We start from the raw sequence: 115,343 nt of genomic DNA on the forward strand, positions 1-115,343 counted from the left end.
CCACTTCAACTACCATCGACCACACTCTGCCGCCGACGGCCAACCACCAGCATCACGACTCACCACCGGCGTCACCAACGTGCTGTCCTCCTACATCTAGCTCACTGCCCGCCGCCACCAGCATTCCGCCGACCATGAAGGAGCGCTGCCCGACCCAAAACGTGCCCAGCACCTGCAACCCCATCGCCGCGCCGATGAACCAGGGCGCTGCCAGATCGACGATCGACCGTACGTTCTCGAATCCGAACCGGCGATGCACCGCAGTGCCGAGCGCGCGGCCTTGAACGCGCATGACGATCGGCACCTTGGTATCGGAGCCCAAGATCTCCAGCAAGACAATGCCGGTCTCGATGTTCTCCATGTCGTCCTTGGTCACCACCGCCACGCCCCGGGCACGCTCGACGTGTGCCGATTCCAGCGTCTGGCGCATCGTTGAATCCCCGAAGATCACCGGCACGTCGAGTTTGGCGATGGTCGAAAGGAACCGGTTGTTCTCGTTCGGCTCGATGACTAGGACGTCGTATCCGGCAGCGGTCAGATCGGTCACCACGCGCACGCCAATTGAGCCCAGTCCGACCACGACGACGTGGTCGCGCATATGGCGTGCCCGGCGCAGCCCGGCCGTTTGGAGGAATCGGCGCGACAACAGCAGGTCGGCTAAGAATGCGACCGGGAGGGCAGTGACTATGACGCCGCCGAACATCACTCCGACGGCGAACAGCCGCAGCAAAGGAGATTGTTGGGCGAAGCTGAAATCGCCGTAGCCCACGGTCGTGACGGTCTCGGACGCGAAGTACAGGGCGTCGATCCACGACATACTCGGGTGCTGGTAGTAAAACCGAACCAAGGCAGTCGAGCCGAGCGTCAACAACACCGCGAAGGCCAGTGAGGGAAACAGCATCGGGTTCACGTCGTCGCGCATGGCGCGAACAGCATCGATGACGCGTCGCACCCGGGAATGACGAGAGCGCGTCGCGGTGGCAGGAGGCACTGTGATCCCGCGGGCTTGCAACTCGTCTTTGACGCCAATCATCGAGGTCCAGTCGCCGGCGTAGACCCGCAGATCCCGTCCCGGACATGGCACTACCTCGCCCGGTGCGGGTGAGTTCTTGCCGTGAACCACTGCCACGGGTGCCAGGTCTGCGTGGATCTCGCGCAGCGTCGCGTCGTACGGTGCCTCGGACCCCCAGACGACGAATTCGATACCGGCCGTGTCGAACTGGTGCGCGTTGCGCGACAGTACCGCCTCGACGAGGGATGGGGTCGCGAGCTCGGCGACGTCCAAGATCGCGCCAGGGCCGTTGACGGCGGTGACCGCTTCGCGCAGCACGTCGTTGGCCAGACGGGCAACCACGCGGACGTTGGGACTGTATTCGCGTGCCAGCAAAGCGATTTCGAGGTTGACCGCATCATTGGGTCCCGCACACACGACGGCGCGGGCGCGATGCACCCCGGCGCCAAGGAGATCCGCGGCTGTGTTGATCTTGATGATCCGCGCGCCAGCGCCTCTGAGCTCTTCGGCGATGGTCTTCGACAGCGGGTCGTCGCCGCTGACGATGATTTCGCGATGGAATTGAAAGACTTCGCCCATTTCGCGTGATTGTTCTCGTTCGTTTGTTTGCACCAGCGTCGGCTGGCTCATATGACTATCGGGCACAACGTCGGTTAGCGCCACCGGAGGAGCCAGGGAAAGTCAACGCCGATCTTTATGAGGCGCAACAGGTTCGACTCGAATGCGTCACGTGGACGAAATAGTTGAGGCGTAGAAAGCGCTGTCGCGCCATTAAGCAAAGGAGCATTCCTTGTCCGACAAGACGCCCGACGACATCTTCAAGCTCGCCAAGGATCAGAACGTCGAGTACGTCGACGTCCGCTTCTGCGACCTGCCAGGAACCATGCAGCACTTCACGATTCCGATCTACGCCTTCGACGGGAACGTGTTTGACGAGGGCTTGGCCTTCGACGGTTCCTCGATTCGCGGGTTCCAGTCGATCCACGAATCCGACATGTTGCTGCTTCCCGATCCAGAAACCGCGACCATCGATCCGTTTCGTGCGCACAAGACGCTCAACGTCAACTTCTTCGTGCACGACCCCTTCACATTCGAGGTGTATTCGCGCGACCCGCGCAATGTCGCACGCAAGGCGGAAAATTACTTGATCAGCTCCGGCATTGCGGACATCGCGTATTTCGGCCCGGAAGCCGAGTTCTACATCTTCGACTCGGTGAGCTTCGACTCGCGCACCAACGGCTCGTTCTACAAGGTGGACGCGACGTCTGGGTGGTGGAACACCGGAGAAGCGAACGAGTCCGACGGCACCCCCAACCTCGGCTACAAGGTCCGCCCCAAGGGCGGGTACTTCCCGGTGGCGCCCACCGACCATTACGTCGACTTACGCGATGAGATTCTCACCCATCTGACCAATGCCGGCTTTGCCCTGGAGAAGGGCCACCACGAAGTGGGCAGCGGTGGTCAGGCCGAGATCAATTACAAGTTCAACACCCTGCTGCATGCGGCTGACGACCATCAGATGTTCAAATACATCGTCAAGCAAACGGCTTGGCAGGCAGGTAAAACCGTGACGTTCATGCCTAAGCCGCTGTTCGGTGACAACGGTTCCGGCATGCACTGCCACCAATCGTTGTGGAAAGACGGCATCCCGCTGATGTACGACGACACGGGGTACGCCGGCCTGTCGGACACCGCGCGCCACTACATCGGCGGACTGCTGTACCACGCGCCGTCGCTGCTGGCGTTCACTAACCCGACGGTGAACTCCTACAAGCGCTTGGTGCCCGGCTACGAGGCCCCGATCAACCTGGTGTATAGCCAGCGCAACCGGTCGGCGTGCGTGCGTATCCCCATTACCGGCAGCAACCCGAAGGCCAAGCGGCTGGAGTTCCGCTGCCCCGACTCGTCGGGAAACCCATATCTGTCGTTCGCCGCCCAGTTGATGGCGGGGCTGGACGGGATCAAACACAAGATCGAGCCCCCACCCCCGGTCGACAAGGACCTCTACGAGCTACCGCCCGACGAGGCCGCGGAGATTCCGCAGGCTCCCACCCAGCTGGCCGCGGTGATCGACCGGCTGGAGGAAGACAGTGAATACCTCACCGAAGGAGGAGTTTTCACGCCCGACCTGATCGAGACGTGGATCAACTACAAGCGCGATTACGAACTTGCGCCGTTCAACCTCCGGCCGACCCCGTACGAGTTCGAGCTCTACTATGACGTCTAAACCAGCCGAGGCGTCCGCTCAGGCGCGCTCTTCGCGTCGCAACCTCCACCACGCGAAGCCGGCGAAGGTCACGGCCAGCACTCCCAACATGGTCATGTCGAAAAGCCATGTCGACGCGGCACGGTGCCAGTGGGAATCGTCCGCAATTCCCACGACCAGGTGCGTCAGGTCCGCCGTCGACGCGGTGGCCGCGAAGCCCCATCGCCCGAGCGTGAACCAGGCGAGGGTCTCGAACAGCGGCCGACCCGTCACCGGGATGAACCCACCGGCGAGCACCAGTTGGGCCATCAGTGTCATCGCCAGCAGCACGATGACCTGATCGCTGGTACGCGCGAACGCCGAAATCGCAAGCCCCGCAATCATCGCCGCCACGCACGTCGCGGCGACGCCGACGAACAGCTCCAGCATCGGGCTGGCCAGTGCCGCCGCACCTGACGGCCCGGGCTTGCCGATCCCAGGTGCGGTGACGATCAGAACCAGGATCGCCGACTGCATCCCCGCGACCCCGCTGAACACCAGGATCTTCGCTAAAAGGTATGCGGTGGACGATAATCCGGCTGCGCGTTCGCGGCGGAAGATCGGACGCTCACCGACGAGGTCGCGCGCGGTGAGCGTGATGCCCATCAGGATTGCGGCGAAGCTCGTCAATGCGATGACATGCTTGGCTTCCAGCGGCACAGCGGAATCCGCGTGGCCAAGTCCGGAGTGACCGGTGACGGTCAGTGGCAGCAGCCCGACGATAAACGGCAGTAGGGCGATGAAAGCGAAGTAGCCGCGATTGGCGACAAGGAGCCGGACCTGCCGGCGTACGAGCGTTGATACCTGATGCCATAGGCCGGCACGCGCGGCTTCAATCGGGTCTGCGGGTTGGCCGCAAATGAGCTGTACCGCAGTCATTTCCCCCCGCGACCCGACACCCTCCATGAAGCGCCGTCGAACGCCGTCGGGATCGGCGCATACGATGTTGAAGATGTCGGCCCAGTCGTTGGCTCCGATGGCAGATCCGATCTCGCTCGGGCGACCGCAGAACGCGGTCTTGCCGCCGGGCGCCAGCAGCAGTACCTGGTCGCACACATCGAGGAAGGTCAATGAATGCGTCACCACCACGATCACGCGACCCGCGTCGGCGAGCCGGCGCAGCATCGTCATGACGGCGCGGTCCAGCGCCGGATCCAGCCCCGTTGTGGGTTCGTCGAGCACCAGGAGCGAGGGATGTGTCAACAGCTCCAAGGCAATTGAGACGCGCTTGCGCTGCCCGCCCGACAGTTTTTCGATGCGGGTCGCGACGTGAGCTGTCAGCTCGAGTTCCTCGAGTACCGACGCGATCACCCGGCGGCGATCGCAGGCGGCCGCGTCGGCGGGCATCCGGAGTTCCGCCGCGAACTCCAGCGCCTGGCTGACGGTCAGCCGACCGTGTACGACGTCGTCTTGTGGCACCAACCCGATCCGGTGGCGCACCGACGCGCTTGCTGCGTGCAGGTCACGACCATCCAACGACACCGTGCCGTTGCTCGGACGTGCCGCTCCGGTGATCACTCTGGCGAGCGTGGACTTGCCCGCACCCGAAGGGCCGATCACCGCCGTCAAAGTACCAGGGCGTGCGGTGAACGAAATTCGTTCCAGTGCAACGATATTGCGCTCGAGCATAAGGCTCACGTCGCGTACGTCGAGGCCGCCGACCGTGGTGGCCGGTGGGATGCGGACGGCGAACGTGGGCGCTACAGAACAGGTCATCTGATTCCTTATCCGAGTAGGTAGGCCAGCGGGAGTACCAGCAGCAACGAGTCGATCCGATCCAGCAGGCCTCCGAAGCCGGGGAGCCAGCAGCCGGCATCCTTCACCTGGGCCTGCCGCTTCAACATCGACTCCAGCAGGTCGCCGAAAAGGCCACCGAGGGATACAGCGAAAAGCAGTCCGATCGAAATCGTGCCCAGCAGCGAGAGGACGACGAACGCCCCGATGATCGCTCCGACCATCCCGCCGACCGTCTTGTTGGGGCTCAGCCGGGACAACGGACGACGTGCCCAAGCCATGCGGCGCAACCCCTTTCCGCCACACCACGCCGCGACGTCGGTGGCCGCGACGGCGAAGCACAGCAGATACGCGTCCGGCCACACCATCACGAGGTGTGACAACGACCAGCAGATCCACACCGAGCCGAAACCGGCGAACGCCGTGCGCTTGGCGCCGTGATCGACGTCGCCGCCGAGCACCGAAGGGACCGCGCACATCAGCACGACGACGGGCGCGAGTTGCAACAGCGACGGGCGCAACCAGGCCGCGATCGGGTAGAGCACCGCCAACGCCACCAGCAGGTAGGTGTCGAGTCGGTGCAGCCTGACCAATCGCGCGTATTCGGTCACCGCGACGACTGCCAGTGCCGCGGCCAGCGCGGCGGTGGTGCCGAGGCCGATCCACACAGGGAGGCCGACCGCGGGCGCGATGAGCGCCCAGGTGCGCCACTTCTGGATCAGCTCCCGCTTGCGGGAGACGAGGACGACGACGCCGGCCAGGGCCAGGATCGCCACCGTGACCCACATGAGAAACACGGCCCGGGAGTAGAGGTGGATGTGCAGTGGACCCAGGTCGACGTTGAGCGGCATCCGCCGATCCCGGCGGACGAAGGATAGGTAATTCTCGACGATCGCCATGTCAGGACGCGAGCGCATAACGGTCGGCGGCGCCGGCAACGGCGCCCTCACGCAAAGCCAGCACGTGTGCCCGCAGTTGCGGGGCCGACGTGGTGTGCGGGTCCAGCGACGCGCCGACGTGGACGCGCATCGGGGCCGGGGAGTAGCGGCCGTCCTTGGGCAGCACGTCGGCGGTCCCCGTGATCGCGATGGGTACGATCGGCACACCGCAGTCGCGTGCCAATCGTACTGCGCCGGAACGGAACTCACCGATGGTGCCGTCGGTCGAACGGGTTCCCTCGGGGTAGATGACGACGGTGCGTCCGGCCTTGAGCGCGGGGCCGGCCGCAGCGAGCAGTGCGGCATAGGTGCCGTCGCCGGACCGCCGGACCGGCAGGATCCCCGCGAGTGACGTCGCGACGAAGCGCCGCACGGGCACGTCGAACCAGTAGTCGGCCGCCGCGCCGAACACCGGCCGGGCCGTCGGCGGAAGCGCCGCCAGCAGCACCGCGGTGTCGGCATGCGAGCTGTGGTTGGCTACGACCACGCAACCACCCGCGGCGTTCCAGCGCCCGCTCACCGTCAGTCCGCCCGAGGCGGCGCACACGATGCGCCAGAGCCAGTGCCGGAGCACGCTCGGCATCCGGTTCGCGGTCATGCCGCCACCCCGGTGAGGGGTTGCGTGATGAGGTTCAGCGGCTGGGTGATGGTGTCGATCGGCTGCGTGACGGCATCGAAGTGCTCCATCAACACGACACGCTGAGACAGCTGGTCGCTCAGGCGGGATTCGTTGCCCCGCTGGGCCTTTAGCTCGCGGCGCGCCGCCCGAAGCCGCAGCACCGTGGTGATGAGCGAACCGTTCACCAACTGCGCGAGCAGTACGGGCATGATGACCGGAAACGCCGTGGCCAGCACGACGAACAGGCAACGTTCCGTTTTGCCCAGCGGGCCGCCGTTGCGGCGAGTTGCGCCCGCCGCCGCCGCGGCCAGCGACGCGAATGTCGGCAGCGTCGCGGCAAGCGCGGCGACAAGCACCTGAAACACGAGCCAGGACAGCCAGTGCAGGCCGGGGCCGTGCTGACGTGCCGCCCATACCGTCAGGCCGGCGAAGGCGAGCAGATCTGCCGTGCGGTCGCCGAGCTCGTTAATGACGAATCCCCACGGCCGGCTCACGCCGCGGGCGCGGGCCACGGCGCCGTCGAGGTTGGCTCCGGCGAGCCGCAGCACCATGAACAGCGCCGCGAGGGACCAGCATCCGAACGCGACCGATACGCCGGCTGCCGCGGCGGCGGTCACGCCGGCAGCGGTGAACACGTCCGGGGAGACCCGCCGTGACACCGCGGCGTCGACGATGGGTGTCAACCGCTTGGTGAACCACGGCTTGAGCGCGTAGAGGCCAGACATTCGCGATCCCCGGCGCGTCGTCGACGGGGAGGCGGTGTGGAGGGCGACGTTCGTACTGATGGCTGACTCCTTTCGCGTTGTGCCGTTTTCGTGCACATTCGCCGCCTCGGCGGCGGCTTGACTTGCGACGAGTACATCGAGTTGCAGCGACTACCGATCCCAAAAATCGTCGGTGGGCCAGACGGCGGTCCTAATGCCTTGATGGGACAACCGCGCCGACGTGTAGGAAGATGGGCTCATGTTGCGGGGAATATTTGCACTTGGGTGCGTTGCAGCCGTCGTTGCCTTGGCCGTGCCTGCTCAGGCCGATCCGGGGATGCGAAATTTCTGGCCGCGCTGAACAAGGCCGGCATCACCTATCAGACCCCGAGCGTCGCCATCGGAGTGGGCAAGAAGGAATGCGCACTGATGGACGAGGGCATGACCGAGCCCGAGGTCATCAAGAACGTGGCGGAGAGCAATCCGTCGTTCAAGGGGGAATCCGCCGCTGAGTTCACGACGATCGCGGTGGACACGTACTGCCCTCAGCACGAAGGGGAACCAGGCGCGCTGCCGCCGCCGGCCGCGTAGTCAAACTGCTACGGGTTTTGGCTGACTTCTCCGGCCGGCCGCGTTCGCAATTCGACTGGTAGGCGTTTGAATCCGTGCAAGGTGACCAGCTCGAGTGGTTCGGGCTGCTCGCGCAGGCTCAGGCTGGGGAACCGCTCGAATAAGGTGCGCAGGGCGATCACGCCCTCGATCCGTGCCAAGGCCGCGCCAAGGCAACCGTGAATTCCTGAGCCGAATGCCACGTGGTCTCGCGCATTGGGTCTGGTGATGTCGAACTGATCGGGATCGCTGAAAACCCGGGGGTCGCGGTTGGCGCCGCCCATCAACAGCACGAACATCGAGCCGGCGCGGATGTGCTGCCCGGCGATCTCGACGTCGCGGTGTGCACTGCGCACCAGCATCTGGACCGGGCTTTCGAACCGCAGGATCTCTTCGACGGCCCCCGGCCAGAGCACCGGGTCGTCGCGCAATAGGGCCAGCTGCTGTGGATGCTGAAGCAACAGGACGATTCCGTTGCCGATCAGGTTGACCGTCGTCTCGAACCCGGCTCCGACCAGAAGCGCGGCGTTGGCGGCGAATTCACGATGGGTCAGCTCGCCGCCGGCGGCCACGCGGCCGAACGGGTCGTCGCGCGAGGCACCGTCACGCGCCCGCTGGATGAATCGGGCGGCGTAGCTGTCGACCTCCTGCAGACGCGCTACGGCGTGGCGAAACGTCTTCCAGCTGGTGCCGAAATCCAAAAGCGGGGCCAAGCTGTAGCCCCATTCGCGCACCTGCGGGCGCGCATCGACTGGCAATCCCAGGATCTCGGTGATCACGGCGACCGGCAGTTCCGTGGCGAAGTCGGCGACCAGGTCGGGCTGCGGGTTGCGCTCCAACCCGTCCAGCAGTTCCGCCGTGATCTCTTCGACCCGCGCGCCGAGTCGGTCGATGGCCCGTGGTGTGAAGCTCTGCGCAAACAAGCGCCGATACCGAGTGTGGTCCGGGGGATTGGACATCACCATCGCTGGGCGCTCCACGGGATTGGGCAGGCCGGGATCCGTTCGCTCCAGCAATGCCGGAAATGGTTGCGGCAGAGGCGCATTCACGATGTTGGTGACCCCAAAGCGGTCATCGCGCAACACCATCCGGCAGATTTCGTGGTCGGCGCTCACCCAGACGAAGGGCCGGCGCACCAGACGGCCCTGTTGCCTGATGTCGTCGACCAGGCGATACATCTCGGCTCCGCGGGCCCGGCCCAGCAGAAACCGGGCCAACGGTTGTCCGCGGCGGGCCTGCACCGCCAAGAACGCGCGCGGCGCACCGTACCTCGCCATCCAGCGAAACCAGATGCTCGTCCGGATAACGATCCTCCTTGGCGCGGCGGCGACGTCGTCGCCGGAACATATCACCGGGGCTCCCGTCACGCGCGATACAGGTAATTCATAGGCGCGACATAACTATTGCCCACGGTACGGCAGCACGATGTAACCAGATCCAGTTCGACCGGGGGATGAATAGCGCGTGACGGTACGTGAGCCAGTGGTGAGGGGGACCATGGTTTACCAAGGCAATTCGGTCGTCCTCACCAGACCGCGGTTTCGGGGATGGATCCATCTCTATTGCGCCGTAGCTGCCTTCATCGCCGGTACGGCGCTGGTGGTGGTGTCGTGGGCGCTGGAATCCAAGCGGGCCGGGCATTCGACGCTGACCTACACCTTGTCGATCGTGGCGATGTTCACCGTCAGCGCCATCTACCACCGCGTCTACTGGGAGTCGGCCACCGCCAGACAATGGATGCGGCGACTCGACCACTCGATGATCTTCGTGTTCATCGCCGGCAGCTACACGCCGTTTGCCAGGCTGGACATGCCGCGCGGGACCGGATACGTGGTGCTGGCGATCGTGTGGGGTGGTGCGGCGGCGGGAATCGCGCTGACGTTGTTCTGGCCGTCGGCGCCGCGGTGGCTGGGCGTGGCGCTGTACCTGCTACTGGGCTGGGTTGCGATCTGGTACAGCCCGTTGATCCTGCACAACGCCGGAGTGGCCGCGACAGTCTTGCTGGCCGTCGGCGGCGCGCTGTACAGCATCGGGGCGGTGTTCTACGGGCTGCGCTGGCCCGACCCCTGGCCGAGAACATTCGGCTATCACGAGGTCTTCCACGCGTGCACCGCGGTCGCGGCGATCTGCCAATACATCGCGATGTGGTTCGCCGTCTTCTAGCAGGCGCTAGTAGCGCGTGCGAAGCCGCGCTTCAGATGTGTTCTAACCCAACGTTTTTGGTGCTGATGTGGCCGGTGCGATCAGCGCCCATCCGATCTGCCCGCCGCGCAACGAACCCGGCTTCACGACATCCAGTTGGACGAAATGAGCTGATGTCCGGAGCTTTTGGCCTTCGTCGCCGCCGCCGGTGACCAGCGCAACCTTGCCTTCAACTCGGCCAATGGCCGGTTACCGTACACCCGGCCGATCAGCGCAGCGGGTACCGTGCAACGCCATGGCGGCGACGCGATGAGTGCAGGCCTGTTTGGACTTCTCGACGACGTCGCGGTTCTGGCACGCCTGGCGGCCGCCAGCGGTCGCGCGACGGTTAAGGCGGCCGGAGTGATCATCGACGACACCGCCGTGACGCCGCAGTACGTGCACGGCATCGCAGCCGAGCGCGAACTGCCGATCATCAAACGCATCGCGATCGGATCCCTGCGCAACAAGCTCTTGTTGATCCTGCCCGTTGCGATGCTGCTCAGTCAGTTCGCGCCCCGGGCGGTGACCCCGATCCTGATGCTCGGCGCGTTCTACCTGTGTTACGAGGGCGCCGAGAAGGTGTGGGGGACTTTGCGCGGCCATCACACCCACGCGGCTCCGGCGGCCGAGGACGTCGTGGTGGCCGGTGCGATCATTCGCGTTCCTCGCGCTTGTCGAGCTGCTGTCACTGGCTTGGCGAGGTCGTTAGGGCCGGCTGCCCACCAAGTTGCTGTTCTGCGGGCAGTAGGCGTGCACCGAGGTGGTGACATACGCCTCGGCATGGCTACCAAGCGCGGGGTTGCTTGACCGGAAGTCCGCGATGATCTGCTGCACCGTCATGCCCAGCCTGATGTTCTCGCACACCATCTTGCCGTTGTAGATGGCGGCATCCGGATTGGCGAAGGAGATTCCCTGGTCGTTGAGGTCCTGAACGTACTTATTGTCCTGACCGGGTGTCGACACAATCGACGCCGGCGCGGCGGTCGATGCCGTTCCCGGAACCGGGGCCGCTTTGGACGTCGGGGCCGCGGTCGGTGGCGGCGCTGCGGCCTTGGGATGCGAGGTCAGCAGGGAACGCCCAAGGACAATCGCACCGGCGACCACCAGCCCGGCCGCCAGCACGGCGGCGGCGATACGCCAGGTAGCACGCCATGATTGACGCGGACTCGCGGCGCCGCTCGGCGCATCGACGTCGTCATCGTCGCGCGACCACGCCAGGCCGGCCGAGTTCACCGAAGTGGGCGCCCCAGGCTCCGCGGCAGCAGGCGCGGCAACCGTCTCGCCACCGTTGAGCTCGGCAGTCTTGTCGGTAGCTGGTCCCGGGTCGGACATGACGGCCATGGTACGGCCCGCGAACGACGAGTCGGAGTGTTAGTCGGGCGCCCGCGTGCCGAGCAGTGCACGCACCATCGGGCGGGGCCCCTCGGACCGAAGCAGATAACTGGCCGGTCGCGGCCGCACCTTCAACGGCCACCAGAACCAGCGTCTGAGCAGCGCCGCAACGGATGGCGTCATGAACGCGCGCACGATCAGGGTGTCGAACAGCAGGCCCAAACCGATCGTGGTCCCGATCTGGCCGATCACCGTCAGGTCGCTGACCACCATGGAGGCCATCGTGACCGCGAATACCAGGCCTGCGGCCGTGACGACCTTTCCGGTACCGCCCATCGCTCGAATAATGCCGGTGTTGATACCGGCGCCGAGTTCTTCTTTCATTCGGGAGACGAGCAGCAGGTTGTAATCGGACCCGACCGCCAACAGAATGATGACCGACATCGGCAACACGAGCCATTCCAACCCGAGCCCGATAATGTGCTGCCAGAGCAGCACGGACAATCCGATGGAAGCCCCCAGCGAAGTCACCACGGTACCCACGATCACCATCGCGGCCACAAAACTTCGCGTGATCATCAGCATGATCGCGAAAATGAGACAGAGCGAAGCAATCCCGGCGATCATCAGGTCGTATCGGGAGCCGTCATGCAGGTCTTTGTACGTCGCAGAGACGCCGCCGACGTAAATGCTGGTGTTCTCCAGCGGGGTCGACTTCAGCGCCTCCTCGGCCGCGGATTTAATCGCCTGGACGCGAGCGATACCTTCGGGAGTGGCGGGATCGCCCCTGTCCGAAATGGTCATGCGTGCTGCTTTCCCATCCGGCGACATGAACAGCCCCATGACATTCTGGAAGGTGGGGTTTTTGAAAACCTCCGGCGGGAGATAGAAACTGTCGTCGTTTTTCGCCGCGTCGAATGCCTCGCCCATCTCCGTCGAGATATTGCCCTGCGAGTCCGCCTGGCCGATGATCCCGGTCATGGTGGAATGCATGGTCAGCATCATGGTGCGCATGCTCTTCATGGTCTCGATCTGAATCGGAAGCTCGGCGGCCAGTTTCGGCATCAGCACATCGATCTTGTCGATGTTCACCACCAATTCGCCCAGCTTGTCGTTGATCGCGTCGATGCCGTCAAACGAATCGAAAAGCGACCTGATCGCAAAACAGACGGGGATGTCGTAGCAGTGTTTTTCCCAGTAGAAGTAGCTGCGGATCGGCCTCAGGAAATCCTCGAAATTCGAAATTTGGTCTCGCAATTCGCCGGTGATGACCTGAACTTCGTGCGTCCTGCCGGCCAGATCATGGGTAACGGCATTGAGTTGCAGAATCAGGTGATAGAGCGTGGTGGTGATTCCGATCGTCTTGTTCAACTCATCGGCCTGCGTGAGCATGTCGTTCATGCGGGCCTTTTGATATTCGAGGTTCACCATCTGGCTTGCGTTCATCACGCCGAACCTGAACGGAATCGTCGTGTGCGCCATCGCGGTGCCCGAGGGCCGGGTGACAGATTGCACCCGGGAAACGCCCGGAACCGCGAGCACACCCTTGGCCAATCGTTCCAGTACCAGAAAATCCGACGGATTGCGCATATCGTGATCGGCTTCGACCAATACGAACTCGGGCAACATCCGGCCGAGCGGGAAGTGTCGATTCGCGGCCGCGTATCCCTGGTTGGTCGGAAGGTCGTCGGGGAGATAGACCCGGTCGTGGTAGTTGGTCGTGTACCCGGGCAGGGCGAGCAAGCCAACCAGAGTGACCGCGCAGGCCGCGGCGAAAATGGGTCCCGGCCAGCGGACGACCGCTGTGCCGATCCGCCGCCAGCGCCGATCAGAGATCCTTCGCCTGGGCTCCATCAGGCCGAATCGGCCACCGATCGCAAGAACCGCCGGAACCAGCGTGAGCGCGATCGCCACCGCGACGAGCATGCCTATCGCGCAGGGGATACCGATCGTTTGGAAGTAGGGCATCCGGGTGAAGCTGAGGCAGAAAACCGATCCGGCGATCGTCAAACCGGAAGCCAAGACAACCTTCGCGGTGCTGCGGTAGGTCGTGTAGAAGGCCGCTTCCACATCTTCACCGGCCTGGCGTGCCTCTTGATACCGGCCGACGAAAAATATGCCGTAGTCGGTTCCGGCGGCCAGCGCGAGAGTGACCAGCAGATTAACCGCGAAAGTAGAAAGGCTGAGGGCGCCGATATTGCCAAAGAATGCGACGATTTGGCGCGCCACCTGCAGTTCGATTCCGACCATCAGCAACAGCAGAATGACGGTGGTAAGCGACCGATAGACCATCAGCAGCATCAGGAAGATCACCACCAGGCTCACCAGGGTGACCTTGAGGATTGTCTTCTGACCGCTGTGATTCAGGTCCGAAATGAGCGGCGCCGGGCCGGTGACGTAGACCTTGACCCCTGCCGGTGGAGGAACCCGGTTGACGAGGTCACGGACGGCGTCCGCTGATTCGTTCGCCAGGCTGGTGCCCTGGTTACCGGCCAGCTTCAGCTGTACGTACGCGGCCTTTCCGTCCTCACTTTGCGCACCGCTTGCGGTGACCGGATTTCCCCACAAGTCCTGAACATGCTGAATATGCTCCGGATCGCTTTCCAATTGCTTGAGCAATTGGTTGTAGTAATGGTGAGCATCGTCGCGCAGTGGCTCCTCGCTCTCCAGGACGATCATCGCCAAGGCGTCGGAATTGGATTCCTTGAAGTCCTGGCCCAGGCGCTGCATGGCCTGGATTGACGGCGCATCTTTGGGGCTCAGCGACACCGCCCGCTGTTGCTCCACCTTCTCGAGCGAGGGGACGGCCATCGTCACGATGACAGTGAGGGCCAGCCAGGCCAAGACGATGGGCACCGACAACGCATGGATCGTCCGCGCGACGAAGGGCGTGCGGCGTTCGCCGGCCACGCGTGGATCGCTCATGCGGCCCTCGGGCAGCAGAAGTTGTCGGCGTTCACATCGGACGTGGTCCCCCTTGACCACCCCGTCCACCCCGGTGCGCCAGCAGCTGCTGTCACTATTGCTCGTCTCCTCTGGTGATGCGATCGACCCGCCGCGAGAGCAGGTGACTTCCAGGCAAGGCTTCCAAAGTCTCTCATTGATGCATCGGCGGCGACAGGAAACCTATTACAGGTGACGGTAGCGGCCCGCCGACCCGGGCGCTCGGCGGGGCGATGAGCTGCGGTAACGGGTTCGAGTTCGCCCATCAGATGGCGGCGCCTCTGCTGGGCAAGTAAGTTCGCCAGGGGGTTAATCGGGCAGTTTCAGCGCGGAATCCCGCGCGAGGACGGGTGTCAATGCATTGGGCGATCACGGGCGCGACCGGGTTTCTCGGGATTCACATCCTGGGCGAACTCCTCCGCGGGGACGAAACGTTCACTCTGCTGACCCGGCCGCAGTCGGATCCCATCAGTCGCATCGGCAAGGCCCTGCCGCTGGCGGTCACCGACGGGCGGGTGTGGACCGAGCAGGAATTGCGCGAACGATTTACCGTCGTGCCGGTGGAGCTCACCGCGCCCAAGTTGGGGCTGTCCGATGAGCGATTCCAGGAACTCGCCGACAGCGCGGATGCGATTTTGCATTGCGCCGGCAGCATCGAGCTGGATGCCGACCTTGCCGACCTTCGCCTGACCAACGTCGGTGGAACCACCCGGATCCTCGAACTCGCCGAGGCCGGATCGCGAGAGCCGGATCTGTTCCACGTATCGACCGCTTTTGTCGCCGGGAAGCGCCGCTCGGGTCTGATCTACGAGACCGAGTTAAGCGATGCCGAAGGCTTCGAGAACAACTACGAGCAGTCCAAATTCGAGTCCGAGTCGCTGGTGCGGGACTGGGCGCAGCGCACCGGACGCCGGGTGGCGGTGCTGCGGCCGAGCGCCCTGATCGTCGATCGCCCGCCACATCCGGACTTCCCGCTGCATCCGCTTTCCTTTCTGTCGACGTCCGCGGACAGCGGCATGCGCCTGTTCTCGGTCTCGGGGCGGCCGATGCGCACCAAAATGTCGATCAGGCTCAGCGGTGACCTCAACGGCCATCTGAACTACATGCCTGCCGACGAGGCCGCCGACGAGATGGTCCGCCTGATGCGGCTGGCCCCCGAAGGCCTGAATACATACCACGTCGTCCACCACCAGGACGTCGCGGTGCAAACGTTGGTGGACCTGTTCAATGCGCTCTCACCGATCCCACTCACGCTGGTCGAGGGCCCGATCGAGGACCCGAATCTGCTGGAACGGCGGCTGCGGTGGGCCAGCGGATTCTTTCCGTACCTGGCGCACAGCCGGACTTACGACACCACTGGTACGCGAGCGGTCATCGGCGAGCCACATCGCCGGACCATCGTCGACTTCGACTACCTGCTGGGCAGCGTGGGACGGTACAAGCGCTACCTCACATTCAAACCCGAGAAGCACGAACCCCGGGAGTCGGCGTCGACGGTCGCACCCCTGGTCTCGGTCGAGGGTCCATTCGATGTCAATGCCCATTGCGCTGACGCGCCTCGCCCGATGCGAGGGCTGACATTCATCGTCACGGTAGGACGAAGCGGATCGACCGCGCTGTCGAGGATCCTCACCGCTCACCCAGATGTGCTCAGCCTCAACGAGTTCTACCTATCGGTGCGGGCCTCGTCGGCGGCCGACCACGAGCTGTCGGGCGAGCAATTCTGGCGGATGCTGGCCGAACCCCACCCGATCTTCGACTCCATGGTCCGGGGTGGTTCGGCCATGCCGGAGTTCATCTATCCGCGACTGCGCGGAACCCGATTCGACGCGAGCACGACCGGAATCCCCGCGATTTCGATGATGACGCTGCCGCATCTGTCGTCGGACCCCGACGCCGTATTCGATGCCCTTGCCGCAGAGGTTCCGACGTGGCCGGAGCAGACGTCGCGACTGCATTATGAACGGCTGTTCGCTTGGCTTGCAAGGCATTTCGGTGGGACCGTGGTGGTGGAGCGCTCAGCCATGTCGTTGAGCAGTGTCCCGTGGCTGCGCGAGACGTTCCCGGACGCGAAGTTCGTGCACCTGTACCGGAACGGTCCGGATACGGCGGTCTCGATGAGTGAGCACACCGGATTTCGCTTGATGGCGCTGATTCAAGACGCGCTGGAGCTGCTCGATCTCGACCCGGAGCGGCGACACCCGGGCCTGCGGCTGGATCCGACGGCGATACCGATCGAGCTCGCATCCCTGGTCGGTGACACTTGCGAGGTGGACACCCTGATGAGCCAGAACATGCCCATCACCCGCTTCGGCCGGATGTGGAGCGAGCTGATCGTCACCGGTGAATCCGAGCTCGCCGACCTGCCCGCGGACCGCTACCTTCCGTTGTCTTACGCGAACCTGGTCGCTGACACCCGGTCGTCGCTGGTGCAGCTGGCGAGTTTCCTCAACGTCGACGCGGACCCGAAGTGGCTCGAACTCGGCACCAGCGTCATCGACCCGAAGTTCACCGGCGCCTCTGCTCGGTTGTCCGCCGACGAGCTGCAGGCAGTCATCGAAAGCTGTGCTCCCGGCTCGGCCTGCCTTGCGAAGCACGCCGTTGGTACCGGAGCGGACGGGGTGACCGCGGCCCGCTGAGACAGGGCTAGGCTGCGGCCATGCCGATCGACCGTGCCGCGCTCGTCGCGGGCAGTATCCGACTCGCCTCAGGCGTCCATTTTCTCGTCGATCCCCTCGGTGCGAACAAGCTCTGGGGTGACCCCGGGGAGCCGACCCCGACGGCGCGACTCCTGCTGCGATCGATGGGTTACCGCGACGCTTTGATCGGCGGACTGCTTCTGTCGGCGGCGTTGCGCGGCAAGAACACTCGCGGCTGGTTCCTGGCATCCGGTGGGGCCGACGCGGCGGATCTGCTGGGCGGGCTGAGTGTCCACAGCGAGCTCAAGCGCTCTCAGCAGCTGATCGGCCTCGGCGGCGCCGTCATCGGAATCGGCGTCGGGTTGTGGGGCGCAGCCCGGCCCGGGCCTAAATCGGTGGAGGCTCCGGCGGTCTGAGCCCCGGCACTGGGTCGGCGGCCCGAACCCGCGACCAATCGCTCTGTTCGCGCTCAGTCATGTCGTTTGATGTGATCGCGCCGAAGCAGGCGGCATCACGGGCGAACCTCTCGGCCGCGTCGGGCAAGGCGTCCGGGCCCTCGAGCCGGAAACAACTCGGCGCCAGCGGACCGAACAGCAGCGCGCGGCGCAGGTGCGGCCAGTTATTCAGGTCGGGTTCGACCTCGGCGGCACGGGCGAACGTCAGCGCCGCGAGGTCCATCCGGGTTTTCTGCGGCGTTCCTCGATTGGCGCGGTACGCATCGATCGCTGACCGTTGGCCGCTCGCACTGATTGGCGGGACCGCGCCGCCCCAGGTATACGCGATCCACCTGGCCTGAAGTTCCAGCGGCACAAAGTATCCGCCCGACTGGTCCCACAAGCCCATGAACGCCAGGCCGGGAAGGTCGGGATGAAAGGTGTAGCGGTCGGCATCCAGGTGCACCGCGTCCAGGTCGAGGATCGCCCGGATGTCGTCACTGAGGAACGGCAGACACAGTTGGTAGCCGGTGCCGAACACGATTCCGTCGAAGTCCTCGGCACGCTCGTCGGCGAAGGTGACGGTCGGGCCCGCCACGGATTTCATCCACGGACGCACAGAGATTCGGCCCTCGGCCACGAGGGGAAGGTAGTGCTGACTCAGCGTCACACCGGCCACGGACAACGAGGGATCGGGCGCAGGTGCGCCGTACTGATCCGGACTGCCCGCGGCGCCGACGACGATCTCCTTGAGGAATTCATCGACGTCGGCTGCGGTGAGAGCCTCGGTTGCCAAGGCGCCATACCGGGTATAGAGCCGGTTGTCCGACGGAACCCCGCCGGCGAACTTCGGCGCGATGTAGCGTTGCCGCCGCTGAGTTACGACGACGCGCGCCGCGCCCAATTCGGCGACTTCCGAGGCGATTTCCAGGGCGCTGATCGCGCAGCCCGCGACGAGAACTCGCTTGCCGCGATACGTTAATCCGTCACGGTAGTGATAAGTGGAGATGGCTCCCGCCGAGCCGCAGAAGGTCTCGAGGCCCGGCACGGCGGGGATGGCAGGGACATGAAATCGCCCGCTGGCCACCACAATTCGGTCAAAACGCTCGTCGGCACCAGCGTGCGTCGCGACCCAGCCGGCTCCGTTCCTTCTGATCAGGTCGACCCGGGTGCCCAGGTGGATACGCGGCGTGAGCCCGAACGTGTCGGCGTAGCGGTGCAGGTAGTCGAGAACCTCACGATTGGACAGGTAGACGTGGTCCGTCGTGTGATCGAGGTCGCTGAAGGCAGTGACGGTGCGACTGCTGTTGGTGTGCATGCTCGGCCACACGCCACTGTGGCCATCCAGGCCGGCCCATTGCCCGCCCAGCATCGGACCTTGCTCGAAGATGGTCGGCTCAAACCCCTGCTGTAAGAGCCAACGCGCGGCGACCAGTCCGCTCGGTCCGGCGCCGATCACCGCAACGCTTTTCGTCATCGGAGAAACTGTCGCACGACTTCGGCCCACTCGGGATCTGATCCGATGACACGCGGGCCTCGATGCGGTTGACTGTGAGGGTTGATCGGGGAAGGAGCAAACGTGGGTTTCGGCGTCCTGACTTTTGTGACCGACGAGGGGATCGGCCCCGTCGAACTGGCCGGTGCACTCGAAGAGCGAGGCTTTGAGTCGCTGTATCTGGCCGAGCACTCGCACATCCCGGTCGACCGGAAAACCCCTTACCCCAGCGGTGGCCCGATTCCGCGAAAGTACTACCGCACGCTGGATCCGTTCGTGACGCTGACGGCGGCGGCGGTCGCGACCCGGAATCTAGTGCTGGGCACCGGCATCGCACTGGTCGTGCAGCGCGACCCGATTCACACGGCCAAAGAAGTCGCTTCGCTTGATCTGGTGTCGCAGGGACGCTTTCGCTTCGGCGTCGGTGTGGGCTGGCTTCGCGAAGAGATTGCGGATCACGGGGTCGATCCCTCGGTGCGTGGACGGGTCGTCGACGAACGACTGGACGCAATGATCCAGATCTGGACGCAGGAGAAGGCGGAATACCACGGAACATTCGTCGACTTCGACCCGATCTACAGCTGGCCGAAGCCGATTCAGCAACCGTATCCGCCGCTGTATCTGGGCGGGGGACCGGCGGGTTTCAAACGCATCGCCAGGCTCAACGCGGGCTGGCTCTCGATGACGCCGTCGGCGAAGGAACTCGCGCCTCAGCTCGACCAACTGCGTGAGGTGGCAGGCCCGGACGTACCGATCGTCCACTTCCACGGGGGCGAGCCGGTCGTGAAAGAGCTGACGGGTTACCGCGATCTAGGTTTGGAACACGTCTTGCTGGACCTGCCGACCGCGCCCCGAGACGAGACGCTTCGTCTTTTGGACGGGCTGCAGGCCGAGATCGCCAGGCTAGCGTAAAGCTAAGTACCGCAGAAGGTTTGGTAGTTGCCGAAATCCTCGGGGGCCGGACTCGTGTAGCGCTCGAAGCCTGGGCGTTCGTCGTACGGGGCGGCCACGGCGTCCAGCAGCTGCTGCACCGGGCCGAGATCGCCCGCCGTTGCGGCGGCGAGGGCTTCCTCGACCAGATGGTTACGCGGAATGTAGATCGGGTTGGCGCGATCCATCGACTCGGCGTCGGGGCTCAACCGGCCCCAACGCGACATCCATTCGTCGAAGCCGACGAGGTCGGTGAAGAGGCCGCGCGCGGGTTCGGCATCCCCGCGGGCTGCTCGGCCCAGGTGGCGGAAGAACGAGGTGTAGTCGACTCGGCTTTCCCTGAGCAGGCGCAGCAACTCGTCGACCAATGACGACAAAGTTGCGGCCTCGACGTCCGCGGGCAAGCCGAGTTTGGCGCGCATGCCGGACGACCAGGTGGCGTCGTATTCGGTTTGGAATACGCCGAATGCCTGCTCGGCGAACGCGATTCCCTCGTCGAGGTTGTCGGCAAGCAAGGGCAGCAGGGCCTCGGCGAACCGGGCCAGATTCCACCCGACAATGGCGGGCTGGTTGCCGTACGCGTATCGGCCCCAGTGGTCGATCGAACTGAAGACCGTGTCGGGGTCGTAGGCTTCCATGAACGCGCACGGACCGTAGTCGATCGTCTCGCCGGAGATCGTGGTGTTGTCGGTGTTCATCACCCCATGGACGAATCCGATCAACATCCATCGCGCGACCAGGCAGGCCTGGACACCGACCACCGCTTCGAACAGCGCGCGGTAAGGATGTTCGGCGTCGGCCGCGGCGGGATAGTGGCGGGCGATCGCGTGGTCGGCGAGGCGCCGCAGCAAGTCGGCGTCGCGGGTCAAAGCGGCGTATTGGAAGCTGCCGACGCGGAGGTGACTATTGGCGACGCGGACGAGCACGGCGCCCGGCAGCAGTGTCTCGCGCTGTACCGTCCGCCCGGTGGCGACCACGGCCAGGGAGCGCGTCGTCGGGACGCCCAGCGCATGCATTGCTTCACTGATCACGTACTCGCGCAGCATCGGGCCCACCGCCGCGAGGCCGTCGCCGCCGCGGGCGAACGGCGTCGGGCCCGAACCTTTGAGGTGGATGTCGCGAATCCGTCCAAGCTCGTCGGACAGCTCACCCAGCAGCAACGCGCGTCCGTCGCCCAGCCGGGGCGCAAGGCCGCCGAATTGGTGCCCGGCGTAGGCCTGGGCCACCGGGACCGCGCCAGACGGCAGCAGGTTGCCAACGAGAAATCGCCGGCCGTCGGGGCTGGCCAGCCAAGACGCATCGAGGCCGAGTCCGGTGGCCAGCGACTCATTGAGGACGAGCAGCTGCGGGTCCGGGCTGGTCTCAGACTGCCAGCGGACACCCATCTCGGGCAGCTCGCGGGCGAAGCGGTCTTGCAGGGGGACGCGGATCTCCGATGCAACACTCACGTCGTCCAGAGTACGAGCATTGAGTTAGCCGATGACTTGGCGGAGCGCATCGCGAGCGCGGTCGAGCATCGACGCGAATGGTCCGATCGCGAAATTCAACTTCGCCGATTCCACACCGGGGTGCGGGTGCGTCGGGGCGATCGCCTGGGCCGCCTTGACTGCTGTGGTCATCCGCTTGAGGTCGTCTGCCTCAAGAACCTTTTCCAGATAAGGGAATTCGTGGTTCTCCTCGTTTGCCGCATGATCGAGAACTGCCTCTCGCAGCTTGGTGAGCTCGTCGATGAACTTTTGCGAAGTGATGTCCAGCTTTTCGATTTGCGATAGCAACTCTTTGGCTTCGTGCTCCTCTTCGAGCCGGGCGTCGACGACGGCGTCGCCGGCATCGGCCTCGCGCCGGACCCGGGGGTGTACCACCATTTCCTCGGCGGTCTCATGGACGGCCAGCAATTGACGCAAAGCCGCGAAGGGCTTCTCACGTGCTTGGGGGTCAGACGCGAGCAGCACCTCATCGAACATGTCCTCGATCAGATTGTGCTGCGCTTTGAGAAATGCGACCACTTCGTCGGGGGATTCGATGATCATCTCGGTCACGGGTACCTCCGGAAATCAGGGCGATAGAAAACTGTCGGCGCCGGGCTGGGCGCCGTCCGTTAACGCTTACCCGGGTGAGCTCTACGTAAACGCCCGTGCGCTGATCAGCAGCCGTTTCTGTAATAGCTACGCTGGCGCAATGAGCGCCAAACGCGGCGAGGCCGTGACCCTGGTCACGCGACTCGCATTGTGGAGGGTAGCCACGCGCAGGTCCTGGTGGAGTTGCTCAAAGACCTATGAAACTCGGCGTGAGACCATCGTGCGATGCAGCTCGGATTGCACGCATTGGGGATCGGGGCCGGTGCAGACCGGGCGGTAATCGATGCCGTCGCCTCCTGCGCGGACGAATGCGGTTTCGCCACGCTCTGGGCGGGCGAGCACGTTGTCATGGTGGACCGATCCGCCTCGCCCTACCCATACTCCGATGACGGTGTCATTGCCGTTCCGGCACAAGCGGATTGGCTCGACCCGATGATCGCGCTGGCGTTCGCCGCGGCCGCATCGTCGCGGATCACGATCGCGACAGGCGTCTTACTGCTGCCCGAGCACAATCCGGTGGTAGTGGCCAAGCAGGCCGCGAGCCTGGATCGGTTGAGCGGCGGGCGGTTGACTCTCGGTGTGGGGATCGGGTGGTCCAAAGAGGAATTCGCCGCTCTCGGAGTGCCTTTCGAGCATCGAGCGGCCCGCACGGCCGAATACGTTGCCGCGATGCGCGCGTTGTGGCGCGACGACGTGTCCTCGTTCGACGGGAACTTCGTCGGCTTCGACTCGATCCGGGTGAATCCCAAACCTGTTCGTGATCGCAGTATCCCAATTATGTTGGGAGGCAACAGCGACCCGGCACTACGGCGGATCGCGAGCTGGGGCGACGGCTGGTACGGATTCAACCTCGACGATGTGGCGGCGGTGCGCGAGTGCGTCGACAAGCTGAATCGATTGTGCGCCGAGGCGGGTCGCGACCGTGCCGAGCTGCGGCTGGCGGTGGCGCTGCGCAGTCCGCGCGACAGCGACGTCGACGCCCTGGCTGAATTGGGCGTCGACGAACTGGTGCTGGTGGCGACCCCGCCCGAGCGCGCGGACGCGGTCGCCGGCTGGGTTGCCGCGCTTGCCGATCGGTGGATCAAAAATCGCAGCTAGACCTGCGGCGATGGGGGTAGGCTGCGCGGAAGACATGACAGAAGTGATCCTGCCCCGCCAGCTGACCGACATCAGCGCTGAGGTCCGCAATGTCGCGCCGCCGCCGATGCCGCAACTGCCGGAGCCATACGGCTTGCGCCTCGTCGATGCGGATGCCGACGCCGAGATGATCTCGGAGTGGATGAACCGACCGCATCTGGCCGAATCGTGGGAGTATCCCTGGCCGACCGAGCGCTGGCGTCGTTACCTGCGTGCGCAACTCGAGAGCAGTTTCTCTCGCCCCATGCTGGCCAGCCTGGATGGGGTCGACCGTGGGTACCTCGAACTTTACAGGGCAGCAAAGGATTCCATTGCGGCCAGATACGAGTACGACCCCCACGATTTGGGCCTACACGTCGCGGTGGCCGATTTGGATCACATAAGTCAGGGGCATGTCAGCTACTTGCTGCCGCACTTGTTGGTCAGCATCTTCAACCTTGAACCACAATGTCGCCGAGTCATGTTCGATCCCGACCACCGCAACGCCCCGGCGCGCAAGTTCTGTGAGCGAGGCGGCTGCGTTTTTCTCGGCGAGCACGATATGTCCAGCCGGCGGATGGCGCTGTACGTTTTGCCCCGCACGCCCGACGACGTGCCCCGGGCCCGCGAGAGCTGAGCTGTCTCTGCGAAAGTGAGTAGCCATGTGGGCTCGGCTTGTGGTGGCGCCATGGTGGGTGCTGTGGCTGGTGAATGCGGCGACGTTCACGATCACGCTGTCGGTGATCTGTGGGCTGGGGCTGCCCGGAATTGTGGCATCCGGCTGGGCCTGGCTGTTGTTGTCGGTGCTGGTGTTCAGCGTGATCGTGACCGCGCTACTGACGCGTGCCGGGCGGCCAATTCAGCAAAGCTACGCGCGGACCGTGACCGGGCTGGACCTCGCGCAACGATCGCAAGCCGTCAAGGCGCTGCGTCGCGGTGAGGTTCCAACGGACCCGGCCGTTTTGGCGGCCGCCGTCCGCATCGGTGACCTTTCGATGGCTTACCAGCGTCGGGTGCCGGTGTGGCAGCGCAGGGTGGCATGGATCGTCCCCGTCCTATGGGTGGTCGCCGCGGTGCTGGAATTCGTCGGCAACGACGCACGGGCCGGGCTCACCTGGAGCGCGTTGGCGCTGCTGGTGGCGGCTCGAATGGCCCGGGCGATGCACAAAGCACGCCAGTTGCCAGGACGCCTCGCGCTCCTGCACTCGGCGGCCGACTCCAGCCCGCAAGCACTCTCGGTGCTTGCCGAGGCGCACGACTCCGCCGCGCCGCCGCCCAACCGGCGGTTTCGGCTGCTTTTTGCCGTCGTTGTCATCATCGCGGTCGCCGGAGCCGTTTTCGCGGTGCACCGGCAGGGCCAGCCCAGCCGGGACTGCCGGACCGCCGACGCGGTCGTGGGGTTCATTCACGAGCACCCCGGCATGCTCGATGCGTCGTTGATCACGCCCGGCGGCCCCGGCCTCGACAAATACCAGGACTGGTCGGATCGGCTCGTCGCGTACTCGCAGCAGGTGTCAGCGCCCGATCTCGCACCGCATCTGCAGCGCATCGCGAAGATCTCCACCGATGCGGTGGCGGTGGTGACCGACGCGCGACGCGACTCGTTCGCGTCCCAGTCCACCGACGAAATGCTCGCTCGCCAAGCTACCTACCACGGCCTCGTCAGCCAGCTGATCGATGAGGACAAAGCCCTCATCCCGCCGTGTCATCCGCACCGCTAAGAAGCTGTCCGTCAACAGGTTTCGCGTCAGTAATCGTGCCGCGCCAACGAGATGTCGCCTAACCGTTGCGTCTCGTCGAGTGACAGCACTGCCGGAACCATTTCGCTGGTGACCAGCCCGTGGCGGTCGGTCAGCTCGTCGACGATATCGAAACTGCGCGCGATCGATTCCGGGGTGTCGACGACGATGGTCGTCACCGGCACCCGTCGTGCGACCTGAAACAGCTTGTCCCCGTGTGGTTTATGGTCACCGTGAAATCCCCACATTCCGCGCAGCACCGTCGCCCCACGCGCCGTTCCCGACCGCATCAGGCGGTGCACGAGGGCACGATGGATCGGCAGCGCGTCGTACCGGGTGGCTTCGGCGGTGTACACCATCAGCTTTTGCCACAGGGTGCGTCCCTGGTCGTCCGTCATCGGCAGCTGCTGTGGGCGGGCGAACATCTCACCGTCGCGTTTGCACAAGCGCACCCGTTCGACCGTCAATAGCGGCTCGGCCAGCACATCGGCCAATTCCGTTGCGGCAGCGCAAACCTGCTCAGTCGACCCGATGCCGATGATCATCATCGGGACATTGACATTGCGGCCGAAGAAGTGCGCCCGGCGGCGTTGTCCGTGCACGGTGCCATCGACGCCGAGAAGCGCTATGGCACCCGCGAATCCGTGCCGATACATCAGTTCGCAGACCGCGTAGTAGGCCGCCCTGCCGGCGACGCGCTCTTGCCTGCCGACATAGACCGTCAGTTTCGCGGCATCTCCGTTGTGCGTATCGAAGTCGCCGAGCGCGTCGGTGCCCCGTTGCCGGGTGACCAGTCGCGCCCGCTCCAGCGTCAGCAGCCCGCGCCCGGTCAGCGTGGCGACTTCGTCGACCAGGGAGCGGATCTTCGGCTCGACGTCGACCGCGGCGATCGCGATCGCGGGATCCTCGGACAGGCTCAACGACACGTCGCTGCGCAGCTCATGGCTCGCCCCGAAACTGGCGATGCCGCGCAGCATCACGCTGGTCGCAACATCGTTGGCCCCGAACAGATCGAACATCGCGTCGGCCAGGAAGCGCTTCTCGTCGCCGACGGCGCGCTGGCGTTCGCCGAAGTACGCGGTCAACTTCAGGCAGGGCTGATTCATAGCTGCTCCGCCAACCATTGTCCGAGTAATGCCGCGCTGATGCCGAGCACGACGCTGACCACGATGTTGGCGATCGCCGCCCACATCCGGCGCTCCTCGCCGAGTCGCTGAGTCTCCAGCATCCAGGTGGAAAAGGTGGTGTAGGCGCCAACAAAGGCCGTGCCGGTGAGCAATGCCGCGTCCTTGCTCAACGCCAGGCCGCCGAGAAACCCGAGCAGCGCGGCGCCGCTGATGTTCACCGCCAGCGTGCCAACCGGAAACGGCCGTGCCACCCGGCGGGTGACCGTGCGGTCCACCAGGAAGCGAGACACCGAACCGATGCCGCCGATCAGCGCGACCCCGGCCCAGACCAAGAACGTCGTCACGAGCGCACCCGCACCCGGCGCACCAAAGCGGTCGCCAGGTGTGCGGCCAGCAACCCGAGCACGATGCTGGTGACGGTGTAGGCCAGCGCCAGCAGCCAGTGGCCGTGTTCGAGCATCTTCAGCGTCTCGACTTGCATGGTCGAAAAAGTCGTTAAGCCGCCGCACAATCCGGTGCCGAGCAGCGGTCGTCGATAACTCGACAGCGGCAATCGTTCCAGCAGGCGGGTGGTGAAGTAGCCCACCAGGAAGGCACCCAGGATGTTGACGGCGAACGTCGGCCATGGCCACGTAGCCGGGTTGGGTTGGGCGAACGTGCTCAGGGCCGCGCGGGCTACCGAGCCCACCGCTCCGCCGGCAAAAACCGCGCCCAACTCGCGATAGTCAGGTCGTGCCACCGGTTGGTTCCCTTTCGTTTGCCAATGCGCTACGCAGCGTAGAGCGACGTGCGCGTCGGACACGGGCACAATCTGTAGACATGGCCAACCCGCGAGCCGGTCAGCCGGCCCAGCCCGAAGACCTCGTCGACCTATCTCATTTAGTCACGGCGTACTACACCATCCAACCCGACCCCGACGACGTGGCGCAGCAGGTGGCCTTTGGTACGTCCGGTCACCGCGGCTCGGCCCTGGGTGGCGCGTTCAACGAAGCCCACATCGTGGCGATCACCCAGGCGATCGTCGAGTACCGGGCCGCGCACGGCACCACCGGCCCATTGTTCATCGGCCGCGACACCCACGGCCTCTCCGAGCCGGCGTGGGTGTCGGCGCTCGAGGTGCTGGCCGCCAACGACGTGGTCGCCATGATCGACTCGGCCGACCGCTACACGCCGACTCCGGCGGTCAGCCACGCCATCCTCAGCTACAACCGCGGCCGCACCGATGCGCTGGCCGACGGGATCGTTGTGACGCCGTCGCACAACCCGCCGTACGACGGCGGTTTCAAGTACAACCCACCCAACGGCGGCCCGGCGGATACCGATGCGACGAACGCAATTGCCAAGCGCGCCAACGAGATTCTTCGTAGCGGCGAGGGAGTCAAGCGGGTACCGCTAGCAGGCGCGCTGCAGAGCACCCAACGCCACGACTATATGGACGCCTACGTCGCCGACCTGCCGAACGTGGTCGATCTCAACGTTATTCGTAAGGCGGGCATACGGATTGGGGCCGACCCGCTGGGCGGGGCCAGCGTGGACTACTGGGCCGCCATCGCCGAACGGCACAATCTCGACCTGACCGTGGTCAATCCGCTCGTCGACGCGACGTGGCGGTTCATGACGCTCGACCACGACGGCAAGATCCGGATGGATTGCAGCTCGCCGAATGCGATGGCCGGGCTGATCGCCAACCGGGACCGCTTCCAGATCGCCACCGGCAATGACGCCGACTCGGACCGCCACGGCATCGTCACTCCCGACGCGGGGCTGATGAACCCCAACCACTATCTGGCCGCGGCCATCGACTACCTCTACACCCATCGGCCGTCCTGGCCGGCGGGCATCGCGGTCGGCAAGACCGCGGTCAGCTCGTCGATCATCGACCGGGTGGTCGCGGGCATCGAGCGCAAACTTGTCGAAGTGCCGGTCGGATTCAAGTGGTTCGTCGACGGCCTGATCGGCGGGACCATCGGCTTCGGCGGCGAGGAATCGGCCGGGGCGTCATTCCTGCGGCGCGACGGATCGGTGTGGACCACCGACAAGGACGGCATCATCCTGGCGCTGTTGGCTTCCGAGATCTTGGCCGTCACCGGATCCACGCCTTCGCAGCGATATCAGGCGCTGGCCGACAAGTACGGCACGCCGTTCTACGCCCGGGTCGACGAACCGGCCAACCGCGAGCAGAAGGCCCGGCTGGCCAAGCTTTCGGCTGACGAGGTGACCGCGACGGAGTTGGCGGGGGAGCCGATCACCGCCAAGCTGACCGCCGCCCCCGGAAATGGCGCCGCACTCGGCGGGCTGAAGGTGACGACGGCCAATGCGTGGTTTGCTGCACGCCCTTCAGGCACCGAAGACGTCTACAAGATCTACGCCGAATCCTTCAACGGCCCCGAGCATTTGGCCGAGGTGCAGGAAACTGCGCGAGAGGTAGTTAATAAAGTCATCGGGTGACCTTTACCCTCTGTCGTGCCCGCCCGGGGGGGCGCGGGTCCCGTTCAGCTCGTTTGCCGCGCGAAGTTTGGATTCTGAGCTGGGCGAATATCATGATCGCGCTGGGTTATGGCGTTGTCTCACCGGCGCTGCCGACCTTTGCACGAACCTTTGGGGTGAGCATCAAGGCGGTGACTTTCCTGATCACCGCCTTTTCGTTGGCCCGATTGTGTTTCGCGCCGGTAAGCGGGTTACTGGCACAGCGGTTGGGTGAGCGACGCATCTATATCGTTGGTTTGCTGATCGTGGCCTTGTCCACCGCCGCGTGTGCGTTTTCCCAGACTTACGGGCAGCTGCTGCTTTTCCGTGTTCTCAGCGGCCTCGGGTCGACAATGTTTTATGTCTCGGCGCTGGGGCTGATGATCCACATCAGCCCGGCCGACGCGCGCGGACGCATCGCGGGCGTGTTCACCACCTCATTCATGATCGGTGCCGTCGCTGGCCCCGCGGTCGGCGGCCTGGCGGCGGGCTGGGGGCTGACCGCTCCGTTTGTCGTCTACGGCGCCGCCCTGCTGGGTGTGGCGGTGGTGCTGTTCTACAGCCTGCGCAATTCGGAGCTGGCCGCGCCGCCGCCGCCGACGCGATCGACGGTGACGATGCGAGAGGCGCTGCGGGTTCGTGCGTACCGGTCGGCGCTGCTGTCCAATTTCGCGACGGGCTGGTCTGCGTTCGGGCTGCGCATCGCGCTGGTCCCGCTGTTCGTCTCCGACGTGATGCACCGCAGCGTCGGCGTCATCGGCGCGGTGCTCGCGGCGTTCGCCGCCGGTAACGCCCTGGCCGTCGTCCCCAGCGGCTACCTGTCCGACCGAATGGGCCGGCGCATGTTGTTGATCGTCGGCCTGACGGCATCCGGCGCGGCGACGGTCTGGCTGGGTTTCGCGTCTTCGTTGCCGGTATTTCTGATCGTCGCGGGCGTGTCCGGAGCGACGACGGGCATCTTCATGTCGCCGCTACAGGCCGCGGTCGCCGACATCCTGGGCAGCGAGGCCCGCGCGGGCCTTCCGGTGGCAGCGATTCAGATGGTGACGGATCTGGGCGCGATCGTTGGGTCCATGGCGGTCGGTTGGGTGGCTGAGCAGCTGAACTTCGGCTGGGGCTTCACCATCAGCGGGATTGTGCTGCTGATCGCGGCGGTCGGCTGGGTGGTGGCGCCCGAAACGCGGCCGGTGCTGGATCTCTTGCCGGCTGAGCCCGAGCTCGATGCTGCCTGACCAGCAACTTTGATGGACAGTGGCCAGTGGTGTAGCTTCGATTGGCACGACTTGGGGCTATGGCGCAGTTGGTAGCGCACCACACTGGCAGTGTGGGGGTCAGGGGTTCGAATCCCCTTAGCTCCACCGGTATAACTGCAGTTCAAAGCATCAAAAGTGCCTCGCACGAGGTTCACGTCAAGATTCCCGTCAAGATTCGGCGTAGCATGCGCTGCTATGGCGTCAATTCGGGAGCGGGATCGCAAGGACGGATCTCGTTACTGGGCAGTGCTTTACACACTCAACGGCAAGCAGACATCCAGCAGCTTCAACGACCAGGGGGAAGCGCTGGACTTCCAGAACTTGGCCAACCGGCTTGGCCCGGCCAAGGCCATCGAGGTCTGGCGCACCAGGCAGCAGACCGACGGCGGTCATACGGTGGGCAGCTGGTGCAGCCACTACATAGAGCACCTCACTGGCGTGAACCAGGCGACTCGAACCAAGTACCGCGCCTATGTCACCAACGACATCGCACCGTCCGCCATCGGGCCGCTGCCGCTGTCGACATTGGGCAATCATGACGTCGCCGCCTGGCTCAACGCCCTCACGGGGTCGGCCAAAACGGCTGCGAACAAGCACGGTTTCCTCGCCGGTGCCCTCAATGCCGCGATGCGGGCCAGGCACATCACAGCCAATCCTTGCGACGGCAACCGCCTTCGCCGCGACGAGCCCACTGAGATGGTCTTCCTGACCCAACATGAGTTTGGGCTGCTGCTGTCATCGGTGACGGAGCCCTGGCAGCCCTTGGTGGAGTTCTTGGTTGCCAGCGGTGCTCGGTGGGGCGAAGCGTCAGCTTTGAAGCCCACCGACATCAACGTGGCTGAGGGCACCGTCGACATCAAGCGTGCCTGGCGCTACGTCTCAGGCGAGGGCTATCAGCTCGGACCGACCAAGACCAGACGGAGCACCAGGACTATTGACGTGTCCACGTCCACCTTGTCCAAGCTGGATCTGTCGGGGGAGTGGGTCTTCACCAATAGCGGTCGGGGCGGACGCGGGGCCGATGGCCCGGTGCGAGCCCACAACTTCAATCCCAACGTCTGGGTGCCTGCCGTGGGTCGGGCCAGAGACGGCGGCCTGATCAAGAGGCCGAGGGTGCACGACTTAAGGCACACCAACGCCAGCTGGCTCATCCAGGCCAGTGTCCCGCTCCCGGTGATTCAGCGGCACCTCGGCCACGAAAGCATCCAGACGACGGTAGATAGGTACGGGCACCTGGATCGTCGGTCATCTCGCGTGATCGCCGAGGTGGTCGGCAAGGCTCTCAAGCCGAAGGAAGCTCAAGCGGCTGTGAAAAGGCCTCTTATCAACTAACTCTCACCGCTCACCTTGGCAACGAACATGTTTGGTACCGAAGCCAGCTTAGACGACACCTACGGGCTAGTACTGGTAATGTAAATGACGCACTGGAGCACTACGTGGACCGAAGACCTTGCGCTCCACCCGCCAGTGCCCGCTAACGCACGCGCCGCGCGACACGAGACAACTCGCGCCTCTAGTTCACACTTGATGTGCTGGAAGGTGCGCCGTGTCTACGGATTCCGATTCCCCTCTTGTCTTCTACCTCCCAATAGCGGCTCCAATGCTGGGCGTCACCGAGAAGTGGCTCGGAACGCAGCTGCGATCCGGTCGTTTTCGTGCCCGCAAGATCGGGCGACGCTGGGCTTTCACTCAGAGTGACCTCAACGAAATCATTAGGCAGTGTGCTGTAGGGCCTCCCGAGCCTGCGCCCTCCCCTGATTCCGTCAATCCTGCAGTCCGCCGAGTCACTTCGATGACCCCGACGACGGCCCGACGGATGTGCCGGGGTGATCAGTCATGAACGTCCTTAGCGGTCAATGCTGCCTCAGCTACGAGAGCGCGGACCCAGTGCTTCCGGAAGTGGGGCGCTCCACAGGTGTCCTCCACAGTCTGCCCTTCGACTACTACTCCGGGCCGCAGTTTCCCGAAGCAGACGATTCAGTGGACGTTGAGCTGTGCGAGATGGATTGGTGGATTCGATGATGCACCGGGTGCGCCTCACGGGGCGGATGACCGATGCGAACTTCAGGCCGAGCACCACCCTGTCGGAGTGCGCCACGGGCGGCTTCGCTCTTCGGTGGCAATGCACCTGTGCCGGATGTCTGGGCCAGATTCACAAGGGTGATCGGGCGCATTACGTTGACAACGTAATCTGCCACATCGGCTGCAGGCCTGCCTCGCGATTCCGGGCGGAGGCCAAAACCAAGCAACCTCAGGCATTTACGCAAAGCGGCAAGCGCGAGCCGTCGCTGTGCGCCCAGTGTTTCACCTACCACGCGGGGGAGTGCCTGTGATGCTGCCCGAATAAAGAGCAAGGCCCCCGCGTCAACGGAGGCCCCGGACTGAGTGCTATTTCCCACTTCCCTCACGAAGTGAGACCCACAGAAGATCAACCCATACTCAACCAACCATGAAAGGTTAATGCCAATGATAACAACCAAATCCGACAACTGCACGATTCCACCGTGGGTGCAAGATGTCATCGCTAACGGCATTGAGATGTCCGACGACCGCCGTCCCCTATTCAACGTGACTGTGGCAGTGATGATGTCCCTTGTCGCACGGGGCTGGACTGAGAACGACATCCGCAACCTGCTGCAGGATGGGGTCAAAGACGGCAAGCCGAAGCCCTCCACCGGGCTCTGGAAACAGATCACCAAACGGCGTGGCCGCAAGATCTCCTTCCACACCTACGACCAGTTCCTCAGCAGAGCCTGGGGCTGGGCGCAGGACAATGTCGCCAAGGGTAAGTCCCCGAACCCCAAGCGGGAGTCAGACATCCTGGGTTTAGCCAAGGACTGGGAGCAAGCCACCGGCGGGTTGTGGGAACTGACCGGCACCGAACTCAAGGTACTTAACTACGTGATCAGCGCGACCAAGAGCCGTCGCTTCCTCTATGTCACCTGCCCGGTGCGTGGTGTTGCCGATCACTGTGGCATTTCAGTGAAGGGAGCTTGGGAAGCCCTAACCTCCCTGCGTAAGAAGGAGTTCGTCGTATGCCGAAGCAGAGGGCAATGGAAAGGCAAGTGGAAGGGTAAAACAAACGACAACGGTGCTAAAGCGGCCATCTACCGTCTGTCGGACGTAGGGCACTTTATCAAACCTGCTCTGGGAGCTTTGACGCTATCACACCAAAACACTTGTGACCAGCCCACTTCCAATCCAATAACACCCCTAATTAGACATACAAGTCCTGCTCTGGGAGCAGGTATGTCCAAGAAGAACCCTTATCAGCCAACAGGTTTCAGTAAAGACGGTCCACCAGGATCGATCCTATGACCACACGGTCGGGTAGACTGACGACTAGATCAGCATCACTACTAGCAGCCATCCACTCGGGCTTAGCTCAATAGATGTCTCTGGCATGTGCGATAATGTAAGAGCGACAATTGAATCGGCGGGCCATGCATCTTATCGGTAGTTGCGACGAGCGTGTGTAGGTGTTGGTGCTGGCGGTTCTTGCGCCCACCGGCACGTAGGTAGCTGCCAAGGTGATGGCACAGCAGTGGATCGTTACGCGCTGGCCAAGTCAAGTGAGGAGCCTCGGATGTCTTGCCATGGCGTGAAAGTCGCCGCTAGGCGCGGACGGATGACCGGCTGGGATCTCAGGGCTCTGCCTATAGAGATTTTGAAATCACCTGAACCAAAGCTCAATTCCGAATCGACGGTGGATGTGACATCAGCAGGCACATTCGCGTAGTCATCGGTTGTGGTGACGCTGAGCCCCGCGAAAGCCTCCATGAAATCTGCAGTGATGCCGCCAAGAAGGCCTGTAGTACGGCTGTAGCGAATTGTCAAACAACAGTGATTTGTCCGGGCTTGCCCGCTCCGGTAGCAGGGGAGCTTGCCCACAGCGTCGCAATCACACGACCATGTGATGTGTCAGTTGCGGCTGCTAGGGTGCGCGGCATCGAGGGATCGTAGGGGAGTGTCGGATTGAACGAGCGACAGAGCTACCCAGAATGGCGACAGTCATGGCCAGACCTAATTGTTCGAACCCAGACGGACGCTGCTGTTGACCGTCTGCAGCGGTATTACGAGGTCGACGATAAGGGTCGACCACGCTTCACGGGATCGCGCTTCGAGGAGATGGCGGCACTCAACACTGATCCGAACACCTTGGGGCCAGCCGATTTCCTAGCGGTCAGCATGCTCAGCGTCAACGTTTCGGCAGAGGCGGCGATAAGGTTACTTGGCCGCGATGCCGCGCTCATTAGTGAGCTGCTCGGTCAGCTCCCCGTCGATGTCGACATTGTCGATGTCGACCCGCACGTACTTCGCGGCGATTCGCCAGCTGGACGCCTTTGGGATGTCTTGAGGCAAGCTCGCGACGGCCTCGGCCCTACGACCACGAGCAAGCTGTTGGCGGCCAAGCGACCCCGGCTACTGCCAATCTGGGACAGCTTTGTCGCCGAAGCTACCGGGCTCGGAACCGTTGGCAGCTGGTGGAAATTTCAATACGTCCTCAACGACGATGCTCGGTCGGTGTGGAACTGGCTAGGTCAACTACGCGCACTTGCGTCCAATGTGCCGGATTCAATCCCGGAACTACGCATCCTCGATGTTCTGCTCTGGATGTCGGTCGAGGATGGCTAAAGACCATCTCGGGAGCTTGGTTCGTCGGGTAGAGACAACAACACGGGCGAGCAATTGTCCTGCGCCGAGACTTAGGGAACGACTGTGCGCGACCTGCGCGAGTGGATACCTCAGTGTTGCTCTGTTGGTGGTGAAGGCAATCCGCTGACGAGTTCTCCGGCATCGATGTCGAGCCCGTCAGCAATCTTGATAATGGTCTCTAACCGTAGGCTGCGCTGGCCGCGCTCGACCTTGCCCAGCTGTGTCCAGTGAATGCCGCAACGCACAGCGGCTGCTTCCTGGCTGAGTTCAAGCGCCAGCCGACGGTCACGGACCCGTTCACCGAAGGCGCGGGTGGTCTCGTTAAGCGGTGGCTTTGGTCGGTCGTCTGGCACGAGGGCAACCACATACGGCCCACGTGGAATCGACCAGAGTGCAGTGTACGCATGCACATTGACCCCATGTGTAAGCGGCCTTAGACTTACTCGGCTAATGACAGCTGGCAAAGCCGTCACCGAAGTTGGCCTGCCACGCACCGAGCGTCGGAGGGTGTGTATGGCGACAATCAAGACCCTCGCCCCGATAGTCCTATTGGGCGGAGTTCTAACCTCAGTTGCCTGCGCGACTGCACGGGCCGATTACACCGCAGCTGAGCAAACCTACTTGTCTATGCTGCGCGATCCGAGCAGCGGCGGCGATAAATTCAGCGCCACAGACGCCATCCCTGCTAGCACTCTTAGTGACTCTGCTGCCGTGTCTCGGGGCTACCAGGCTTGTCGTGAGGCAAAGGCGCGGATCGCTCCGCTACAGCAGACATTCGAAAACCAGGGCGGAACACCAGCGAACTCTTACAGGCAAGCGGAAATCGCTGTAGTCATGGATTACAACTTGTCGCCAATACCTGGTCTGACTGGCCATCAATCCGAGTGGCTGGTTGTCGTCGCACTCGCCCATATTCCGTGCTGAGGACTCAGGTATGACACCTTCCGTCCCTACGTCAGGTATCTGATCTCGAAGGGAGAACACTTTGCGACTCGGGCAATTACAAACCACTGTTGCCGTACTCGCTATTTGGTGGGTCGCTGCTGCGACGATGGCATCCTCTGCGGTCGCAACTCCTGCCCACATCCAACCGCCGTTGGGGCCACAGGCGGGTCAGTCGTGCAGTGACCCGCTCCGGTTGGCGTACGACTCCTCGGGCCAAGCGGTGGTTTGCACCCGTGCTGGTACCTGGGTCCCGTCCGTGATGCCTTCAACGGTCCATCTACTGGGCTCACCGTGCTCTCCCTTCGATCCGGTGGCCAAAACGCCTGATGACCACCTGATCGGGTGTCAATCGGGGCTGTGGACGCTGTACCACCCATGACGAAAGTCATCCGAGGAAGACCAGTACCGATACCTAAGGGACGGAACATCATCCGGTCAGTAAAGCTTCTACTTCGATCCAGCCACATGTAAGCGGTGAAGACAGCAATGTTTCAGAGGCTAAGGGCTAAGAGGCCAATGGCAGCATCTGCTGTGCTGCTTGAAGATTCGGGCTTGGCGTAGTGGCAGAAGACGAGTCAATTACCTCCGGTGGTTCGCTTGGTTTACGAGCGGGTTCGCGGTTCGGTAACTACCGCCTGAAGCGGTTGCTGGGCAAGGGTGGGTTCGGCCACGTGTGGGAGGCCGAAGACACGGTGATGGACCGTGTAGTAGCGCTGAAGCTGCTTCGGTCCGAGTATTCGGAGAACGAGACATTCCGACTACGGCTGTTCAGGGAGGCGCGTGCTGCTGGCCGCTTGCATGAGCCGCATGTGGTGCCCATCCACCAGTGCGGCGAGATCGACGGCCAGATCTACATCGACATGCGACTCGTCGACGGCACCGATCTGGAAAGTGTGCTTGCGCGGGAGGGGCCGCTGCCCCCGGCGCGGGCGGTGGCAGTCGTGCGCCAGATCGCTGCCGCGCTGGATGCGGCCCACGACGCAGGGTTAATTCACCGGGATGTCAAGCCTGCCAATATCTTGCTGGCGTACGACGATTTCGCATGCTTGCTCGACTTTGGGCTGGCTAACGCGGTCTCTGACGCGAAGCTCACCACAACTGGTTTCACCATCGGGACCTTCGCCTACATGGCTCCGGAGCGGCTCAGCGCCGACGCTGAAGTAGACCACCGCGTCGACGTGTATGCGTTGGCTTGTGTGCTCTATGAATGCCTGACCGGGTCCCGCCCGTATTTGGGTGACATGCCCGCATTGGTCACGGCGCACCTGACAGCGCCCATTCCGCATGCCAGCCAACAACACCCAGGCATACCTGCGGCCCTCGACGACATCATCGCCCGTGGCATGGCTAAAACTGCCGCCGACCGCTACGGGAGTGCAGGGGAATTCGCCCGTGCTGCCCAGTTCGCGCTCAAGACGAAGGACCAAATTCAGGCTGACGCGATTGCTGCGAGCGCACAGGCTCCCACTCTGTCAGCCGCCGAGCTGATGACAAGCGCGCGCGGGACGGATCTACCAACCGAGCATGCAAGAGTTCAGCCAACATCAGATCCCAAGGGTGCACCACCGACTATGCCGGGCACCGTTCAGTCGAACCACGATCCTGACCACGGAGGTCGCATCCATCCGGACCGGCGCAGCCCCTGGCCGGGATTGATGATTGCGGCCCTGCTGGCGGTAGTAGGTCTCGCCATAGCCGTTACCGTCTTTGCCATCGTGCGCCCTAGGGCCGCGCCTCTTGTGGTGGAAAGCGCGTTGGGTGGGCTACTGCTGAGCCCGGGCGAAGTCGATAATTCGATGGGTATTACCGGAATGACGCCTCGTGGGGGCCGTGGTGTGCTGCCCGAGTCAACCGTGTCCGCAACGACCCCATCGGGGTGTCGCGCGCCGATCACCGAGGAGGCGCATGCCTACTCAGGCAGCGGATCGACCGCTAGCTTGCACGAACAGCTTTGGAACGCGAAGCCCAATTCGCCACCGACGCATATCGTGAGTCAGGCTGTGGTGCTGTTTCCTTCGGCGCAGACGGCGACCGATTTCCTTAATGCTTCGGTATCAGAGTGGTCGGCCTGCGCCAACAAGACCATTTCCACCACTTACGCCAACGGTAAGAGTTCGAGCGCGACGACCGGGCCGGTGTCCAGCGCCAGCAGCATCCTGAGCGTCACACTGAGAGAGGACGATGTGACAGGGCAGCACGCTTTGACCAGCTCTAACAACGTGATCGTCGATGTCACAGTGGGCAATGTGTTGGCAAGCGGCCTGGGAGGCGTAGACGAAGCAGTCCGCATCGCGGGCAGAATCGCCGCCAAAGTTCCCCATTAGCTTCGCGCCGTCCAGCACCAGGACTAGACCAGATATCGGGTGACTACCGGCTCAACCGCAGTCGCCATAAAATTGGCGAATGGGGACGAACGAACTCAAGGTGCCGTCTGACCAGCTCCTACAGGCAGCCGCGCAATGGCGGGGCTTGTGCGCCGGGCTGGCCACCACGGCACCGTCGCCGGGGCAGCCGTTTCAGCCGACCACGGCAGCGGTCGGCACTATCGATGCGGGAATCGGGATGGGGTCGGCAGCGTGCGCGGTCCGTATCCAAGACACAGCTGCCAAGGTCACATCGGCCGCTGCTGGCTACGTAAACCAAGATGTCAGCGGGCAGGGCCAACTCGCCGCTGTCGCACCGCCGGTAGTGATGGTGTGACGATGGTGCCGACACTTTCGCAGCTGCAGGGGTGGGACACCGACCATTTGATCAGCGCCGCTGCCTATTGGACGAACACAGCCGACCGCTGGGAAGACACATTCACCCAGGTGCGGAACCAGTCCAACACCATTGGGTGGGAAGGCCAAGGTGGCGAGGCGTTGCGCACCCGAGCCGGGGGCGACCTGGCCGCAGTTAGCACCAAAGCCGATCTGCTGCGGAACGCGGCCCAGATCGCGCGGACCGGGGCTAGCAACATCAGCGCAGCACAGCGACGAGCCCTCTATGCCGTCGAAGACGCAGAGAACGAAGGCTTTCAGGTTGGTGAGGACTTGTCCGTCACCGACACCCGCACGAGTCGAACAGTTGCGGAGCAGGCCGCTCGTCAAGCCCAAGCGCAAGCGTTCGCAGGTGATATCAACCAGCGTGCGGCGCAGCTACTCGGCTTGGAGACCGACGTTTCTGGACAGCTCACCTCAGCGGTCGGCGATGTCGGCAGCATGGACTTCGCGGGAGCATCCAGTGGCGCGGGCGGTCAAGTCAGCTTGGGGTCACCGGATGACCGGATCCTCAACGGCCCCAACCCGAGTGGGCCTCACATTCGATTGGTTGACGCGAACCAACCGGCTGACCCACCATCGCCTACGCCGCAAATTGGCCCATTTCCGGTGCCGCCGCAAGTTGCGGCGTCTGCTCCTCCGGGTTCACCGCGTCCCGTCGATCCGACCGGCGGGCTCCTCACACCTCAAAACCTGCCACCGGCCCCACCGCCACCCAACATCCCAGGTGTGAAGCCAGCGCCAGCGCCGACCGCTGTTGGCGCAGCGCCGCTACCGAGCTACCCGGACTTGGTCAACCAGGTCAACAGCCAGGGCAAGGTGATCAGCGACATGCAAAACGCTCAGCACAACGTCACCGTTGGCGGTGTCCTGGGTAGCGGCCTCGCCGGATGTGTCAGCGGCGGTGCCGCCGCCGCTCTTCCGTCCGCAGTGTTCCCGCCCGCAGAAACTGTCACTGTTCCCGGAGGATGTGCCGTCGGCGCGATCACCGGTGTCTCCGGCTATCTCGCCTCAATATGGGGCGCAAACGCATTTGGGGCCAAGTAGCAATGTCAGCGAAACGAGCCAAAGTCATTGGCGTCGCCACCGTTGCGTTTGCAGGCGTTGCGGGTGGAGAAGCATTCACTTTTGCGACAACCCACCAAACAGTCCATCTCATTGTGGCTGTGGTCGCAGCCCTCGTCTTGGTGATGATTATTGGCGTCACAGCGATAAGGACACGGCAATAGTTGCGGCAGGGCAGGTTTCGGCAGACTGCGATGCCGACGGTGGTCAGCCGAAATTCTATGGCTAGGCTGCAGGTCGCTGTGATCGAGATCGAGTCGCAAAATAGAGCACAAACGAGACAGCCTTCATCGCTCACTTCGGAGCTTTGTTTTCCCAGTTCGCATAGTCTCGAAAGTACGTCTCCCTCAGTATGTCTCAAAAGACCGTCTGGATGAGTCACGCCGACAACGAGTTGGATCGGCGTCCGCCTCGGCGTCATGGAGCGCAAGTTCGTCGCGTGACAAGCTGAGCTGATCGACAGGTCGAACTACTATCCCTAGGCTAAAGTGCCGTTAGCCGAGTATGGGCTGCCCGCTTCTCACGGTCCGCGAGTCCAGCAACCCGGCTCTTGCATGACTGGTGTCACCACCTGAACATTGGGGTTGTTCTTCTGCGACGAAAGTGGCGTCGAGATAACAGCGATACGGGATTATGAGACTGCACGATTGCGATGACGGTCGATGACGATGGGGGACTCATATGGGTACTGTGGTGCGAAGAATCACGATCTGTGGGTTTCTCCTGATCAGCGTCGCTGGATGCTCACACACCGGGCAGAATGCGCCTCTGGCAGTGCCGCCATTTTTGACCACGCCTCCATCGGTGAGCACACCGTCGCAGCGAGCATCTCCTTATCCAGTGGCCGTCACCGTCGCCGACTATTGCCTGTGTGAAGCACCGCATAACCAGTTTCAGGTCAAGTTAAAGCTGAAGCTCGTGAACACGGGTCAGGGCAGTGTCCATGTCGGCGTCGCAAACATTCGAGCGATGGTGCGCGGCGGAATGCCGGGCGGCGATGGCGCTTGGTATGGAAAGCTTGCCGATGGTTCGCCTTCTGCAGTCAACATTGAAGGATCGACCTATACCGCCATCCCGGCAAACAGAAACCATGCCTACGAAATGGTTGATGCGCGCGACGCTACATGGGCGACCCTGTGGTACGGCGAAACGCTTGGGCCAACGGATACCTACTTCGAGGGCGGTCGCAACCGAGGGGACGTCGTTTTCTACATACCTTATTCTCCGGGCCAGCTACCAAAAGTTGACGGGGTCGGGGTCGTTTCGGATGACGCTCAAGGCGTTTTGGGCTGGGCCCCCTTCAGCTCGTGGCCCTCGGCACCCGTGCCACCGGGTACGTTCTGAATCGCGCCATGGCCGAGACACCATCGCAGACGTCGTCCCCTCGCAGTAAGCGGAGATTGCTCGATAGACTGAAGGGTACGAGTGAACTTATCGCGCTTTTTGGAGTGATCTTTACTGTGGGTGGTGTGGTGATGAGTCTTATCCAGGTTTGGAACCACGACCTAGATGACCTGCGCGACCGGAAGACACAATGCATTAATGCACTGATCCCATTGAGTGCGGAATTAGCCAAAAGAGCGGTACTGCTGCAGCAAGTCAGCGGCTCCGATAATCCCGCAGATCGCCAACGTGATAAAGATTCCATTATCGCGCTCACTGGAGACTGGAACGCAGAAGCCGTCGCTTGTGAAGGCGACGGCAACGACGGCAATAGCAACCTGATCCGCCAAAATAGTGCCCTCAGCGTGGCACGGAATACGGCGAACTCGGCTAGTCGGCGCGAAATCGGAGACCCTAACTCACCTCCCGACCCTAACGACATTACCTCGGCTTACCTGTGGTGCACGTCTGCGGTCGCAGAGGTGCAAGGGGTCCAGTTGAACGGATGGTGGATCTTCGAGGACGGCTGGTTGTGGCCACCTGACAACTTTGTATGGGGCAAAACGAATTAACCGGCTCAACGCGCGAAGTCATTCTCAGGCACTCCGGCTCGCTAGATCAAATTGGCAAATCGCCCATCTGGCGGTTGAACTTCCGTCACTTCACTGCTGTCTATGCTATAATTAGACGTGCTAAACACTGACTGCGCTTCTTCGGGGCCGCGTGAACGTGGCCTTAGCGTCGGTTACGTGCGAGTCAGCACCGTTGCGCAGACGCTGGATCAGCAGAACACAGCTCTCGCTGCCGCTGGCGTGGTGAAGACGTTCTCCGACACCATGTCTGGTGCTCGCGATGACCGCCCAGGGCTCGCTGCACTCCTGGATTATGTTCGCGAGGGTGACGCCGTGGTGGTCTGGAAGCTCGACCGGCTGGGTCGCAACACCCTCCATATCCTGGAAACGGTGAAGGCGTTGACCGACCGTGGCATCACGCTGGTCTCGACTTCCGACGGCATCGACTCCTCTACGGCGGCGGGACGCATGATGATTGGGGTTTTGGGTTCCCTTGCCGAATACGAGCGCGAGCTAGTGAAGGAGCGCACGGCCCTCAAGCGAGCCATGTCTCTGGCGAAGGGCACCAAATTCGGTCGGCGCAAGAAGGTCGCGAACGCCAGCCACATCGCCACGGCGAGGCGGATGAAGGACGACGGGCACACTGCTCGGGATACCGCCAAATACCTTGGCGTCAGCCGCGCAACGCTCTACCGGTACCTCGCGGACGAAGCCGTATAACCCCCGGCGGGGGCATCAATCCGCCTTACCCCCGGCGGGGGTTTGATCCGATCACCCCGATGGGGGCATCTGCTTCCAAGTACCCCCAACGGGGGTCGTCACAGCCCGCTAGGTCCTGCACGACTTCAGCATCCGGCTCGGACCACTTGTGTCCCAACTGCAGTCGGTGAAAGGAGAGGTTCCTTATGACTTTGACTCCCGCACAACTCGACCGCGCCGTCGGCGCTCTGTTGGCCACAGCTGCCGGTGACGCCCTTGGCGCCCCATACGAGTTCGGCCCGCCACGTGGACCGGAGCTGGAGGTTGTCATGGGTGGTGGCGGCCCATGGGAGCCTGGTGAGTGGACCGACGACACGTCGATGGCCATCGTCATAGGCGAAGTGGCGGCCACTCGGGCTGACTTGCGCGACGAAGAGGCCCTCGACGCCGTCATTCAGCGCTGGCACGAGTGGATGCAGACGGCGAAGGATGTTGGCATTCAGACCAGTAACGTCTTGCGGACCGCAGGTTCCGTTGGTCTTAACGCACGAACTGCGCGCGAAGCATCGGCAGAACTCCACAACAGCACAGGACGCACGGCGGGCAATGGCTCGCTGATGCGCACCGCCCCAATAGCTTTGGCGTATCTCGACGACGAAAGCGGCCTCATCGAAGCGGCCAGAACAGTCAGCGAGCTGACCCACTTCGACCCTGAGGCCGGTGATGCCTGCGTTCTGTGGTCCCTGGCGATCCGCCACGCCATCCTCACCGGTCGCATCGATGCACGTATTGGCTTGCCGCATTTACCCGCCGAGCGGCGAGGCACCTGGGCGGCACGGCTCGACGCAGCAGAAAACGCCCGCCCAGTCGACTTTCCCAACAACGGCTGGGTCGTAACGGCCCAGCAGGCCGCATGGTCGGCTATAGCCACAACGCCAGTTCCGGGCGACGACCCGGCAGCAGGAGTTTTCCGGGCGGATCATCTGCGTTTGGCCCTTGATGCTGCCGTTCGGTGTGGGAACGACACCGATACTGTCGCCGCTATCGCGGGCGGATTGCTCGGTGCGGGATACGGTGCGTCAGCCGTCCCCGCAGAGTGGCGTCGCCTCCTGCATGGCTGGCCGGGATTGGAGTCACGCGGCCTAGTCGGGCTGGCTGCTCGAATCGTTAGGGCCGACAAGTCGTTCAGCTACGATGCCGAACCACTGGCCCCGGTACGGCATCCGCATGACGACGGCGTATGGCTGGCTAACATTGCAGCGCTGAGGGCGTTACCCCCTGACGTGGACGCGGTAGTGTCCCTGTGTCGTTTGCACGATGATGACCTGCCAAGGGGCGTAGATCAGATCGACATCCGGCTCATCGATGATGTGGACCCGGATGCCAACCCTAATTTGGACTTCGTGCTCACTGACACCGTGCGAGTCATCGAGCAGCTGCGCAACGAAGGACGTACGGTGCTGCTGCACTGTGCGGCATGCCAAAGCCGGACACCTACTGTGGCAGCCTTGTACGGCGCGCGCAAACAATGCATTAGCGGAGTCCGAGCGTTGCAGGAGATCGTGGCGGTCCTGCCAGATGCGTGGCCGAATCCGTTGTTCCGCCAAGCGATACAGCGTCTGGCACCATGATCATGTTGTGGGCGTGGCCGTGGTGGCGCGGATCACCTCGAAGGAGGTTCGGTCGTGCAGCGGGTAGTCAATAGATGACAATCGGGGAGTATTGCGGGGTCCCGCTCCAGGATGCGTGCGATACGTGGCGCAACGGCGCGGTATTTCTCTTGCGGAACCGCGCGAGTGCGTCATGCTCCGTGTCGCTTGATGGTTGGATCACCACGGTGGTTAGCGGCAAGAACATTGTTGTGACCTGCGGGCCATCGACCGCAACCGACTACGAAGCTACGTTCATCGAGGCATTGAATGCCGCTAACCGTGGCCTGGACTACCTCTCAGTCACAAGGCAAGCGGACTGCGTGATCAGTGACGCGCTAGACGAGAGCCTGGTCTGGTGGCCGGATACTGCCCTCGGCGGAGTGGTTATGCGGTGCCGGGTCGTGCAGTTGTTCGGGATCCGTATGACGGTGACGCTTGAGGTGAGAGACGCCCACGGCAATATCAAGCCAGCACCTCCGCCACCGACACCGATGGCCGATGACGCATTCAGATTCATTCGAATGGCCCGGACTACGGAGGACCTATTCGATGCATACCGGAACTTGTTCCTGGCCTTTGAATCATTGCTGAGTGATCTTCGCCCAAGGCTGCGGGTGTCTACGGAGCAACAACGGCGCAGGCGGTGGCGCTGTCTGACAAAGCCGCAGAGCATCGGTGGAACGCGGTGGGAGACTGAGAACAAGTGGTTCATGGATGCTCTTGACCATGCGGACAAGCTGGTACCCCTCGCTACCCTCACGCCGCCAGAAGTCACCAATCACAAGAAGTGGATCTACCGGCGGGTGTACAGCGATGAACGGTCGGGCCTTATGCACGCGAAGAGGGGACAGAACTACCTCCTGCCCCACGACACTTCCGACAGGGCTGAGCTGATCGAGTCGCTGGGTCGGCTGTGGGATTACATCAAGAACCTGATCGAAACACACCTTCACGTGCAGGGCCGGTCGGGTTCATTGACGCGGGACGGGTTCGACCTGATGGCACAGAATGCTCTACCGCAGTTTCCCTTGGTTGTCTCTGATGATGATGGGCCGTTGAATCGGGAGGCCGCCGCGAACCTGTTCAGCCCCGATGCGACCGTGGTCCAGCTGCGCTCATTAACGCCAAGAGTCGATCCTGACGACCCAGAGCTATGGACGATGCTGGCACGTTGCGAGACTTCGGATCTCGTCGGCTTAACCCCAATTCGGCGATTCGGGCACATGCGGCCCGACGGCATCTGCGAAGTGGTCTCCGGGCACATTGGCCCGCTTACCCTCGGGGGCACCGTGGTGCGGCTCGAAATAGAGCGTGGATTGCGCTACGTCAATCCCACTGGGCCGCCGAGGCAGTTCTCATCGTGACCTCACCTACTGTGTTCTGTTGCGTGTCAACGCTGTTCGAGTGCGGCGAACCAGTTTTGAAGCTGCTCGACGAGCGTAACCAATTTTTGCGATCCCACTCCATGGGGACTTACGCCTCGGCGTCAGTTATTCCCAGCCCAGATTTCAAAAAACACATCGATGCGCCAAACACGGGGTCTAACCTCCTGTCGTGAACACAGAAACCGTGGTCCTCCTCTGGCTGTTCTGCGCAGCCATAGGGGCGGCGATTGCGAAGTCCAAGAATCGCAACTGGACTGAGGGCTTGCTACTTGGCGGCTTGCTCGGCGTAGTCGGCGTCATAATCGAGCTTTTCATGCGTGCTCAAGCTCCCGGCCTGCCACCATCTGGCTGGTATCCCGATCCGGAGGGCAGCGGAGGGCAGCGATTCTGGAATGGCAGGGAGTGGGGGGACCTGCCGCCGCGTCCAGTACCGCAAGTGGCCGATGCCGTGGCTGCGGCGCAGGGACCGACAAGGAATTGTCCGGACTGTGCGGAAACCATCCTCGCCGCCGCCAAGGTGTGCAAGCACTGCGGCTACCGCTTCACCGCTCCTGACGCATCCGAGACGGCAATCCCACGCTCAAAGTCCACAAAGGTCAAGTGCCACAAGTGCCAACATGTGCAGACAGTTCCGCTGAGCGATTCGACCTTCGTATGCAAGAAGTGTGACACGAAGCTGAGACGCCGAACTACTTAAAGCAGCCCAGGCTGGACTTTGGTTCCCTGATCTACTCCGGCGACTTGACCGATGCGAGATCCAGGAACGTTACAACGCCGTCGGCATTGCCCGCGACGAATCCAGTGTTGCCTGGCGCACCCCTAGCCGCGTTCGCCCTTCACCAAGTCAATGATTTCCTGGGACTGAGGGTCCATCTCCAGAAGGTCGCCATGATCAATACCCGCATAGCTGACTTCAACGTCATCGGGCCCACGGTGATTGCCTTGGTTACCGGCACGGTAGCGTCTTGCGCAGTGCTATTGCCAAGCACGACGTGGTACTCAAGGTGGAGCGGCAAGTCAGTTGCCTTGTAGAACCGTATCGGCTGCCTATCGCTTGGACGCTTCTCCGAAATTGTGGTGCTGAAAGTTGTTGATGGAGTGCGGATGCGGGCCGCGTGGACCCTGCCTGGTGCCAGATCGGTGGTCGCCTCGAAGCGCTCGGTGAGCCAGTCCTCGCCCGGCGGGAGATTTATGCCGTATCACAGCGGTTCGGCGTCGAAAGCATCTAGCAGATCGTCGATGAAGGTTGCTACCGTCTCAAACAATTGCTCTAGGTAATTCAATGCGTCCCGGCCTGCTGTGTACCGAAATTCGTGCCACGTCGTGATCCCGGCGGCGCTGGGGTCGTCTGGAAAACGAAAGTATACGGTCTGATCAGGCCGTATAAAGTACCCTGGTGTTCCACCACCATGTATCGCTCCTGCGTGTAGAACATAATTGTCGAATTTCCGTGCATCCTGCAGCGCGGGTTCTAAATTCTGATCGAAACTAGCCTGGATTTTTGCTTTCAGGCGCTCGCCGTCCTTCAGTGAGGGCAGCAATCCCACCTGCCGACCCCTAAACGTATGGCTGACCCGCTCCCGGACGCCGCGAATCCAGCTCAGAGCATTCATCACCGCATACGCAGCGTGGTGAGAGGCATTTCCGCCAGTACGGGTTTCCACGCTCTGTGCGACTGCCTGGTGGAAGGCGTCGGGGAAAGCTGCAATAAAAGCATCCGCCATGGCTTGGGCAATTTTTGCCGTTTCCCGCAGGACCTCAAGTTCTCGCTCGATCCCGCCTGCGGCGAAGATAATTTCATCGACTAGCCCGCGCGTCATATACATGCGGAGCGTATCGTCGTCAACTCTTGCGCGCGTGGCTGCGTCCAGGGTCGCTACGAAGGACTGCCAACTGCTGTACCCCGGTAGATCAGGGGCATCTTTCCAGGGCGCTCTCGCAATCTTCAACGTGGTCGACGGATGGATCATTATCCGCTGCACCCAGCCGTCACGTCGCGGCAGCGGAGCAAAATCGGTTGGCATGGTCGGCACGGCAGGTCGGCCACGCAGCCTGCTGCGAATCCAAGAAAGTCTCGCCATCATCGATTTATCCTTAACTGAAGGACAGGCTGGCCAGCATCCGCCCGGAAACAATCAACCGAGCAACGGAACTAGCTGGGTGGATCTCGCCCTATGCCGGTCGGTAAACTCTTTGAGCACCCTAGTTAACCGAGTTTGGAAGTCTGGATCGTCGCCTCGTAAACTTCCGATGTCGCCATGAGGATCAGGTTAGCGCCGTTACGCTTCCAGTCGGTGAGCGCCGCTGGCTGGCGAAGGATGCTTACTATCCGATCAATTGGCAGATGTACCCGGCGACACTCACCAGAATTGCGCCTACCGCTATATAGGCTTCCTTCAGTCGGACCGCGTTCGATAGCGTCTGGAAATCATTCAGCACCGCCGCGTTGGCTTTGCCGATCTCGGGGCGAAGGGTCGACTCCTGTTGCGCCAGTTGGTTTACCAGACGTCTTCTGCTTGATCGCTGATCACGTACCCGTGAATGGCGTTTCCGACCGGCTGACGGTGACGTCCGGGTATCGGTCATCGTTCGCCTTGAAATATGAACGGACAGATGATTCCCGCGTATCCATATGCTGGCCGGGACCTATCTGGACCTCTTCAACGCAGGACGTATCGAAACGTATGTTCATCCGGGGAACGAGACCAATGTCTTGTGGTGTGTGAAGGTCGGGAGTGCCAAAAGCGACTATGCGGTACTCGTTTTCCTCACTGAAGCCCCAATGTTTCTGACACGCAGCCACTCCCAGCAGGGAATTGATGTGCGGATCAACCAGCGCATTACTCTTCGCGGTCTGACGGCCCACCGGCGTCATAGGCGAAACACTCTTCATGAACTCGATAAGCTTAGCGCGGAGCGACGGATCCTCCGCGTCGGACTTCTCGTATCTCATCCGGACGAATCGACGCGTGTCGTTGTGGCTCTGCACTGACTCGCGCAGTCTTTGGGGGTTGAACCTTATGGCGTAACCACCGCCCTGACCGTAACCGCGCCATTGGCTCAGTTGGTCAGGGGACGTCGAGAGACATGCGACGAACGGGCCGAGGTTCTCGCGGACAGATTCCAACGCCATCTGCATTCGTATGCTGAGAGAACGTGCAGACATGGCGACGGACATCGGAAGCGTCTCCTGAGGCACGTATGGGGCCCAATACGCATCCTTCATTACTTCTTCGGGCGGGTTGTTTTCGAAGTGAGACAGCGTGGCGTGAACCTTGGCGATGCCGAAGATGAGTTCTTGTGAATCGTTGAGGTATGCGGCGTGCGTCGCCCAGAGCGCCTCGCTTTCGAGAATCCCATGCAGACCGCCCGCGCTGGTGTAGTGATAGAGCGGCTCATCCGGAAGGGCGTCATCTTCGATAACTGGAGCTGGCAATGACATTGGTACGTAAGGATTCGCACGACGTCGCTCGGCGGCGAGGTCACTCATTCGATTCACCGGTGATTTCAGCGATGTGAGGTTCAGACACGCCCATACCGTGGCCAAAAGTATTGTAAGATAACGTATTTGGTACGTATGCGGGATGTCATATTCCGGTGAACGGTGTTTCGGAACTGGTGACTTTGACGTGCTGGTATCGGTCGCTGTGCTTCTGGATGTAAGACCGGACTGATGCTTCTCGCGTCTCCATGTGTTGACCGGGACCTATCATGATCTCTTCGATGCAGGGCGGATCAAACGTGATGTTCATGCGAGGAATAAGACCGGTGTCTTGTGCCCTGTGGAAGTCGGCGGTGCTGAAAGCGATTACGCGGTACTCCTTTTCCTCTCTGAAGCCCCAGTGCTTCTGCCGCGTCGCCTTGCTGAGCAGTGAATCGAGCACAGGGTTCATGACGTCCTCGATTCGCCGGGGTCGATCAGGATCGTCATCCCACGTTCCCGGCGTACCTGGCAGGGTCGGCGCAACATCCTTGATGAACTGGATAATGGCCTCGCGCAGAGACGGATCGAACTCCCCGCGCTTTTCATATCGCATCCGAACAACGCGATGATCGGCGTTGTGGTCCCGCACTGATTCGCGCAGTTTGTGCGTGTTGAAACGTATCGAGTAGCCGCCACCTTGACCGTATCCACGCCACTGACTGAGTTGATCCTCGGATTGTGAGAGACATGTGACGTATGGGCCGAGGTTCTCGCGTAGCGATACTGTTGCTTTCCCAAGTCGCGCACCGAGCCCGCTTATCGCGAGCTGGATTGCGGGCTGAATAGCCCACTCAGGCAAGTTGGGGTCCCATGCGCCCTTCGCCTCATCGGGTGGGTGCTGTGCCAGCTGGCGGAGTTCCGCCTCGATTTTTTGAATACCGAAGACGAACTCTTGCGAATCGTTGAGGTATGCGGCATGCGTCGCCCAGAGCGCTTCTTTTTCGAGGATTCCGTGCAGGCCGCCCGCGTCGGTGTAGTGATAGAGGGGCTCGTCCGGCAGGGGGTCGTCTTCGATGACTGGAACTGATACTGGCATCGACGCCCAGTGAAGCGCACCGGGTCGCGTGATCAAAGGCGACTCGCCCGCGCAGGCCCGACTCAGAAGCACGCGAGCCTCAATGTTCGCCCGGTAGGTTCGCGTTTCAGCGTCGGCAATAGACATGCCAGCGGACGCGAGGCCATAGGTGGATGATCGGCAGCGCGTTTGTGCAGCTCGTCAGTTGCACGGATCTCGCACCCTTTGACGTCTTTGCTGATCAGAGAGTGCCCCGGCAGGATTCGAACCTGCGGCGGTTTCAGAAGATCGCGCTAGATCGCAGCCTTTAGGGGATTACTACTTTGCAGTAGTATTCCTTCAAAGTAGTATCTTGCTGCGTGATCGACCTTGCTGCTTTCCGCCGATCAGCCGGTCTGACCCAGACGGAGCTGGCCGCCAAACTCCGTGTTGGGCAAGCACAGATCAGCAAGATCGAGCGGCAGGACGACATGCTGATCAGCACGTTGGCGGCGTACCTGGCGGCGCTAAGGGCGGACGCCAAGATCGTTGTGGAAGTAGCTGGCGAGACCGTGACGTATGACCTCACATCCACGAGGAGGCCGAGATGACGGGGCATGTCGAAACCACTCTGCGTAACCACAGTCGCGCTCTCAGGTTCTTCTGGAGCGTCCTGATCGGAGCGACAACAGTCAGCCTCATCGGCAATGTTGCGCACGCCGTGCTGCCGTACATCTCGCGCCTCGTCATCCAGATCGGCGCGGCTACTGTGCCTCCCATCGCTCTTCTGGCTGCCGTGCACGGCATCGCACTCGCCGTCCGTGCGGGAGCATCGGGCATGGCTTACCGCTGCGCGCTCGGTGCTGTCGCAGCAATCGGGATTGGCGCGTTCGCTCTGAGCTTCCTTGCGCTACGAGACCTGATGCTGGCGATTGGATATAGCGCTGCAACGGCATGGATTTTTCCCGCGATCATCGACACGACAGTCGCCGTTAGCACCTTGATGTTGGTTGCGCTGGGGGACAAGCCAGCACGCCGCTCCCGCACCGGGGCTCTGCCCGCGAATACACAAACTCCAGCGATGCGGGAGCCGGGGACACCTGCGACAAAGAGCGCAAGAGCCCAGCTCGCGCCGTCTGCGCGGAGCAATGTGCCGGTAACGACCTCTGCAGCGGTGCAGCCCAATCGCGCACATACGGTGCAGGCATCAGCGCAAACTGGCGCGGCACCGCTTGATGCAAAAATTCCGCCGGTCGATGCTGAGTTTGCATCCGAGCTGATTGCAACCGGTGCTACTACGCAGCCCGTCGAGACTGTTATAGCGGTACTGAGCGCAAGGCTTGGCGGAGCGTCAATTAACGCTGCGGCGAAAACGTCAGGCATCAACTACAGGACTGCGCAGCGGATCGTTGAGGCTGCCGCAGCGCATCGGCATCGGGAGCTGATGGCGGTCGGTTGACCGGTTAAGACTGGCTCTGCTCCGGGATGTAGTACTGAGTCCGCAGCATGCCTCGCGGGCCAGCGGGCGTATTCACCATGGTGAATCGTGAAGGGTAGTCCCCGACTTGCCCGGTTCCGGTTGCGAAGTCAGCACCGTTGAAGTTGCCACCATGAGTGAGGGTGTGGTGGGTCATGCCGGTGACCGAGAGTCTGACGGTGATCTCCAATTGGTCCAGTACCGCTAGGAGTTCCGTCTCGTCGTCAGCCGATTGCATCAACACGTGAAGTCGCTCACCATCAATCGTGGGGGCATCGACTCTGATCGTCGTCAGCTCCTGCGACCCTTGCTCGGCCAGAAACGCCGGGGCCTTTGTCGTCATGTTCTTCAAGGCTATGTCCGTTGCGTACTTTTGGGCAGTCACCAGCTCCGCGCCGTCGGCGCGCCTGTAGAGGCAAACGTTGGCGTCTGGTTCCACCATTGCGAAATCAGGCGTGAGGCCAGTGGCGGACATCTGCACATTCAGATTGACAAGCTGCATATGGCCTATGTTCAGTCCCATTTGGTGGTTGCCAGCCCCAAAGATCGTGACGGCTAAGCGCTTCTCTGAGATCGCCGGGGTGATCGTTTTGTAGCCGAACCTCCTCGCCTTGACCTCCGCCGAGTGATAGAAACCCTTCGCAGAGACCAGCAGCACGAGATCGGCGACCTGCAATACGCTGTGCTTGCCGTACATCCCTTCGACCCACGTAACGTCCATCTTCCGGGAGCGATCCACGCACTCGACCGCGATAGCGATCTGTTGTCCGTTGGCTTTGCCTCGGATGAGGGCATACACATCGACCTCACGCATCACACCGGTGTCCGGATCTGGAAACTCCCTCGACTCCTCAACGACCGCACCGTCCTCCAGCAGCTCTACCACCATGGCGATGAGCTGCTGGAAGTCGTTGGTCTGCTTGGGCATCAGCCCTCGAAGTTATCGCTGACGAGGCAGTGAGTAGAGAGAGACGCGCCGAGCTGGGGACGGGGTTACCAAGTCCATGGTGGGCGGTAGATCCTGAGTGGCAGGGTCGGGGCGCTGGGCCATACGGTGAGAGAAAGGTTGGTGCAGCAGTTGGAGCGGCCTTTGACGCCGTCAAGAGCTGAAAGAGAATCCGCAGGTAACAAGCGGGACCGAAACGGACCGAAACGGACCGAGACGGACCGAAACGGCAGGTAGGCCGGCATATTGCCTGGTCAGACCAGGGGTTCGAATCCCCTTAGCTCCACCAGGAAACAGTCCAGGCATCGAAAGCGGTCTGCCTGGCCCTCATGTAAGCACTCCGGTCAAGATGGCGGCGGGCATATCCGCGACCACGCGCTTCGACCAGTGAGGGTGTAGCGTTAGGGGTGCTGGTACTCCCAGCCGATCCGGAATGGCTCAGCTTCTGACGCTGATCTGCCCGAGCATCCGCTCACGCCGGCCACATATTTTCTAACCGCTCAGTCGGGATAATTTTGAATGCTCGATCGTTGTTTCAGCCGTTGATCGCACCCTTTGGGATGCAACACTTTTCGTACGTGCCGAGCTTTGGCGTCCTCGGCACCTACTCGCCCACACCATGCGGCCTGGCGACCTTCAGCGCTGCCCTGGTGAACGGACTCACCGCCAGAGGCGCCGACGTCAATGTGGTGCGCATCGCCGACGGTGACGTCTGCGAGAACGCCTACGTCACAGGCGAACTCGTCAATGGCTCGGCGGCGTCGGTCGCGGCGACCGCCGAGCTCCTCAACCAGAGCGACGTCGCCGTCATCCAGCACGAGTACGGCATCTATGGCGGTCCCGACGGAGACGAGGTCGTCCAAATCATGGCCGGATTGCGCGTCCCGTCGATCGTCGTCGTTCACACGGTGCTCAAACATCCGACACCACACCAACTTTCGGTGCTCGAATCGGTGATGGCATTGGCCGATCAAGTGATCGTGATGTCGCAGGTGGCCCGCCAACGCCTGTACGCAGGCTTCGCCGTCGACCACCACAAGGTCACCGTCATCCCGCACGGCGCAGCACTCCCCAGGACCAACGGCATGCAGCATCCTGACCGGCCGACCATGCTGACCTGGGGTCTGCTGGGACCGGGCAAGGGCATCGAGCGGGTCATCGACGCCATGGCTTCGCTGACGGACCTGCCCAATCCGCCCCGGTACATCATCGCCGGCCGCACTCACCCCAAGGTCCTCGCCGCGCAGGGGGAAAGATATCGCGAAGCACTTGTCGCGCAGGCGAAACGCCTCGGCGTCACCGATTCGGTGTCCTTCGACGCCGTGTACCGCACCCCCGAAGAGCTCACCGCGCTCATCCAGGCCGCTACCGTTGTAGTCCTGCCCTACGACTCGAAGGACCAGGTCACCTCCGGTGTGCTGGTCGACTCCGTCGCGAGTGGCCGGCCGATCGTCGCAACCGCTTTCCCGCACGCGGTCGAGCTTCTCGGCAGCGGCGCGGGCATCGTCGTCGCGCACGACGAACCCGACGCACTCCTCGCAGCGCTGCGCCGGCTGCTCACCGATCCGGACGTCGCCGAGTCCATGGCCGCCGAAGCCCGCGGACTGGCCCCGACCGTCGCCTGGCCCGTCGTTGCCAACACCTACCTCGGCGTGGCGCAACGGCTGCTTGCTACCCAGTCCGCGCTGACGTGACCGGCACCGCGCCCACGCCGGTGTTCGCACACCTGCTGCACATGACGGACCATCGCGCCACATTCGAGCACGCCTGCATGAGCGAGCCCCGCCGTGAGCACGGGTACTGCACCGACGACATGGCCAGAGTGCTCGTGGTCAGCACCCGCGAGCCCGACGCACCGGGGGCCGTGAAGGGTCTTACCCGCAAGGCCCTGCAGTTCTTGAACGAAGCCCAGTCCTATGACGGCTCCTGCCGCAACCGGATGGACCACGCCGGACGGTGGACGGATCAGCCCACTACAGCCGACCATTGGGGCCGCTGCATCTGGGGGCTCGGCACCGCCGCCGCCCACAGCAGCGTGTCCCTGGTGCGCCGACTGGCCGTGATTCAGTTCGAGCGCGCTGCCAAGGCCAGGTCACCGTGGCCGCGGGCGATGGCGTTCGCCGCCGTCGGCGCCGCCGAACTACTCAACTTCGAGCCCGGTAATTCCGCAGCCCTGCGACTCCTCACCGACTATGCCGCCACTGTCGCGAGACCCGAGACCACGTCCGACTGGCCATGGCCCGAGCCAAGGCTCACCTACGCGAATGCGATTCTCCCCGAGGCGATGATCGCTGCCGGCGTCGCGCTGGACGACCCGGACCTGAAACAGCGTGGCCTGGATCTGCTGGAATGGCTGCTCGACTACGAAACGATTGACGGCCACCTGTCGCCCACCGCCGTGGGCGGCCGGGGACCGCAGGACAGCCTGCCCGCCTTCGATCAGCAGCCGATCGAGGTGGCCACTCTCGCCGACGCCTGCGCACGCGCCATGGCTGCCGATCCGCGGGCCCTCTGGCCGGAAGGGATCCGGTCGGCCGTCGCCTGGTTCCAGGGCGCCAACGACTCCGGGTTGGTCATGTGGGACACCCAGACCGGTGGTGGCTTCGACGGATTGCTCGCCGATTGCGTCAACCTCAACCAGGGCGCCGAATCGACCCTTGCGGTGATCTCGACTCTGCAGCATGCACAGCGCTTTTCGCCGGTCCCACAATGACTTTGATGCGTACCGGGCTCGTCACCCGCAGCCCCGACCGCATCGCGGCGAATTCGGCGCGGGTGATCACCCGGCTCTTCGTGCCCGGCCAGGAGGGCTTCGAGCTTCAGGAGTCACGGGCCGGAGTGGTGCTCAAGCGCATCCTCGCGCTGACCGACGACGACGTTCGGTCGTCCCTGGACGACGTCATGACCCGCTTCGACGGACGCCACCGTGACCTGGTGGGTACCTTCCGTCGGCACGCCCGCGAGCTCGCCGACCGCCTGGATCCCGATACCCACCTCTCCGATGCGCGAATCCTGTTGCTAGGAGCGGCCTTTACCAGCGAGTACGCCATCGAGGGGGCGGCGCTGTGCAACCCCAGCATTGTGGCCCACCCCGACCAGACCGACACCGCGGCAGGCAGCCTGAGATTCGTGATGAGCGTGCGGGGGATCGGGGAAGGACACCGCTCGTCCATCGGGTTCCGCACCGGTGTCGTCGACGCCTCGGGCCGGGCCACGATCGACGAGCCGGCTCACTTCGCCACTACCGGCAGCGTATCGGACGCGCTGCTCGAGGCCGCGGTGTTCCGCGCCGAACTCGACTGCTTCGGCGATGGCGGTGAGGCCGCGAACTACGTCCTAGATGGACTCGGCGACCGTTTCACGCGATCCGACCTGAACGCGCGACTCGACAATCTCCGGGCCCACCTGAGCACCCGTGGGCATGTCGAGCGCACCGTCGCCCTGATCCACGCTATTGCCGCTCGGTGCTATGCAATCGAATTCCCCAGCGAGGTATCGGTTTCCGAGCGCGTCCTGTGGCCGTCGATGGAGGCCGAGCAGGCCGGCATGGAAGACGCCCGCTTCGTTCGCTTCGTCGATGACGACGGCTCGGTCACCTATTACGCCACTTATACGGCCTACAGCGGGTCCCACATCAGCCAACAACTGCTCGAGACCAAGGACTTTCGGTCCTTCACCTCTGGGCCGCTCGTCGGGAAGGCCGCGGCCAACAAGGGTTTGGCATTGTTCCCCCGGCGAATACACGGTCGCTACGCGGCCATGTCACGATCGGACCGCGAGTCGAACACCGTCGCCTTCGCCGACCATCTTGCGGTCTGGACGAGCGCCTCGCCCTGCCAGCAACCGGCCGAGGCGTGGGAAGCACTGCAACTCGGAAACTGTGGCCCGCCAATCGAAACCGACGCAGGGTGGCTGGTGCTCACCCACGGCGTCGGACCCATGCGCACGTATCGCATCGGCGCGATTCTGCTTGACCTCGACGACCCGACCCGGGTGCTCGGCCGGTTACGGCGCGCACTACTGAGCCCCGCCCACGACGAACAAAACGGCTACGTGCCCAACGTCGTCTACTCCTGCGGCGCGCTCGTTCACGCCGACACCCTGGTGCTTCCGTACGGGATTGCCGACGGCGCCATCGGCATCGCCACCGCGCAACTTCCGCAGCTGCTGGACACGATCGTTCAGCAGCCAGATCGCACGAGATGAGGTCACAATCAGCATGATGAAAAGGTCCACCGCCAGAGCGCGCAATCCGCTCGGCGAGTACGTCCTGCACATGGGTGCGGGATTCGTCGCCAAAGAACGTCCGCACGTCCTGGGGGCGTTGGCGACGCTCGAGCCGCATCTGGGCCGCTGGGACGCGCTTGACGTCAGCCTGGAAGTCTCGTTACAGAACCGCGGCCGCAAGGAGCAGCGCGTCACGTTGCGCACGACGTTGCCTGGTCTCCCGCCACTGGTGGCCGTCGCCGACAACCCCGACATCACGCGCGCCCTTCACGAAGCCAAGCATGAGTTGATCCGGCAGCTCGAACACCAGAAGTCGGCCCGCGAACCCATGCACAATCGCAAGTTCGGGCGCAATACGATCCGCCACCCGGGCTCCTCGCTGCAGGGGCGTCGCATCCCGCCTGCACCGTAGTTGCGGGAGTGTCGCGTGCTGCGCGCGCGGGGTTACCGCCACGCGTACTCGTGTGGCTCTCAGATGCGGTCTATTTTGAGACGGCGTCCAATGTTGCTGGGTTCCGTGGCCGGCCGGGGATTCCTGTTTGTTGGGCCAATAATTGTTGTGCTGTTGTTGGTCTGCTGAACGGGAGTCGTTGTGAGCTGGCAGCAAATCCAGCCGTTCCTAGTCGCGCTGGCCATTGGGTTGCTGCTCGGCTTGGAGCGCGAACGCAGCCACAGCCGCAGGCTCCCTGCCGGGTCGCGCTCGTTCGCGCTCCTGTCGTTGGTTGGGGCCATCGTCGCGAGCTTCAACGAGTGGGCAGTGCTGGCTGGGCTCGTTGTCGTCGGGGCGCTGCTGGCGCTCGCATACTTTCGCACCAGCGAAAGAGACCCCGGAACGACCACAGCGATCGCCGCACTCGCGACCTACCTGCTCGGTGCGCTCGCCTACACACGTCCGGCTCTGGCCGTGGCCATCTCTGTGGTTGTCGCAGGTCTGCTTGTGTCGAAGGAGCGCATCCATCGCTTTGCCCGCGAGATCGTCAGCGACGTCGAAGTAGAGGACGCCATCAAGTTCTTCGTCGTGGCGCTCGTGATCCTGCCGCTGCTTCCGGATCAGCAGCTCGGACCGTATGGCGTACTGAACCCGGCGAAGGTGTGGCTCCTGGTGGTACTGCTCACGGGTATCGGCTGGGTCGGCTACATCGGTGTTCGGGCACTCGGGCCCGAACGGGGCGTGCTCGTCGCCGGTTTGGCTGGCGGATTCGTCTCGGCGACTGCGACGACGGCATCGATGGGCCGGCTCAGCCGGACGGCTACCAGCTTGCGTGCGCCCCTCGCCAGTGCACTGCTCGCGAGCCTCGCGACCTTCGTGCAGCTGCTCATCGTGATCGCGCTCGTCGACGTCGAACTGCTGCGCCGCCTGTGGCCTCCAGTGACCGCTGGAGCGGTCGTGCTGGTGGGCGTCGCCGCCTTCGTCTACCGGGGTGGCACTCACCAGCAGAATACTGCGGAGGGCAAGGAAGTCGAGGCGACGAAGGCAAGCCGACCCTTCGCGTTGCGGCCCGCGCTCGTTCTGGCCGCGGTGCTGACCTTCGCTCTGCTCGTTGGTCGTTGGGGCGCTGACATATTCGGCCCAAAAGGGGTGGTGGTTGCCACGTTCGCTGCGGGTCTCGCCGATGCTCACGCCGGCGCGGTTGCGGCCGCCAGCCTCGCCGCCAAGGGCGACATCACCGTCGACACCGCGTTGGTCGCGGTGGCTGCAGCGTTGGGTTCCAACCTGCTGGTGAAGACGGTGTTGGCTTTCACCGCCGGCGGTCGTCGCTTCGGGCTTGGTTTTCTTGCCGCCATGTCCGTGCCGGCCCTGGTGTTCGGTGTCGCCTTGGCGGCGACCGTGGCCGTGCTGTGAGCCGAGAGCTGCATTTGCAGCGGTAGGCGTTCCCTGGGCGAAGGTCTCAGTAGTTTTTCCGATCAAATAGGCTGAGTGACAAGGTGAATGGGTTGGAGCTAGGCTCGCTCACACCTGTAGAACTCTGTCGACCAGTACGCGACATCAAGCGACCAGTACACGGTGGCGAGCTGCCCGCAAAACGCCAAGGCGGTTACTTGCGATCAAAAGACCTGCGTAGTTAGGACTTGTGACCCTGTCGCCGGTCCTTCTCCCAGAGCACCCTGTGGTGTGTGTCCACGATGCGGACGAAACCCGGATCCAGTGGGCCGCAGAGCAATCGAGTCGGATTGTGAATGAGGTGATCGAAGTGCGCGACCGAAATCAGCGGCTGCGCAATGAGGTGGAGCACCCGCAACTCTATGAGGAGGTGACGATTACCTCCGCGGACGTTCCGATTGTGCTGTCGGTGTGGCGCGGTTGTTCGGGCGGCCCGGTGGTGGTGTTTCTGCCCGGAACAATGACGCACCCGCTCTTCTATGAAGAGTTCTGCGACGGCCTTGCCGCCCAAGGCATTACCGTCGTCGGCGTGCATGCCGAAGGGCATGGAAAGAGTCCTCGCATCGGGCGGCTGCTGCGTCTGCAAACTCTTGTCAACAACGCCCTCGACGCGATCGCATGGGCTCGGGCGCGGTTCGGCAGATTGCCCGTCGTGGTGGGCTCTAGTCAGGGCGGTGTGCTGGCGATGATCGTTGCGACCCGTGATCACGAGCTCGCCGGCGTCCTCGCTCACAACATCCTCGATCCGGCCCTGCCCGAGTCGACCTCGGTCTCTCGATTCCCGACGTTTCTCCAAGCGGGCTACCGACCGTTCGTACGAGGGCTTCGAGTGCTGGCCAAGCTCGCACCGCGGCTACCAATCCGGTTCAATATCTACCTGGACCTGGCCCGAGTGTGCCGCGAGCCCTGGACGGCCGAGCAATTCCTGCTCGACCCACTCGGTCTGCGTGCCTACCCTCTGGCATTTCTGGCCGATCTCTTCAACGCAGATTTGACAGCCATGAGCGATGGCACGATCACGTGCCCGGTCGTGGTTGTCGCGGGCCGTGCAGACCCCTTGTTCAGCCTCGACTACACACAGAAAGTCTTCGCCCGCATCGTCGCCCCTGCCAAAGATCTCGTCGTGTTCGACACCGACCACCACCTCTTGTTCAACGAATGCCTGCCCCTGGTGCTGCCACGGGTCGCCGAACTTATTGCAAGCCTCGATGCGACCGCGAGCGGGAAGCTGGGGACCGGCGACCGTGGCACCGCTGCGGCTGTGCTCGAAGGGTAGATCACACCGATCCCACAATCTGTTGCCTAGCCCAAAAACACGACGCGATAAGGGGAGTTTCGCTCATGGCCAGCCACAAGATTCACAAACGTTTGGGTGGCGCCGCTGCAGCCGCTGCCGCTCTGATAGCTGTCGGGACACCTGCCACCGCTAACGCGGTCTACCCCGGCGTCCCGGAGTGGTTTTCACAGGCCAAAGAACACTTCGACAATACGAGGAACTATATGCAGGCGGTGATCGATGCGATCACCGCCAATGACATTGACGTACTCCGGTCAGCGTGTTCACTGGCCCACGACGAATTAAGCGGCAACCTTCAGGCCCATCTGCCTACACCGGACCCGGCACTGACTACTGCGTTGCAATCGGAGATCGACGACGTTCACGCTGCGATGCACATCTGCATGTCGCTTGGGCCCGACAGCACCTTAGCTGATTTGCAGCGAGCCGATTCGCTTCTGCAGCAGGCGAATCTACACATGAGGACGGTCGACGCCATTTTGACCACAGATCTAAGTTGAAGGCCGCCGCGCCCAGCAGATCCGCGGTTCCCAATCCTGCTCACCCGCAACACTTTTGGGTACGGCATCGCGGCCATAAATGCTTGCACGCGTGAGACCAAGGCTGGCTAGCTTGCCCTGGTGCCCAGATCTCCCGACGCGACGACTGAGCCGACCGAGAATACGACGCGACGTCCCACGCCGCCGTCGTCACCGTCCGCCCCGGGGCGCGTCCACTCCACCTCGGCGCTGCCGGACAGCTGCAGGCTGGCGCCGGTGGCGACGTCAACGAACAACAGCGCGGCCTCGTCGTCGACCGCCAGGTTGCCGAAGCTGTTGAACATGTTGTTGCCCGGGTAATCCGGCCACCACAGCATTTCGGGGGAGCCAACCCGAACAAATCCGGGAGGGCCGCCGCGATGCGATGCGTCACTGCCCCGAAAAGGATGCGTGGTACCGAGGAAGAACGTGTCCGAGGCTTCTATCATCGCTTGATCCGCAGCACTCAAAGATGTTGTTTGCCTTGGAGTTTCGGAAGGGGCGGTGACGGCGGCGACGTTGATGTCGCGGCGGTGGATGTATTGGGGACAGTTTCCGTACGCCTGCTCGACGCGCACCGCCAGGCCGGCGCCGTCGCTTTCGGTGAGGCTGCCGTTGATGCGCATTCTGCGCCGGGCGGCGAAATCGATGGCGATCAGGCCGACCTGCTGGCCGGCCGGCATCCGGTGCAGGGGATCGCCCTCGCGCGGAACGGCCGAGATCCGCACCGTGTCTTCGGCGCCGCGCAGGAACCCCGGCTGCCCCGACAACGGGGAGACCCAGAGCACTCCCTCGCGGTCACGCCCGGTGATCGCGGCAAACCGCTGCGTTGCCAGGAATTGCGCAGCACCCCCGGATAAGCCATGCGCGCTAAGCATGTTTTCCAGGCGTTGTGCGGCCCGTTCGACGCCGGCCCGGCGTTGGGTCGCAACCTCACCCTCGTGGAAACCCGTTGATGCCACGGTTGGGTAACGCCGCCGACGCTGCAGATCTTCCCGTTGCTTCGTGCCAATCGGCGCGACGCGGTGCGCTGGCGGCTTGAAGTCCTAATCGGCGAGACGATGCGCGGTCATCAGTGCACGGTCGAAAATGGTTCGATCGGCTATTGCACTCGGCGCGGCTGCCCGCAAAGAGACACCGATTTTTTCGGCCAGGACGCGCAATTTGACGTTGCTTTTCTGGGACAGCCAACTGAGCAACTCGAACGCGGCGTTGTCGTCGAGGTTGTAGACGAGCATGAGCATGCCTTTGACGTGCTCGATCGGGGCACGTTTGTCCGCAATCTCGCCCAACCGTGCGGTGATCGTGTCCTCCACTGAATGCATTGAATGATGCGTGGGGGTGACGTCGAGGTAGAAGCCGTGGGTGCCGATCGGTTTGCCGCGGTGATCCGAAAACTGATCCCCGACGACGATCACCCAGCGCACCACGCCGCCGGTGTCGATGATGCGGTGCCGGCTGGTCAATGCGCCACGGGGGTGCGTGATCGCGTCGAAGGTCGCGGCGACTTGATCGCGGTCATCCGGATGCTGGTGCGAAAGCAACAGCTCGGTCGTCGGAGTCACGGCTCCCGGCTCATACCCGTGCAACCGTTGCGCCTGTTCAGACCACTCCCAGCGTTGGTCATCGAAGTAGAAGCGGAACCATCCGACCCCCTGCGGAGAAAGTTCGGCGAGCCCATCGACGTCACCGGGGTCACCAGACTTTCGAGGCGCCGGACGAAGGTCGACGCGACCGACGGTTCGTCTGGTCATCGGCGAAGCCTCGCTTGCTGGCATGCGTTGCCGGCGTCCTCGAGCTTCACCACGCTGTCCGGCGTGCGGAGCGGGGACATCAACCAATAGATCCGCACCGCCAGGTCGTCGGCGCGCTGCAGTCGACTCATACTTCGGTGTTCGGAGCCGGTTGCGCTACGGATGGGTGATTCAGGTCACCGATCCGTGTGAGCCGACGTGGTATCGACTCAGTGCCGGTGGGGCTTGTGGCTGTTCACCGCGTCGCGAATCAGCAATCCCACCAAGGCCGCCACGCACAGGGGCACGTACAGCCTGAAGTTGGTTGAGGCTTGCTCATAAAGCGCGATGTAGGCGATCGTTACGAGCGCCACCATCGTAAGCAAGATGCCGCGATTGACTTTGTCAGTGCTCATGCTTCGACCTATCTTTTCGGTCGGCACTACGCCGCGAGTACCAGCATAAACCCCTCGACGCCGATTCTCACCGCCCCAATTTCGCGCGTCGCGACAATGGCGCGAATTGTGCGACGAAATGGTGGCAATTCCACAATGCCGACCGCCACCACTTTCCGGGCGGGCCAGACTAGCGCTCTAGGCTGACCGCATGGCACCGACGACGCGCCCGCGCCGATCCGCTCTGTATCTCCCCGGCAACAAAGATCGAGCACTCGAAAAGGGGAAATCGCTCCCCGCCGACGTGCTGATTTTCGATCTCGAGGATGCGGTCGGCCCCGACGCCAAAGTCGGCTCCAGAGCGAAGGTGTGCGACGCGCTCTCGTCAGACGGCTATCGGCCTCGCGAGGTTGTGGTGCGTATCAATGGCGCGGGCACCGATTGGCACGACGACGATCTCGCCGCCGTCGCCGGTTCGGCGGCCGATGGGGTGCTGGTGCCGAAGGTAGAGACCGGAAAAGAAGTCCGAACGCTGGCCGATGCGCTCGATGCGCTCGATGCGCCGCAGTCGTTGCAGCTGTGGGCGATGATCGAAACGCCGCGAGCCATCCTGCGGGCGGAGGAGATCGCGGCGGCCAGCGATCGGCTGACCGTGCTGGTGGTCGGCACCAACGACCTGGTCAACGAACTGCACGGCCTGCATGTACCCGGACGTGCACCGGTGGTACCCGCGTTGGCGCTTGCGGTGTTGGGTGCGCGAGCGGCAGGCAAGGCCATCTTGGACGGCGTATACAACACCATCGACGACGAAGCGGGTTTCCGGGCCGAGGCACAGCAGGGCCGCGAGATGGGTTTCGACGGCAAAACCTTGATCCATCCGACCCAGGTTGCCCCCGCCAACGAATTGTTTGGTCCCTCGGACAACGAACTCGCCGATGCCCGCGAGATCGTCTCGGCGTATGAGGCGGCCCAGGCCGCGGGGAACAGCGTTATCACCGTGAATGGCCGCATGATCGAAAACCTGCACGTGCGTGACGCGCAGCGGATCCTCGCCCTGGCCGATCTCATCGCCGAACTCGAATCCCAATGACGTTCCGCCCGAGCCCATTTCGGGTGGATCTGCTGCAAGGAAAGGTGGCGCTGGTCACCGGTGGGGCCACCGGATTGGGTTTGGAGATCGCCCGGGTATTGGGCAGCCATGGCGCTCGCGTGGCCATCTGCAGCCGAAAGGAACCCAATCTTCAGGCCGCGGTTAGGACGTTGCGGGAAGAGGGGATTGAGGCCGTTTACGGCGTCTGCGACGTCCGTAGCAGTGACGAGGTCACGGTCGTCGTCGAGGACGTGCTGGCCGCCTTCGGTCGACTCGACATTGTCGTCAACAACGCCGCCGGGAATTTCCCGGTCCCGATCAGCGACCTGAGCGCGGGCGGATTCAAAGCGGTGGTCGACATCGATCTACTCGGCACATTCAACGTATCCAAAGCGGCGTACGACCTTTGGCTGCGTGAGCACGGTGGGGCCGTGGTGAACATCAGCGCGGCGATCCAGTACCGGGGCATGGCGCTGCAGGCGCACGTCGTGTCGGCCAAAGCCGGCGTTGACGCGTTCAGCCGTGCCTGTGCGATCGAATGGGGGCCCGATGGAGTTCGGGTCAATGTCGTTGCCCCCGGGGCGATGTCGGGGACCGAGGGCGTCCGCAGAATCGCCGGCGACGACCAGCACCGAGCCATCCAGAACCCGCTGCGGCGCCCCGGCTCGACCACCGAGGTCGCCGAGACGGTGTTGTTCCTGGTCAGCGATGCCGCGTCCTACGTGACGGGGGCCGTGCTGGTGGTCGACGGCGGCGGCTGGCTGACGGCCAGCGGCGTACCGGATCTGCCGGGCTATCGCTGACTAACGGTCACACAACGGTGAGGTCACGGGTGAGGTCCCAGGTGGCGCTGCCGATTAGGTGTTTGGCGCGTTTTCGCATTATTCTTGCGCGCGGCCCATTGTCGACTCAGGAAAAGCAGATGCTTATTCAGCCCACCCTGCGACGTGCGCAATCGCCGCGCAGCGCTGCGCATGTGACCTTCCCAAAGGTCGGTCAGTGCTTCGACATCGAGATCACCCGGGACACCGATGGGTGGCTCGTCCGGATCCCCGAGATCGACGCCGTCGCGCGCGCCAGCCGCCGGGCCACCGTCGACTTGGTAGCGCGCGAATGCATCGCCGCCCGCACCGGCATCCCGGTCGGTTACATCATCGTTTACGTCTCGAAAGAGACCCGCTAGTCCTGCGGCCTGTCGCGCCTTACGCGACGTACCCGCGGGGCAACACGGAGAAGTCGACGCACGCTGCGGCCATGATGTCGCCGAGTTCTGGCGCGACCGGCCCGCGAAGTTTTAGGAGCGCACCCGCTGACGGCGTCTTCTGGGTGTTGACGTTGTAATCGAACAGCAATTGCATGGCCTCGGAATCGATGTCGTGCCAGCCGGTGTGAACAGTTATCAAAGTCAGGACACCGATTTCGTCACCGGTGGGAGACAGGATCCGGTGGTTCCACGCGCGATCGGCCTTGAAGCCGGAATGCGGCGCAACCACTGCCAGAACGGTTCCGTGGCCGTCTTCGAACCTCGCTGCACCGTCGGCCGGCACGATTCTGCCGACGGGTGAGTTCTGTCGGGTGATGGTCGTGGTCCCTGCCACCGCGATCCGCAGTTCGTCGCCTGCGGCGCTGGACAGGGTGTATTCGCTCTTGCCGCCGTTCTTGAATCCGAACAGCACGCTCGCACCGCCCTTTTGTTGGGCGCGCGCCAATTCATCGCCGTCGGGAGTGGCGAGTTGGATCCGCAATGCGTTGGACGCCGACTTCGTCAATCGTGCTGTGACGGTGGTTGCGTCGCCAAGAATGGGCATCCCGAAAGCTTAGACGTCCGCGCCCCTAGCCCCAACGGTTCAGATCTTCACCGTCAGTGGCCAGACCTTCCAGATGTCGTCGCAGTACTCGGCGATGGCGCGATCGGACGAGAACTTGCCGCTGCGCGCGGTATTCAGGATCGACATCTTGGTCCACGACTCCCCATCCAGCCATGCGGCACTCACGCGGGCCTGGCACTCCACATAGGAGGCGTAGTCGGCGCACACCAGGAAGGGGTCGTCGTAACGCAGGTTGTCCACCAGCGGCTTGAACACCTCGGTGTCGCCGTGCGAGAACGTGCCGTCAGCAATGAGATTCAGCACCGAGGCCAGCTCGTCATTGCTGTCGATGAAATCCGACGGGCGGTAACCGCTCGCCTTGAGTGCCTCGACCTCGTCGACGGTTAGGCCGAACAGGAAGAAGTTTTCCGCTCCGGCCTCTTCACGAATCTCGACGTTGGCTCCGTCGAGCGTGCCGACTGTCAGGGCGCCGTTGATCATGAACTTCATGTTGCCGGTGCCGGAAGCTTCCTTGCCTGCGGTGGAAATCTGCTCGGACACGTTGGCGGCCGGGTAGATCAGGTGCGCGTTCTGGACGTTGAAGTTCGGGATGAACGCGACCTTCAGGAACTTGTTGACCTCCGGGTCGTTGTTGATCGTCTCGCCAACGGCGTTGATCAGCTTGATGATTCGCTTGGCCAAGAAGTAACCGGGAGCTGCTTTGCCACCAAAGATGAAGGCGCGCGGTGGAATTGACAGCTCGGGGTTCTGCTTGAGCCGGTAGTACAGCGCGATGATGTGCAGAACGTTGAGATGCTGGCGCTTGTACTCGTGAATTCGCTTGACTTGGATGTCGAAGATCCATTGCGGGTTCAGCTCGACGCCGGTCGTCTCCTTGATGAAGTTGGCCAGCCGGGCCTTGTTGTTGCGCTTGATGTCGCGCCACTGCTCCCGGAAGGAGGCGTCGTCGACGAACGGTTCCAGACCACGCAGCTTGCCCAGGTCCGTTAACCAGCCGTCCCCGATGGTGCGATCCAGCAGCTCGCGCAGCCCCGGGTTGGACAGGGCCAGGAATCGCCGCGGTGTCACGCCGTTCGTCTTGTTGCTGAACCGCTCGGGCCACATTTCGAAGAAGTCTTTGAGTACACTCTCTTTCAGCAGCTCCGAGTGCAGCGCGGCGACGCCGTTGATGGCGTGGCTGCCGACCGTGGCCAGGTGTGCCATCCGGACGTTCTTCCCACCGTCCTCGCCGATCAGCGACATCCGACGGACGCGGTCCGCGTCGCCGAGGAATCGGGTGCGCACCTCGTTGAGGAACCGCCGGTTGATCTCGTAAATGATCTCCAGGTGTCGCGGCAGCGATTCGCCGAAGAGCTCCAGCGGCCAGGTCTCGAGCGCTTCCGGCAGCAGGGTGTGGTTGGTGTAGGCGAATGTCGCGACGGTGATGTCCCACGCCTCTTCCCACTCCAGGTGTCGCTCGTCGATCAGCAGCCGCATCAACTCGGCGACGCCGATGGACGGGTGAGTGTCATTGAGCTGCAGGGCGAATCGCTGGGGCAACTCCCGGACACCCGCGTCGGCGAGATCGTCCATGATGTGCAGCACGTGCTGCAGCGAGCAGGACACGAAGAAGTGCTGCTGCAGCAGACGAAGCCGCTTGCCGGCCTCCGGCTCGTCGTTGGGGTAGAGCACCTTGGTGACCGTCTCCGACGTCACCTCGTCCTCGACCGCCTTGTAGTAGTCGCCGGTGTTGAAGGCGTCCAGCGCAAACGACTTGACCGCCCGCGCGCTCCACAGGGTCAGCACGTTGCAGGTGTTGACGCCGTAACCCTGGATGGGAGTGTCGAAGGCGGTGCCCTTCAGTAACAAACCGGGCACCCATCGGGAGCGCTCCCGGCCGGTGTCGTCGCTGTAGCGCTCGACGTGGCCGCCCCATTTGACGAAGTAGTTGACGTCGGGTTTGGCGATCTCCCAGGGGTTTCCGCGATCCAGCCAGTTGTCGGTCTGCTCGACCTGCCAGCCGTCGTGGATCTCCTGGTCGAAAATGCCGAATTCGTAACGGATTCCGTAACCGATTGCCGGACGTTCGAGGGTGGCCAGCGAGTCCAGGTAGCAGGCCGCGAGCCGGCCCAGGCCGCCGTTGCCCAATCCCGGTTCTTCCTCGCAGGCCAGCACTTCGTCGAGGCGCTGTCCCATCGCGGCCAGGGCAGACTTCGCAGCGCCCTCCAGGCCCAGGTTCAGCAGGTTGTTGCCCAGCTGCGGGCCCATCAGGAATTCGGCCGACAAGTAGCAGGTCACCTTGCGTCCGAGGTCGAGCGAGGTCTGCGTTGACGCCACCCGGCGGTCCTGCATGCGGTCGCGCACGGCCAGCGCCAGCGCCCGGTAGTAGTGCTCGGGCCGCAGGGCCGCGGCCGGGCGGCCGATCGAGTAGCGCAGGTGATCGGTGATCGCGCGCTGCAGCGCGGGGGCGCCCATCCCGGTGCGAGAGTGCTCGGCCAGGTCGGCGGGCCTGGAGGGGGCGGCAGACAATCCGTCGGAGGGGGTGTGGTCGAGATCGGTCATGGTGATTCCTACTCCCTAGAGGTGGTGGCAGTATCGCACCGATCTGCCGAGCTTCGCGCAGTTCGTCAGTCTGGCAGCGGTGTTTGCACACCAAGCGCGAAATTGACGACCGTCACGTGAACGCAACGTCACGCACTGGCGACGAAACGGCGCTGTCGTCGGCGGCGAAGGCCGGCCGGATCAGCTGAGCTGGACGTCGCTCACGTCGATCGACACCATGAGCTCGTCGGGCATCAGCCGGCCGCTGTCGTCACAGCGATACGCCCGGCGCCTGGACGGCAGCTTGATGCCGTCGGCCTCCACCGGGTCGTAGACGTATTGGATCGCGGCGAACCCGCCGGCGACGTCGACACGGTAGTCGTGGCGGCGCAGCAGGTGGTCATCGCCGAAGTAGAACTCTTGGGTGCTGCTGTGGCTGGCGAAGTGGTCGGGAAAACGCACTTGTAGTCCTGGCCAGCGCTCACCGTTGTCTTCGACGGGATCGATGTCGTTGACCACGAATCCGGGCAGTGTCATAAAGAACGGTGTGGTCAGATAGGTCCATAGGGCGTAGCCGTTAAAGTAGGCGCGCTGCAACGGATCCCACGGCGTGGTCAATACGTGGCCGGCGAACGATTCGCGCGGGTCGCTAAGTTGGGCGACGACACGGCCGTCGAGCTTTTCGATCGCAATGCGCTCGGGCGTGAAATCGGTTTTCTGGTCGGCCGCACCAAATGGTTGTACGGAAGCCCATTCGCGTTGCAGCGCAACAGTCATTCTCCGCGGCGTCGGATCTTGCGGCTGGCCCTTGACCTCCCATAACTTGCCGCCACTGACGATGGTCGCCTCCATCGAATCGAACTGGCGCCAGCGACCAAGTCCTCCGTGTGCCGCGAGCACGGCATCAAGCAGGCCCGACATCGATCGATCATAGGCCGAGGTTTCGGCTCCAGAGTGTCCCTGTCAATACCAGGTATCAATCGGGATCGGCTGGCGCGCCGGTCGCTGGAATTTCGAATCTGCGCAGCTTGCTGATTGGCGCAGGTACCCAACTTCATTGAAAGGAATTTGTCATGTGCGTCATCCACTTTCACGCGTCGACCACGTCGACCCCCGAGCAGTTCATCGCCGGGCTCACCGACTTCGGACCGGGACGGTCGAAGATTTTCAAGAACAGCGCCGATGCCTATCTGACGGTGCATGCCAGCGGCCCCGTTGCAGCCGATGTCACGGAGGGGTCGGGCGGCATTTGGGAACGATTGCTTTACGACTGGTCGGACCCGATTCACGTCAAGCTCACGACCATCGATTCCAATGTGTTTGGCGGAGCCTCCGGCTACACCTACACGCTCACCCGGCAGCCAGGCGGAACGACCGACATCGATGTCGTCATCGTCCGCGAGGGGAAGAACCTGAAGGGACGGGTGCTGTCATTCGTGCTGGGAACCGTCGGCAAGGGGTCCTTGGGTAAGGCGTTCTCCAACAGCGTCAAGGCGATTGAAGCTCGCAGCATAGCGAGCGCTCCTGGGGCTTGATCCGCCCAGAGCAAGCTGATGCCCACAGCGCTACGAAGCTGTGGGCATCAGCTATTCTGCTCTAGATCAATACTTTTCGGACTTCTTGTGGTGCTCGGTGTCCCGCTTTTCGCTCCCATGGCCAGGTCATCAGCGCCCAGATCACGCCAACAATGGCGATCTCCGCCAGCACGTAGAACGGCCAGGGCCCTAGAAAGTCCAGGACTGAGGCGTTGGCGGGTTTCCGGTTGAGAAAACCGTAGTTGGTTCCCGCGATTGTGTTGAAGACCAAGGTGAACGCTCCCCACGCGAGGGTCGTGAGGACCGCGAAGCGATAACTGCGCCAACCCGGCCGGTTCCCGTAACCCCAAGTCAGATAGATGGCCGCCCATACAACGAGCAGGTGCAACGCAAAGAATGTAAGGAAGCTATGGCTAGGGAAGTCTGCTGCGTTGAGATCCGGTGTGATCAATGCCTGTGAGCTCAGGGGGAGACCCCAGTAATAGACGAGAGTGGCGGCCCATGTGCGCTGCGACCACAGAGCGTACGCCGCCGTGAGTTCGGCGACATCGCACAGTTGTAACGGCACCGACTGGGCAATGGCCGGCTGGACCAGTTTGTACACCATCGCCACGCCGAAAATCGTCATGATCACAACACCCAGGACGCGACCGAAGTGCCGCGCCTGCGATTCGGTCTGCCGGCGCCCAACCCACACCAACGCGGCGGACCCGATCACGAAAGCGAAGAGCACCGCCAAATGTGATGGGCCGTAAGCGGAGAACTGCCGCGTCGCGGGAGTCGTGGCCAAATTTGCCGCCGTGACTATCGCCAAAGTTGCAATCAAATAGCACATCACGTGCCTCCCGCCAAACTGAGATGTGATGATCGGGCTGTAGCTCAGTTGAGACATGACTTATCTCCTTTTGAATTGCCGGTTTTCGGTGTTTGCGAGGTGTTCGGTGGATCGCGCAATCGCGGCGCGGAGGAACTAGTCCATGGCGGGCTCGCGCCCCTGTTCGGCATCGGCGCCGAGCTGCCGGCGGAAAGCGGGGACGCTGTAGCCCGTTACCACCGCGTCGGTCCGGGCGCGCACCGTGGCGGAGCGCGGTAGGCCGAACAGCGGTCCGATCTCGCCGAAGTAGTCGCCGGACTTGGCGATTCGGAGCACTTCTCGGCTGCCGTTCGCCGGTTGACGGACCATCTCGAGCTCGCCTTCAGAAACTGTGTAAATCAGATCGGATAGCGCGCCTTGGTCGAACAGCACTGTTCCCGCCTTGAGCTGAATCGTCTCGTGGGCGCGGTTGACCAAGGTCGTCGTCGGCACCATCTCGATCACACGGTCGGCCATCGGGAGTAACCGAGGGTCATGGGTGGCCACGACGACCATGCGATCGCCGGTCGCAAGTTCGCGAATCAGGCGGAGTATCTCCTCGACCTGGAGGTAGTCGAGATGTGCTGTCGGTTCGTCAGCCAGGATCAGCGGCGGATCGAGGGCGATCGCGCGCGCGACCGCTACCCGTTGTTGCTGGCCGCCGCTGAGATCGCCCGGTCGATGGGACATCCTGTCCCGCAACCCGACACGGGTCAGCAGCTCCTCGGCGCGCAGGCGCGCCTGGCCGCGTGACCTTCCTGCTGCGCGCAGCGGCACCATAACGTTCTCGAGCGCCGTCAAGCTTGGCACCAGGTTGAACGCCTGGAACACGATGCCGACGTCGCGCCGCCGGTATTGCGTCATCGCGCGGCGGCTCAGCCCGGTCACTACCACGTCACCGACGGTGATCCGGCCGGACGTGGGTGTCAGGAGTCCACCGAGGCACGAGAGCAGTGTCGTTTTCCCGCAGCCGCTGGGGCCGAGCAGGATGGTCAACGAGCCGGCGTCCAGTTCAAGGTTCAGCCCGTCGATCGGGCGGATGGCACTGCCGCCGCTTGAGTATTCGACGACGAGGTCATCGATGCGTAAACCGAGCATGATTAGGGACCTCCAAATGCGTGTGCGGGATCGACGGCGGCAGCCCGTCGGACTGCCGTGGCGCTGGCCAGCAGACCGACCCCGCCGGCGATTACCGCCAGTAGTGGGTAGGCCGCCGGGGGCTCGATGACGTTCATCGGGAACAGCGGTGCGAGCAAGCGAGCAAGCCCGGCGCCGAAGGCCGCAGCGAGGGTGGTGACGACGATCGCTTGCAGCACAAGGCCGGCCAGTACCGATCGCGTCGCGACGCCGATCGCCTTGAATACCGCGAAGTCACGCATGCGCTCCAGCGCGGACAGATAGACGACACCGCCCACAATCAACGCCGCCACGATCCACAGCAGAATGGCAACAATCCTGATCGCCTGGACCGCGATTCTGGTCGGCCGCATCAGGTCGTCGACCGCAACTGCGCGGTTGACAACCCGGTATCCGTCGGGAACCTGCGAGAGCGTGCCGCGAACCCCGATCGATGAGATGAGCGGCTGGCCGCCGAACTCCAGTTGTTGAACCCCCTCGGTCGTCACGAAGAGGTTGGGTGTCTTTGCCAGCGAGGTGGAATCGTTGACGATGCCGACGATCAGCAGCTTGCGCGAACCGACCTCGAGCTCTTCGCCGATCCGGCGGCCAATCGTGCTCGAAACCGCCAATTCGTCGGGGCCTGATGGTGCCCTGCCCTCGGACATCGCCGGCATACCCGGACCACCCGACGGTGCCCCAAACATGGCAGCCGGGTGCGTGGAGTCGCCGTTCTTGAACGTCGCACCCTTGTACGTGAGGGGAGCCGCGGCAACGACTCCCGGCTCGCTGGCGACCAACTTCAGTTCCGCCTGCGGGAAGGGTGCGGAACCCAGGAAGGGTCCGGTCGCGCCCGATTTGATCAGGAACACGTCAACGCCCAGGGACTCGACGGTGCGCTCATCCTCCACGCGGAACCCGTTCGCGAGCCCGGTGAGGACGAGCGTCATCGCGAATACCAGCCCGGTGACGATGATCGCGATCACGAAGCGCCATTTGCGCCACTGCATGTCGCGCAATGCGGTGAAAAGCATGATTACCACCTTCCGCCGCGCATGCGGGCCTGAGCGGCAACATGTTTGGCACACAGCGCGATAAGTAAGCCAACGGTGATCAGTGCAGCCGCCGTCGTTGGCATGGAGTGAAACCAGAGCGATGCTTGGTTGTGAACTTGTGCCGTGCCTCGCGCGGCAAAGCGAATCACAAACGTAAGGGCGTCAACAGCATTCATCTCCGAATGCTTGAGCGCCCGTGTCGCGGTCAGCCGAGCGAGACCCGAACCGGTGGACACAACCCCATGCCGCCGGTCGGCCGCCTCCGCGCGGGGCCGTGCGTGCAACATCACGGTGGCAGTCACGGCATCCTCCCTGTCGTCTGATGTTCCAAAAAGCCCGTACTGCGGGCCGTGTATCCACCATCCGCGCCCCGGCGATCGGCTGGGGATGCCGCATTTATCCCCAGTAGTGGCAGGGACAGGATCGGGTTTGTGGACAGATTTCGCTCTGGGCGAATTGGCGAAGTGGTTGTAGGCTCTGCAAACACACCGACTGGGTGGCAGCAACGGCGCTGAGCCACGGGGCTGGCATCACGCGGCGCCTCGTCGGCGGTCATACCCGGGTCGAAAGGTATTGGCTGTGGATACGAGGCGGCCCAAGCGGCGAAATATCGGCCAAATCTTCAGCAAGCTATGGCTTCTAGCGGTCATCCTCGTTGTTGCCACCGTCGTCGTCTACGGCGTGAACATGGTTCGACGCTCGTCCGACGCGATCAGCAACCCGCCCGCCACACCCACCATTCCCGCGACCATCGTGCAGATCAATCCAAAGAACGTCACCTACGAGGTCTTTGGAGCGCTCGGCGGCGGCGGCAAAGTGACGTACGCGGATCTCAATAGCCGGCCGATCGAAGTCACGCTTGCGTCGCTGCCCTGGTCTCATTCGGAAACGACGATGGCGTCCTCGGCCACGTTGAGTCTTGTCGCACAGGTCGACGGCGATTCGGTGGGTTGTCGGATCCTTGTCGACGGCCAGGTCCGCGATCAGCACTCGGTTACTCACGACTCGGCGGCGGTCGCATGCACGGTGACGGCGGCATGAGCACCGCCCCGCCCGACACACGCCCGGACGCCGAACGGGTGAAGCGGCCTCGCGTCGCGAAAGCACTTCGCGCGCTGGCGATTCCGATTCTCATCCTCTGGATACTGGCCGCGATCGTGACGAACGTATTCGTACCGTCCATTGAGGTGAATACCGCGGCCAATGCCGAGGCCGAAGTTCCTCGCGACGCGCCGTCGTCGCAGGCGGCCATCCTGCAAGGAAGGGCATTTCACGAATCGGATTACACCAGTGCCGCCGTCATACTTTTCGAGACCAAGGGCCGCAAGCTCGGTGAACAAGACCATCAGTATTACAACGAGGTGGTCCGCCGGCTCCAGCAAGACAAACAGCACGTGCAGTCGCTGTTGAACCTGTGGGGCAAGCCGGTGACGATGTCGGGGCAGCAGAGCGCCGACGCCGAAGCCGCAACGCTAACAGTGCGCCCGACCGGCGATTTGGGCGATGCCAGCTCGAACCACTCGATCAACGCAATCCGAGACATCGTGGCCAAGGTTCCAAAACCGAGCGGCCTCAATGTCTATGTCAGCGGACCCTCTCCGCTCGCTTCAGATACTCTGCACGCCGCCGACGAGAGCCTGACCACGCTGACGATCGTGACGATCATCTTGATCATCGTGATGCTGCTTCTGGCCTACCGCTCGATTACGCGTGCATTGATACCGCTGGCGGGCGTGCTCATTACGTTGGCGACCGCACGAGGCGTGGTCTCGTTTCTCGTCGGGCTCCACGTGCTTGGGATCTCGTCGTTCGCGACCAATATGGTGGTCGCATTGGTGCTGGGTGTCAGCACGGACTACGGCATCTTTTATCTCGGTCGATACCACGAGGCGCGGCGAGCAGGCTTCGACAAAGAGGCTGCCTACTACACGTCGGTGGCGAACACGTCTCACGTGGTCATGGGATCCGGCATGGCGATCTCGGGTGCGACGCTCTGCCTCAGCCTCACCAAGCTGAATTACTTCCGCACGCTGGGACCGCCCTGCTTTGTCGCGATGGTGGTCGCCGTTGCCGGTGCGCTCACCCTCGGCCCCGCCCTGCTTACCTTGGGCAGCAAGATCAAATACCTAGAGGCACCGCGGCCGACGGGCCCCATGTGGCGCAGGCTGGGGACTGCTATCGCCCGATGGCCGGCGGCGGTGCTGGCGATAGCGATCCTGGTGATCCCGTTGGCGATCTTGAATCTCGCGACCTACAAGGTCAGTTATAACGACCGGGATTTCGCGCCCACCACCGTCGAGTCGAGCAAAGGTTATGCCGCCTCCGACAGACACTTCCCCAAAAGTGAACTGTCCACCGATGTTCTCTACGTGCAATCCGATCACGACATGCGCAACACCACCGACATGATCACCCTGGACCGAATTGCCAAGAGCCTCGTCCGTCTTCCGGGTATCGCGCTGGTGCAAGGCATCACCAGACCCAACGGCCGAGCGATCGAACACGCTTCACTCCCGTATTCCTTGGGTGCCATGGGGACGAAACTCGGCGAAAACATCGGTTTCCTGCGTGATCGCATCGCCGACATCGACACGCTGGCAGCCAAGACGGGAGCCGTGATCGAATCAACCAGGCGATTGGAAGACATCACCCAAGAGTTGAGCGTTGGCACCCACATATCGCGCGAATCCGCCGAGCGGCTAAAGTCTTTCAGCGAGGAAGCCCGAGATCACCTCGCCGATTACGACGACTTCTCCAGGCCCATGCGCAGCTACTTCTACTGGGAGAAACACTGCTTCGACATCCCGATATGCTGGGCACTTCGGTCCCTCCTGGAGTCCGTCGACAGCGTCGACGAGATAACCAACGAGCTCGGGAATGAGGTACACGGCCTCACGATCATCGACACGGTCACCCCGCGGATCATCACCCAGATACACACCCTCGCAACAAATTTAGAGTCAATACGGTCGCTGACGCTCACGCTCCAAAGCACGCTGCATGCGATCATCCCACAGCTGGACGTTTTCATTAACCCCTTGGTCGACATGGCCCAGGCTTTCGATGCCGCAAAGAATGATGACTTTTTCTTCCTGCCGCCCGACGCACTCACCACGCCCGACTTCAAGGTCGGCATGGACTTCTTCATGACCCCCGATGGCAGGGGCGCCCGCACCATCGTCTATCACCAGGGTGAGGCGATGAGCCCGGAGGGAATCAAACAGATCAAGGATGTGTCCGCTGCGGCGCAAGAATCCATCAAGGGCACGCCGCTATCGAACGCGAAGCTATACGTAGCCGGTGCCGCGTCGAACTACCGTGACGTGGAAGACTTCTCGTACAACGACCTGATTATCATGATGCTTGCGACGTTGGGATTGGTGTTCATCATCGTCTTGGTGATCACCCGGGCGCTGGTTGGCTCAGTCGTAGTGCTCATCACCGTAATCCTTTCTTTCGCAGGAAGTTTAGGATTGGCTACCTTTGTGTGGGAGACACTCCTGGGCATACAACTGCACTGGCTGACGATTCCGATTTCCTTCATTGTTCTTGTCGGAGTGGGCTGCGACTACAACCTACTGCTGCTATCGCGCTACAAAGAGGAGATTGGCGCCGGATTCGGGACCGGCCTGATTCGGGCGATGGCGGGCTCCGGAAACGTCGTGGTGACCGCGGCCCTCGTCCTTGCCGGCACGATGCTTGCGCTGCTTTCCAGCGACGTCGTGAACATCGGCCAAGCGGGCTCGACGATCTGTATCGGGTTGATTTTCGACATGATGATCGTGCGTCTTTTCTTGGTGATGCCGCTTGCCCGGATACTCGGTCCGTGGTTCTGGTGGCCCCAAAAGATTCGAAGGAGCCCCGGCCTTGGCGTGGCGCGCTAGCCAGCCGGGGTCGACAGGCGCCGGAGTTCGTCGAGTGCCTGCGCCGAGACGCTGCCCGCCTCGGCGCGATACATCACCACGTGCTCACCCCCTGGATACGGAGCGTTCAACCTGCTCCGGTGCAGATAAAGCTCGCCGACGAGCGGATGACGGTAGTGATGGATACCCAAGCGGTAACCCACATCCGCGCGCGGCCATAGTTCGCGGAAACGATCACTGGCAGAACATAATTCATCAACCAGAGCCCGCATGCGAGGTTCCTCCGGCCAGCGACCGCCAAGGTCGCGCAAACCAGAGACGGCACTTGCTGTTGCGTCGTCCCAATTGACATAGAGCTGCCGGGCGGCGGGGTCTAGCAGGCGCCAGCGCAGGAAATTCTGTCCGGGTGTGAACTCAGGCGACAGCGCGCGCGCCATCGGATTTGCCGCCATGACATCCAAGTACCTGTTGACCAGGGCGGCCGGTATCAAAAACTGATTGATTACCTCTGGGAATGCGTAGGCCGGTGCTGCTTCCACATGACACAGATCTGACCCGGTCGGAGCGGCCAGGTACTGCAGATGCTGCCTGGCCAGGGGTTCGAGGCGCAACGCCTGGGCGAGCGCGTCGATAACCTGCTGCGATGGGTTCTTGTCGCGGCCCACTTCCAATCGCAGGTAGTACTCGGCACTGATTCCGGCCAGCATTGCCAGCTCTTCGCGGCGCAAACCCTCGACACGGCGCCGCGCCCCCGGCACCAGGCCGACGTCCTCGGGCCGCACCTGCTGGCGCCGGGCGCGCAGGTAATCACCCAGCGCGTTGGCTTTCATCGCCACCGTTCGAGTCTAAACCTGCCCGCTGGTGAACTGTCGATACTTTGCTAACGACGCTGCAGCTCAGCAGATGGCGTCGGGCTGGTCGCGTCTCACCCGCCCGTGTCGAGGATGAGGCGGTCGCGGCGGTTGCACCCATTCCGCCCTACTGGCTTCGAACAACCGTCCGATCTCGTCGATGTGCATGTCGGCGAGGTCCCACACATCGGGCACCAGGTCGCGGTCGGCGATGAAGCCGAAATCGAGTCTGTCGAGGTAACTCACCACGGTGATATTGAGTCCCTGTCCGTCGGTGACGATTGACACCGGGAACTGATGGCACAGTCGGGCGCCCGCGATATACATGGGCTGGCGCGGCCCCGGCACGTTGGAGATCACCAGGTTGAACGGCTGTGCGAAACGATCAGCCAACCGCAGCCGCGACGCGAGTCGCACCGCCGAGGTGGTCAGCACCGGGGTGGAGAGCTGGGTCAGGTCGACCAGTTCATCGGCCGGCACCATGTCGAGGGTGCGCTTCGCGTTTTGCATCGCCTCGCTGCATCGGGCGATGCGTTCCAGCGGGTCGGCACAATTGGTCGGCAACTCGGCGACGAGGGCCGAGACACGGTTGGTCCATGGGTCGTCCTCGTCACCGGTGCGGGTCGACACCGGCACCATGGCGCGCAGCGGCCGCTCGGGCAGCGCGTCATGAGACAGCAGATACTGGCGGAGCCCGCCCGCGCAGATTGCCATCACGATGTCATTCACGGTGCCTCCGGTGGCGTTCTTGAGCGCCTTGACATTCGCCAAAGATGTTGTGCGCATCGCGAATCGGCGATGGTTTGTGATCGACTTGTTCCACGGGGTCGGTGGCGCCTGCGTCGTCGGGAAGATGCGGGGCCCGTCGGGGCGACCGAGCCGGGCGACGGCCTTGACCGCTGCCCCGGCCTGCCCGGCCGCGCCGCTGACGCTGTTGACACCTGCGGCGTGGGCGACCTTGCCAACTAGACGTGCTTGAATCCGCATGGCCTTGAACGGATTTCGAGCAAGTTGGACCGCGGTGCGCCGCAACAGCTCCACGGTGCTCGGCACAGGCTCGGTCACCCAAAGGGGGCCACTGCCCGGCGCTGGCGCGTCGGCGTCGGGATCGGTGAGGATCTTCAGCATGAGCTGCCCGGCGGCCCCGTCGATGGTGGCGTGGTGATACTTGGTGAGCAGCGCCCACCGTCCGCTGTGCAGGCCGTCGACGACATAGACCTCCCACAGCGGACGCGTCCGATCCATGGGGCGACCGACAATCCGGGAAACCTGATCGGCCAGTTGATCGACCATGCCCGGTTTGGCCAGATGGATTTCCCTGATATGGAAGTCGAGGTCGAGTTTAGGGTCGGTTACCCAGTACGGATGGTCCAGCCCGAATGGCACCTCGACAAGGCGGCGGCGCAGTGGCTCGATCTGTCCGACGAGGGAGGCGTACTTGGCGTAGACAGCCGCGAATGGGTCGTAGTCTGCGCTGGGCCGCTCGAAGATCATCAATCCCGTGACGTGCCCGAAGGTCGTCGGCGTCTCCATGTACAGAAACGTCGCGTCCAGGCCGCTGAGTTGCTTCACGAATGGTTCCTTACGTGGTGAGCATTCCGCCTTCGACGGGCAGCGTGATTCCGGTGATGTAGCTGCTGGCGTCGCTGGCGAGGAATAGCAGTGCGGCGCTGAGTTCTTCGGGCTCACCGAGACGCCCGCATAGTGTGCGCGGCAGGATCGCTGAGTCGAAGTATTCGGTCTCGAACTGGTCGGTCATCTCGGATGCGAAATAGCCCGGCGCGATTGCGTTTACGCGGATACCCCGGCGCCCGGTCCATTGCTGGGCAAGGTCGCGGGTCAGGCCGATCAACCCCGCTTTGGACGACGCATAGGCGGCCTGCGGCAGCCCCGCAGTGGTCAAGCCCAGCACGCTGCTGACGTTGATGATCGAGCTGCCCGGTTGCATCACGCGACCACATTCCTGGGCCATCCAGTAGCAGCCGTTGAGATTGAGGTCGATGACCGATCGGAACTGGTCCGGAGTCTCGCGAGTGGCCGGCACTGCGGTTCCCACCCCGGCGTTGTTCACCAGAATGTCCACCCGCCCAAATTCATCCAGCGCGGCGCGCACCAAAGCGCGGCAGTCGCCGGGGTCGGTCACATCCGTTGGGACCGCGACAGCTTTTCCGCCGGCTGCCTCGACCCGCGCACGTGTCTGCTGCAGCCGGTCGACGCGCCGGGCGCCGAGCGCCACATGGGCGCCCGCCTCGGCCAGGGCCTGCGCGAACGCAACTCCGAGGCCGCTGGACGCGCCGGTGACGACGGCCACCCGGTCGTCGATACGAAAGCGGTCAAGCACGGGCATAGCGACACTCCTCTAGGTCCGAACGGGGCCCACGCCCGTTCTCCAACACTATGCATCATATTTGTATCTGTTGCATATATGCATCTAATGCGACATCTATCACACGGCGGTGTTCCGGTCGACCGCGCCGCCTGAGTCCAAAGGTTCGCGTAATGCGCTCGTACATAACGGAGTTGGTGATCTCATACGTCGTCATGGCCACTATTTCACGCGTGGTTGGCCCAACGGTAGGCAACATTTGCTAGTCTGGTGCATATGCCGCATGCCGAAACGCCCCTCTCCCGCATGTTGGCGGAGGAGCGCAAGCCTGATGCCTTGACCGCCTTCCGAGTAGCCCGGCGGTGGTTCACGGCCGGGCGCCGCATCGAAATGCAGGAACTGGCCCATGAACTCGGCGTAAACCGTGCCACCCTGTTTCGCTGGGTCGGCGGGCGCGATGACCTGCTCGGCGAGATTCTGTGGTCGCTGGCTGAGCCGGCGCTTACTGCCGCGGTCGAGGCCTCCGACGGCAACGGGGCGCAGCGCATCACCGGGGCGATCGGCCACTTTGCGGCCATGCTCGACCGAGCCGACTTCCTTCGCGAATTTCTGCGACGAGAGCCGGAACGTGCGCTGAGAATTCTCACCACCCGCGCCGGCCCAGTGCAGGGGGGCCTGGTGGCCGCCATCGAGACCCTACTCAAGGACGAAGTCTCACAGGGCAACCTGCATTCAAGACTTCCGCTGCATGATTTGGCCTACCTCATCCTCCGGATCGTCGAGTCGTTCCTGTACGCCGAATACATCACCGGCGAGGAACCTGATATCGCAATGGCGGAATTAGCGGTCGGGGCACTTCTCGGACACCACGACTCCGATACCGATTGACTCCTCTCGCCGCGTACGGTTAACGCTCACTGCCACAACACTTATGCAAATTCGGCGTCTGCGTTCGCGCCCCGATTGTGGCGGGTGCGCAAATCTGATGAAGCGGCTCAGCAAGAACCAGCCCGCCTGGTAATGCCTCGCCGCGCGACCAGCGCGTAAGCCTGTCCCTGTCAGTACCGGGGATAAAGGCGGCATCCCCAGCTCATTCGCAGAGCGCGGATGGTGAACGTATGGGCTAGTGGCCGACAAGCCAATCGGCGAGACCCACCCACAACACCGAGCAAGAGAGGATGTCATGACCACCACAGTGACGCTGCCTTCGACTCCCCAGCCGTATCTGGAGCGCGGACTGCTGCCGGCCGATTTCTACTCCTACGAGGAGCTGCTGTCAGATGCAGAGCGGGAGAAGGTCGCCCGCATCCGCGAATTCTTCCGCGCGGAGGCCGCCCCGGTCGTCGAAGACTACTGGGCGCGAGCCGAGTTCCCGCACGAGCTCGTCAAGGGGTTCGCGAAGCTGGGCCTGCTGGACTGGGCCGATCCTGACTCGTCGGATCCTGCGCCGAGCAACCTGATGACGGGCATCACCGCGATGGAGATGGCTCACGCCGACCCGTCGCTCTCGGTGTTCTTCGGGGTGCACTCCGGGCTGGCGATGGGCTCCATCCTCACTTGTGGATCGGACGAGCAGAAGCGTCGCTGGCTGCCTGCGATGAGCCGTTTCGAGAAGATCGGCGCATTCGCGTTGACCGAGCCGCACGGCGGCTCCGACGTGGCGGGCGGGATGGAGACCACCGCCCGTCGCGACGGTGACGAGTGGGTGCTCAACGGCGCCAAGCGCTGGATCGGCAACGCCACCTTCGCCGACCTGGTCGTGGTCTGGGCCCGCGATGTCGAGACGAACCGGGTGCTGGGTTTCGTGGTGGAGAAGGGCACACCCGGTTTCACCGCCACGAAGATCGAGAACAAGTTCGCGCTGCGCATCGTGCAGAACGCCGACATCGTGCTCGACGAGTGCCGGGTTCCGGAGGCCAATCGGATGCCGAACGCGAACTCGTTCCGCGACACCGCCGAAATCCTGCGCCGGACGCGCAGCGGTGTGGCGTGGCAGGCGGTAGGCGTCCAGTTCGCCGCCTACGAGCTTGCACTGCAATACGCCAAGGAGCGCACGCAGTTCGGTAGGCCGATCGGCAAGTTCCAGATGGTCCAGGACCTGTTGGTGAAGATGCTCGGCAACGCCACAGCGTGCGCTGGGATGATGGTGCGCCTGGCTCAGCTGCAGCACGAAGGTGTCTACCGCGATGAGCAGTCCGCGCTGGCCAAGGCCTTCTGCTGCTCACGGATGCGCGAGACCGTGCACTGGGCGCGGGAGCTGTTCGGCGGCAACGGCATTGTCCTCGACTACAACATTGGCCGGTTCGTCGCCGACTCCGAGGCGCTGTACTCCTACGAGGGCACCCGCGAGATGCAGACCCTGATCGTCGGCAAATCGGTCACCGGCCTGAGCGCGTTCGTTTAAGGAGATGACAAAATGACAACGCAACCAACGCAGTCCGTATTTTCCGGCCTGAAAGTTGTTGAACTGGCGAGCTTTATCGCCGCACCCGCGGCAGCAACGATGCTGTCAGACTTCGGGGCTGACGTGATCAAGGTTGAGGCACCGGGCATGGGTGACCCCCAGCGCCTGCTGAGCTCGGTCCCCCCGAGCCCGGCGGCACTCGGGAACTACAGCTGGCACTTGGCAAACCGCAACAAGCGCGGGATGTCGATCAACCTGAAGTCCGACGGTGGGACGCAGATCCTCAAGCGTCTCGTTGAATGGGCCGACGTGCTGATCACCAACTTCCCGCACGGCACTCGCGAGGGCCTTCACCTCGGCTACGACGAGGTGTCGTCCTGGAACCCGCGGATCATCTACGCCGACATCACCGGGTTCGGCGATGCCGGCCCGGATGCCAGGCTGCCCGGGTTCGACCTGACCGCTTTCTGGTCACGCAGCGGGCTGCTCGCCTCGACCCGCGATGCCGGTGCACCGCCCACGTCTCCACCTTGGGGCAGCGGCGATTACACCACCGCCGTCGCGATTTACGGGGCGATCACCACCGCGCTGTATCACCGCGAACGCACGGGGCGGGGTGCCAATGTCGGCACCTCGCTGTTGGCCACCGGGGTGTGGGCGACCGGAACGCTGGTATCGGCGGCCCTGGCCGGCGGTAAGCCGTACGAACTGAATGACCGCAACAAGCCGGTGAACGCGCTGACGAATCCGTATGAGTGCGGTGACGGCCGCTGGATCATGCTGGCCGCCAAGCGATCCGCATTTTCGGTTTTGGCCAACGCCATCGGGCGCTCGGACCTACTGTCCGATCCGCGCTTCAGCGACGTTCAGGCTGTCAGCAAGCACGCGGCTGAATTGGCGGCTCTGCTCGACGCCGAATTCCGTGCCCAACCCCTGGCGCATTGGAAAGAGGTCCTCGATGAGGCTCGCATTCCCTACGGCATCATCCAGACGCCCGAGGAAGCGGCCGAGGACCCGCAGTTGCGTGCCGCCGAGATCGTCGTGCCGATTGAGGGAGCGGCTGACCTGGAGTACACGGTCAACAACCCGATCACTCTCCGCGGGCTGACCAGGGTTCGTTCCCGGCGGGCACCCGGGCACGGAGAGCACAACGCCGAAATCCTCGCACAGCTGGGATTCAGTGCGGATGACATCAGCCAACTGGCAGCCGCGGGAGCGATTCCCGTTGCCCCAGAACAGGAGACAGTGAAATGACCACAACCGAAGTAGCAACGAATCTGGTGCTCACCGAGCGTCGTGACGGCGTGCTGACGATCATTCTCAACCGTCCAGCACAGAAGAACGCCGTCAGCCGCGAGGTCGCCGTCGAGGTGGCGGCCGCGCTGGATCTGTTGGATTCAGATCCGTCGCTGTCGGTGGGCGTGCTCACCGGCGCCGGCGGAACGTTCAGCGCGGGCATGGACCTGAAAGCGTTCGCCAACGGTCAGACCCCGATCCTGCCCGGTCGCGGTTTCGGCGGAATCACCCGGGCCGAGGTACGCAAGCCGCTGATCGCCGCCGTCGAAGGATGGGCGCTCGGCGGTGGCTTCGAAATGGCCCTGGCTTGCGATCTGATAGTCGCGGCCCGGGACGCCAAATTCGGCCTACCCGAGGTGAAACGGGGACTCATCGCCGGCGAGGGCGGCGTCATCCGCCTTCCGCAGCGCATGCCTTATCACGTTGCGGTCAAGGTGCTGCTCACCGGCGAGCCGATCTGGGCGGTCGAAGCCAAGGCGTACGGGCTGGTCAGCGAGCTGACCGAATCCGGGGCCGCACTGGCAGGGGCGCAATCACTCGCTGCGCGCATCGCCGTCAACGCACCGCTGGCATTGGCAAGGGTCAAGAAGGTCCTAAGGGAAACACAAGGTCTCGATGACGCCGAGGCGTTCCAGCGACAGGACAAGGACGCTCACGGCCTCCTCGACACCGAGGACGCGCACGAAGGAGCGCTCGCGTTCGCCGAAAAACGTGCCCCCGTCTGGCGCGGGCGCTGACAACCAACAGCAGTAAAGGAGCAACGATCATGCAAAAGTCTGTGCAACACATCGCAATTGTCGGTACCGGCACCATCGGCGCCAGTTGGGCGACCCACTACCTCGCCCGGGGCTTCGATGTCACGGCAACCGATCCGGCGCCGGGTGCCGAAGCTGCGCTTCGGTCCTACGTGGAGGGTGCCTGGGACGGGGCCCAGACGCTGGGACTGTCGCCCGGTGCCTCCCCGGACCGGCTGAAGTTCACCTCCGACCTGAAGTCCGCCCTTGCGGACGCCGACTTCGTGCAGGAGAACGCGCCCGAACGCCCGGAGCTGAAGGTCAAGCTGTTCGCCGACATCGACGACGCCACCCCGCCCGAGTCGATCATCGCCTCGAGCTCGTCGGGCATCACGATGAGCGTGATGCAGGCCGAGTGCCGGCGCCCGGAGCGGACGGTGATTGGTCACCCCTTCAACCCACCGCACATCATCCCGCTGGTGGAGGTCGTCGGTGGCACAAAGACGGCTCCCCAAACCATCCAGGACGCAATGGTGTTCTACGCCTCGATCGGCAAGAAGCCCATCCATCTGAAGAAGGAGCTGCCCGGCCACGTCGCCAACCGCCTGCAGTCGGCGCTGTACCGGGAGGTGGTCTATCTGATCAGCCAAGGTGTCCTCGACGTCAACGACGCCGACGACGCGGTGTCGTGGGGCCCCGGCCTGCGCTGGGGCGTCATGGGACCCAACCTGCTCTGGCACCTCGGCGGCGGCGAAGGCGGCATCGAACACTTCATGGAACACCTGATGCCGCGCATGGCCGCCGGCTGGCCCGGACTCGGTAACCCCGAACTCACCCCGGAGCTGGCCCACCAGATCGTCAAAGGCGTCCTCGAAGAAGCCGATGGGCGATCAATCGACGAACTGGCCGCCGAACGCGACGACATGCTGTTCGGGCTGCTCGCAGTGCGCGCCGAATGCGGGTCATCTCCCGTCGAGAAATCATGAAAAGTACTGCGATGTAAGGAGAGAATGATGTTGAGCGCGATGTGTGAGGTATCGGCGATGATACCCATAGCCTTCGGCCTCGCGGGTTACGCGCTGGTGTCGCGAGACGGCACGAAGCCGGACCCCGGCATCGCGCATCAGCGTCCGACGACAACGGGATTTGCCGAATAGTGCGCCAAAGACATTGACACGCGCTCAGATTGAAAGGATGAATCATGACTGCGAACGGAAAATTGTTCGTGCTGGAAGCCAGCGGTGACGGACGGCTGTTCTCAATCAACCCCGACGGCTCCGACAAGACGTTCATCGTTACCGGGTGCCCCATCCCCGATGGTGTTGCGGTCGATGTACAGGCCGGCCACATCTATTGGACGAACATGGGGGTCCCGCCGCTGAACGACGGCTCAATAGAACGCGTGGATCTCAACGGAGGCAATCGCACCACGATCGTTCCCAGCGGTGGCACCTATACCCCCAAGCAGCTTCATCTCGATGCCATTGGGCGCAAGCTGTATTGGGGTGACCGTGAGGGCATGCGAGTGATGCGCTGCGACCTTAACGGATCAAACGTTGAAACCCTGGTGCAGACCGGGCACAGCGACGAGGACCGTCGCGATGAAACGAACTGGTGCGTCGGGGTCGCAGTCGACCACGTCGGCGGGCATCTCTACTGGACGCAAAAGGGCCCCAGCGACGCGGGTCTCGGCAGGATCCTGCGGGCCGGAATCGACCTTCCCACAGGCGAGACCGCGCCTAACCGCAGTGACATCGAGGTGGTATTCAAAGACCTGCCCGAGCCGATCGACCTCGAAATCGACCACTCCACCCGAATGCTGTACTGGACCGACCGTGGTGACCCGCCGAACGGCAACACCGTCAACCGGGCCCACTTGGACACCATCGGCGTCACCGAACCCGAAATCGTATTGACTCACCTTATGGAAGGCATTGGTATCGCGCTCGATCCAGCCAACAACCGCATGTTCGTCACCGACCTCGGCGGCAACGTGTGGGCGGCCGCCCTCGACGGCTCGAGCAATCGACCCATCCGGGCTGTCCAGGGCAACCTCACCGGCATCGCCTACGCCGAGCTACCCGAGAGGAGCCCAGCATGACCGTCATGCCCGACAGCATTGACAGGACTGGCCGGCGACATCGCGTCGTCGTCATCGGTTCGGGCTTCGGAGGGCTGGCCGCGACGAAAGCGCTCAAGAATGCTCCGGTCGATGTCACGATTGTCGCCCGGACCCAGCACCACCTGTTCCAGCCGCTGCTCTACCAAGTGGCTACGGGAATACTGTCCGAGGGCGAGATCGCCCCTGCCACAAGGAGGATCATCCGCAACCAGCGCAACGCGGAGGTGCTGCTCGGTGATGTCGTGGAGATCAATCTGGTCGGACGCTATGTGGTCGCTGAGCTGCTCGGGCAGCGCTACCAGACCGAGTACGACAGCCTGATCGTCGCGGCTGGGGCTGGCCAATCCTATTTCGGCAACGACCATTTCGCCGAGTTCGCGCCGGGCATGAAGACAATTGACGATGCGCTCGAAGTGCGTGGGCGTATCCTGGGCGCGTTCGAGCTCGCTGAGCGGGCCAGCGATCCGGCCCTCCGCGAGAAGTTGCTGACCTTCACCGTCATCGGCGCGGGTCCGACCGGGGTGGAGTTAGCGGGCCAGATCGCCGAACTGGCAACCCAAACCATGAAAGCTGCGTTCCGCCATATCGACCCGACAGACGCACGGGTAATCCTCCTCGACGCGGGACCGGCGGTACTGCAGCCAATGGGCGCCAACCTCGGAAGTAAGGCACAGACGCGGCTGCAGAAGATGGGTGTCGAGATACAGCTGGGGGCAACGGTCATCGATATCGACCGTGACGGATTGACGGTCAAGGACTCCGACGGCACCACCCGCCGCATCGAATCCGCCTGCAAGGTGTGGTCGGCCGGGGTTTCGGCGAGCCCGTTGGGCAAGCAGATCGCCGAGCAAGCCGGTGCCGAAGTCGATCGTTCGGGTCGCGTGATGGTACTACCCGATTTGACCGTTGCCGGCCATCCAAACGTATTCATCATAGGTGACATGGCCTCGGTGCCCGGAGTTCCCGGCATGGCGCAGGGCGCCATCCAAGGCGCAAAGTACGCAGCGCGGGCCATCAGGGCGGAGCTCAAGGCCACGACCCCTGGCGTGCGCGAACTGTTCCATTATGTCGTTCGCGAACCTCTTCACTATGCCGTGCGCGAACCGTTTCATTATTTCGACAAGGGCTCCATGGCCACGGTTTCGCGCTTCTCGGCGGTCGCCAAGGTCGGTCCGCTGGAGTTGGGCGGCTTCCTCGCCTGGCTGGCGTGGTTGTTGGTGCACCTGGTCTACCTTGTCGGCTTCAAAAGCAAGATAACCGCTGTCATTTCGTGGACGACGACTTTCCTCGCGATGGACAGAGGCCAGCTCACGATGACCGAGCGGCAGGCCCACGCCGGACAGTATGTCGAGCGGCTCACCCCACCCGATGTAGCGGTCGAGGCCGCATAACACGACTAGGAGAGAGATGAGTTTCAACCTGCCAACCAACTTCGCGAGTCGGCCGGTAGCCGTTATCGGCGCCGGCACGCTCGGTCGCCGCATCGCGTTGATGTTCGCCGCGCACGGTGCTGACGTGCGGATCTACGACCTCGCGGAGGAGCAGCGCCGCGCCGCCGTCGGTTTCGTCACGCAGAACCTGCCGGCGCTGACGGAGCAGCTGAACGATGTTGTACCGGGCCAGGTTTCGGTCACTGCGGACCTTGGCGATGCGGTGCGCAGTGCGTGGCTGGTCATCGAAGCGATTCCCGAGCGGCTCGAGCTGAAACGGCAGGTGTTCGGACAACTCGACGAACTGTCGGCCGTCGACGCCATCCTCGCCAGCAATTCGTCGTCGTACGCGAGCCGGCTGTTTTTGGAAAAGGTTCTCAACCCTGAACGCGTCCTGAATATCCACTTCTACATGCCGCCGAAACAGAACGCTGTGGACGTCATGTCGTGCGGCCAGACCGACCGCGACGTCATTGACTTCGTGCTGGCGACGTTGCCCCGGTTCGGGCTCTACCCGTTCGAAGCTCGCAGGGAGAGCACCGGATTCATCTACAACCGGATCTGGGCCGCAATCAAACGAGAGGCGCTCGAGGTCGTCGCCGAAGGTGTGTCCACACCCGACGAGGTCGACCAGATGTACCGAATCAACAACGGCTCGGCCGCCGGACCATTTCGGATGATGGATCAGGTCGGCCTCGACGTTGTGCTGGATATCGAAGAGCACTATTGCGCTGAACACCCGGAGTACCCCGAAGGGCCCCGCCAGGTGTTGCGACGGTATCTAGAGCAGGGTCGGTTAGGGGTCAAGTCCGGCGCCGGATTCTACGACGACTATGGCCAGTGACCCGCTACTGTGCACGGTGCCCGTTAGCGCGCAAGGCACCGCAACCGGTGTGAATCCAGCGACTTTATGGCTTTAGGAAATCCAAGCGATCGGAGCTTTTGCCACCACAATTGGCGTGCTCATTGCCTTGTATGTCGCTATCGTACGTGAGCCCAGAAAAGCAACCGACGAACGGAAGCGTCACATAGCGCAGATTGACGCGCTTCGTCGCGCCCATGGGAAACGCATTGCGGCTCAGGCTCGAAAGGCTGTGCCCTCGTGTGCCAGAACGCCGATTTTCGGTGAATCGTGGTGGACGGTCCGGATCGACAACACAAGCAAATCTATGACCACCAGACGCCCGAGACCTGCCCAGGACGCCGCTTAGTTCAGTCGAAGATGACGACCGCGCGTCCGACCACGTCGCCGCGCCCCAACGCGTCGAGGCGTTCGTTGATGTCGTCCAAATTGACCGGGACGATGTGGTGTTTGATCAGACCCTGGCTGGCGAGCGCAAGAACCTCGGTCAGGTCGTTGTGGTTGCCCCAGAACGATCCGGAGTATGACTTCTCTCCGCTCACGAATGGAAAAATGGGTACCTGCGCACCGCTCTGTCCGATCAAGCCAACACAGGTGAGCGCGCCTTCCTTGCCCAAGATCGAAAACCCAAGCTCCAAAGACTCTTTGGCGCCGGCGCAGTCCAGCACCGCATCGACCTCCCGGCGGCCGGTCAGGTCTTCCAGTTCGTTCTGCACCTCTTCGGCCGTTTTGTTTCGCGTGTTGACGGTGTGGTGGGCGCCGTTTTCCTTTGCGACGGCGAGCTTGTCATCGTTGCGGGCGAATGCCACCACCGTCGCCCCGCCGCCGAGCAGTCGGGCGTACTGCACCCCGTAGCCCCCGAGGCCACCGATGCCGTTGACGACGACGGTGCCGCCCGCGCCGAGTTTCCCGGCCGCGAGGAGTTTCTTCATGCCGCGGTACGGGGTCAGCCCGGCATCGGTCAGTGGGGCCAGCATCCGCGGGGTGTGATCGGCCTGCTCTGGTACCGCGATGACGTGACGGGCGTGTACCGGCATGTACTCCGCGAAACCACCGGGCGGCCCGAAACCCGCGAGCTGCCCATCAGCGCAGAGCTGCTCGTTGCCTTCGCGACATTGCCGGCATCGGCCATCACCCCAATTCGGGTTGACCACGACTAGCGTCCCCTCGGTCAGACCCGATGATGCGGGCACTTCGGCACCCACGGCATGCACTCGTCCGGCCACCTCATGACCCGGCGTGATGGGAAACGTGAGCGGAAAGCCCTCTCGGAAATAGCCGTCGACCAATTGGTAGTCGCTGCGACACATACCGGCGGCTGCCACCTTGATCAGGACCTCGTCGCGGCCGATGTCGGGCACCGGTATCTCCTCGAGCCGCAGCGGCTCGTTGTAAGCGTGCATCCGCGCCGCCCGCATCTTCATCACGTTCCCCCTTTTCGGCGCGGCACAGACACCCGCCCGCCCCGGGCGGTCTTGAGAAATGTTGTGATACAGCCGCTTTGAATTTGACAATGCCAGCAAACAATCGCGCTGGCAACAGCAACTTGTGTTGTCCGTAATGGAGCGCCGCCCGTCTCGATGTGCGGGCTCGGGCAGCGCCCGGATTCGAATACGTTGTGAGGATGTGGAATGTCGACGGGCGCAGGGTGTTCGGAGTGGCTGCTGGCAGCGGAGAGCCGGTGCTGCTGCTGCACGGCTACCCGCAGAGCTCGTCCTGCTGGCGCCACCAGATCACCGCGCTTGCCGGCAGCCATCAAGTTGTGGCGCCGGACTGGCCGGGCTTCGGCCGGTCTGATCCGCCGGCGACCGCACCCACCTATGACAACGAAGTGGAGCGGATCGAGCGCTTCGTGGAGCAGTTGGGGTGGCAACGATTCAACCTGTGCGCCCATGATTACGGCGGCTTCATCGGACTCGGCTACGCCATTCGCCACCCCGAACGGGTGCTGCGACTCGGTCTGTTGAATACCCGCGCGCATGGCATCTTCCGCCCGTGGTTCTACCGCTTTTCGCAGGGCCAACACTGGATCGCGGCCCGCCCATTGCCATCCGCGATCGCGCGACATCTGCCGCTGGCCGCGATCCACCATCGGGCGCTGGCCCGCTACCGCGAAACCGGCTGCTTCGACACCGCACTGGAAGCCGAATACCTGGGCTGGATGAACACTGCACAAGGCAAGCGCACGTTTTGGGAATTCTTCGCGCACTATCGGGTGCCCGCGGTCCCATGGCTCGCCGACGGCCTCGGGACCATCGCCTGCCCGGTCTCCGTCATCTGGGGCGACCGCGATCCGTATGTCCCGTTGCGCACCGCACGCGAACTGGCCGAGCGCATCCCGAACGCCGAATTGATCCGCCTGCGAGGCGCCGACCATTACATCATGGAGGAACGCCCTGCTGAGGTGACCGACGCCCTGACCCGCCTGCTGAGCGCGCCGCTGACCTGTCGCGCCTAGCTGGTGACCGTCATCTGTTCGTCGCTGCCATCCCACGAGCGGATGAAGACGTCGATTGGCACCTGTTCGTCGCGGCCTTGCTCGCTGCCGCTGTCGTTGAGGTGCACGATGCCGGCCGCGGTGTCGACACCGGTGACCACCACGGCGTGGTTGGCCAGCGGTTCCCCGTTCGAGTCTTTGTCCACGACGGCTTCGCCCCAGATGACTTCGGCGTTGACCCCGGCAATGACCTTGCGGCCCTTGGCCAGATCCTGCTCGAGTGCCAATATGCCCGTCGGAACGTGGGTCGATGCGGCGCTTGACTTGTCGGTGCTCACGGCGCGGATTCCGTAGTGCGCCAGCAGGGCCGGCTCATCGTCGAACGAGGTGCCCTCGCCGCTCTTGCGTCGCTTCGGCTTCTGGTAGATCGGCCCGGGGTGCACGCTGCTGGGCGTTGATTGAGCCAGTTTGACGATCTCGTGCTCGGACGGCTGCGTGCCGGTCAGTTCCCCGACCACGTCGGCGACCGCCACCTCGACGCAGTCGTCGTCGTATTGCTGGTAGCGCCAGAATCGGGCGGCCGCGGCGGGGTCGCCGTAAAGCGTCCCGACACCACTGGGTGGATTGCCGGGTGTGGCCTGGGCTGTGCCCACCGCCAACCCGAGCGCCGCCGCACCGGTCAGCACCGCAACGGCAACGGCGCGGGCCACGGTCGCAATCCTGATCATGAGAAAAGGTTCTCGTCGGCGCCTCTACGAAATCTTGGAGTCCTGATCTGGATGCCGAACGCGCGCGAGGGCATCGAGCCGGCTGCGGCTATGGCAGCGCTCGCCAGCTTGGACGCAACTGGTCGTCAGTGGGCCCCGGACAGGTTCAAGGTGACCACCCCCACGATGATCAGCCCGACGCCGACGACCTTCGTCACCGACATCGGGGAACCCAAAAACAGCACCGCGATCAGCACGATGGCCGCGGTTCCGATCGCCGACCACAACGCGTACGCGACGTCTGTCTGCATGCCCCGCTGGATCGACCACGCCAGCAGTGCGAAAGAGGCGCCGTAGCCGACCAAACAGATCACGGTAGGCCACAGACGGGTGAAACCTTCGGTGCTCTTGAGCAGGCTGGTCGACACCACTTCAGCGATGATCGCTCCGAACAGGAGCAGGTAGGTGACAGCGGCTCCTTGCATACGGATGTGTCTACACCACGCTTCTCGACCACGCCCGTAACGTTGGCCGGGTGACGACGACAAATCTCGATCACCGCCTCGACAGCTACGCGCCGGTGGTGGTGAGCCTGTTCCGGTTGGTCTACGGCTTGCTGTTCGCCGGGTACGGCTCGATGATCCTGTTCGGCTGGCCCGTGGCCACGCCGGGTCCCATTGAGATAGGTTCGTGGCCCGGCTGGTACGCGGGGCTCATCGAATTCGTTACGGGACTACTGGTCGGCGCCGGATTATTCACTCGTGCCGCGGCATTCGTCGCCTCGGGCACAATGGCGGTCGCCTACTTCTGGATGCATCAGCCGCATGCGCTGTGGCCGATCGGTGATCCACCGGGCGGCAACGCCGGAACGCCGGCGATTCTGTTCTGCTTTGGCTTCTTCCTGCTGGTCTTCGTCGGCGGCGGCCGCTATTCGATCGACGCCCGGCGCCGACGCTGAGGATCAGTCGCCCCAACGGCCATGCGCGGCCGCCAGTTCCAGCAGGGTGATGCCGTCGGTCTGGCGTTCGCGCAGCACCTGGCTGGGAAACGTGTAGGGCGGCGCCGCCTCGGGGCTGCGTTGTGCCTGCGCGACGATCGCATCCATCAACGTGCTCGCCATGGACAACCGCGGGTAGCGGGCGTGGATACCGGCGGCGATCTCCTCGTCGATGAATTCGGCGTCGCGGCCGAAATCCGCACCCACACCGCTGCGCACCAAATGACACAGCGCTCCGCGCCGGTCGGCGATGCCCATCGACGTGTGCAAGGCAATGGCCTCCCACACGCCGTCCACGAGCACGCGCTCGCAGCCGTGTTCGGTCAGCAGCGCCGCCGCGAGGTCAGCGCCTTCGACCTCGAACCTTTCCTTACCCGGCGCCGCGGAGCCGACACCGAGATCGTGCAGCACGCATCCAAGAAACAGGGCGTCCGCGTCGTAATCGGCACCCGCGCGCATGCCCTCGTGCGCGGCGATCAGCTCACCGAACAGGTAGCTGCGCACGCTGTGGTTGAACACCGACGGCGACTCGGTCGACTGTGCCAATCGGATGGCGGCTTGAGCGACGGAGGTGTCCGGGAGAGTGGATATGACCTGCATGAACAGCACGTTAGACCCGCGGACGCCATCTGGTGAGTGGCTAAAAAGACATGAGCCCCACGATTTAGGCCACGATGTCCGAAGGCGCCTTGCTTATACCCGGGATGGATCGGTGATAATGACATTCTCTAGATTGGAGAAGCCATTTCCGTTTACCGACCGCCCCGAGGAGCGTCGACGATGACCGCGAACCAGCGATGCGACGGATTGGTGGCCCTGGTCACGGGGAGCAGCCGAGGTTTGGGCAAGGCGATCGCCGCCCGGTTCGCGGCGCAAGGCGCCACGGTCGCGCTCACCGCGCGGACGATGGACCCCGACCCTAAATACCACGGGTCGCTGCGTGAGACCGCCGACGAGATCGTCGCCGCGGGGGGTCGGGCCATCGCCGTGCAGGCAGATCTGTCCCAGGCCGAGGAACGCGCGCGGCTGTTCGGTGAAGTCGTGGACGCCGTCGGCGCCCCGGACATCCTGGTGAACAATGCCGCGGTCACCTTCCTGCGGCCCCTCGACGGATTTCCCGAGCGACGCGCGCGGCTGATGATGGAAATGCATGTGCTCGGGCCATTGCATTTGAGCCAGTTGGCGATACCCGCGATGCGCGAGCGCGGCCGAGGCTGGATTCTGAATCTGACCTCAGTCGGCGGCGATCTACCGCCCGGCCCACCCTTCTCCGAATTCGACCGGACCGCGGGCTTCGGGATTTACGGGACGGCCAAGGCCGCACTCAACCGGCTCACCAAAAGCCTTGCCGCAGAACTGTATGGCGACGGAATCGCCGTCAACGCCGCCGCTCCGTCCAATCCCGTGGCCACCCCGGGCGCGGGCACCCTCGACCTGGCCAAGACGGACACCGAGGACATCGAGCTGATCACCGAGACGGCGTTCCGGTTGTGTACGGGAGATCCGAAGACCCTGACCGGTCGCATCGCGCATACTCAGACCTTCCTTGCGGAGGTCGGCTGGTTTCAGCCCGCCGGCTGATGGGCGAGGTCGATCTCGACGAGCTGCGCCGCCGACTCGCGGTTGCCGACGTCACCGACGTCACCGCGCTGGCAGGAGGTGCCTCCAGCCTCACCTTTCGCGGCACGCGATCCGGCCAACCCGTGGTGATCAAGCTCGCACCGCCGGGGGTTGATCCGATCGCGCACCGCGATGTGCTGCGGCAGGCCCGCATTCTCAAAGCGCTTGCCGCGACTCGGGTTCCGGTGCCCGAGGTGCTTTGGGAGGACCCGGGAGATCCGCCGCTGAACCCGCCGCTGTTCGTGATGTCGCACGTCGACGGTGACTGCGTCGAGCCGCTGTTCGACGGTTGCGCGCCCACACCGGAGCTGGCCGAGCGCTACCGCAACGCGTGCCGGGCCATGGCCGCCCTGCACAGCCTGTCACCTAGTGACCTTGGGCTGGGCTCCGAACCGGTCATCGATGCGGTCTCGGAAGTCGAGCGCTGGTGTCAGACGTTGCAGACCGTCGATGCGTCACTGGTTCCCGGCTGGCCGGGGGTACGCGACGCGTTATTACGTTGCGCCCCAGACGCTATCGCGCCCGGCGTGGTACACGGTGACTTTCGGCTGGGCAATCTGATGGCGGCCGGGGCGAGTGTCAACGCGGTGATCGATTGGGAGATCTGGTCGATCGGTGATCCGCGGATCGATGCGGGCTGGTTTCTGATCAACTGCGATCCCGAGACTTACCAACGTGTTTCGGGCGCTGTCGGGATGGCGCCGCCGATCGACGAGCTAGCCGAGATTTATCAGTATGAGCTGGGGCACGAAGTCGCCGACCTGGCCTGGTTTCGCGCGCTCGCCTGTTTCAAGTCGGCGGCGACCTGGTCGCTGATCGTCAAACACAACCGCCGAAGGAAGACGCCGCGAGAAGAATGGGAAGCCATGGCGCCGACGTTGCCGCGACTGCTGGAGCGGGCGCGGTCGATGGTGGAGTAGGCCTCGGTTAGCGGCACTTGATAAAGACGTTCTGGCAATAGTTTCCGACGCCGTCCCAGTTTTTCTCCCGTGGGATGCCTCGATTGGCGGGGTTCGTAAAGAACGATGGAGCGTCGACCGTGTTGAATTGGCTGATCTCTGGGAGCATCGGCGGCTCGGGGTCGGGATCGGTATCGTCCGCGTGCGCCAGCCCGATGCCGCCCCACAAGGCCAGGACGCTGACCGCACCGGCAACCGGTCCGCGAGCGTACGAACGAGCTTTCATCGCCGCCCTCTCGGGTCGTTGCCGTGTGCCACACCCGCAATTCTAGCGGCCGGCCGGCTCGGCCAACGCCAGCCTGCCGCAGCCACATCGCGTATCAGTTACGAACGCGCAACGACTCTGCCGGGGCGACCAGCAAATGCCGCTATGCACACGGCGCGGTATTTACGGTTTCGCCCGTGGGGACAAAAGCCGGGGTCGTCCGTAACGCTGCGGTCGTCACGATGTGCTTTTTAATGACGCTGACCATGGCCCCGTCTACGGCCGCCGATCCCGACGTTCAGCCCGCTGGTGCCGCTACGCCAACGAATGACGGGCTGGTGCCCTCGAATCCTCCCCAAATCGTCAATACCCCGGATGGCTGGCGATTGGGGCTTGGCGCGAAGGACGAGGCTCAGACTCCGGTCGCGCCGTTGACAACCGCGCTCTCGTCCCGCGAGTACATCGCGACCGGAACATTTGTCGGAGACCTGAGCGGGCCGGGACAGCCGCAAGGCATTCTCGAGGCGGGTTACGAGATCGGCTGTGGCATCGACATGAGCACGTCCAACGGCGTCGACCTCGGCGGCAACATGGGCATCGCCCCCGGTCTCAGCCCGACGTTTGACACCAGCGGCGCGTTGCCGCCTCTTCTGCCGTTCCTCACCGTCCCGGTGGGCGGCTCGATCAATGTGGGGCTCAAGCCCGGCTTCGTGATTGTGGTGCCGGTGGCGAAGAAGCAATTCAAGGGCCCGCACCCGTGGATCATGATCGCCAACTTCCACGTCAGGATCGACGGCTGCGTGGGCCAGTCGTTCATTCGCTCCTACGCGACGCTGACCCGGGTGACTGACCAGTCCGACGTGGTGGTGTCCTACGTCGGCGTCACCAAAGCCGTCTGATCGGGTTCTCGTCGTCGGCCGAGAGCCCGGATACAATCGCATAGCTCAATGGGTGAGGCGCTTGGGGGAGGCATCGTGTCCGACGACGATTTCAACCGTCGCAATATCGAGGAGTTCCGCGCCAACCACGGCCGGGTCGGCGGACAGTTCGAGGGCGCACCGGTACTGCTGTTGCACAGCAAGGGAGCTCGCAGCGGCGAGGAACGAGTGAGTCCGATGATGTATCTGTCCGACGGACAGCGCTATCTGGTGTTCGCGTCAGCGGCGGGCGCCGACCGCAACCCGGCGTGGTACCACAATCTGGTTGCTCACCCCGACGCACAGATTGAAGTCGGGGACGATCTCATCGACGTTCGGGCTGTCGAACTGCACGGCGACGAACGCGACCAGAAGTACGCCATTCAAGCCTCGCGCTATCCGGGTTTCGCCGACTACGAACGCAAAACCACCCGAACGATTCCCGTTCTCGCGCTGATCCCGCAGCAAGCGCAGTGACGGCGCCCTGACGGTGGTTCAGCGGGGGATACCCGCCAGCTTGTCGGCGAACTTCGCCTCGGCGGACGCACGCAGCCGCAACAGGTGTTCGGAGGGAAACAGATCGGGCGCGGGCTCGCGGTCCTTGAGCAGCATTCGTGCCAGCGTTACCTTGTGCACCTCGGTCGGGCCGTCGGCAAGGCCCAACACAAAGGACTCCACCAGATATTGGACGAACGGCATCTCATGAGTGGTGCCCAACGATCCGTGTAGTTGCAGCGCCCGCGCCGACACGTCATGCAGCACCTTCTGCATCATCGCCTTGACCGCGGAAATATCGGCCCGCACCGCCTTGTAGTCGTTGAATTGGTCGATTTTCCAGGCGGTTTGAAGCGTCAGCAGCCGGAACGCCTCGATCTCCATCCATGAGTCGGCGATCATCTCCTGCACGAGTTGCTTGTTGGAGAGCACCTCGCCCTGGGTGTAACGCGACACGGCCCGCTCACAGAGCATGTCGAAGATCCGGCGGACCAAGCCCACCGTGCGCATCGCGTGATGGATGCGACCGCCGCCGAGACGGGTCTGCGCGACGACGAACGCGCCACCCCGTGGGCCCAGCATGTGGTCGGCGGGCACCCGGACATTCTCGTAGCGGACGTAACCCTCGCGCCCACCGCCCAGGGGCTGATACCCCAGTCCGACATCGCGGATCACATTGATCCCGGGGGTGTCGCCGGGAAGGACGAACATCGAATAGCGTTGGTAAGGCGGCGCGTCGGGGTCGGTCATCGCCATCACGATGATGAACGAAGCCATCGAGGCGAACGACGAGAACCACTTCTCCCCGTTGATGATCCAGTGCTCACCGTCGGGCACCGCGGACGTGGTGAACACCTTCGGGTCCGCCCCGCCCTGTGGTTCGGTCATCGAGAAGCAGGACACGATCCGGTTATCCAGCAACGGCTCAAGGTAGCGAGCTTTGAGCTCGGGCGTGCCGTAGTGCGCGAGGATCTCGCTGTTGCCGGAATCGGGTGCCTGCGAACCGAATACGATCGGTGCGCACTCCGAGCGGCCCAGGATCTCGTTGAGCAGGGCCAGTTTCACCTGGCCGTAGCCCGGGCCACCCAGATGTGGACCGAGGTGCGTGGCCCACAGCCCGCGCTCCTTCACGATCTCCTGCAGAGGCGGGATCAGCGCCTGGCGTACCGGATCGCCCAGATCGTGCGACTCCTTGACGATCAGGTCGATGGGCTCACACTCGGTGCGCACGAAGTCCTCGACCCATTCGAGTTGCTGTGCCCACTCCGGATCAGTGGAGAAATCCCACGACATCTGTCATCCCTTTCGTTCGTCAGCGCTTCGCGCCACGCTTTGTTTCACGACGCCGGCGTCGACGAGTTCGGTGATGGCATGCTCGTCGAATCCCAATTCGCGCAGCAAGGCACGCGAGTGATCGCCCGGCAACGACGGCGACGAGGGCGTACCAGGCTTGGTGCGCGAGAAGCGCGGAGCCGGCGCGGGCTGGGTGATCCCGTCGACGGCGATGAAGGTGTCGCGTGCGGCAAGGTGCGGATGCCGCGGCGCCTCCGATAGCGAAAGTACCGGTGTTGCACAACATCCCGGTGAGTCGAGAAGCCGTTCCCACTCGGCGCGCGACTTCTCGGCGAAACAGGCGGCCAGCGCCGCGCGGTGTGCGGACCAGGTGGCCGGCTCGGCGTCGTCGTGCGGCACGTCGACGCCAAGCCGATCGCAGAGTTCGGCATAGAACTTCGGTTCCATCGCGCCGACCGCGACGTGCTGTCCGTCCGCGGTGGCGTAGGCGCCGTAAAAATGCGCCGCGCCGTCGAGCAAGTTGTCCTGGCGATGGTCGCGCCAGGTGCCGGCGGGCACCATCCCGAAGTACGGCGCCAACAGGGTGGCGACACCGTCGACCATCGCGACGTCGAGCACCTGGCCTTCGCCCGACTCGCGGGCCTCGAGAATCGCGCTGAGCAGGCCCACCGCCAGCAGCATGCCGCCACCGCCGTAGTCGCCGACCAAATTGAGTGGCGGAATGGGTGATTCGGCGGTGCCGATGCTGTGCAGGGCACCCGCGAGCGCGAGGTAGTTGATGTCGTGGCCGGCGTGTCCGGCCAGCGGCCCGTCCTGCCCGTAGCCCGTCATGCGGGCGTACACGAGACGAGGATTGTGCGTCCGCAGTGCGTCGGGGCCGATGCCCAGCCGTTCGGCCACGCCCGGTCGGTACACGTCGACGAAGGCGTCGGTGTCGGCGACCAGCCGGTGAATGAGGTCGCGGCCGCGGGGATCCTTGACGTCGACGGCAACGGACCGCTGGCTACGGCGGACCGTGTAATCGATGGGCAGCGGACCGTCCACGCCTGCCAGAGCATCGACGCGCACGACGTCGGCGCCCAAGTCTCCCAACAACATCCCGCAGAACGGGGCCGGTCCCAGGCCGCCCATCATCACGATGCGGACCCCGCGCAGCGGACCGCTCACCGGGTCTGCCCCGAAGACCACTTTTGCCTGCGTGCGGCCGCTTCGTCGGTGGCGTGCGAGATCAACTGATTGCGGTTCTCCAGTTCCAGCGCGGCGGACAGGCTCGCGGCGTCGGTGTTGACTTGCAACGCGCGCTTGGTCAGCTGCACGCCCAGCGGCGACAGGTCCGCGATCAGCGACGCCAACTCAACGCCACGGTCGATCAGCCGGTCCGGCTCGACAAGCTCGCTGACCAGCCCGCGCCGATCGGCTTCCGTCGCCGACACGGTGCGTCCGGTGAGCATCCAGTCGGCGGCGACGCTGGTCCCGACGATGCGGGGCAGGTGGTAGCTCATGCCCATCTCGGCGCCCGACAGGCCGAGCAGGATCGCGGCGTTGCCGAATGATGCTGTCGCCGAACAGATCCGGATGTCGGAAGCCAGACACAAAGCGAAGCCCGCGCCGACACAAGGGCCATTGATCGCGGCGATCACCGGAGCGGGCAGCGCACGTAGCCCCTCGGCCAGCGCGGCCATCCTCTCCTGAAAACGCATCCGGTCCAGTGCGGGTGCGGTGGCCTCGAGCATGCCAGGGCCGAAGTCGCGCATGTCGATCCCCGCGCAAAAGCCCCGACCGGCGCCGGTGAGAACGATGGCGCGCGCTGCGCGGTCACCGGCCAAATCGCTTAGCGTCTGCATCAATTCGGTTTGCATAACCTCGTTGATCGCGTTGAGCCGCTCGGGTCGATTCAGTCGCAGGACGACGACGCCGTCGCGCGGCCGGTCGAGATCGAGCGTGCTCGGCTTGGTCATATCCGGGTCACACCCGCTCGACGATCGTCGCGGTGCCCATGCCGCCACCGGTACACATGGTCACCAGTCCCGTTGTCAGGTCGCGACGTTCGAGCTCGTCGAGGACGGTCCCGATCAGCATCGCGCCGGTCGCACCGATCGGGTGGCCCAGCGCGATCGCGCCTCCGTTGACATTGACTCGGTCCGGATCGAGGTCGAGGTCGCGGATGGTCTTGAGGGGGACGGCGGCGAACGCTTCGTTGATCTCCCAGAGGTCGATGTCCGCCACGGTCATGCCGGCCCGCTGCAGGCAGCGCTGCGCGGCCGGCCCGGGCGCGGTGAGCATGATGATCGGTTCGCTGCCGACCGCGGCGGCGGCCCGGATCTGCCCTCGCGGCTTTACTCCGTTGGAGCGCGCCCAGTTCGGCGACGCGAGCAACACGGCGCCCGCACCGTCGACCACCCCGGAGGAGTTGCCGGCGTGGTGAACGTGGTCGACATGGTCGACGGTGGGGTAGCGCTGCAGGCAGATCTCGTCGAACGTGCGGTGCTCACCGTCGACACCGGTGGCGCCCATCGCGGCGAACGCCGGCCGCAGCCGTGCCAGCGACTCCGTGGAGGTGCCGGGGCGCGGGTGCTCGTCGCGGGCGAAAAGACCGTCGGGCGTGGCGACTTCGACCAGGGAGCGATCGAATCTCCCCTCGTCGATGGCGGCGGCAGCGCGGTTTTGGCTGAGTGCGGCGTAGGTGTCGACGACCTCGCGGGTGAAGCCCTCCAGGGTCGCGATGAGGTCAGCCGAAATACCTTGCGGAATGGTCGGATACAGTGCGCGCAAGTCCGCGTTGTTACCGTCGATCGTCGGCACTCCGGCCGTGACGTCCCAACGCGACATTGATTCGACTCCGCCCGCGATCACCACATCGTCGTTGCCCGCGGCGATCGAGGACGCCGCGACGGTGACGGCTTGCTGACCGGATCCGCAAAAGCGGTTCAGTGTCATCCCCGGCACGGTCTCCGGCCAGCCGGCCAACAGAACCGATAGGCGCGCGATGTCGTCACCGTGGTCGCCGGACAGGATGCCGTTGCCGGCGATCACGTCATCGACGTTCCCGGGGTCGAAACCGGTGCGCTTGGCCAGGGCGGTGAGGCAGGTGGCGAACAGCGCCTGCGGATGTACGTTGTGCAACCCGCCGTCGGGGCGGCCCCGCCCGCGCGGCGTGCGTACCGCGTCGAGAATCCAGGCGTCGATGTTGGGCTCCGATCGTTGGGCGAGGGGTTCGATGCGGCGGATCCTTAGTGATCGTAATCCGTCTCTCGCCATTGGAGAATAACCCTCTCCAAAATGGCGAAGCCATTCTCGTAGCGTTTCGGGCGAAAGGGGTTGCGACGCATCGCTGCGCAGCATCGACTCAATCGAAGTCGGTGCCGCCGGTCAGCTGTTCCCATTTCGCGATCTCGCTCGCGCGGGCGTCCGCGGTGTAGCGATACAAGGCCAGCGCGTCGGGGCCTAGGAGCAGGAATGCCGGCGGTTCACTGGATTCGACGGCGGTGACGATCGCGGCGCCGGCTTTGGCGGGGTCACCGGCTTGATTGCCGTGCATCGTGTCGTTCTCCTTGCGACGCTGTCCGGCGGTGCCGGCGTAGTCGTCGATGACCGCGGCCGCCTGGACGAGCGAGCGTCCGGCGAAGTCGGTGCGAAATGCTCCCGGTTCGACCACCGTCACAGAAATACCGAGCGGTGCCAACTCACCGCGAAGCGCGCCACTCATTCCCTCGAGTGCCGCCTTGGCGGCCGCGTAGTAGCCCGATCCCACCGGCATCACCTGGGCGCCGATCGAGGAGATGTTCACGATTGCGCCGCTGCGGCGTGCCCGCATGCCGGGCAGGACGGCCTTGATCATCGCGACGGCACCAAAGAAGTGCGTCTCGAACAGGGTGCGGACCTCGGTGTCGTCGCCTTCCTCGACTGCGGCGCGATAACCGTATCCCGCGTTGTTGACCAGCACGTCGATGCCGCCGAACCGCCCTTCGGCCTGCTGGACGGCGGAAGCGATCTGGTCGGGTTTGGTGACGTCCAAGGCGACGGGCAGCACCCGATCGGGCGCGATGTCAGCCAGGTCGGCGACCTTCGCGGCGTCGCGTGCCGTGACAACGGCATTGTGGCCGGTGTCGATGACGGCTTCGGCGAGGGCTCTGCCGAGTCCGGTTGAGCAGCCGGTGATGAGCCAGGTGGGCATGGGCGATCCTTTTCGGTGTCGTGGCGCAATCAGCTCCGGCATCGTTTCTAGCTCAGCCGGTCACGTCGGCCTGTTATGACACCGACGCGGCGCGCCGCGCCAGGCGATAGGTGCGCATGAAGCCGCCCGGGTTCGTCGTGAGCGTCACCTCCACGGCGCCGCTGGGCGCGACGACGTAGCGCTCCTCGACATCCGGCCCGTCCGTCCACCGTCCGACCGGCTGGCGCCCGAGGTCGTCGCGGTCGTATAGCGCGGGGTCGAAGGGAAACAGAACCGGATCGTAGGGCGTCACGTCCCCGTCGGGGCGGCCGTTGACCAGGCGGCTGCACTCCACGAAGCGGAAGTGCCCGATGTTGTGCGCCGCCCGGTATGTCCGACGGACGATGAGCGGCGTCTCGCCGTCGGCGGGCAGTGAGACGTCTTTGCCCACGATCGGATCGAAGACGACGCCGGCGCCGGCTTCGGCCTCGCGGAACACCCCGAAGTGTCGCGAAAAGCGTTCCGACAACGCGAAACCCGACTCCTTGTCCAGGAAGACGGCAAGACCGATGGCCGTGGCGGCAAACGGATGAGGGGAGCGTTTCACCCGCTTCTCGCCGAAGGTGCTGCGCAGCATCCGCGAGATCAGGGGAAAGCCGCCGGCCCCGCCCACCACGTAGATGCCGGCAACCTCCGACCACGCCACGTCCGCGCTGCCGTCGCGCAGGATGCGGTTGAGCAGATCGATCGTCGGCTCGACGAGCGGTGCACATGCCGAGTAGACGTCGTCGATGCCGCACGAAAACGGTGGCCGAGCGACCTTGTCATCGATCGCCGACATGTCGACCAGGAAGCGGCGCGTCTGCGGCCCGATGGCCTCCTTGCGAACCGCACACTCCTCACGGAGGAGGTCGAGCACGGCGGAGTCCAGGTCAGGTAGGTCCGCGCCGTCGGTGACAAGCTGCACAATCGCCTCGTCGAAATCGTCACCGCCGAGCCGCTGGATGCCCTCGCTGATCACGACCTCGTTGGAGTGCCCGGTCATCTTGAGCAGTGACGCGTCGAAGGTGCCGCCGCCGAGGTCGTAGATGAGGACGTATTCGCGTTTGGCGGTGATGGTGGAGCGGTATCGGTGGGCGTATTCGAGGCTGGCTGCCGACGGTTCGTTCAGCAGTGCGACGACCTGAAAACCCGCCGCCACGAAGGCATCCAGCGTCAGCAGGCGCTGGGCACTGGCGGCATTAGCGGGCACGCTGATGGCAGCCTCGATGGCGTCACCCGGAGTCAAGCTGCCGTTCGAGCGCTGCAGCAGGTCGTTTTTGAGCTGGGCCAGAAATCCGGTGAGCAAGTCGGTCAACCGGTAGCTGCGGCCGGCCAGCGTCACCTCGGTCTGTGGTCCGGCGTCGTTGAGCAGGCGTTTGATCGATCGAAGCACCGACCACCCCGGATCGTGACGAACGGCCGCGGCGTCCACTCCGAAGCGCAGTTCCCCGGCCGCGTTGGCGGCGATGAGTGACGGCCAGGCATCGATGCCGTCGAACGAGACGACCGGGTAGTTACCCCGGTCGACGAGCGCGACGACAGTGTGCGTGGTGCCGAAGTCGATACCGACTCTCATTGCGCACAATCTTAGGGCGGTACAGCGAAGTTCGGGACCTTGATTATCCGGCGTGGCGCTCGCCGGGCGCCACTGTCTGCGGTGCTTGCCATTGCCGCTGCACCTCCCGCTCCGCGGGCGTGGCAATCAGGCCCGAGGGCGCGAACATCCTCGAGGGCACCGGATCATCTTCGGTCAACGGCCGACCCTCACCGCGAATTGCTTTGAGCGCGACCGCAATTCCGATGACCAACACGATGATCACCACTGCCGCGAAAAGAATCGACAGGGTGCCCTGAATGAAGGTGTTCCTGACGACTTCGTCGATCTGATGAGCGTTCTTGGCCGAGCCGAAGGTGGTCTTGCCCGCGACCTTGGCGGCCGCGTACTGGAAATGTTGAGCCCAGTAGCCGATCGCCGGGTCCGCCGAGAAGATCTTCTGCCACGAGGCCGTCAGCGTGACCACCAGATCCCACAGCAGCGGAAGTCCCGGAATCCACGCCCACTTCAGCAGGCCCTTCTTGATGACCACCACGGTCACCACCGTCAGGGCAATCGCCGCCAGCAACTGGTTGGCGATACCGAACAGCGGGAACAGCGTGTTGATGCCGCCGAGCGGATCGGTCACGCCCATCAGCAGGATGCCGCCCCATCCTGCGGACACGACGAGGCTGCACAGCCAAACGCCGGGACGCCAGCTCGGGTTACGCAGCTTGGCCAGCCGACCACCCAGGTTGCCCAGCGTGTCGGACAGCATGAAACGCGCGACCCGGGTGCCCGCATCGACGGCGGTCAAGATGAACAGCGCCTCGAACATGATCGCGAAGTGGTACCAGAACGACTTGAGACCGGCGCCGCCGAACACCCGGTACAGGATCTCCGACATTCCGACCGCCAGCGTCGGGGCTCCGCCGGTGCGCGACACGATCGATTTCTCGCCCACGCCCGCGGCGGCCTGGTTCAGCTGGTCCGCGGTCGCCGCCGGCCCGGACAGCCGGAGGCCGTTGACGTAGTGCGCCGCGGTGGCGGCGGTGCCGCCGGTCTGCGCGGTCGGGGCGTTGAGGGCGAAGTACAGATGCTGGTCCAGGATCGACGCGCTGATCAACGCCATCACCGCGACGAACGATTCGGTGAGCATGCCGCCGTAGCCGATGAAGCGCATCTGGCTTTCCTTCTCCAGCAGCTTGGGCGTCGTCCCCGAGGAGATCAGCGCGTGAAACCCGGACAGCGCGCCGCACGCGATGGTGATGAACAGGAACGGGAACAGCGCGCCGGGGAACACGGGGCCGTCGCCGCTGGATGCGAACCGTGAGACCGCGGGGGCCTGCATGAGCGGGTGCGCGATAAAGATGCCGACGGCCAGCAAGGCGATGGCGCCGACCTTCATGAACGTCGACAGGTAGTCGCGGGGCGCCAGCAGCAACCACACCGGCAGCACCGACGCCACGAAGCCATAGACGATGATCAACCAGGAGACCGTGACCGCGGACAGGGTAAACCACGATGCGCCCCAAGAGGTTTCGCTGACCCAGTTGCCCGAGGCGACGGCGACCATCAGCAGGACGAAGCCGATCAGTGACACTTCGGCCACCCGCCCCCGGCGCAGGAAACGCAGGTAGCAACCCATGAAGAGGGCGATGGGGATGGTCATCGCGATCGAAAACACACCCCACGGGCTCTGGGCCAGGCCGCGCACCACCACCAGCGCCAGCACCGCGATGATGATCACCATGATGACGAGGACGCCGACCATCGCGGCGGCGCCGCCGGTGTTGCCGAGCTCGTCGCGGGCCATCTGGCCCAGCGAGCGGCCCCGGCGCCGGGTCGAGATCCACAGCACCAGGTAGTCCTGGACCGCGCCGGCGAACACCGCGCCGACGATGATCCAGATGCTGCAGGGCAAGTAGCCCATCTGGGTGGCCAGCACGGGACCCACGAGTGGTCCCGCTCCGGCGATCGCGGCGAAGTGATGGCCGAACACCACCCGACGGTCGGTCGGCACGTAGTCGGCGCCGTCGTCGAAAATCTCGGCGGGTGTGGCGTGGTCGTCGCGAGGGCGGACGATCTTCATTTCGATCAACCGCGCATAGAAGCGGAACCCGATGATGTAGGTGCAGATCGCGGCGACCACGATCCAGACGGCGTTGACCGTCTCCCCGCGTGCGAACGCGATGACGGCCCAGGCGACGGCACCGATCACCGCGATGATCCCGAAGACGATTTTGTGCCGGAAGCTGATGGGGGAGCGGTCGATGATGGCGACGGGCGGCAGGTCATCATCCGTGCGGATGTAGCTGACATCTTTGTCGTGCACAGTCACGGTCAAACCCTACGACGACGCGCGGCTCGTCGCCCGGCTGAATTAGTACAGCGCACGGACGTTGTCGATGGTGTCGGCTTCGGCCGGACCCTTGTCGTCGCGATAGCGCACAACCCGGGCGAATCGCAGCGCGAGGCCGCCCGGGTAACGCGTGGACTTCTGCACGCCGTCGAGCGCGATTTCGACGACCTGCTCGGGACGCAGTCGGACCACGTAACCGTCCATCGATCCGACCGCGAGCTCGCTGAATCGCGCCGTCTGCCAGTCCAGCATGGCGTCGGTCATCCCCTTGAAAGTCTTTCCCACCATGATGAATTCACCCGTTGCCGAATCGCGGGCGCCCAGATGGATGTTGGACAGTTTGCCGCTTCGGCGCCCCGAACCCCACTCGACGGCGAGCACCACCAGGTCGAGGGTGTGGACGGGCTTGATTTTGAGCCAGCCCGCCCCGCGACGCCCGGCTAGATAGGACGCGCCCGGCGCCTTTGCCATTACGCCTTCGTGACCGGCGGCCAGCGTCGCGTCCAGGAAGGCCGTGGCGGCGGCGGGATCGGAGGTGGCCAGCCGGTCGACCCGCTGCCCGGCCGGCACCAGCGCGTCGAGGGCGGCCAGCCGCTCAGTGGTCGGCGCGTCCAGCAGATCGACGCCGTCGCGGTGCAGCAGGTCGAAGAAGAACACCGAAAGTGGTTGAGCCGCCTGGGCTGCGGCGACGTCGACCGATCGGCCGAACCGGGAGGCGGTGACCTGGAAGCGGTGCGGCCGGTTGTCGGGCCGCAGCGCGATCGCCTCGCCGTCGGCGATGAGGTCGGTGACGGGCAGCGCCAGCGTCGCTTCCACCACCTCGGGCAGCCGGGCGGTGACGTCGTCGAGGCTTCGTGTGTAGACCGTGACGACATCCCCGGCGCGGTGAATCTGCACTCGCGCGCCGTCCAGCTTGGCCTCGAAAATTGTTGTGCCGCCGTGCCGTTCGAGTGCGTCGGCCACACCGATGGCGGTCTGAGCCAACATCGGGCCGACCGGTTGGCCCACTCGCAGGGTGAATGCCTGCAGCGCCACGGCTCCACCGGACAGGGCCGCCGCTGCCGCCGCGGGCAGATCACCGCCCAGCATCGCCGCACGCTGGACCGCGGCGGCCGGGATCTCGGCGGCCTTGGCGACCGCGTCGGCCATGATCCCGGCCAGTGCTCCTTGCCGCAGTTCGCCGGAGAGCAGCCGCACCAGGAAGGTCTGCTCGGATTCGGTCGCGGCGGCGAGCAGCTTCGCGAGGAGTTCGGCGCGGCGCGCCTGCGATCCCTTGCCCGAGACCGCGCCGATGTCGGTGAGGGTGGCGTGCACACCGGTCACGGTGAGCTGCGCCTCGGCCGCCGCGGGCGGCCGCGTCCGCAACGACGCCCAGCCCACCCCGATCTGGCGTTGCGGGAGCTCACCGGAGAGCCACGACACTAAGATCGCTACCAGTTCCGGGTCCGGCGCGGCGCGGGTCAGCAGGTCGGCGATGCGCGCCACCTTGGTCAGCCGGGACGACGTGGCGCCGACCTCAACCGACGTGGCTACCACCTCGAGAAGGAGCACGATCGCCAGCTTGGCATGGCTCGGTGACAACGCGGCAGAGCGGACACGCTAGCGTTCCTACGTAACGTTACAGATTGCACAGGATCTGACAACCTCAAAAGGAGACGTCCGGATGGAGATCAATGGGAAGAAGGCCGTCGTCATCGGCGGTGCCTCGGGGATGGGTCGGGCCACGGCCGAACTGTTCGCCGAGCGTGGTGCGGATGTCGCCATCTTCGACCGCGAGGGTTCCGACGGTAAAACCGTTGCCGAGGGCATCAGTGGCGCGTTCTACCCGGTAGACGTCACCGACTACGCCGGCACCGAGGAGACATTGCAGACCGCGGTCGACAAGCTGGGCGGCCTGCACGTCGTGGTCACCACGGCCGGCGGCGGCATCGCCAAGCGCACGCTGACCAAATCGGGCCCCCACGATCTCGAATCCTTCCAATCGGTAATCGATCTCAACCTGATCGCCACCTTCAACATCAGCCGGTTGGCCGCCGCGCACATGGCCAAGAACGAGCCCGAGGACGACGAGCGCGGTGTCATCATCAACACCGCTTCGATCGCCGCATTCGAGGGCCAGATCGGGCAGGTCGCCTACACCGCCGCCAAGGCGGCGATCGCGGGAATGTGCCTGACCATGGCCCGCGACCTGGGATCGATGGGGATCCGTGCGCTGGCAATCGCCCCGAGCCTGTTCCTCACCGGGCTGACGTCGATGGTTCCCGACGAGATGGCGGCGACGCTGACCCGCGACGCGGCCTTCCCCAAGCGGATGGGCCGACCCGAGGAGTACGCCAAGCTGGCGTTGGCCATCGTCGACAACCCGATGCTCAACGGCCAGTGCCTGCGCCTGGACGCGGGACAGCGTTTCGCGCCCAAGTAGCGACCCCGCGCTAGGGGCCCGCTGGAAGCTCGAGCGCAATAAGTACACTCTTTAGGCAGCCGCCCCGCTCCCCCTCGGAGCGGGGCCGGCCGACCACCCGCGACGCCGCGGGGTGGGTACTGGCGCGAGGAGGTCCCATGGGTATCGCACTTACCGACGACCATCGCGAGCTCGCCGAGGTCGCTCGCGCATTCCTGACTGCACAGAAGGCGCGCCCGGCGGCGCGAGCCCTGCTGGACAGCCCCGACGAGAGCCGGCCCACGTTCTGGCCCGACATCGTCGAACTCGGCTGGCTCGGCCTGCACGTCGACGAGGAACACGGCGGCTCCGGCTACGGATTGCCCGAGCTGGTCGTGGTGCTCGAAGAGCTCGGTCGCGCCGTCGCCCCGGGCCCCTTCGTCCCGACCGTGATCGCGTCGGCCGTGATCGCCAAAGACGGCTCAGCCGAACAGAAGTCACGGTTACTGCCCGGCCTGATCGATGGATCCGTCACCGCGGGCATCGGCTTGGACAGCCGGGTGCAGGTCAAAGACGGTGTCGCCGACGGCGAGGCCGGAGTCGTGCTGGGCGCGGGGCTGGCCGACCTGCTGCTGATCGCCGCCGGCGACGACGTCCTGCTGCTGGGCCGCGGCCGCTCGGGAGTGTCGGTGGAGGTGCCCGAGAACCTCGACCCCACTCGCCGTTCCGGGCGGGTACGCCTGACCAACGTCAGCGTCGGTGTCGACGACATCATCGCGGGTGCGCGGGAATCGGCGCTGGCCCGGGCGCGGACCCTGCTGGCGGCCGAGGCGGTGGGCGGAGCGTCCGACTGCGTCGACGCTGCCGTCGACTACGCCAAGGTGCGCCAGCAATTCGGCCGCACCATCGCGACGTTCCAAGCGGTCAAGCACCACTGCGCGAACATGCTCGTGGCCGTGGAGTCGGCGACGGCCGCGGTCTGGGACGCCTCGCGTGCGGCCTCCGAAGACGAGGAGCAGTTCCGCTTGATCGCGGCAGTCGCTGCGGCACTGGCGTTTCCGGCCTACGCGCGTAACGCCGAACTCAACATCCAGGTGCACGGCGGCATCGGTTTCACCTGGGAGCATGACGCGCACCTGCATCTGCGCCGGGCACTCGTGACGTCAGCGCTGTTCGGCGGCGACACCCCGGCCCGCGATGTATTCGATCGCACTGCGTCGGGCGCCGTCCGGGAGAACAGCCTGGATCTGCCTCCCGAGGCCGAGGAACTGCGCACCCGGATCCACGCCGACGCCGCCGAAATCGCCGCTCTGGACAAGCAGGCGCAACGCGACAAGCTGATCGCGACCGGCTACGTGATGCCGCACTGGCCCAAGCCGTGGGGTCTGGGCGCCGATGCGGTGGAGCAGTTGGTCATCGAGGAAGAGTTCAAGGCGGCCGGCATCAAGCGTCCGGACTACGGCATCACCGGCTGGGTGATCCTGACCCTGATCCAGCACGGAACTGATTGGCAGATCGAAAGATTCGTCGAGAAGGCGCTACGCAAAGACGAGATCTGGTGCCAGCTGTTCTCCGAACCCGACGCCGGGTCGGACGCGGCGTCCATCAAGACCAAGGCCACTCGCGTCGACGGTGGCTGGAAGATCAACGGGCAAAAGGTGTGGACCAGCGGAGCCCACTACTGCGCGCGCGGCCTGGCCACCGTGCGCACCGACCCCAATGCGCCCAAGCACGCCGGCATCACCACGGTGATCGTCGACATGAAAGCGCCCGAGGTCGAGGTGCGGCCGCTGCGGCAGATCACCGGCGGCTCTGACTTCAACGAGGTGTTCTTCAACGACCTGTTCGTTCCCGACGAAGACGTGGTCGGCACCCCCAACTCGGGGTGGACGGTCGCCCGGGCGACGCTGGGCAACGAGCGGGTCAGCATCGGCGGCAGCGGGTCGTTCTACGAGGGATTGGCGACCGCACTGGTCGAGCTGGCTAAGCAGCACGCAGATCGATTGGCGGGCGCGGATATCCGGGTCGGGTCCTATCTCGCCAACGAGACCGCGTTGCGGCTGCTCAATCTGCGCCGGGTGGCCCGCAGCGTCGAAGGCGCGGGACCGGGGCCGGAAGGCAACGTGACCAAGCTGAAGCTGGCCGAGCACATGGTGGAGGGCGCCGCGATCATGGCTGCCCTGACCGGCCCCGAGGTCGCGCTGGTGGACGGCGCCGGAGCCGCGCCGGGCCGGCTGATCATGGGCGCACGCGGCATGGCGATTGCCGGCGGCACCTCGGAAGTCACCCGCAATCAGATCGCCGAGCGGATTCTCGGCATGCCGCGCGACCCGCTGATCAACTAGTCGGCGTAGTTAGCCGGTCGCCGGTGTGAACAACGGCGCCCCGCCGGCGCCCCTCTCGGGCTTGATGCTGACCGGCATCCCGCACGTCACCGAATCCGGTTCGCAGTCAACGATGTTGGCGGCAACCCGCAGCCCGGCCTGTTCGGCGAGCTCGACGATGGCGATCACATAGGGGACCGGGATCTCCGGGTTATACGGATGGTGGTTGACCGTGAAGGTGAACACCGTGCCCTGTCCGGAAATCGGGCGAGCGACCAGCGCGGCGCCGCACTCGCGGCATTCGCCGGCCGCGGGATGCACCCAGCGCGAGCAATCGGCGCAATACTCGATCAGCAGCTGTGACGTCGACTCGGCTGACACGGGCAATACAGTACACTCTATTGGTTTGGTGTGGGTGCGGTACTGGTTCGATGGGTTTTCCTCTGGCGGGCGGTGCAGATGACGTATTTCGAGAAAGACGCGATCGTGTCCGGTATCGGCATTTCCCGGATCGGCCGACGGACCGGCATCCCGGGGCGAGACCTGACCATGGAGGCCGTGCGCGGTGCCATCGCCGACGCCGGTCTGGTGCCCTCCGACATCGACGGCATCGCGACCTTGGGTGACACGCCGGCCGCGGAGGTCAATGCCGAACTGCATATCGAGGCGGCCGACTGCGGCAGCGGGTTCGGCACCGGCGGGCTGCTGAGCCCGGTGATGTCGGCATGCCGCGCGGTGTCCGAGAGACGCGCCCGGCACGTGGTGGTGTACCGCACCATCCAAATGCTCGGCGGCACGGTTCCGGTCAAGCCGGAGGAGAACGCTCCCGCCCCACCCTTGGCGCGGATGTTCGAAACGCCCGCGGGTGAAGCCAAGCCGGCTGTCGGGGCGATGGACGATGTCAACGATCTGGTTGCGGCCCAAGCGTATTCGGCAGCGAACTGGTTGGCACTGAACTGCCGTCGACACATGGAACTGTACGGAACGACCAAGGAACAGTTGGGTTGGCTGGCGCTCAACGGCAGGCGCAACGCCGCACTGAATCCGCTTGCGGTCTATCGCGAGCCGATGACGATGGCCGACTACCTGGGGGCGCGACTGGTGTCGACGCCGTTCGGGCTGCTGGATTGCGACGTGCCCATCGACGGATCGATCGCGGTGGTGGTCTCCAGCGCCGAATACGGGCCCGATTGCCAACACCGGCCCGTGCGGGTGGAGGCGATCGGTGGGTCCGACGGTGCCGGTGGCTGGTTCCATCGCGACGACTACCCGAAGATGGCGATGTCGGATGCGACCGCGCAGATGTGGTCACGCACCGAGTTGAAACCCACCGACCTCGCGGTTGCCGAGCTCTACGACGGGTTCACCTATCTCACCATCGCCTGGCTGGAAGCCCTGGGCGTCTGCGGCGACGGCGAGGCCGGCCCGTTCGTCGAAGGCGGCGCGCGGATCGCCCGCGACGGGCAACTGCCGCTGAACACTTACGGCGGCCAACTCTCGGCCGGGCGCATGCACGGCTACTGGGCATTGCACGAAGGATGCCTGCAGTTGCGCGGCGAGGCGGGGGAGCGGCAGGTGTCGCAGCGTCCCGAGGTCGGCGTGGTTTCCGTGGGCGGTGGTCCGGTCGCGGGTTGCATGCTGCTCACCTGCTGAGAATGCTTGTGGGAGCGCAGTATTGAGCTTCAAGTAAGCCCCGCGCCACCCGCGGGCGGGACGAAAAAGCTGGCTTCGACGATCGCCCGCGATATCGAGGCGGACATCGTGCGCCGCGGCTGGCCCGTCGGCGAATCGCTGGGCTCCGAAATTGCGCTGCAACAGCGCTTTCGCGTGAGCCGGTCGGTGCTGCGGGAGGCCGTGCGGCTCGTCGAGCACCATCGGGTGGCCCGGATGCGACGGGGACCGGGCGGCGGGCTGCTGATCACTGAGCCCGACGCGGGGCCCGCGACCCGCGCCATCGTCATCTATCTCGAATACCTGGGCACCACGCTCGCCGATCTGCTCACTGCGCGGCTGGTCCTCGAGCCGCTGGCGGCCGCGCTCGCGGCCGAACACATCGACGAGGCCGGCATCGAGCGGCTGCGTGCCGTGCTACACGCGGAGCAGCAGTGGCGGCCGGGCCTGCCGGCACCGCGCGACGAGTTTCACATCACGCTCGCGGAGCAGTCGAAAAACCCCGTCCTGCAACTCTTTATCGACGTGTTGATGAGGCTCACCACCCGGTACGCGCTGCGGTCGCGGACCGAGTCGGCCAGCGAGGCCATCGAGGCGCTCGACTACATGCATAACGACCACTCCGACCTCGTTGCCGCCGTGACTGCCGGCGATTCCGCCCGGGCCAAGACGCTGTCCGAGCGACACGTCGAAGCGGTGAATGCCTGGCTGCAGGAGCATCATCGGGGGCGCGCCAGCCGCCCCGCGCGGCGCCGCAGACGTGGAACCGACGCGGAAGTCCCGCGCGACAAGTTGGCGGAGGTCGTGGCGGCCGCCATCGGCGACGAAATCGGCTCCGGTGACTGGCCGGTCGGTTCGGTCTTCGGCACCGAAACGGCCCTGCTGGAGCGCTATCGGGTGAGCCGCGCGGTGTTACGAGAAGCGGTCCGACTGCTCGAATACCACTCGGTCGCGCAGATGCGCCGCGGACCCGGCGGTGGGCTGATCGTCACCGAGCCGCACGCGCAAGCCAGCATCGACACCATCGCGCTGTACCTGCAATTCCGGCAACCGAGTCGCGAAGATCTGCGTTGCGTGCGCGACGCCATCGAGATCGACAACGTCGCCAAGGTCGTCAAGCGACGCACCGAACCCGAGGTGACGGCCTTCCTGCACGCCTACCGGCCCGCGCTCGACGGCACGACGCAGACCGTCGGTGATGCGCATCAGGCCACGTGGGAGGAAGCGCGGTTCCACATCGAACTCGCGCAACTGGCCGGCAACTCACTGCTGGACCTTTTCTTGAGGATCATCATCGAGTTGTTCCGCCGGCACTGGTCGAGCACCGCGCAGGAGCCGCCGGCCCCCGACGACGTCGTCGCCGTCGAGCACGCTCACTTACGGATTCTCGACGCGATCACGGCGGGCGACGATAGCTTGGCGCGCTACCGCATTCGGCGTCATCTCGACGCCGCCGCCTCTTGGTGGCTGTGACGAGCATTCGCTAATCCGAGGCGGGTTTGTGATCACTTTCCTGCGTAGGGAACGCGAGTGCTGGGTACTGGCATGGGTAATGGGGCGCGGGGATACGAAAAGGTGAGCCGGTCCGGCAGGGGGTTGGCATTGGTAATGGAAAGCGGGAGCGCCGAAATGATCAGGGGCACGGAGAACGGGCGCCACGGCTTCGTTCATTCCGCGTTCCTCTACCACTCGCAACGGGAATACCTGGACGCCGTGGTTCCCTTCGTGCTCGAAGGTTTGGCGATGGACGAGCCCGTACTGGTAGCGGTGCCCGGCGCCTATCTGAGCTTGCTACGCGAGGCGCTCGGGGGCGAGGGTTCGACGACCGGGTTGCAACTGGTCGACATCGTCGAGGCGGCGCGCAATCCGAGCCGGTTTCTGGCGCTGCAGGGTTCCTTCGTCGAGGAGAACGCCGACGGGCGCGCGCGCATCGTCAGCCAGGTCTGCTGGCCGGAGCGCACCGCCGACGAGTTTTCGGGCTGCAAGCAGCACGAGGCGCTGGTCAACAGCGCTTTCGAAGGTCGCCAGCTGACCGCGCTGTGTCTCTACGACGCGGAACGGCTTGCCGACGACGTCCTGGCAAGCGCGCGTGCGACCCATCCGCTGTTGTGGAAATGCGATTCGCTGCAAGACAGCGCCGACTACGCGCCGGACGACGTGCTGGCACAGTGCAATCAGCCGCTACCGGCTAATCCGGGCGCCGTGACCTACATGGTTCGCAAATCCTCGGACCTGCGTCCGGCGCGGTCGTTCGCCGTCAACTACGCCGGCTGGGTCGGACTGTCCCAGGACGGCATCGAAGATCTGCAACTGGTCGCCACCGAGCTGGCCACCAACAGCTTGATGTACACCGACGGAGCCTGCCGGCTGGCCTTCTGGCGCGACGACGACCACCTGGTATGCGAGGCGCGCGACAACGGCCGGCTCGACGATCCGCTGGTGGGGCGCCTGGACCCGGGCCCGACCGGCCCGGCCAGCCGAGGATTGTTCCTGGTCAACGCCATTTCGGACCTGGTACGCACGCACACCGCCAGCACCGGAACGACGATTCAGGCATATCTCCGGTTGGATTCGTCGACCGGGCCCATCAGCTGAAACGGAAGGCGGCCCGCCGGAAACCGAGGTTCCCGGCGGGCCGCCTGCCCGAACGGTTAGAGACCTAGGCCGCCAAGGACTCCGCCCAAGAGCCCGCCGCTGGAGCCACCCACCAGACCGCCGCCGCCCGCGCCGCCCGCTGCGGTCGAGCATCCTGTCGGCAGTATCAACATTGCTGCCACCCCGAGGGCGGCTGCGGTGGCTTTGAGCGTTTTCTTAGAGGATTGCGACTTCATCGTCGTACCTTTCCGAGAGGGGACAGATAGCCGTAACGCATGATGGCAACCCGGCACATACCCCCTGTTAAACACACGTAAACCAGGTTTCGTGACTTTTCTCACGCCCAAGTTTTGTCATATGCATACTGGCGCAACGCAATCGAAGAACGGTCCGTGGGTCGGGGCCGCGAACGGTGAATGAGTGGCGTTCACGCAATGGAAAGCTGCCGATGGCGGCGCATTGGTAGCGGTCGGCACGCCGGGATAACCGGCTGCGGCAACTTTCAAGGCCTTCTTGGCGGTCATCGACTTCATTGTCGTTTGCCTTTGCCTTTAATTTGAGGATTAGTCCTCGGCTGCCGCTGCGCGGACCCACGCCGACGACAATCGCGTCGGCACCAGCAACAGTTCGATCAGCCCTCTCGCCACTGCCGCCGCGTCAAGCGCCTTCTCGGCTGCCGTCGACTTCATCGTCGTCGCCTTTCGTTCGGGGAATGGGTTGAGGCGACGACGGGATAACCGCTATTCGACACGTGTAAACCCATCTCGCGTCACTTGGTTCGAGTGCCGCCTGCGCAAGTTTTCGTTAAACGGTTAAACGATCACAGCGCTACGAGTCCCCGAAAAGGCGCTGACCGCGATGCTGTACGAGCATCGCCATCGAGACATTGAAGGTCAATCAGACGACTTCGCACGCGTGCACGGCCAAATCGAAGGAGCGTGAGAACGCGGCTGAGCTCCCGCGGTTCTCACACCACCGACGACGACCGCGTCAGGGCAGTGTGGCGGGAATCACGCCGCCGCCGCCCGCGCCGCCGGCGGTCGCGCCACCGCCCGCGGCGCCACCGCCGATGGTGCCGCCCGCAACTGTCGAAGCACATC

The 115,343-nt window shown here is 63.8% G+C and carries 106 protein-coding genes, 1 tRNA gene and 2 pseudogenes (1 of these 109 running past the window's edge); 61 read left to right on the forward strand and 48 right to left on the reverse strand.

Going from position 1 to position 115,343, the window contains the following annotated elements:
• Positions 1–94: 94 nt before the first annotated feature.
• Positions 95–1,591 (reverse strand): annotated as a pseudogene (locus tag SKC41_RS26240) (NAD-binding protein); the annotation flags it as partial.
• Positions 1,592–1,802: 211 nt separating this feature from the next.
• Between SKC41_RS26240 and glnA the strand changes: the two are divergent.
• The gene (gene glnA, locus SKC41_RS26245; RefSeq protein ID WP_330980630.1) at positions 1,803–3,239 is read left to right on the forward strand and encodes a type I glutamate--ammonia ligase; all 1,437 of its coding nucleotides are present in this window, start codon (positions 1,803–1,805) and stop codon (positions 3,237–3,239) included.
• Between the two features lie 18 nt (positions 3,240–3,257).
• Here glnA and SKC41_RS26250 read toward each other — a convergent pair whose 3' ends face one another.
• The 4 genes from SKC41_RS26250 to SKC41_RS26265 are packed head-to-tail and all read right to left on the reverse strand — an operon-like array spanning position 3,258 to position 7,231.
• Complete coding sequence (locus SKC41_RS26250) at positions 3,258–4,973, reverse strand: ABC transporter ATP-binding protein/permease (RefSeq protein ID WP_330980631.1); 1,716 nt, start codon at positions 4,971–4,973, stop codon at positions 3,258–3,260.
• An 8-nt stretch (positions 4,974–4,981) separates the two neighbouring features.
• Positions 4,982–5,890 (reverse strand): phosphatidate cytidylyltransferase, encoded by a 909-nt coding sequence (locus tag SKC41_RS26255; protein WP_330980632.1) that lies wholly within the window; start codon positions 5,888–5,890, stop codon positions 4,982–4,984.
• Between the two features lies 1 nt (position 5,891).
• Positions 5,892–6,527 carry a lysophospholipid acyltransferase family protein gene (locus SKC41_RS26260; RefSeq protein ID WP_330980633.1) on the reverse strand — a complete coding sequence of 212 codons (636 nt, stop codon included), beginning with the start codon at positions 6,525–6,527 and terminating at the stop codon, positions 5,892–5,894.
• Entirely contained in the window at positions 6,524–7,231 is a 708-nt protein-coding gene (locus tag SKC41_RS26265) for a CDP-alcohol phosphatidyltransferase family protein (protein ID WP_330980634.1), read from the reverse strand. The genes SKC41_RS26260 and SKC41_RS26265 overlap by 4 nt, the downstream gene beginning before the upstream one ends.
• A 306-nt stretch (positions 7,232–7,537) precedes the next feature.
• Between SKC41_RS26265 and SKC41_RS26270 the strand changes: the two genes are divergently transcribed.
• Positions 7,538–7,843 carry a DUF732 domain-containing protein gene (locus SKC41_RS26270; protein WP_330980635.1) on the forward strand — a complete coding sequence of 102 codons (306 nt, stop codon included), beginning with the start codon at positions 7,538–7,540 and terminating at the stop codon, positions 7,841–7,843.
• Between the two features lie 8 nt (positions 7,844–7,851).
• Here SKC41_RS26270 and SKC41_RS26275 read toward each other — a convergent pair whose 3' ends face one another.
• The gene (locus SKC41_RS26275; RefSeq protein WP_442931824.1) at positions 7,852–9,165 is read right to left on the reverse strand and encodes a cytochrome P450; all 1,314 of its coding nucleotides are present in this window, start codon (positions 9,163–9,165) and stop codon (positions 7,852–7,854) included.
• A gap of 193 nt (positions 9,166–9,358) precedes the next feature.
• Between SKC41_RS26275 and trhA the strand changes: the two genes are divergently transcribed.
• On the forward strand, positions 9,359–10,024 hold the full coding sequence (trhA, locus tag SKC41_RS26280; RefSeq protein ID WP_330980637.1) for a PAQR family membrane homeostasis protein TrhA: 666 nt from the start codon (positions 9,359–9,361) through the stop codon (positions 10,022–10,024).
• 288 nt (positions 10,025–10,312) lie between these two features.
• Positions 10,313–10,699: pseudogene (locus tag SKC41_RS26285) on the forward strand (DUF808 family protein); the annotation flags it as partial.
• 51 nt (positions 10,700–10,750) lie between these two features.
• Here the strand turns inward: SKC41_RS26285 and SKC41_RS26290 are convergent.
• Positions 10,751–11,377: a DUF732 domain-containing protein gene (locus SKC41_RS26290; RefSeq protein WP_330980638.1), complete on the reverse strand. Its 627-nt coding sequence runs from the start codon at positions 11,375–11,377 to the stop codon at positions 10,751–10,753.
• 39 nt (positions 11,378–11,416) lie between these two features.
• On the reverse strand, positions 11,417–14,302 hold the full coding sequence (locus SKC41_RS26295; RefSeq protein WP_330980639.1) for an MMPL/RND family transporter: 2,886 nt from the start codon (positions 14,300–14,302) through the stop codon (positions 11,417–11,419).
• 374 nt (positions 14,303–14,676) lie between these two features.
• On the opposite strand from SKC41_RS26295, the gene SKC41_RS26300 reads away from it, so the two are divergent.
• Both SKC41_RS26300 and SKC41_RS26305 read left to right on the forward strand, forming a co-directional pair.
• On the forward strand, positions 14,677–16,959 hold the full coding sequence (locus tag SKC41_RS26300) for an SDR family oxidoreductase (RefSeq protein ID WP_330980640.1): 2,283 nt from the start codon (positions 14,677–14,679) through the stop codon (positions 16,957–16,959).
• A gap of 20 nt (positions 16,960–16,979) precedes the next feature.
• Entirely contained in the window at positions 16,980–17,375 is a 396-nt protein-coding gene (locus tag SKC41_RS26305) for a DUF4267 domain-containing protein (protein ID WP_330980641.1), read from the forward strand.
• Here the strand turns inward: SKC41_RS26305 and SKC41_RS26310 are convergent.
• Positions 17,347–18,870 carry a flavin-containing monooxygenase gene (locus SKC41_RS26310; RefSeq protein WP_330980642.1) on the reverse strand — a complete coding sequence of 508 codons (1,524 nt, stop codon included), beginning with the start codon at positions 18,868–18,870 and terminating at the stop codon, positions 17,347–17,349. The two genes, SKC41_RS26305 and SKC41_RS26310, sit on opposite strands and share 29 nt — an antisense overlap.
• A 102-nt stretch (positions 18,871–18,972) precedes the next feature.
• Here SKC41_RS26310 and SKC41_RS26315 point away from each other — a divergent pair, with 102 nt between their 5' ends.
• Entirely contained in the window at positions 18,973–19,800 is an 828-nt protein-coding gene (locus tag SKC41_RS26315) for an LLM class F420-dependent oxidoreductase (protein ID WP_330980643.1), read from the forward strand.
• A gap of 2 nt (positions 19,801–19,802) precedes the next feature.
• Here the strand turns inward: SKC41_RS26315 and SKC41_RS26320 are convergent, their stop codons facing one another.
• Positions 19,803–21,203, reverse strand: coding sequence for a protein adenylyltransferase SelO (locus SKC41_RS26320; protein ID WP_442931825.1), 1,401 nt, complete (start codon positions 21,201–21,203; stop codon positions 19,803–19,805).
• Positions 21,204–21,290: 87 nt separating this feature from the next.
• The gene (locus tag SKC41_RS26325; protein ID WP_442931826.1) at positions 21,291–21,848 is read right to left on the reverse strand and encodes a hemerythrin domain-containing protein; all 558 of its coding nucleotides are present in this window, start codon (positions 21,846–21,848) and stop codon (positions 21,291–21,293) included.
• A gap of 273 nt (positions 21,849–22,121) precedes the next feature.
• Between SKC41_RS26325 and SKC41_RS26330 the strand changes: the two genes are divergently transcribed.
• From SKC41_RS26330 to SKC41_RS26340, 3 genes are read left to right on the forward strand one after another with little or no spacing between them, the layout of a single operon-like run.
• Positions 22,122–22,994 carry an LLM class F420-dependent oxidoreductase gene (locus SKC41_RS26330; protein ID WP_330980646.1) on the forward strand — a complete coding sequence of 291 codons (873 nt, stop codon included), beginning with the start codon at positions 22,122–22,124 and terminating at the stop codon, positions 22,992–22,994.
• Positions 22,995–23,028: 34 nt separating this feature from the next.
• On the forward strand, positions 23,029–23,649 hold the full coding sequence (locus SKC41_RS26335; protein WP_330980647.1) for a GNAT family N-acetyltransferase: 621 nt from the start codon (positions 23,029–23,031) through the stop codon (positions 23,647–23,649).
• 25 nt (positions 23,650–23,674) lie between these two features.
• Positions 23,675–24,733: a hypothetical protein gene (locus SKC41_RS26340; RefSeq protein WP_330980648.1), complete on the forward strand. Its 1,059-nt coding sequence runs from the start codon at positions 23,675–23,677 to the stop codon at positions 24,731–24,733.
• Positions 24,734–24,759: 26 nt separating this feature from the next.
• On the opposite strand, the gene SKC41_RS26345 is transcribed toward SKC41_RS26340, so the two are convergent.
• The 3 genes from SKC41_RS26345 to crcB (SKC41_RS26355) are packed head-to-tail and all read right to left on the reverse strand — an operon-like array spanning position 24,760 to position 26,617.
• Positions 24,760–25,857 carry a DUF190 domain-containing protein gene (locus SKC41_RS26345; RefSeq protein WP_330980649.1) on the reverse strand — a complete coding sequence of 366 codons (1,098 nt, stop codon included), beginning with the start codon at positions 25,855–25,857 and terminating at the stop codon, positions 24,760–24,762.
• Positions 25,854–26,222: a fluoride efflux transporter CrcB gene (crcB, locus tag SKC41_RS26350; protein WP_330980650.1), complete on the reverse strand. Its 369-nt coding sequence runs from the start codon at positions 26,220–26,222 to the stop codon at positions 25,854–25,856. The genes SKC41_RS26345 and crcB (SKC41_RS26350) overlap by 4 nt, the downstream gene beginning before the upstream one ends.
• The gene (gene crcB, locus SKC41_RS26355; protein WP_330980651.1) at positions 26,219–26,617 is read right to left on the reverse strand and encodes a fluoride efflux transporter CrcB; all 399 of its coding nucleotides are present in this window, start codon (positions 26,615–26,617) and stop codon (positions 26,219–26,221) included. The genes crcB (SKC41_RS26350) and crcB (SKC41_RS26355) overlap by 4 nt, the downstream gene beginning before the upstream one ends.
• Positions 26,618–26,697: 80 nt before the next feature.
• Here crcB (SKC41_RS26355) and pgm point away from each other — a divergent pair, with 80 nt between their 5' ends.
• From pgm to SKC41_RS26385, 7 genes are all read left to right on the forward strand, one after another.
• Positions 26,698–28,326, forward strand: coding sequence for a phosphoglucomutase (alpha-D-glucose-1,6-bisphosphate-dependent) (pgm, locus tag SKC41_RS26360; RefSeq protein WP_330980652.1), 1,629 nt, complete (start codon positions 26,698–26,700; stop codon positions 28,324–28,326).
• Between the two features lie 92 nt (positions 28,327–28,418).
• Positions 28,419–29,576: an MFS transporter gene (locus tag SKC41_RS26365; RefSeq protein ID WP_330980653.1), complete on the forward strand. Its 1,158-nt coding sequence runs from the start codon at positions 28,419–28,421 to the stop codon at positions 29,574–29,576.
• A 53-nt stretch (positions 29,577–29,629) separates the two neighbouring features.
• A tRNA-Ala gene (locus SKC41_RS26370) sits at positions 29,630–29,702 on the forward strand.
• A gap of 90 nt (positions 29,703–29,792) precedes the next feature.
• A complete protein-coding gene (locus SKC41_RS26375) occupies positions 29,793–30,929 on the forward strand; it encodes a tyrosine-type recombinase/integrase (RefSeq protein ID WP_330980654.1) in 1,137 nt (378 codons plus the stop codon).
• A 268-nt stretch (positions 30,930–31,197) separates the two neighbouring features.
• Positions 31,198–31,437, forward strand: coding sequence for a helix-turn-helix domain-containing protein (locus SKC41_RS31905; RefSeq protein ID WP_442931827.1), 240 nt, complete (start codon positions 31,198–31,200; stop codon positions 31,435–31,437).
• 626 nt (positions 31,438–32,063) lie between these two features.
• Entirely contained in the window at positions 32,064–32,915 is an 852-nt protein-coding gene (locus tag SKC41_RS26380; protein ID WP_330980655.1) for a hypothetical protein, read from the forward strand.
• Positions 32,916–33,572: 657 nt separating this feature from the next.
• Positions 33,573–34,232 carry a DUF6308 family protein gene (locus SKC41_RS26385; protein WP_330980656.1) on the forward strand — a complete coding sequence of 220 codons (660 nt, stop codon included), beginning with the start codon at positions 33,573–33,575 and terminating at the stop codon, positions 34,230–34,232.
• Between the two features lie 110 nt (positions 34,233–34,342).
• On the opposite strand, the gene SKC41_RS26390 is transcribed toward SKC41_RS26385, so the two are convergent.
• On the reverse strand, positions 34,343–34,606 hold the full coding sequence (locus SKC41_RS26390) for a helix-turn-helix domain-containing protein (protein ID WP_330980657.1): 264 nt from the start codon (positions 34,604–34,606) through the stop codon (positions 34,343–34,345).
• Positions 34,607–35,758: 1,152 nt separating this feature from the next.
• Between SKC41_RS26390 and SKC41_RS26395 the strand changes: the two genes are divergently transcribed.
• The 9 genes from SKC41_RS26395 (at position 35,759) to SKC41_RS26435 (ending at position 45,410) form a co-directional block, all read left to right on the forward strand.
• Positions 35,759–37,522, forward strand: coding sequence for a serine/threonine-protein kinase PknH/PknJ (locus tag SKC41_RS26395; RefSeq protein WP_330980658.1), 1,764 nt, complete (start codon positions 35,759–35,761; stop codon positions 37,520–37,522).
• A 79-nt stretch (positions 37,523–37,601) separates the two neighbouring features.
• Complete coding sequence (locus SKC41_RS26400) at positions 37,602–37,898, forward strand: hypothetical protein (protein ID WP_330980659.1); 297 nt, start codon at positions 37,602–37,604, stop codon at positions 37,896–37,898.
• A gap of 2 nt (positions 37,899–37,900) precedes the next feature.
• Positions 37,901–39,004: a hypothetical protein gene (locus tag SKC41_RS26405; RefSeq protein WP_330980660.1), complete on the forward strand. Its 1,104-nt coding sequence runs from the start codon at positions 37,901–37,903 to the stop codon at positions 39,002–39,004.
• 858 nt (positions 39,005–39,862) lie between these two features.
• Positions 39,863–40,366 carry a hypothetical protein gene (locus SKC41_RS26410; RefSeq protein WP_330980661.1) on the forward strand — a complete coding sequence of 168 codons (504 nt, stop codon included), beginning with the start codon at positions 39,863–39,865 and terminating at the stop codon, positions 40,364–40,366.
• 8 nt (positions 40,367–40,374) lie between these two features.
• Positions 40,375–40,977: a hypothetical protein gene (locus SKC41_RS26415; protein WP_330980662.1), complete on the forward strand. Its 603-nt coding sequence runs from the start codon at positions 40,375–40,377 to the stop codon at positions 40,975–40,977.
• Between the two features lie 177 nt (positions 40,978–41,154).
• Positions 41,155–41,697 carry a recombinase family protein gene (locus tag SKC41_RS26420; protein ID WP_330980663.1) on the forward strand — a complete coding sequence of 181 codons (543 nt, stop codon included), beginning with the start codon at positions 41,155–41,157 and terminating at the stop codon, positions 41,695–41,697.
• Positions 41,698–41,882: 185 nt separating this feature from the next.
• Positions 41,883–43,307 carry an ADP-ribosylglycohydrolase family protein gene (locus tag SKC41_RS26425; RefSeq protein ID WP_330980664.1) on the forward strand — a complete coding sequence of 475 codons (1,425 nt, stop codon included), beginning with the start codon at positions 41,883–41,885 and terminating at the stop codon, positions 43,305–43,307.
• 74 nt (positions 43,308–43,381) lie between these two features.
• Positions 43,382–44,692, forward strand: coding sequence for a hypothetical protein (locus SKC41_RS26430; RefSeq protein ID WP_330980665.1), 1,311 nt, complete (start codon positions 43,382–43,384; stop codon positions 44,690–44,692).
• Positions 44,693–44,882: 190 nt separating this feature from the next.
• Positions 44,883–45,410: a zinc ribbon domain-containing protein gene (locus SKC41_RS26435; protein WP_330980666.1), complete on the forward strand. Its 528-nt coding sequence runs from the start codon at positions 44,883–44,885 to the stop codon at positions 45,408–45,410.
• Positions 45,411–45,912: 502 nt separating this feature from the next.
• Here the strand turns inward: SKC41_RS26435 and SKC41_RS26440 are convergent.
• The 3 genes from SKC41_RS26440 to SKC41_RS26450 form a co-directional block, all read right to left on the reverse strand.
• Positions 45,913–46,797 (reverse strand): hypothetical protein, encoded by an 885-nt coding sequence (locus tag SKC41_RS26440; RefSeq protein ID WP_330980667.1) that lies wholly within the window; start codon positions 46,795–46,797, stop codon positions 45,913–45,915.
• A gap of 443 nt (positions 46,798–47,240) precedes the next feature.
• Positions 47,241–48,203, reverse strand: a complete 963-nt coding sequence (locus SKC41_RS26445; protein WP_330980668.1) for a DUF2971 domain-containing protein — start codon at positions 48,201–48,203, stop codon at positions 47,241–47,243.
• A gap of 97 nt (positions 48,204–48,300) precedes the next feature.
• The gene (locus SKC41_RS26450) at positions 48,301–49,359 is read right to left on the reverse strand and encodes a DUF2971 domain-containing protein (RefSeq protein WP_330980669.1); all 1,059 of its coding nucleotides are present in this window, start codon (positions 49,357–49,359) and stop codon (positions 48,301–48,303) included.
• 212 nt (positions 49,360–49,571) lie between these two features.
• Here SKC41_RS26450 and SKC41_RS26455 point away from each other — a divergent pair, with 212 nt between their 5' ends.
• Together SKC41_RS26455 and SKC41_RS26460 are read left to right on the forward strand one after the other, a co-directional pair.
• Positions 49,572–49,802, forward strand: coding sequence for a helix-turn-helix domain-containing protein (locus SKC41_RS26455; RefSeq protein WP_330980670.1), 231 nt, complete (start codon positions 49,572–49,574; stop codon positions 49,800–49,802).
• Complete coding sequence (locus SKC41_RS26460; protein WP_330980671.1) at positions 49,799–50,650, forward strand: DUF2637 domain-containing protein; 852 nt, start codon at positions 49,799–49,801, stop codon at positions 50,648–50,650. The genes SKC41_RS26455 and SKC41_RS26460 overlap by 4 nt, the downstream gene beginning before the upstream one ends.
• 4 nt (positions 50,651–50,654) lie before the next feature.
• Here the strand turns inward: SKC41_RS26460 and SKC41_RS26465 are convergent, their stop codons facing one another.
• Positions 50,655–51,596, reverse strand: a complete 942-nt coding sequence (locus tag SKC41_RS26465; RefSeq protein ID WP_330980672.1) for a hypothetical protein — start codon at positions 51,594–51,596, stop codon at positions 50,655–50,657.
• A 578-nt stretch (positions 51,597–52,174) separates the two neighbouring features.
• Between SKC41_RS26465 and SKC41_RS26470 the strand changes: the two genes are divergently transcribed.
• The 7 genes from SKC41_RS26470 (at position 52,175) to SKC41_RS26500 (ending at position 59,520) form a co-directional block, all read left to right on the forward strand.
• The gene (locus SKC41_RS26470; RefSeq protein ID WP_330980673.1) at positions 52,175–53,308 is read left to right on the forward strand and encodes a glycosyltransferase; all 1,134 of its coding nucleotides are present in this window, start codon (positions 52,175–52,177) and stop codon (positions 53,306–53,308) included.
• The gene (locus tag SKC41_RS26475; RefSeq protein WP_330980674.1) at positions 53,305–54,327 is read left to right on the forward strand and encodes a glycosyltransferase; all 1,023 of its coding nucleotides are present in this window, start codon (positions 53,305–53,307) and stop codon (positions 54,325–54,327) included. Before SKC41_RS26470 ends, SKC41_RS26475 begins: the two co-directional genes overlap by 4 nt.
• Positions 54,324–55,820 (forward strand): glycoside hydrolase family 130 protein, encoded by a 1,497-nt coding sequence (locus SKC41_RS26480; RefSeq protein WP_442931808.1) that lies wholly within the window; start codon positions 54,324–54,326, stop codon positions 55,818–55,820. Before SKC41_RS26475 ends, SKC41_RS26480 begins: the two co-directional genes overlap by 4 nt.
• Positions 55,821–55,836: 16 nt before the next feature.
• Positions 55,837–56,253 (forward strand): hypothetical protein, encoded by a 417-nt coding sequence (locus tag SKC41_RS26485; protein ID WP_330980676.1) that lies wholly within the window; start codon positions 55,837–55,839, stop codon positions 56,251–56,253.
• Positions 56,254–56,433: 180 nt separating this feature from the next.
• The gene (locus SKC41_RS26490) at positions 56,434–57,684 is read left to right on the forward strand and encodes an MgtC/SapB family protein (RefSeq protein WP_330980677.1); all 1,251 of its coding nucleotides are present in this window, start codon (positions 56,434–56,436) and stop codon (positions 57,682–57,684) included.
• A gap of 340 nt (positions 57,685–58,024) precedes the next feature.
• A complete protein-coding gene (locus SKC41_RS26495) occupies positions 58,025–58,999 on the forward strand; it encodes an alpha/beta fold hydrolase (RefSeq protein ID WP_330980678.1) in 975 nt (324 codons plus the stop codon).
• A 65-nt stretch (positions 59,000–59,064) separates the two neighbouring features.
• Positions 59,065–59,520: a hypothetical protein gene (locus SKC41_RS26500; protein WP_330980679.1), complete on the forward strand. Its 456-nt coding sequence runs from the start codon at positions 59,065–59,067 to the stop codon at positions 59,518–59,520.
• A gap of 107 nt (positions 59,521–59,627) precedes the next feature.
• Here the strand turns inward: SKC41_RS26500 and SKC41_RS26505 are convergent, their stop codons facing one another.
• The 4 genes from SKC41_RS26505 to SKC41_RS26520 all read right to left on the reverse strand — a co-directional run bounded on the left by SKC41_RS26505 (position 59,628) and on the right by SKC41_RS26520 (position 61,687).
• A complete protein-coding gene (locus SKC41_RS26505) occupies positions 59,628–60,500 on the reverse strand; it encodes a pyridoxamine 5'-phosphate oxidase family protein (protein WP_330980680.1) in 873 nt (290 codons plus the stop codon).
• Positions 60,501–60,584: 84 nt separating this feature from the next.
• A complete protein-coding gene (locus SKC41_RS26510) occupies positions 60,585–61,292 on the reverse strand; it encodes a PAS and ANTAR domain-containing protein (RefSeq protein ID WP_330980681.1) in 708 nt (235 codons plus the stop codon).
• Positions 61,289–61,423 (reverse strand): hypothetical protein, encoded by a 135-nt coding sequence (locus tag SKC41_RS26515; protein WP_330980682.1) that lies wholly within the window; start codon positions 61,421–61,423, stop codon positions 61,289–61,291. Before SKC41_RS26515 ends, SKC41_RS26510 begins: the two co-directional genes overlap by 4 nt.
• Positions 61,424–61,501: 78 nt before the next feature.
• Entirely contained in the window at positions 61,502–61,687 is a 186-nt protein-coding gene (locus SKC41_RS26520) for a hypothetical protein (protein ID WP_330980683.1), read from the reverse strand.
• Positions 61,688–61,877: 190 nt separating this feature from the next.
• Here SKC41_RS26520 and SKC41_RS26525 point away from each other — a divergent pair, with 190 nt between their 5' ends.
• The 3 genes from SKC41_RS26525 to SKC41_RS26535 all read left to right on the forward strand — a co-directional run bounded on the left by SKC41_RS26525 (position 61,878) and on the right by SKC41_RS26535 (position 63,939).
• Positions 61,878–62,756 (forward strand): HpcH/HpaI aldolase/citrate lyase family protein, encoded by an 879-nt coding sequence (locus SKC41_RS26525; protein WP_330980684.1) that lies wholly within the window; start codon positions 61,878–61,880, stop codon positions 62,754–62,756.
• Positions 62,753–63,559: an SDR family oxidoreductase gene (locus SKC41_RS26530; protein ID WP_330980685.1), complete on the forward strand. Its 807-nt coding sequence runs from the start codon at positions 62,753–62,755 to the stop codon at positions 63,557–63,559. Before SKC41_RS26525 ends, SKC41_RS26530 begins: the two co-directional genes overlap by 4 nt.
• 173 nt (positions 63,560–63,732) lie before the next feature.
• Positions 63,733–63,939, forward strand: a complete 207-nt coding sequence (locus tag SKC41_RS26535; RefSeq protein WP_330980842.1) for a long chain fatty acid-CoA synthetase Faa4p — start codon at positions 63,733–63,735, stop codon at positions 63,937–63,939.
• Between the two features lie 19 nt (positions 63,940–63,958).
• Here SKC41_RS26535 and SKC41_RS26540 read toward each other — a convergent pair whose 3' ends face one another.
• The 3 genes from SKC41_RS26540 to SKC41_RS26550 all read right to left on the reverse strand — a co-directional run bounded on the left by SKC41_RS26540 (position 63,959) and on the right by SKC41_RS26550 (position 68,026).
• Positions 63,959–64,564, reverse strand: a complete 606-nt coding sequence (locus SKC41_RS26540; protein ID WP_330980686.1) for a hypothetical protein — start codon at positions 64,562–64,564, stop codon at positions 63,959–63,961.
• A gap of 39 nt (positions 64,565–64,603) precedes the next feature.
• Entirely contained in the window at positions 64,604–67,039 is a 2,436-nt protein-coding gene (locus SKC41_RS26545; RefSeq protein ID WP_330980843.1) for a glycogen/starch/alpha-glucan phosphorylase, read from the reverse strand.
• 267 nt (positions 67,040–67,306) lie between these two features.
• Positions 67,307–68,026, reverse strand: coding sequence for a hypothetical protein (locus SKC41_RS26550; RefSeq protein WP_330980687.1), 720 nt, complete (start codon positions 68,024–68,026; stop codon positions 67,307–67,309).
• 152 nt (positions 68,027–68,178) lie between these two features.
• On the opposite strand from SKC41_RS26550, the gene SKC41_RS26555 reads away from it, so the two are divergent.
• Positions 68,179–68,640, forward strand: coding sequence for a hypothetical protein (locus tag SKC41_RS26555; protein ID WP_330980688.1), 462 nt, complete (start codon positions 68,179–68,181; stop codon positions 68,638–68,640).
• A 61-nt stretch (positions 68,641–68,701) separates the two neighbouring features.
• Here SKC41_RS26555 and SKC41_RS26560 read toward each other — a convergent pair whose 3' ends face one another.
• The 3 genes from SKC41_RS26560 to SKC41_RS26570 all read right to left on the reverse strand — a co-directional run bounded on the left by SKC41_RS26560 (position 68,702) and on the right by SKC41_RS26570 (position 71,643).
• A complete protein-coding gene (locus tag SKC41_RS26560; protein WP_330980844.1) occupies positions 68,702–69,475 on the reverse strand; it encodes a YwaF family protein in 774 nt (257 codons plus the stop codon).
• A 135-nt stretch (positions 69,476–69,610) separates the two neighbouring features.
• Positions 69,611–70,591 (reverse strand): ABC transporter ATP-binding protein, encoded by a 981-nt coding sequence (locus tag SKC41_RS26565; RefSeq protein WP_330980689.1) that lies wholly within the window; start codon positions 70,589–70,591, stop codon positions 69,611–69,613.
• A 2-nt stretch (positions 70,592–70,593) separates the two neighbouring features.
• Positions 70,594–71,643, reverse strand: coding sequence for an ABC transporter permease (locus tag SKC41_RS26570; RefSeq protein ID WP_330980690.1), 1,050 nt, complete (start codon positions 71,641–71,643; stop codon positions 70,594–70,596).
• Between the two features lie 600 nt (positions 71,644–72,243).
• Here SKC41_RS26570 and SKC41_RS26575 point away from each other — a divergent pair.
• Together SKC41_RS26575 and SKC41_RS26580 are read left to right on the forward strand one after the other, a co-directional pair.
• On the forward strand, positions 72,244–72,705 hold the full coding sequence (locus SKC41_RS26575; RefSeq protein ID WP_442931810.1) for an MmpS family transport accessory protein: 462 nt from the start codon (positions 72,244–72,246) through the stop codon (positions 72,703–72,705).
• Positions 72,684–75,548 (forward strand): MMPL/RND family transporter, encoded by a 2,865-nt coding sequence (locus tag SKC41_RS26580; protein ID WP_442931811.1) that lies wholly within the window; start codon positions 72,684–72,686, stop codon positions 75,546–75,548. Before SKC41_RS26575 ends, SKC41_RS26580 begins: the two co-directional genes overlap by 22 nt.
• Here the strand turns inward: SKC41_RS26580 and SKC41_RS26585 are convergent.
• The 3 genes from SKC41_RS26585 to SKC41_RS26595 all read right to left on the reverse strand — a co-directional run bounded on the left by SKC41_RS26585 (position 75,545) and on the right by SKC41_RS26595 (position 78,725).
• Positions 75,545–76,357: a helix-turn-helix transcriptional regulator gene (locus SKC41_RS26585; RefSeq protein WP_330980846.1), complete on the reverse strand. Its 813-nt coding sequence runs from the start codon at positions 76,355–76,357 to the stop codon at positions 75,545–75,547. The genes SKC41_RS26580 and SKC41_RS26585 overlap by 4 nt on opposite strands.
• 66 nt (positions 76,358–76,423) lie before the next feature.
• Positions 76,424–77,950, reverse strand: a complete 1,527-nt coding sequence (locus SKC41_RS26590) for a WS/DGAT/MGAT family O-acyltransferase (protein WP_330980692.1) — start codon at positions 77,948–77,950, stop codon at positions 76,424–76,426.
• Between the two features lie 10 nt (positions 77,951–77,960).
• Complete coding sequence (locus SKC41_RS26595) at positions 77,961–78,725, reverse strand: SDR family NAD(P)-dependent oxidoreductase (RefSeq protein WP_239722501.1); 765 nt, start codon at positions 78,723–78,725, stop codon at positions 77,961–77,963.
• Between the two features lie 255 nt (positions 78,726–78,980).
• Between SKC41_RS26595 and SKC41_RS26600 the strand changes: the two genes are divergently transcribed.
• From SKC41_RS26600 to SKC41_RS26640, 9 genes are all read left to right on the forward strand, one after another.
• Positions 78,981–79,592: a QsdR family transcriptional regulator gene (locus tag SKC41_RS26600; protein WP_244890050.1), complete on the forward strand. Its 612-nt coding sequence runs from the start codon at positions 78,981–78,983 to the stop codon at positions 79,590–79,592.
• A 295-nt stretch (positions 79,593–79,887) separates the two neighbouring features.
• Positions 79,888–81,108, forward strand: coding sequence for an acyl-CoA dehydrogenase family protein (locus SKC41_RS26605; RefSeq protein ID WP_330980693.1), 1,221 nt, complete (start codon positions 79,888–79,890; stop codon positions 81,106–81,108).
• A 12-nt stretch (positions 81,109–81,120) separates the two neighbouring features.
• Complete coding sequence (locus SKC41_RS26610; RefSeq protein WP_330980694.1) at positions 81,121–82,362, forward strand: CaiB/BaiF CoA transferase family protein; 1,242 nt, start codon at positions 81,121–81,123, stop codon at positions 82,360–82,362.
• Complete coding sequence (locus tag SKC41_RS26615) at positions 82,359–83,141, forward strand: crotonase/enoyl-CoA hydratase family protein (protein ID WP_330980695.1); 783 nt, start codon at positions 82,359–82,361, stop codon at positions 83,139–83,141. Before SKC41_RS26610 ends, SKC41_RS26615 begins: the two co-directional genes overlap by 4 nt.
• A gap of 29 nt (positions 83,142–83,170) precedes the next feature.
• The gene (locus tag SKC41_RS26620) at positions 83,171–84,124 is read left to right on the forward strand and encodes a 3-hydroxyacyl-CoA dehydrogenase NAD-binding domain-containing protein (protein WP_330980696.1); all 954 of its coding nucleotides are present in this window, start codon (positions 83,171–83,173) and stop codon (positions 84,122–84,124) included.
• Positions 84,125–84,151: 27 nt separating this feature from the next.
• On the forward strand, positions 84,152–84,295 hold the full coding sequence (locus SKC41_RS26625) for a hypothetical protein (protein ID WP_330980697.1): 144 nt from the start codon (positions 84,152–84,154) through the stop codon (positions 84,293–84,295).
• 44 nt (positions 84,296–84,339) lie between these two features.
• Complete coding sequence (locus SKC41_RS26630) at positions 84,340–85,239, forward strand: 3-hydroxyacyl-CoA dehydrogenase (RefSeq protein WP_330980698.1); 900 nt, start codon at positions 84,340–84,342, stop codon at positions 85,237–85,239.
• Complete coding sequence (locus tag SKC41_RS26635) at positions 85,236–86,651, forward strand: NAD(P)/FAD-dependent oxidoreductase (RefSeq protein WP_442931812.1); 1,416 nt, start codon at positions 85,236–85,238, stop codon at positions 86,649–86,651. The genes SKC41_RS26630 and SKC41_RS26635 overlap by 4 nt, the downstream gene beginning before the upstream one ends.
• Positions 86,652–86,667: 16 nt before the next feature.
• Positions 86,668–87,534 (forward strand): 3-hydroxyacyl-CoA dehydrogenase family protein, encoded by an 867-nt coding sequence (locus SKC41_RS26640; protein WP_330980699.1) that lies wholly within the window; start codon positions 86,668–86,670, stop codon positions 87,532–87,534.
• A 368-nt stretch (positions 87,535–87,902) separates the two neighbouring features.
• On the opposite strand, the gene SKC41_RS26645 is transcribed toward SKC41_RS26640, so the two are convergent.
• Positions 87,903–88,976 (reverse strand): NAD(P)-dependent alcohol dehydrogenase, encoded by a 1,074-nt coding sequence (locus SKC41_RS26645; protein WP_330980700.1) that lies wholly within the window; start codon positions 88,974–88,976, stop codon positions 87,903–87,905.
• Between the two features lie 200 nt (positions 88,977–89,176).
• Here SKC41_RS26645 and SKC41_RS26650 point away from each other — a divergent pair, with 200 nt between their 5' ends.
• Positions 89,177–90,010, forward strand: a complete 834-nt coding sequence (locus SKC41_RS26650; RefSeq protein ID WP_330980701.1) for an alpha/beta fold hydrolase — start codon at positions 89,177–89,179, stop codon at positions 90,008–90,010.
• Here SKC41_RS26650 and SKC41_RS26655 read toward each other — a convergent pair.
• Together SKC41_RS26655 and SKC41_RS26660 are read right to left on the reverse strand one after the other, a co-directional pair.
• Positions 90,007–90,717 carry a hypothetical protein gene (locus SKC41_RS26655; protein ID WP_330980702.1) on the reverse strand — a complete coding sequence of 237 codons (711 nt, stop codon included), beginning with the start codon at positions 90,715–90,717 and terminating at the stop codon, positions 90,007–90,009. The two genes, SKC41_RS26650 and SKC41_RS26655, sit on opposite strands and share 4 nt — an antisense overlap.
• Positions 90,718–90,842: 125 nt before the next feature.
• A complete protein-coding gene (locus tag SKC41_RS26660) occupies positions 90,843–91,181 on the reverse strand; it encodes a DMT family transporter (protein ID WP_330980703.1) in 339 nt (112 codons plus the stop codon).
• A gap of 50 nt (positions 91,182–91,231) precedes the next feature.
• On the opposite strand from SKC41_RS26660, the gene SKC41_RS26665 reads away from it, so the two are divergent.
• On the forward strand, positions 91,232–91,654 hold the full coding sequence (locus SKC41_RS26665; protein ID WP_330980704.1) for a DoxX family protein: 423 nt from the start codon (positions 91,232–91,234) through the stop codon (positions 91,652–91,654).
• A gap of 3 nt (positions 91,655–91,657) precedes the next feature.
• On the opposite strand, the gene SKC41_RS26670 is transcribed toward SKC41_RS26665, so the two are convergent.
• Entirely contained in the window at positions 91,658–92,293 is a 636-nt protein-coding gene (locus SKC41_RS26670; protein ID WP_330980705.1) for an HD domain-containing protein, read from the reverse strand.
• Positions 92,294–92,473: 180 nt separating this feature from the next.
• Here SKC41_RS26670 and SKC41_RS26675 point away from each other — a divergent pair, with 180 nt between their 5' ends.
• Complete coding sequence (locus tag SKC41_RS26675) at positions 92,474–93,274, forward strand: SDR family NAD(P)-dependent oxidoreductase (RefSeq protein ID WP_330980706.1); 801 nt, start codon at positions 92,474–92,476, stop codon at positions 93,272–93,274.
• On the forward strand, positions 93,274–94,233 hold the full coding sequence (locus tag SKC41_RS26680) for a phosphotransferase family protein (protein ID WP_330980707.1): 960 nt from the start codon (positions 93,274–93,276) through the stop codon (positions 94,231–94,233). Before SKC41_RS26675 ends, SKC41_RS26680 begins: the two co-directional genes overlap by 1 nt.
• A gap of 7 nt (positions 94,234–94,240) precedes the next feature.
• Here SKC41_RS26680 and SKC41_RS26685 read toward each other — a convergent pair whose 3' ends face one another.
• Positions 94,241–94,498, reverse strand: a complete 258-nt coding sequence (locus SKC41_RS26685) for a hypothetical protein (RefSeq protein ID WP_330980708.1) — start codon at positions 94,496–94,498, stop codon at positions 94,241–94,243.
• A gap of 233 nt (positions 94,499–94,731) precedes the next feature.
• Here SKC41_RS26685 and SKC41_RS26690 point away from each other — a divergent pair, with 233 nt between their 5' ends.
• Positions 94,732–95,376 (forward strand): MspA family porin, encoded by a 645-nt coding sequence (locus SKC41_RS26690; RefSeq protein WP_330980848.1) that lies wholly within the window; start codon positions 94,732–94,734, stop codon positions 95,374–95,376.
• Positions 95,377–95,424: 48 nt separating this feature from the next.
• Positions 95,425–95,871 (forward strand): nitroreductase family deazaflavin-dependent oxidoreductase, encoded by a 447-nt coding sequence (locus SKC41_RS26695; RefSeq protein WP_330980709.1) that lies wholly within the window; start codon positions 95,425–95,427, stop codon positions 95,869–95,871.
• Positions 95,872–95,889: 18 nt separating this feature from the next.
• Here SKC41_RS26695 and SKC41_RS26700 read toward each other — a convergent pair whose 3' ends face one another.
• From SKC41_RS26700 to SKC41_RS26735, 8 genes are all read right to left on the reverse strand, one after another.
• Complete coding sequence (locus SKC41_RS26700; protein ID WP_330980710.1) at positions 95,890–97,182, reverse strand: acyl-CoA dehydrogenase family protein; 1,293 nt, start codon at positions 97,180–97,182, stop codon at positions 95,890–95,892.
• A gap of 3 nt (positions 97,183–97,185) precedes the next feature.
• Positions 97,186–98,349 (reverse strand): CaiB/BaiF CoA transferase family protein, encoded by a 1,164-nt coding sequence (locus SKC41_RS26705; RefSeq protein WP_330980711.1) that lies wholly within the window; start codon positions 98,347–98,349, stop codon positions 97,186–97,188.
• Positions 98,346–99,140 carry an enoyl-CoA hydratase/isomerase family protein gene (locus tag SKC41_RS26710; protein ID WP_330980712.1) on the reverse strand — a complete coding sequence of 265 codons (795 nt, stop codon included), beginning with the start codon at positions 99,138–99,140 and terminating at the stop codon, positions 98,346–98,348. The genes SKC41_RS26705 and SKC41_RS26710 overlap by 4 nt, the downstream gene beginning before the upstream one ends.
• 7 nt (positions 99,141–99,147) lie before the next feature.
• Positions 99,148–100,440 carry an acetyl-CoA C-acetyltransferase gene (locus SKC41_RS26715; protein ID WP_330980713.1) on the reverse strand — a complete coding sequence of 431 codons (1,293 nt, stop codon included), beginning with the start codon at positions 100,438–100,440 and terminating at the stop codon, positions 99,148–99,150.
• Positions 100,441–100,528: 88 nt separating this feature from the next.
• On the reverse strand, positions 100,529–101,356 hold the full coding sequence (locus tag SKC41_RS26720) for an oxidoreductase (protein ID WP_330980714.1): 828 nt from the start codon (positions 101,354–101,356) through the stop codon (positions 100,529–100,531).
• A gap of 73 nt (positions 101,357–101,429) precedes the next feature.
• Complete coding sequence (locus tag SKC41_RS26725; protein WP_330980715.1) at positions 101,430–102,953, reverse strand: Hsp70 family protein; 1,524 nt, start codon at positions 102,951–102,953, stop codon at positions 101,430–101,432.
• A gap of 43 nt (positions 102,954–102,996) precedes the next feature.
• Positions 102,997–105,258, reverse strand: coding sequence for a carbon starvation CstA family protein (locus SKC41_RS26730; protein ID WP_330980716.1), 2,262 nt, complete (start codon positions 105,256–105,258; stop codon positions 102,997–102,999).
• Positions 105,259–105,294: 36 nt separating this feature from the next.
• Positions 105,295–106,824 (reverse strand): ATP-dependent DNA ligase, encoded by a 1,530-nt coding sequence (locus tag SKC41_RS26735; protein ID WP_330980717.1) that lies wholly within the window; start codon positions 106,822–106,824, stop codon positions 105,295–105,297.
• A 112-nt stretch (positions 106,825–106,936) separates the two neighbouring features.
• On the opposite strand from SKC41_RS26735, the gene SKC41_RS26740 reads away from it, so the two are divergent.
• Positions 106,937–107,695: an SDR family NAD(P)-dependent oxidoreductase gene (locus SKC41_RS26740; protein WP_330980718.1), complete on the forward strand. Its 759-nt coding sequence runs from the start codon at positions 106,937–106,939 to the stop codon at positions 107,693–107,695.
• Between the two features lie 137 nt (positions 107,696–107,832).
• A complete protein-coding gene (locus tag SKC41_RS26745) occupies positions 107,833–109,998 on the forward strand; it encodes an acyl-CoA dehydrogenase (protein ID WP_330980719.1) in 2,166 nt (721 codons plus the stop codon).
• A 9-nt stretch (positions 109,999–110,007) separates the two neighbouring features.
• On the opposite strand, the gene SKC41_RS26750 is transcribed toward SKC41_RS26745, so the two are convergent.
• Positions 110,008–110,358 (reverse strand): Zn-ribbon domain-containing OB-fold protein, encoded by a 351-nt coding sequence (locus SKC41_RS26750; RefSeq protein ID WP_330980720.1) that lies wholly within the window; start codon positions 110,356–110,358, stop codon positions 110,008–110,010.
• A 78-nt stretch (positions 110,359–110,436) separates the two neighbouring features.
• On the opposite strand from SKC41_RS26750, the gene SKC41_RS26755 reads away from it, so the two are divergent.
• From SKC41_RS26755 to SKC41_RS26765, 3 genes are all read left to right on the forward strand, one after another.
• A complete protein-coding gene (locus tag SKC41_RS26755) occupies positions 110,437–111,630 on the forward strand; it encodes a thiolase family protein (protein ID WP_330980849.1) in 1,194 nt (397 codons plus the stop codon).
• Between the two features lie 21 nt (positions 111,631–111,651).
• Complete coding sequence (locus tag SKC41_RS26760) at positions 111,652–113,121, forward strand: FadR/GntR family transcriptional regulator (protein ID WP_330980850.1); 1,470 nt, start codon at positions 111,652–111,654, stop codon at positions 113,119–113,121.
• A 156-nt stretch (positions 113,122–113,277) separates the two neighbouring features.
• On the forward strand, positions 113,278–114,243 hold the full coding sequence (locus SKC41_RS26765) for an anti-sigma factor RsbA family regulatory protein (RefSeq protein ID WP_330980721.1): 966 nt from the start codon (positions 113,278–113,280) through the stop codon (positions 114,241–114,243).
• Between the two features lie 563 nt (positions 114,244–114,806).
• Here SKC41_RS26765 and SKC41_RS26770 read toward each other — a convergent pair.
• Together SKC41_RS26770 and SKC41_RS26775 are read right to left on the reverse strand one after the other, a co-directional pair.
• The gene (locus tag SKC41_RS26770; protein WP_330980722.1) at positions 114,807–114,932 is read right to left on the reverse strand and encodes a hypothetical protein; all 126 of its coding nucleotides are present in this window, start codon (positions 114,930–114,932) and stop codon (positions 114,807–114,809) included.
• A 301-nt stretch (positions 114,933–115,233) separates the two neighbouring features.
• Positions 115,234–115,343, reverse strand: the 3' portion of a protein-coding gene (locus SKC41_RS26775; RefSeq protein WP_330980723.1) for a hypothetical protein. Its footprint extends 70 nt past the window's final position; 110 of the gene's 180 nt are visible here — the last part of the coding sequence; the start codon falls outside the window, past its right edge — the gene reads right to left on this strand; its stop codon occupies positions 115,234–115,236.

The organism is Mycobacterium sp. 050128 (assembly GCF_036409155.1).
Taxonomy (GTDB): domain Bacteria; phylum Actinomycetota; class Actinomycetes; order Mycobacteriales; family Mycobacteriaceae; genus Mycobacterium.

Bases quoted from the DNA above. Each gene is read 5' to 3' on its own strand.
- SKC41_RS26250 (WP_330980631.1), bottom strand. From the start codon at position 4,973: ATGACCTGTTCTGTAGCGCCCACGTTCGCCGTCCGCATCCCACCGGCC.
- SKC41_RS26255 (WP_330980632.1), bottom strand. From the start codon at position 5,890: ATGGCGATCGTCGAGAATTACCTATCCTTCGTCCGCCGGGATCGGCGG.
- SKC41_RS26260 (WP_330980633.1), bottom strand. From the start codon at position 6,527: ATGACCGCGAACCGGATGCCGAGCGTGCTCCGGCACTGGCTCTGGCGC.
- trhA (WP_330980637.1), top strand. From the start codon at position 9,359: ATGGTTTACCAAGGCAATTCGGTCGTCCTCACCAGACCGCGGTTTCGG.
- SKC41_RS26290 (WP_330980638.1), bottom strand. From the start codon at position 11,377: ATGTCCGACCCGGGACCAGCTACCGACAAGACTGCCGAGCTCAACGGT.
- SKC41_RS26295 (WP_330980639.1), bottom strand. From the start codon at position 14,302: ATGAGCGATCCACGCGTGGCCGGCGAACGCCGCACGCCCTTCGTCGCG.
- SKC41_RS26300 (WP_330980640.1), top strand. From the start codon at position 14,677: ATGCATTGGGCGATCACGGGCGCGACCGGGTTTCTCGGGATTCACATC.
- SKC41_RS26305 (WP_330980641.1), top strand. From the start codon at position 16,980: ATGCCGATCGACCGTGCCGCGCTCGTCGCGGGCAGTATCCGACTCGCC.
- SKC41_RS26310 (WP_330980642.1), bottom strand. From the start codon at position 18,870: ATGACGAAAAGCGTTGCGGTGATCGGCGCCGGACCGAGCGGACTGGTC.
- SKC41_RS26320 (WP_442931825.1), bottom strand. From the start codon at position 21,203: ATGGGTGTCCGCTGGCAGTCTGAGACCAGCCCGGACCCGCAGCTGCTC.
- SKC41_RS26325 (WP_442931826.1), bottom strand. From the start codon at position 21,848: ATGATCATCGAATCCCCCGACGAAGTGGTCGCATTTCTCAAAGCGCAG.
- SKC41_RS26330 (WP_330980646.1), top strand. From the start codon at position 22,122: ATGCAGCTCGGATTGCACGCATTGGGGATCGGGGCCGGTGCAGACCGG.
- SKC41_RS26335 (WP_330980647.1), top strand. From the start codon at position 23,029: ATGACAGAAGTGATCCTGCCCCGCCAGCTGACCGACATCAGCGCTGAG.
- SKC41_RS26340 (WP_330980648.1), top strand. From the start codon at position 23,675: ATGTGGGCTCGGCTTGTGGTGGCGCCATGGTGGGTGCTGTGGCTGGTG.
- SKC41_RS26345 (WP_330980649.1), bottom strand. From the start codon at position 25,857: ATGAATCAGCCCTGCCTGAAGTTGACCGCGTACTTCGGCGAACGCCAG.
- pgm (WP_330980652.1), top strand. From the start codon at position 26,698: ATGGCCAACCCGCGAGCCGGTCAGCCGGCCCAGCCCGAAGACCTCGTC.
- SKC41_RS26365 (WP_330980653.1), top strand. From the start codon at position 28,419: ATGATCGCGCTGGGTTATGGCGTTGTCTCACCGGCGCTGCCGACCTTT.
- SKC41_RS26375 (WP_330980654.1), top strand. From the start codon at position 29,793: ATGGCGTCAATTCGGGAGCGGGATCGCAAGGACGGATCTCGTTACTGG.
- SKC41_RS31905 (WP_442931827.1), top strand. From the start codon at position 31,198: ATGCTGGGCGTCACCGAGAAGTGGCTCGGAACGCAGCTGCGATCCGGT.
- SKC41_RS26380 (WP_330980655.1), top strand. From the start codon at position 32,064: ATGATAACAACCAAATCCGACAACTGCACGATTCCACCGTGGGTGCAA.
- SKC41_RS26400 (WP_330980659.1), top strand. From the start codon at position 37,602: ATGGGGACGAACGAACTCAAGGTGCCGTCTGACCAGCTCCTACAGGCA.
- SKC41_RS26405 (WP_330980660.1), top strand. From the start codon at position 37,901: ATGGTGCCGACACTTTCGCAGCTGCAGGGGTGGGACACCGACCATTTG.
- SKC41_RS26415 (WP_330980662.1), top strand. From the start codon at position 40,375: ATGGCCGAGACACCATCGCAGACGTCGTCCCCTCGCAGTAAGCGGAGA.
- SKC41_RS26425 (WP_330980664.1), top strand. From the start codon at position 41,883: ATGACTTTGACTCCCGCACAACTCGACCGCGCCGTCGGCGCTCTGTTG.
- SKC41_RS26430 (WP_330980665.1), top strand. From the start codon at position 43,382: ATGACAATCGGGGAGTATTGCGGGGTCCCGCTCCAGGATGCGTGCGAT.
- SKC41_RS26440 (WP_330980667.1), bottom strand. From the start codon at position 46,797: ATGATGGCGAGACTTTCTTGGATTCGCAGCAGGCTGCGTGGCCGACCT.
- SKC41_RS26445 (WP_330980668.1), bottom strand. From the start codon at position 48,203: ATGAGTGACCTCGCCGCCGAGCGACGTCGTGCGAATCCTTACGTACCA.
- SKC41_RS26450 (WP_330980669.1), bottom strand. From the start codon at position 49,359: ATGTCTATTGCCGACGCTGAAACGCGAACCTACCGGGCGAACATTGAG.
- SKC41_RS26460 (WP_330980671.1), top strand. From the start codon at position 49,799: ATGACGGGGCATGTCGAAACCACTCTGCGTAACCACAGTCGCGCTCTC.
- SKC41_RS26465 (WP_330980672.1), bottom strand. From the start codon at position 51,596: ATGCCCAAGCAGACCAACGACTTCCAGCAGCTCATCGCCATGGTGGTA.
- SKC41_RS26470 (WP_330980673.1), top strand. From the start codon at position 52,175: ATGCAACACTTTTCGTACGTGCCGAGCTTTGGCGTCCTCGGCACCTAC.
- SKC41_RS26480 (WP_442931808.1), top strand. From the start codon at position 54,324: ATGACTTTGATGCGTACCGGGCTCGTCACCCGCAGCCCCGACCGCATC.
- SKC41_RS26485 (WP_330980676.1), top strand. From the start codon at position 55,837: ATGAAAAGGTCCACCGCCAGAGCGCGCAATCCGCTCGGCGAGTACGTC.
- SKC41_RS26500 (WP_330980679.1), top strand. From the start codon at position 59,065: ATGGCCAGCCACAAGATTCACAAACGTTTGGGTGGCGCCGCTGCAGCC.
- SKC41_RS26510 (WP_330980681.1), bottom strand. From the start codon at position 61,292: ATGACCAGACGAACCGTCGGTCGCGTCGACCTTCGTCCGGCGCCTCGA.
- SKC41_RS26515 (WP_330980682.1), bottom strand. From the start codon at position 61,423: ATGAGTCGACTGCAGCGCGCCGACGACCTGGCGGTGCGGATCTATTGG.
- SKC41_RS26520 (WP_330980683.1), bottom strand. From the start codon at position 61,687: ATGAGCACTGACAAAGTCAATCGCGGCATCTTGCTTACGATGGTGGCG.
- SKC41_RS26525 (WP_330980684.1), top strand. From the start codon at position 61,878: ATGGCACCGACGACGCGCCCGCGCCGATCCGCTCTGTATCTCCCCGGC.
- SKC41_RS26530 (WP_330980685.1), top strand. From the start codon at position 62,753: ATGACGTTCCGCCCGAGCCCATTTCGGGTGGATCTGCTGCAAGGAAAG.
- SKC41_RS26540 (WP_330980686.1), bottom strand. From the start codon at position 64,564: ATGCCCATTCTTGGCGACGCAACCACCGTCACAGCACGATTGACGAAG.
- SKC41_RS26545 (WP_330980843.1), bottom strand. From the start codon at position 67,039: ATGGGCGCCCCCGCGCTGCAGCGCGCGATCACCGATCACCTGCGCTAC.
- SKC41_RS26550 (WP_330980687.1), bottom strand. From the start codon at position 68,026: ATGTCGGGCCTGCTTGATGCCGTGCTCGCGGCACACGGAGGACTTGGT.
- SKC41_RS26555 (WP_330980688.1), top strand. From the start codon at position 68,179: ATGTGCGTCATCCACTTTCACGCGTCGACCACGTCGACCCCCGAGCAG.
- SKC41_RS26560 (WP_330980844.1), bottom strand. From the start codon at position 69,475: ATGTGCTATTTGATTGCAACTTTGGCGATAGTCACGGCGGCAAATTTG.
- SKC41_RS26565 (WP_330980689.1), bottom strand. From the start codon at position 70,591: ATGCTCGGTTTACGCATCGATGACCTCGTCGTCGAATACTCAAGCGGC.
- SKC41_RS26570 (WP_330980690.1), bottom strand. From the start codon at position 71,643: ATGCTTTTCACCGCATTGCGCGACATGCAGTGGCGCAAATGGCGCTTC.
- SKC41_RS26580 (WP_442931811.1), top strand. From the start codon at position 72,684: ATGCACGGTGACGGCGGCATGAGCACCGCCCCGCCCGACACACGCCCG.
- SKC41_RS26585 (WP_330980846.1), bottom strand. From the start codon at position 76,357: ATGAAAGCCAACGCGCTGGGTGATTACCTGCGCGCCCGGCGCCAGCAG.
- SKC41_RS26595 (WP_239722501.1), bottom strand. From the start codon at position 78,725: ATGCCCGTGCTTGACCGCTTTCGTATCGACGACCGGGTGGCCGTCGTC.
- SKC41_RS26600 (WP_244890050.1), top strand. From the start codon at position 78,981: ATGCCGCATGCCGAAACGCCCCTCTCCCGCATGTTGGCGGAGGAGCGC.
- SKC41_RS26605 (WP_330980693.1), top strand. From the start codon at position 79,888: ATGACCACCACAGTGACGCTGCCTTCGACTCCCCAGCCGTATCTGGAG.
- SKC41_RS26610 (WP_330980694.1), top strand. From the start codon at position 81,121: ATGACAACGCAACCAACGCAGTCCGTATTTTCCGGCCTGAAAGTTGTT.
- SKC41_RS26615 (WP_330980695.1), top strand. From the start codon at position 82,359: ATGACCACAACCGAAGTAGCAACGAATCTGGTGCTCACCGAGCGTCGT.
- SKC41_RS26620 (WP_330980696.1), top strand. From the start codon at position 83,171: ATGCAAAAGTCTGTGCAACACATCGCAATTGTCGGTACCGGCACCATC.
- SKC41_RS26625 (WP_330980697.1), top strand. From the start codon at position 84,152: ATGTTGAGCGCGATGTGTGAGGTATCGGCGATGATACCCATAGCCTTC.
- SKC41_RS26630 (WP_330980698.1), top strand. From the start codon at position 84,340: ATGACTGCGAACGGAAAATTGTTCGTGCTGGAAGCCAGCGGTGACGGA.
- SKC41_RS26635 (WP_442931812.1), top strand. From the start codon at position 85,236: ATGACCGTCATGCCCGACAGCATTGACAGGACTGGCCGGCGACATCGC.
- SKC41_RS26640 (WP_330980699.1), top strand. From the start codon at position 86,668: ATGAGTTTCAACCTGCCAACCAACTTCGCGAGTCGGCCGGTAGCCGTT.
- SKC41_RS26645 (WP_330980700.1), bottom strand. From the start codon at position 88,976: ATGAAGATGCGGGCGGCGCGGATGCACGCTTACAACGAGCCGCTGCGG.
- SKC41_RS26650 (WP_330980701.1), top strand. From the start codon at position 89,177: ATGTGGAATGTCGACGGGCGCAGGGTGTTCGGAGTGGCTGCTGGCAGC.
- SKC41_RS26655 (WP_330980702.1), bottom strand. From the start codon at position 90,717: ATGATCAGGATTGCGACCGTGGCCCGCGCCGTTGCCGTTGCGGTGCTG.
- SKC41_RS26660 (WP_330980703.1), bottom strand. From the start codon at position 91,181: ATGCAAGGAGCCGCTGTCACCTACCTGCTCCTGTTCGGAGCGATCATC.
- SKC41_RS26670 (WP_330980705.1), bottom strand. From the start codon at position 92,293: ATGCAGGTCATATCCACTCTCCCGGACACCTCCGTCGCTCAAGCCGCC.
- SKC41_RS26675 (WP_330980706.1), top strand. From the start codon at position 92,474: ATGACCGCGAACCAGCGATGCGACGGATTGGTGGCCCTGGTCACGGGG.
- SKC41_RS26680 (WP_330980707.1), top strand. From the start codon at position 93,274: ATGGGCGAGGTCGATCTCGACGAGCTGCGCCGCCGACTCGCGGTTGCC.
- SKC41_RS26685 (WP_330980708.1), bottom strand. From the start codon at position 94,498: ATGAAAGCTCGTTCGTACGCTCGCGGACCGGTTGCCGGTGCGGTCAGC.
- SKC41_RS26690 (WP_330980848.1), top strand. From the start codon at position 94,732: ATGACGCTGACCATGGCCCCGTCTACGGCCGCCGATCCCGACGTTCAG.
- SKC41_RS26695 (WP_330980709.1), top strand. From the start codon at position 95,425: ATGGGTGAGGCGCTTGGGGGAGGCATCGTGTCCGACGACGATTTCAAC.
- SKC41_RS26700 (WP_330980710.1), bottom strand. From the start codon at position 97,182: ATGTCGTGGGATTTCTCCACTGATCCGGAGTGGGCACAGCAACTCGAA.
- SKC41_RS26710 (WP_330980712.1), bottom strand. From the start codon at position 99,140: ATGACCAAGCCGAGCACGCTCGATCTCGACCGGCCGCGCGACGGCGTC.
- SKC41_RS26715 (WP_330980713.1), bottom strand. From the start codon at position 100,440: ATGGCGAGAGACGGATTACGATCACTAAGGATCCGCCGCATCGAACCC.
- SKC41_RS26720 (WP_330980714.1), bottom strand. From the start codon at position 101,356: ATGCCCACCTGGCTCATCACCGGCTGCTCAACCGGACTCGGCAGAGCC.
- SKC41_RS26725 (WP_330980715.1), bottom strand. From the start codon at position 102,953: ATGAGAGTCGGTATCGACTTCGGCACCACGCACACTGTCGTCGCGCTC.
- SKC41_RS26740 (WP_330980718.1), top strand. From the start codon at position 106,937: ATGGAGATCAATGGGAAGAAGGCCGTCGTCATCGGCGGTGCCTCGGGG.
- SKC41_RS26745 (WP_330980719.1), top strand. From the start codon at position 107,833: ATGGGTATCGCACTTACCGACGACCATCGCGAGCTCGCCGAGGTCGCT.
- SKC41_RS26755 (WP_330980849.1), top strand. From the start codon at position 110,437: ATGACGTATTTCGAGAAAGACGCGATCGTGTCCGGTATCGGCATTTCC.
- SKC41_RS26765 (WP_330980721.1), top strand. From the start codon at position 113,278: ATGATCAGGGGCACGGAGAACGGGCGCCACGGCTTCGTTCATTCCGCG.
- SKC41_RS26770 (WP_330980722.1), bottom strand. From the start codon at position 114,932: ATGAAGTCGACGGCAGCCGAGAAGGCGCTTGACGCGGCGGCAGTGGCG.